Genomic DNA, 115,343 nt, shown 5'->3' on the forward strand with positions numbered 1-115,343 from the left:
ATTTCTTCCGACCATGACTAAGCTTTCGCTTCTCTTTTTTTTTGAAAAGGTTTTACCTTGTCCCTAACATTGTTTAAAACCTAATCAATATCTTAACCTTAACTCCTTTTTAGTCTAATACCTCTTCTTCTGCAAGTAAAGCAAAGAATTTGTCTAAATTTGGTAGAATAACAATTCTAGTTCTTCTGTTTTTTGCTCTGTTTTCATTGCTTGTATTTTCTACTAAAGGCATTGTAGAACCTCTACCTGCTGCAATTAATCTACTACCATCAATATTGTATTTGTTTTCTAAAAGTCTAACAATAGAAGTTGCTCTTTTTACACTTAAATCCCAATTGTCTTGTACAGTTGCGTTGCTAATTGTTCTAGAATCTGTGTGGCCTTCTATCATTACATCCATACTTGGTTCAGATTTTATAATAGTTGCTAATTTTTCGATTAAATCATAAGCTTGATTTTTAACTCTGTAACTTGCAGTGTTAAATAATAATTTGTCTGAAACAGAAATCATAACTACAGTTTGATCGATATCAATATTTACATCATCAGAACCATTTAAATCTGCTGTATTAATCTTATTTTTTAAATTATAAGAAATGGCTAAATTTAAAGAATCTTTTAAGGTTTTTGCTTTTGCTAATTCTGATGCATCTACTTTAGATAAAGTTTTTAGCATCATTTTTTTGGTATTATTAGAAATTACAGCTGTATTGCCAACCATATCTAATTTTACATCATTTTCTGTTTGTAAAGAAGCATTGTTTTCTGTTAAAGAATTTATTTTTTGATTATAGTCTGCTACTCTTTTTTCTATAGTTGCAAATTTACTTTCTAGCGCTTCTTTTTCTACTGTTGTTTTTTGAAGATTTCCTTTAGTGTCTATTAATTGATTTTCTAATTCAACATACTTTTTTTTTGATACACAAGATGTTGCCAATAAAGAAACTGCTACAACAGGAATAATTAATTTTCTCATAATTTATTAATTTAAGTTATATAGCCAAAAAGGCTATTGGGTTATTTAATAGTTCTCTATAGGTATAACAACTCACTTTTAATTTACCCTACCTAAAAAATTAAATTTATTTTAAAAGCATAAAAAAGCCTATAAAAAACTAGTTTTCATAGACTTATAAATTATATAAAATTGATGAAAAATTTATTTAAGCGAACCTAAACTACTTTTAATCGTTTCTATTTTTGCTAAAGTATCCGCTTCTTTTTTACGCTCTAAAGCAATTACTTTTTCTGGAGCATTGGCTACAAAACGTTCGTTTGATAATTTTTTAGTAATACCAAATAAGAAACCTTCTGCCCTTTTTAATTCAGCTTCTAGTTTTTTAATTTCTGCTTCAACATCGATATTAGCTGCTGAAATTGGCACAAAATATTCATTCGATTTTACTCTAAAAGAGGCTCCATCTACTTTTTCTGATACATAATTTATAGCAGATGTATTTGTTAATTTCTGAATAACAACATCAAACTCTTTAGAATTTTGTTCTGCATCAACCACAAATAATTCAACTTCATCTTTAAAAGAAATATTTTTTTCTTTTCTGATGGTTCTAATTCCTGAAACTACACCTGTTGCAAATTCAAAATCAGAAATAATTGTAGTATTAAATTCTTTTTGCTCTGGATATTTTGCAATAATTAAAGCTTCTTCTGATATTCTTTCTGTAATAAGTTGCCAAACTTCTTCAGTCAAAAATGGCATAAAAGGATGCAATACTTTAAGATTATTCTCTAGAACTTCAATAACTGCATCATATGTTTTTTTATCTATTGGTTGCTGATAGGCAGGCTTAACAATTTCTAAAAACCAACCTGAAAGGTCATCATTTATTAATTTATAGATTGCCATTAAAGCATCAGACAAACGATATTTAGAGAAATGATCTTCTATTTCTGCTAATGTTTTTTGAAACTTTGCTTCATACCAAGCCAAACCAATTTTAGCTGTTTCTGGTTGTGCTAAACTTGCATCAATTTCCCAACCTTTTATCAAACGAAAAGCATTCCAAATTTTGTTGGCAAATCCTTTTCCTTGCTGACATAAATCTTCATCGAACATTAAATCGTTACCAGCAGCAGAACTTAATAACAAACCAACTCTTACTCCATCTGCTCCATAATCATCAATTAATTTTAAAGCATCAGGTGAGTTTCCTAAAGATTTAGACATTTTACGTCTTTGCTTATCTCTAACTAAACCAGTTAAATATACATTATTAAAAGGTCTTTCTCCTTTATATTCGTAACCAGCAACAATCATTCTTGCTACCCAGAAAAACAAAATATCTGGTCCTGTAACTAAATCGTTTGTTGGGTAATAGTATTTAATTTCTTCATTTTCAGGATTACGAATTCCATCAAAAACAGACATTGGCCACAACCAAGAAGAAAACCAAGTATCTAAAGCATCTTCATCTTGCGTTAAATCATCTATTGTTAATTCATAATCGTTAGATTTTTTCCAAGCTAATTTTAAAGCTTCTTCTTTACTTTCTGCAACTACAAATTCTTTTTGACCATTAGAACTTGCAGAAATATAATAATAAGCAGGAATTTGCTGACCCCACCAAAGTTGACGAGAAATGTTCCAATCACGCACATTTTCCATCCAATGACGATAGGTATTTTCGAATTTCTTCGGATATAAATTGATATCAGTATCATCACCTAAAACAGCATCAATAGCAGGTTTTGCTAAATCTGTCATCTTTAAAAACCATTGATCTGATAATCTTGGTTCTATAACCGCTTTTGTTCTTTCTGATGTACCTACTTTATTTGTATGTACCTCAGTTTTTACTAAAATTCCTTTTTCTTCTAGTTCTTTAGCAATTTCTTTACGAACTACAAAACGATCTTTTCCTTGATAATGTAAACCAAAAGAGTTTAAAGAAGCATCATCATTAAAAATATCAATTACTTCTAATTTATGCTTATCACCTAAATTCTTATCATTTTCATCATGAGCAGGTGTTACTTTTAAACAACCTGTACCAAATTCTAAATCTACATATTCATCTTCGATAATAGGAATAACTCTATTACATAAAGGCACAATTGCTTTTTTACCTTTTAAATGCGTGAAACGCTCATCATTTGGGTTGATACAAATTGCAGTATCTCCAAAAATAGTTTCTGGACGTGTTGTTGCAATTGTTAAAGTATCTTCAGAACCTTCAATTTTGTATTCTAAATAGTACAAGTTTCCTTGTCTTTCTTCGTGAATCACTTCTTCATCAGAAAGTGTCGTTTTAGCTTCAGGGTCCCAATTTACCATTCTGTAACCTCTATAAATTAAACCTTTGTTGTATAAATCAACAAAAACTTTAATTACAGATTCAGACATTTCTGGATCCATTGTAAATGCAGTTCTTTCCCAATCACAAGAAGCACCTAACTTCTTTAATTGTTCTAATATAATTCCTCCATATTCATCTTTCCAATCAAAAGCATGTTGTAAAAATTCTTCACGTGTTAAATCGCTTTTACTAATTCCTTGCTCTTTTAATTTAGCAACTACTTTTGCTTCTGTTGCAATAGATGCATGGTCAGTTCCAGGAACCCAACAAGCATTTTTACCCAACAAACGCGCACGTCTTATTAAGACATCTTGTATGGTATTATTTAGCATATGCCCCATATGTAAAACCCCAGTTACGTTTGGTGGTGGAATTACAATAGTGTAAGGCTCTCTTTCATCTGGTGTTGAATGAAAATAGTTGTTTTTCATCCAGTAATCATACCATTTATCTTCTACTTTACTTGCATCGTATTTAGATGGAATTGTCATACTTTGGTATCCTTTTTGATATATAGTTGGCAAAAATACAATTCTCTTTTTTGTAGAGAAAATTAGTGATTGATTATTTTATAATTTTAAAAATTGTAAATTTGTTATATGCATAAAGGTTTTATTTTTTTATTGATATTCTTCTTAAGTTTAAAGGTTTCTGCACAAGAATTTGAATTTAAAAAAGAGATCATAAACTATGGCAAAATTAAAAAAGGTGAAAATGGAAAACGCATTTTTGAGTTTACCAATATTGGTAATGCCCCTTTAATTATAAAAGACATTAAAACATCTTGTGATTGTGCTATTCCTGAAAAACCAAAAAAACCTATTATGCCTGGTGAAAAAATGAAGTTAACAGTAGAATATGACACTTCTAAATTGGGAGGTTTTTCTAAGGAAATTATCATTTTTTCTAATGCAAAAGAAGCAATAAAACGAATTAAAATAAAAGGTTACATCAGTAAATAAAAACATTATGAAGGCAATTTTTACATTATTATTCATAGCATTTATCAGTTTAGCAACAACTGCTCAAGAGTTTAAATTTGAGGCAGAAAGTATTAATTATGGTAAAATAAATAAAGGTTCTAATGGAGAAAGAACGTTTATTTTTACAAATATTGGTGATAAACCTTTGATTATTAAAAACATAAAATCTACTTGTGGCTGCACAGTACCAAAAAAGCCAGAAAAACCTATTATGCCTGGAGAAAAGGGAGAAATTAAAGTTTCTTACAATACAAAAATAGTTGGTGGTTTCTCTAAATCTATAACAATTTTTTCTAATGCTAAGAATCCTAGAAAAGTAATTAGAATTAAAGGGAACGTAAATAAAGAAATTTCTTTAGAAAAAGAGAAAAGTTTACTTTCTGATAGTTAGATTTTCTTTTGCAAACGAAATTCAAATTTCATTTTCTGAGCATTTCTTACTATCGTAATTCTTATCCTTTTATTGTTTCTTTCTTGAAAAATTTGGGTAATTTTACTCAATGTAAAATTGTAGGCAGATGTATTGTTTATTTTTAAAATAACATCTCCTTTAAGCAAACCTGCTTTTGCTGCAGGCGAACCTTCCACTACATTTTTAATCTTAAACGAAGGCTTAAATTTATAAGAAAAACTAGTAATAAAACTTACGGAATTGTTTGAGCTTACGTTTTGATTATAACCATCTATATAACGATTTATGTTTTGCTCTTTTATCAATTGCTTGCCATTGTAAACAACATCTAAACCACTCATATTATAATTAAAATCGCTATAAAAAAATCTATTTTTTTTAAGCATCATCTTTTTATTCGGATAATCGAACCAAACCACAAACCTTTTTAAAATTCCTGCTCCTATACTACCATTTCTTTCTTTAAATTTTCTGGCGCTTTTTGTAGAAGCAGAATCTAAAAAAGAAACTGTAGGATTTTTTAACTCGAAAGATTTTAGCTTTATTCTAGAAATTCTACTCCTATTACCATAAATTGGCCCACTTAAACCTTCTCCTAAAATATCATTAAAAAAAAGTTTAGGTGTTGTTATTTTGTCTTTAGTATCTTCGAAAAGCCAAACAGCATCACTACCTCCAGAATCTACTAAAAGTTTTACATCTATAAGTTCATTACCAATAGTATCTAATTGAACTTGAGCAGTTATATATGGTTTTTTTCGATAAAATTGAAGTGGAAAAACTTCGCATTTTTTACATTTTTTAGGTTTGAATTTTCTAGGATTATAAAATTCTATTTTTTTTGTTTTATAATTTATTTTAACAATAAAGTTTTTAAGTAAGTTATAGCCTAAAATACCGTGAATAGTAACTCCCATTTTACTAGATAAATCAAAATAATCTTTTAAAATTACATATAAAGACTCGTTATAATTAACAATATTGTTAATAGCAACTTTATTGTTTTTAGATAGTAAAGCATTTACAGGTTCTCCATTTCCTAAACCCAATAACTCAATTTTCTTTACATTATTTAAACCAATACTATCATTTTGGGTAATGTTAAAAAGAATAGATTTACTAACCCCAGAATCTAAAATAAATGAAAGTTTTTCTCCGTTAATATCTACAGGAATTACAATTAAATTATTGATTAATTCAAAAGAAATTCGTTGTTTTGTGAACTGCTTATTTAAAAAACGAAATTCTCCTTGTGCACTAAGTATCCAAGAAAAATTTAGAGAAAGAACTATAAATAAAAAAAGCGTTTTTTTCAAAAAAAATAAATTAAATGAATAATGAATATACAATTTAAAGATTAATTTTTAAATAATTATTAATAATTATTTAATCATTTAAAGAATCTTAAATTAAAAGTGAGATATAAATTTTATTTCGCAACTTTGTATTTCAATTAAAGCCACACATATTATGCCATTAATTTCTGAAAAAGGACTACAAATGCCAGAATCACCAATTCGTAAATTGGTACCTTATGCTGAAGATGCAAAAAAAAGAGGAACAAAAGTTTATCATTTAAATATTGGGCAGCCAGATATAAAAACACCTCAAGTGGCTTTAGATGCTGTAAAAAATAATGATATTAAAACGTTGTCTTATGCACGTTCTGAGGGTTCTGAAGTTTATAGAACTAAACTTGCAAACTACTATGCAAATCATAAAATAAATGTAACCGAAAACAACATTGTAGTAACTACAGGTGGCTCTGAAGCCTTATTATTTACAATGGGTAGCATTACAGATCCTGGTGATGAAATTATAATTCCTGAGCCTTTTTATGCCAATTATAATGGTTTTTCTAAAGCATCTGGTGTAACAGTTGTGCCTGTAATTTCTAAAATTGAAGATAATTTTGCCTTGCCAAAAATTGAAGATTTTGAGAAATTAATCACCAAAAAAACCAAAGCAATTTTAATTTGTAATCCTGGTAACCCAACAGGTTATTTATACTCTAAAGAAGAAATTGAAAAACTAAAAAAAATTGTTTTAAAACACGATTTATTTTTAATTGCTGACGAAGTTTATAGAGAGTTTGCTTATGATGGTTTACAACATACATCCGTTTTATCTTTAGATGGCTTAGAACAAAATGCAATTGTAATTGACTCTGTTTCTAAACGTTATAGTATGTGTGGCGCAAGAATTGGCTGTATAGTTTCTAAAAATGATGAGTTTATAAAAACTGCTATTAAGTTTGCTCAAGCAAGATTGAGCCCACCAACGTATGCATTAATTGCAAGTGAAGCTGCTTTAGATACACCTCAGCAATATTTTGATGATGTAAAAGCAGAATATGTAGAAAGAAGAAATACTTTAGTAACAGAACTTAAAAAAATTGAAGGTGTAAAAGTTGCCAATCCTAAAGGAGCTTTTTATTGTGTTGCAGAATTGCCTGTTACTGATACTGATGATTTTGCACAGTGGTTGTTAGAAAAATTCAATTTGAATAACGAAACTGTTATGGTTGCACCTGCAAGCGGATTTTATTCTACTGAAGGTGAAGGAAAAAACCAAATAAGAATGGCTTATGTTTTAAAAAATGAAGATTTAATTAAATCTGTAGAAATTTTAGGCGAAGCTTTAAAACAATATAATTCATAAATATTTATGTTGAGTGTAGTTGCTGTTTTTAGCTACACTCAACTTTATATTTTTTATTATTTATGAAAATTCAACAAAATATATCTCTAAAAAACTACAATACGTTTGGTATTGATGTTACTGCAAAACGTTTTGTTTCTGTAGATTCTGTTTATCAATTAAAACAATTATTAAAAACAGAAAAAGACATTTTTTTAATTTCTGGTGGTTCTAATATGTTACTCACCAAAAATATTGAAAAATTAGTTGTACATATAGATATTAAAGGAATTTCTATTGATAATGAAGACGATAACAATGCTTACATTACAGTAAATGCTGGTGAAAATTGGCACGAATTTGTTTTGTGGTCTGTATCACAAAATTATGGAGGAATTGAGAATTTATCTTTAATTCCTGGTAATGTGGGTACTTGCCCAATACAAAATATTGGTGCTTATGGTGTTGAAGTTAAAGATATAATTACCAAAGTTGAAGCTTTAGAAATTGAAACGCAAAAACTGGTTTCTTTTGCAAATTCAGAATGTAATTTTGGTTATCGAAATTCGATTTTTAAAAATGTAGAAAAAGGGAAATATATAATTACTGCTGTCTGTTTTAAATTAACAAAAAAGCATCATAAATTAAATACTTCTTATGGTGCAATTGAAACTGAATTAGCATTAAAAAAAATAGAAAAACCTACTTTAAAAAATATTTCTGATGCTGTAATTGCCATTAGAAAATCGAAATTACCAGATCCAAAAGTGATTGGTAATAGTGGTAGTTTTTTTAAAAATCCTGTAATTACTAAAGATGATTTTTTGGAGCTTCAAAAAGAATATCCTAATATACCAAGTTATACCATTTCTGAGGATGAAATAAAAGTTCCTGCTGGTTGGTTGATAGAAAAAGCCGGTTTTAAAGGAAAACGTTTTGGTGATTTTGGAGTTCACGAAAAACAAGCTTTGGTTTTGGTGAATTATGGTAATGCTTCTGGTAAAGATATTTATCAGCTTGCTGAAAAAATTCAACAAACAATTTTAGAGCAGTTTAAAATTACTTTGGAAATAGAGGTTAATATTATTCAATAAAAAAAGACCTCAAACCTAAGTTAGAAGCCTTTTCATCAAATCAACCAAATTCAATTTTTTATTTCTTTTTACTTTTAAAACTGTACGTATATTTTAAACCTAAAATGTTATTTACATCTGGGTATTCTTCGTTTAATTCTCTTTCATACCTATAATAGATACCCAATTCTCCGAAGTTTTTAATTTTATAATCTGTACCTAATGTTAGTCTGTATTTACTAAAACCATTGTCTTCTTCTGCTTGAAATCTATTAAATATTTCTGCAGAAAACTTTGGATCTAATTTCCAATCTTTAAAATTATATTCTAAAGAAGTTTTAAAACGTAGGTTTTGTTTTGCCTCATCTCCTTCATCAACAGAAATCCCTAATTCATTTTTATTTTGATAACGGAATCTGTACCCAATTGTAAAGTCATTTATTTCGTGTTTGTACTTTGCATCAAACTGAAATCGAAAATGATTTTCGTAACCCTGTACATTTCCTTGATTGTCGTTTTCTCTTATATAACGAATTGCAGCACCTAGTTTAAAGCCTTTAAAAACTTTGTATTCACTAGATAATTGTGTAAAAAATTCATCTACTGCAGAAAAATTTTCTTTTAATCTGAACTGCTCTTCTAAGCCAAAATTCCATTTTTTATTTAACTTATATTCAATTCCTATAATGTTCCAAGAAGCCCAATCTTTATCACCTTCTTGCGCTAAACTTATGTTAGAAAGTAAAAGGAAGTTTACAAACACAATTTTAATAATTGCATTTTTATTTTTTTTATAAATATTCATTTTTAAGTGTTTTGTTACTACTTTCTGTTGAAGTAAAATATGGTTAATACAGCTGTATCTCTTAAAAAATCTACATTACCAATGGTTATATTATTAATTTTTAAACCTGTTCTATCTTCTAAGTCTTGCTTTAATAAATTGTAGTTTTCTGGTTTTATATTATCGATATTTTCATAAATAATTTCTTTTGATACTTGATGTTTTAAGTGCCAAACTTTTTCGATAATGGCAATAGAAACAACAATAACAACATTGGCTAAAATAATTTCTGAATAACTCATTTTTTTGTTGGCTAAAGAGTTCATTACAGAAACACCAATTACCACAAATAAGTAGGTCATTTCTTTAATATTTATGGCATCTGTTCTATACCTTATAATACCAAATATTGCAAAAAGCCCAAGAGCCATACCAATATCAAGTTCAAACTTTTTTAAGGTAAAACACAAGAAAAACACGATAAAACTTATCATATAAAAAGTAAAAAGATAATCTTTTCTTCTTGTTGACGTGTAATATAACCACCTAATAATCAGTGTTAAAAAAATTAAATTAATTGTAAAACGAAATGACATTTTAAAAAAATCGTCATCAAAAATTGGGATTTCTAAAAACTCCATATTAAGCTATTGTGTTATTTATTCTTATTAATTTTTTCTTAAAAACATTGTATTTTAAATCGTTGTAAAGACTAATCATACCAATACAATATTTACTAATACTATATGGATGTTGGTGTATGGATTTTAATGCTCTTACTATTTTAGATTTTCTATTAAAACGCTCTTGTTTTACTTCTATAACTACTAAATTTTCGAAGCTTTTTTCGACATCTTTTATTTTATAATTTAAATTTAAGTCTAACGTAACTCGTTCTTTACTTTTAATATTTACTAAGGTTATTCTGTTAAAAGCATTCCATAAACTTGGTTCTAAATTATACTCTTGATGTGTAGTGTTAGCAATAAATTTTTTAGAATCTTGAGTTAGATTTAATTCAAAATCTTTTACAGGAATTCTAGTTTTGTTAGTTTCTCCTTTTCCGTTTTTTTGTTTAATTTCTAAAAAACATAAATCAGATTCTACGTATTTTCTTTGTCTAATTTTAGTTCGGTTGTTTTTTCCATTATGATGATCATTATAAAACTTATTACTCTCTGTATCAAAATATAAAGACGAGTAACTCATTATTCTATCACTATTAATTTCTAGCACTTTGTAATCGTTTTTAAGATTTTCTAAGATGGAAATTAATTGACTTTTATTAACCACAAACTTTGTATCCGTTCTTTTCATTAAAGCAACACTATTCATTTCATTTAAAGTAATTGGCTTAAAATTTTCAATTATTTTTTCTACATCCTTTAACATAAAATTTCTCTTTAAAGTTTAGTTATTGTTATTAAATTGTTACTTATTTTTAGATGCAAAAGCTTTAGAAAACTTGTTCTAAATTTGTTAAAAAAATCAAAAAAAAATGTCTTATCATTAATGACAAGACATCTGATTTGTATTATAATATTCCCCCAAACATTACAATACTACTTTTAAAGCTTAAAAAATTGTAATACCCTTTTTTACAAAAAAAATAAACCTTAATTAAAATTCTATTTTTAGAAAAAAATTAATCTAAGTATGTTTCTACAGCATTTTTTCTTGATGTTACATGACTTTTTAATGTACTAATGGCAGAATAAAAACTTGAACTACTGTTTAAAAATGAATATCCAGAAACTTCAGATGTTGCATATTCTTCTACCAAAGTTTGATAATTTGTGTACAAATCTTGCATTGTTGTTTCATTAAATGGCCCATCTATAGTTTCTTGAACATAAGTATCATATTTAGCTTTATATACATCATCTTGATATAAATAGCCAATTAAAGGCCAACTAGTAGAACTTAAACCTGAAAAATTTAATGGTAAAGCACCTTGTTGATTACCCGTTTTTAATGCTTCATTATTATCCCAAGGAATCCATGTTAATTTATTGGTTTCTGGATTGTTATACAAATAATAATTGTGTGTCATTCTACCATAAGTATCCCAATTTTGAATTACTGTATTTACAGCCAAATATTTTAAAAATACGTCTGTATCAAAAACTGCATCTAAATTTGTTCTCCAAGTTTCTGGGTCTGTTGTTCTTGTTCCATCATGTAAAACTGTTAATAGATTACTTACATCTGTAAAGTCTGCTTCATCTTCATTATTTTTCTTTACATACTCATCTTCATCATAAGTTCCGCTAGCAAAGGTGGCTGCATCACCATCTGGTTTGTATAGGTTTCCTTCTTCTTCTGATGTAAATTGAGTTTCTATAACTGTATCATCTACTTCTTCTACTAAAGTGTATAAACCAAAATATTGAGGGCCATCACCATAATCTACATATAAAGTGTAAAAAGCAGTGTGAGAAGCTGCCAAACCAGCATTTCTAAATACATCTGTTGCTACTTTTTCTCTTAATAAAGATTCGTCATCATAATTATTTTTAAGACTAAACTTTTTAAAACCATAGAAACGTTGGTTTTTAATTTGTGGATAATCATCTTCAAATTCATCAAAATCCATTTTAAACGATAATTTTAAAATTCCACTAGACCATGATGAAGCTAAACTAGAATTTCCTTTAAAACGCAAACCTACTTTATACCATTCTATACCTTCGTAAAAAACTTGACCTGGAACAAAAATTGGGTCTTCGTCATCATCTGAAAAAGAACCTCTACCTGTACCAAAAGTTCCATATAAAGAAGTCATATCAGCTAACATACTTTGCCAGTTGTTTTCAGAAATTACAAAATCTAATCTTTTTACAGTATTGTCTTCAAATACTTCATCGAAATTTGGTTCTGCATCTTTACTATGTGTTTCTGTGGTCCAATCTGTTGGTTCAAAATCTGTATCATCTACTTCAACTTCAACAGTATCTTCGCTAGTTTCATCATCATTTATATCTGAAACATCATCACTAGAACATGAAAAAATGATTAGTATTAATAAGGCTGATAACAATTTTGTTTTAAAATTTTTCATATTTTTTAAATTTAATCTCTGGCTAATTTTTAATTTTTGATTCTAATATTTTAGATGATTATTTTTTAAATTACTTGTGCTCATTAACTATATTTTAACAAAACAAGCTTTATTTACTGTAAAAAGGGCTCTTTAAAATAATTGAATAAATTAGTTTCTTCTTGGGGCATTTTGATCTAATCTCTTAATACCTTTTTCTAATTCTTCTTTAGATAAAAACCCATCCTTATTTGTATCTAACTTTGTAAACTGATTGTTTAGAGGCCCTTTAACTTCTACTTTAGATAGTTTATCATCTTTATTTTGATCCATTCTTGTAAACAAATCTGCTGCACTTAAACGTTGGTTATTTCTAGGTCTTGCTCCTTGTTGTTCATTCTCTGGCCCTCTTCTTTCTTGTTGTTCTACTTGACCCATTAAACAACGACTTATATAAGGAAACTCGTTAGTAACCAAATACACATATTCACCATCAATTGTAATTCCATTGCATTCATCTAAATCACCTGAACCTGCTACATATTCAAAATCAGAACCATAAGTTCCATCATGATGACCACCAACAGAAATATCTATTTTTTGCTTCGGATTTTCATATACACAATCTTCACCTTCTCTTGTGCCATCTAACAATTTGTAGCTTGGTTTGTACTTACCACTTTTTGAATAATACATGGCAAAACCATCTTGAGCAAAACCAATATGAACTAAATCATTACCAGTATCTAACTTTTCAATTACAGACGTTGGTGTTCCATGATAATGATATGCTCCTGTAGGTTGCACATGTGCATGATTAAAGTCTAAGCCTAAATTAATTACATCTTGCAGTGCTTCTACTCTATAGTTTTCTCCTGTTTCACATTCTACAACTTCTGCTGTACCTGGTTCAAATTTTACACCATTTAAAGCAACACCTGGCTCTCTTACCCAAGTTGGTTTTCCTGTATATTTTGGATTAGCAGAAAATGTATAAGTTCTGTTTTGTGCAGAAATTTTATTTGGATTTCCTTTTCTTGGAAAATTACCTGTTTCGTGATTTGGCAATGCATTAGTTGTCATAATTCTTTTGCCATTTTTTACGGTAACTATGGTTTTGGTTCCATAATTATCATCTTCTAAACTATAAGATTTAAAATAATCTTGTTGTTGATGTGTGTGATCCTGATCTGAATGCGAATGTGAATGCTTACTCTTACAACCTACAAAGATGATGATTGAAGCTATTGCTAAAACTATTTTTTTTATCATTTTTAATATTTTTATTGATAACAATTTTATGTAAATATTTTTTGAACTGAGTTCAAGTTTAAAACTTTATACTGTTATGATTTTAGATGCAGATTATTCTAAAAACTTGTTCTAATTTGATAAAAATAAAAAAGACCTCAAACCGAAGTTAGAAGTCTTTTAATCAAACCAACCAAATTTAAATTTTTATTCTTTTTTTAATGCGTTAATATCAATAATTAGTTGTGCAATAGAAGATCTATTTAAGCCATTATAAATACCTCTTATATGTTTATTCTTATCAATTAGCAAAAAATTTTCTGTGTGTAAAAAATCTTCAATACTCTTTTCTTCTCCTAAATCATTTTCAACAAAATAAGAATCTCTACCTAAACTATAAATTTCTTCTTTATCACCTGTTGCTAAATGCCATTTATTATCAATTATACCATTACTTTTAGCGTAATTTTTTAGAACAGAAACTGAGTCTATACTTGGTGTTACAGAATGTGATAATAATAATACAATAGAATCTGACTTAAATTCTTCTTGAATTTTAAACATATTTTTTGTCATTTTAGGACAAATACCTGGGCAAGAAGCAAAAAAGAAATCTGTAACATATATTTTGTTCTCAAATGTTTCTTCTGTAATTGTATCTCCAAGTTGATTTATTAGTTTAAAACCTGGAATCTTATGAAAACTTTTTTCTTCAATAGAATTTGGTGTAATCCATTTTGGAGTAAAAGACTCATCTTCATAATAAGGTAAATACTCCACCCTACTTGTTTCTTCAACTTGAATATTTGTTTTTTTTATTTGTTTTTTACAACTAAATGCAATTCCAAATAACAAAAGAAATATTACACTATATTTTTTTTCTAATAATAACCTCATCTTCTAATCTATAACATGAATTTGCTCTTCTCATACCAAAAATACGTCCATTTTTGGCCTCATAATTAACATATAGCTTTCCATTAGCTAACCAAGCTTTTTGAAAACCATTTTCTTTTCCGTCAACAAGGTTTCGTAATTTAGCTAATTGTCCTGAAGAATACCATTTCTTCTCTTCACCTTGCAAAAGACCATTTTTATAATATGATAAGCTTGCTAAAGTGTCATTTTCCCACCAAGTTTTATATTCGTTTGTTAAACGATTATTTTTATAATAAGATTTCACTTGAAGTTTACCTCTTTTTGTCCATCTCTTAGCAACTCCTTCTCTTTTGCCATTATAAAAACCCCATTTTTCTTCTAAAACTCCATTGGAATAATACTTTAAAGAATATCCATTATAAGGTTTTTCTTTATAATACCATCGTCCAACATTTCCATTAAGAACCAACTCTTCTTTTAACACTTCTGTGCTATCAATTATAATAGAATTATCAACAATTACATCTGTATTAACATTTTTGTTAGTTACTGTATTTTTACAACCTATAATAGATAACGTTACTAGTATAAAAAAAAAAATTGGTCTCATATATCCTACTTTTTAGTATCCTTGAAATGGTCCAGCAAAAAGAACAACTGCTTCATCATAACCATATAATGGAGCATTGTATTCTTCATTAATTATATGATAATGATATTCACCATCTTCATTATAAGGTGTAGGCCCAAAGTGTCCTCCAGATGCATCTAAATCTGTAGGATAATCATTTGAAGGGTAATCTTTTCTTCCATAAAGGAATATCCCATCCATTAATATTCCTACCAATTCATCATCATCATTAGATATTGATCTTGGCTCTAAATGATAGTGATAAACACCTGGACCTTTGTGTGCTCCATTGTAATCTAAACTACCAGCAGCTTGATCTAAATCTCCCATACCTTCTTGGTCATTAAAAATAGCTGCTCCACTAACTGCAATACCTATAGTATTTAATTCTGTATCAACTGTAGCACCATTTAAATTTGGTGTAGAGTCAACAGTAAAACTTGAAGCTTCACCTGTACCACCACCAATATAAGTGTTTTCTGTTGTTTTTGTAACATAATCTGATTCATCTAAATAAAGTTCATGATCAGTTTCCCAGTAAATTGATGTGTGATTTGGATAACCAGTTGTTTCCAAGTAAATTTCTGTACCATCATCTGACAAGGTAACAGTAACTGCATCAGAATTAAATGCTGCAAAAGCCGCAGGCAATTCAGTTATAGCATCGTCTGTAACATCTGGTTCTGTTTCAACTTCTGCATCTTCATTAGAACTACAAGAAACAAAAACTGTAAAAAACATTGCTAAAAATAAAGTGATTTTAATAAATTTGATTTTCATTTTGGTTGATTTAATTAATGTTTAAATAATTAGATGTATTATTTCTAAAAAAATTGTGCAGAAATTATTTATTTTCTGGTCTTTCTCTTCTTTTTGGTTTTGGAGCTTTTTCTAGTTCTTCTTTAGATAAGAAACCATCTTCATCTGTATCTATTTTTTTAAAGTCTTTTTTTAAAGGTCCTTTTACTTCTTTTAGAGAAAGCTTACCATCTTCATCTTTATCTAATTCTTTAATTAGCTGTTCTGCAGATGGTGGTCCTTCTCTTCTTCTATCATCATTATTTTCTTGTGCTGATACTGCTGTAAAACTTAATAAAATTACTGCTACAGTTAAAATTGATTTTTTCATTTTTTATATTTTTTATATGTTATGTATATTAAGATGCTGTTGCTTTATAAAACTTGTTGTCGTTAACTTAAGTTTAACAAAGAAAGTAAATTAACAAATAAAAAATCTCCATTTTACATAAAACAAAAACAACAACACATTAATAATCAATTACTTAAAATTTATTTTAAATTTACTCTTCTTTTTTAAGAATTTCTATATGACGTTTTAAACGTTGTACATCTAAAGATAAAGTACCATTATAAACACCTCTAATTCTTCCTTTTTTATCAACTAGAATAAAATTTTCTGTATGTATAAATTCAGATTCGTCTTTTGTTTTTTTAAAGTCTTCATCTGCAAAATAAGAAGTTCTTGCAATTTTATATATAGCCTTTTTATCACCTGTTACTAAATGCCATTTATTATCTATCGCATTTTTTTCTTTGGCATATTCTTTAATTTTATCAACAGTATCTACCCAAGGCATAACTGAGTGAGATAATAATAAAATGTTATCATCACTTTTATAGGTTTCTTGAATAGTATTCATATTTTTTGATAAAATTGGGCAAATACTTGGGCAAGTTGTAAAGAAAAAATCTGTAATATAAATTTTACCTTCAAAATCTTTATTTGTGATTTTTTTTCCATTTTGATTTATAAACTCAAAAGGAGCTACTGTGTGAATTTTAGAATAATTATCATCATTTTCTGAAATCCATTCTGGAGTAAAATCTTCTGAATTATAAAAAGGAAGCACCTTTGATTTATCTACTGAAGTTTCTTTTTTACAAGAAATACAGACAATAAACAATAGGATTATCAATTTAAATTTCATTTTATTCATTTTCAGTATTTACAACACTTACACAATTTTTTAAACCAATTAAACCATGTCTATCTCCATTAACTGTATAAAAATTAGCTTTTATTTTTCCTGAAGGTTGCCACATTTTTTGACTCCCAGATTCTTTACCATCAGTAAAATTGAAGTGTTTTGCTATTTGCCCATTAGAATACCAATCTTTCACAAAACCATTGTAAACACCTTTATCATTAAACTGATAATCAAACATTTGCTGTTCGTTTTTAAACCATCCATTATGCCTATTAATTTTAATACCTTTAGCATAATAACGCTCAAACCATTTCTTTTTATCAGGATAAAACCCAAAGTACTTCCCTTCTCTTTTTCCTTGATAGTATTCTGAATACGATTTTAAATTACCATCTACATAAAATTCATTTACAATTCCAGAATAAGGTTTATCATTAAAGCATAAAACACCATTTTTTAATTTAAAATTAGAATTATTTTTATTCTTTTCTATGGATGGAATTTGAATTTCATTAACAAGAATAACTTCTTTTAAATCTTGTTTTGTTGTATCACAAGAAATAAAAAACACATTTATTAAAATAATAATTTTTAAAATTTTCAAAAGAAAATAGTTAGTTAGTTTGTTATACTTCCTGCTGTTCCAAAAAAACCATTTCCGTTTAAATATGGAGCTTCTGTAGTAATATGATAATGATAAATTCCTTCAGGAAAATCTGACGTTACAGAAGTATGACCATGGTAATCGTCTAAATCTGCATTAGTAATTGTTGTTCCATTTTCTTGAGGTCCATACACAGGAAAACCGTCTGCTAACAAACCTAAAAATGCATCTTGTCCAAATTCACCTGTTAAATAAGTTGGTTCTATATGATAATGATATTGACTAGTTCCTGTTGGGTGTCCTAAATATTGGTCGAAAGAATTAATTTCACTTGTTAATTCTTGTTCATTTGGACCTGCATACTGATTAAAAAAAACAACTCCATTTCTAGAAATCCCTATAGGGCCTAAACTTGTAGCACTTTTAGTGGTAGCTTCTTTAGGATTTAAGGAAATTGTAAATGTTACATTTTGTTCTGCAATTGTATTTGGGTTTTGGTTCCAACTTGTATTAGTTCCATTATAAGCTTCATACAAAGGATTTGAAGTGTCCCAATAAGGACTAGTGTGATTTGGTAAATCTGTAGTTGTAAATGTTACAGTAGATCCGTTTACGGAATAAGAGAGAGCATCAATATTATCGAATTTTGATAAAATTGAAGTAATATCATAATCTGTTTCAGTTACAATTTCTGGTTCATCTATAATATCTTCTTCATTTGAAGAAGAGCTGCAAGAAAGAATAATAGTTGTTGCTAGAAAAATTAAGCTAGAAAATTTAATAATTTGAAAATTTTTCATTCTATAATGTAGTGGTTATATTTTAGACTTTATAATTTATTAAAAGTTTAATATTACACAAATGGTGATCTTATTTTTCTATTTGTAACATTATCATCTTTTAATCTAATAAAAACCCCCTACTTAAAACATAAGTAGGGATCTAAAAACATTTAAATATTCCCCCAAACATTTATACGCTTTTAACCTTAGACCTATGTTTTTTAAAATAGTTTGAAAAAAATAAAATTATCTTGGTGGTGGAGGCATTCCTTCTCCTCTTTCTGGATGATGTTCGTTATTTCTTGGATGTCCAGAATTACCACCTTGTATGGCTTTATCTATAATTACGTCAAACTTTTTTTGTTGTTCTGGAGTACATATTTTTCTAACAGATTTAAAAAAACTAAATACTTCTAACTCTTTTTTTATTTCTAAATTACCTGCAACAGTTACTAAAGAATCAATATTTTTAGTTTCATCTGCAAAAGAATTGAACAAAATATCTTTTTGTTTTATAATTCTTTGATCTAAATCCATCATTTTTCTTCTATGAATATTATCTAGGCTTTTAAACTTTTCTTGCTGATCTTTAGAAAACTGTAACTGCTCTATTAAAAAAATTCTTTCTGCTTGATTTCTATTATTTAAATGCGGTTTTTTAATCAACATAAAAATTAAAACACCATTTAAAATAATAAGAACTACTAATAATATTGGAAGTAATTTTGATTTCATATTGCCTTAATTTAAAATCGAATTTGTTTCAGGTTGTAAAGAATATTCTTGTGCAAAATTCTCTAAAGTTACATTGTTAGTTACCTTTTGAGATGAATATGCGTAAAATAATGCACTAACATTTAATAATAAAACCAAACCTAAAGTTGCTAATTGTAACTGAGGAGAAAACCAACCTAAAACTTTAGATTTTTCTTCTTTTTGATTTTCTAATTGTTGTAAAACCTTATGTTTAAAAAAGTGATTTACTTTCACCTCTTCTATATTCTCTAATACTTTAAAAGCATCATCAATATTATTTTCTATTTCTTTCTTAGGTTTCATCTTTCTTTTTTTTGATAAAATAATTTTATAATTATTTAGATGCTTTATGTTATAAAAACTTGCGCTCTTTATAAAATAATTTTATTTAATTAATTTTTAACAACTTAATATGATTCATTTTTATAAACAGTTGCTAATTTTTCTTTTAATGTTTTTTTTGCTCTAAACATTATAGATTCTACAGAAGACAAGCTTTTACCTGTAATTTCTACTATTTCTTGATAGCTTTTGCCATCTATTTTAGCTAAAGTAAACACTACTTTTTGCGAATCTGGCAAAGTATTTATCGCCTTAAAAATTGTGGCTGATTTTTCTTTATTTTCTAATAAAATTCCTGGGTGATTAAACTCTGTAAAATAACTAGTTTTATCTATTGGCATTTCATTCCCCATAATAGATTGCATAAAAGCAAATCGTTTTTTGGTGTTTTTTTTTCTGATGAATTCTAAACATTTATTAGTTGCAATTCTATAAATCCAAGTAGATAGTTTAGAATTGCCTTTAAACTTTGTAATCGATTTAAAAACTTCTAAAAACACTTCTTGTGCCACATCTTCTGCATCTTCTTTATTAGGTATAAATGAAATACAAGTGCTAAAGACTTTCTGCTGATAATCATCTAAAAGATGACTAAATGCAGATTGCTTACCTTGCTTTAAATTATTTATAAAATCTTGTTCGTTCAAATTTGGTTGTCAAAAAAAGTAAACATACAAAAAAAAGACTGCTCAATAAAACAGTCTTTTTAAATTTATTTTCGTTTCGAATTATTTTGTCATTGTAACAACTCTTTGTGGTAAAGGAGCCTCATAGCCTGCATTACCTAAAGCTTCTACAATTTTTTGTCTTGTGTCCCAAAAAACATCCCAATAATTATTACAATCTACATAAGGCAAAGCCAAAAGTTCTACACTATTTTCTCCTAAATTATTAACAGCAACTCTAGGTGCAACATTGCCATCTTTTAAAACATTAGCATCATTTTTAAGAATATTCATTACAATTTCTTTAGCCTTTGTAATATCTGCTCCATAACGAATTGCAAAAGGCATATCTATTCTTAAATTACCAATTTTAGTAAGGTTTGTAATTTTATTTGCTGTAATTGCAGAATTAGGTATTATTTCTGTTTCGTTTTGAAAAGTTTCTATAACTGTAACAAAAACCGATATTTCTTTTACAAAACCAAAAGCACCATTCGTTTTTATTAAATCGCCTACTTTAAAAGGTCTAAAAATTAATAGCATAACACCAGAAGCTATATGCCCTAAAGAACCATTAAAAGCAGCTCCAAGAGCCAAACCTACACCTGCTAATAATGCTGCAAAAGAAGCCATTGGTAAACCTACTATACCTGCAATTGAAATAATTAATAATAATTTTAAAATAAAACCTAAAGTGGTTAATAAAAAAGGTTGTAGAGTTTCGTCTATTGTTCTTTTCTCAAAAACTTTAGAGATTCCGTTCATTACCATTCTAATAACCCAAAGACCAATAATTAAGGCAGCAATTGCACCAATTAATTGTAAACCCCAGTTTCCTAAACCAGCTGAAATAGTATTGTAAAAGTTTTTTAATGATTCTGTAAATGTTTCCATTGTATTTTTTGATTTTTAATTAGTTACACTTTTTTCGACACTAGAAAATTTAAAAAGTCACTAACACAAAATATTTCTGATAGAATTTTTAGCTTAAAAATTTAGAATACGTATCTTTGCAACACAATTATTATTTATGAAATTATTATTGCTTACTTTAGGATTATTGGCTCTTGGTGTTGCAGGAATTGCTATTAAAATTTGGGCAAAAAAAGATGGTGAATTTGCTGGTACTTGTGCTAGCCAAAACCCTATGTTAAATGAAACTGGTGAAGCTTGTGGTTTTTGTGGTAAAACCCCAGACCAATTTGATTCTTGTGCAGAGCCACAACATAATTAATTTATAATAGTACAATGGTATTAGCTGTAGTTTTCTACACTTTTGTAGTATTTACAGTAATACAAGTTATTTACTATCTTGTTTTTTCTACTTTTCTTACTATAAATAAAAACAGAAAAAAACTTACTGAACAAGTTCCAGTATCTATAATTATTTTTGCCAAAAATTGCGCCCAAGAATTACAAGAAAATTTACCTCTTATTCTTTCTCAAAAATATTCGAAATTCGAAATTCTTTTATTAAACAATGCCTCTTCAGATAACACTGCAGAAATAATTGAAACTTTTAAAAAAGAAAATGAAAACATTAAAATTTTAGATATTGAAAATAATGAGGCTTTTTGGGCTAATAAAAAATACGCTTTAACTTTAGGTATTAAAGCTGCCAGATACGATCAATTATTATTTACTGAAGCAGGCTCTAAACCAAATTCTGATTCTTGGATTGCAGAAATGAGTAAACATTTTACAGCTAAGAAAACAATAGTTTTGGGTTACAGTAAATTTTCGAATAAGAAAACATTCTTAAATTTGTTTACTCGTTTCGAAAACTTATTTAGTGCTATACAATGTTTTTCATTTACTAAATTAGGTATTCCTTTTATGGCTTTTGGCGATAATTTAACCTACAAAAAAGATGAGTTTTTTAATGTAAAAGGGTTTATTAATCACATTAAAATAAAAAACGATAATGGTGATCTTTTTATAAAAGATGCTGCTCATAAAACTAATACTTCTTTTACAATTTCAGAGCAAAGTTTTATAGAAACAAAGCAACCAGATTCTTTTAGTACTTGGTTTCAAAATTTAAGACTTAAAAATTCCATTCAAAAACATTATAAATTTAAAAATCGTTTTTTATTAACCTTTTTTAATTTTTCTAAATTTATTTTTTATGTTTTAGGTATTACCTTATTTTTCTTTTATCCTTGGCAGATAATGCTACCAATAATACTTACTTATTTTTTAGTACAATTTATTGTAGTAGGCTTATCTGCAAAAAAATTAAAAGAACCCTATATCATTTTTTTACTACCATTTTTAGAAATCGGTTTATTATTGATTCAAATTAGTATCTTTAGTGTCAATTTGATTTCAAAACCAAATCATTGGAAATAGACAATAATAAAATTTCATTAAATATTTTAAAAGCAAAAGAAGGCAATCAATCTGCTTTTCGTTTTTTACTTAATTCTTTTTGGGGTGATGTTTATAGTTATCAACTAAAAAGAACAAAAAGCGAAAATGATGCAGAAGATATTACTATACAAACTTTCTCTAAAGCTTTTGATAAAATACATACTTTTGATGATAAATATGTTTTTAAAACTTGGTTAATTGCCATTTCTAAAAACGTTTATATTGATTTACTACGTAAAAAAAAATCATCTATATCTACAGAAACTACCATAGAACAAGAAGAAAAAGTGTATTTGGTGGTTGATGAAAATCCTACTCCAGAAGACAAAATAATAAGAGAGCAGAATTTAGCAAAGCTTTTAAGAGATATTAAACAATTAAAACCTAAATACCAACAAGTAATACAATTACGTTATTTTCAAGAATTGAGTTATAAAGAAATTTCTTCTCAAATTAACGAACCAATGAACAACGTAAAAGTAAAATTATTACGAGCAAAAAAATTATTGGCAGAGATTATTAGTAAATCTTAATTATGAAAAGATTTAACGCTTACCAAAAAAATATAAATGATTTTTTTGATGACATTGTAATTGTTTGTAAAAATTGTAAGAATAAAGCTTTTGCCAAGCAAATTAATAATAATTTACAAATAACATGCACAAATTGTGGTTACAATAAAATAGTAAGTGACCAACTAAATTTGCCTAACTATGAATTATGGTTTACAACTGAATTAAATGAAGGAAAACTTTGGGCATATAATTTAGATCATTTAAAATTTATAGAAAACCATATTAATGCCACTTTAAGAGAAAGAGATTTAGAAAAAATATCGAATATTTCTATTGGCAGTAGATTGCCAAAATGGATGACTTCTAAAAACAATAGGTCTAAATTATTAAAAGAAATTGCTAAATTAAAAACCAAATGAAAAAATCATTCTTACAATCTTTAGGACCTGGTTTATTATTTGCTGGTGCAGCAATTGGTGTATCTCATTTGGTGCAATCTACAAAAGCAGGTGCAGAATTTGGTTTTGGTTTACTTTGGGCTTTATTATTAATTCATATTATAAAATATCCATTTTTTCAATTTGGCCCTAGATATGCAGCAGCAACTGGCGAAACTTTATTAGATGGTTATCGAAAATTAGGCAAAGGTGTTTTAGCCATCTATTATATTTTGAATTTCGCTACAATGTTTACAATTCAAGCTGCAGTTACTATTGTTACTGCTGGTTTGGCTTCAAAAATTTTTGGTATTACAGATAACTTAGTCATTTGGTCTGCAATTTTAATGGCAATTAGCATTGTTATTTTACTAATTGGAAAATATAAATTGTTAGATAATTTAATGAAATACATTATTATTACCTTAACAATAAGTACAGTTGCTGCAGTTTCTGTAGCATTATTTAGCTCTACAGAGGCTTTTGATGTTATTCAGATTTTACCTTCTGGCTCTGTAGAAGTCACTTTTATGATTGCCTTTTTGGGTTGGATGCCAACTTCTTTAGATATTTCTATTTGGCACTCCATTTGGTCTGTAGAAAAAAGTAAAAATACCTTAACAAAAATAAAACCTAAAGACGCTATTTTTGATTTTAATGTAGGTTATATTGGCACACTTATTTTAGGAGTTTGTTTTGTACTTTTAGGCACACTTGTTATGTATAAATCTGGTGAAACTTTTTCTAATAAAGGTGTAGAGTTTGCTAGTCAGTTAATAAACTTATACACTAAAAATTTAGGTGATTTTTCTTATGTATTTATAGCTTTAGCTGCATTTACAACAATGTTTAGCACAACATTAACTACTTTAGATGCATCACCAAGAGCTATGAACAGAAGCTCTAAATTATTGTTTGATAAACAATTTAAATTCGGATATTGGTTTTGGATTTTCTTCCTTTTTATTGGTACAATAATTATATTACAATTCTTTTTGGCAAACATGGGTAGTTTGATAAAAATTGCCACAATTTTATCGTTTTTAACTGCTCCTTTTTATGCGATAATGAACTACTTATTAATAACAGGAAAACACACGCCCAAAGAACATCAACCAAAAATATTTATTAGAATTTTAAGTATTGCTGGTATTGTATTTTTAATAGGTTTTAGTATTTGGTTTTTAAGTAGTATTTAATTTTTTCTTATACTGATACTATTGGGTTGCAAGAAATTGATAAAAACACATTCTTTACTAACATTCATTTCGATGATAAAAACGGATTAAAACAATATCCGAATAAAATGAACAGTACTCTTAAAAAAATAGCATTAATGTTATTTCCTGTTCTTTTTTTATCATTCATTTTAAGCATTTTATCAAAAAGAAAAAAACGACTTAATTAATTCTTAAGAGTTGTATTACCTTGTTAATCTTTTCTTCGTAAATTTGCACTTTAAATAAGATTGATAATGGCTGTAGAATCTGTAGTACTTCCTGAAAGAGCAAAAAAACCAAAATGGTTGCGTGTAAAATTACCTGTGGGTAAAAAATATACTGAATTAAGAGGTTTAGTTGATAAGTATAAATTAAATACAATTTGTACAAGTGGTAGTTGCCCAAATATGGGTGAATGCTGGGGAGAAGGTACAGCTACATTTATGATTTTAGGAAATATCTGTACACGTTCTTGTGGTTTTTGTGGTGTAAAAACTGGTAGACCAGAAACTGTAGAATGGGATGAACCTGAAAAAGTGGCTCGTTCTATAAAAATTATGAGCATTAAACACGCTGTTATTACTTCTGTAGATAGAGATGATTTAAAGGATGGTGGTTCTATTATTTGGGCAGAAACTGTAGATGCAATTCGTAGAGCAAACCCAAATACAACTTTAGAAACTTTAATTCCTGATTTTCAAGGAAACACAAAACAAATAGATAGAATTATAGAAGTTGCACCAGAAGTAGTTTCTCATAATATGGAAACTGTTAGAAGGTTAACTCGTGAAGTTAGAATTCAAGCAAAATACGATAGAAGTTTAGGTGTTTTAAAATACTTAAAAGAAAAAGGAATGCGAACTAAAACTGGTTTAATGCTAGGTTTGGGAGAAAAAGAAGATGAAGTAATACAAACCATGAAAGACTTAAGAGCTGTAAATTGTGATATTATTACAATTGGCCAGTACTTACAACCTACAAAAAAGCATTTACCTGTTAAAGAATTTATAACTCCAGAACAGTTTAAAAAATATGAAACTATTGGTTTAGAAATGGGCTTTATGTACGTAGAAAGTGGTGCTTTAGTACGTTCTTCTTACAAAGCACATAAACACGCTATTTAACTTTAAATGTAGTTTTTAATGAAATAGGCTTTCCTTGTTTGGTAAAGCCTTCTAAACTTACTTCATAAAGACCTACATTATCTGAAGTGTAAAAGTTATACGAATTTGTTCTATTAGATAATTTACAATCTAGCTGCCAAAATAACTGACTTCTAAAATCTGGAATTCTGTCTTGATTCCCTAAATCATAATTTTGTTTAAAATACTTTTTTGGTACCAAAGGTTTAAATAAATCTATATTTTTTTGATAGGATTTACTTACTAAATTACTATAATCTCCTTTAAATGTTTCAAGTATAACAACACCATTGTATAATTTTGTACCATAAACATAATTATCTTGTAGAACTATTATCTTATTAACTTGTTTTGTTTTAAAGTCGATAACATCATTATGATTTAATATTTGAATACCATCAATTAAAATTAAAGGTTTAAGGTTTTTATATAAAAAATCTACACCTAAAATCTTTATTGAATATTCACTCCCTTTTTTAGAGTAATAAATATTTCCTGTTATTTCTGTTAAGGTTTCTTTTAAAGTATTAAACCTAGTATAATCATCTAAATAATATGTATAAACATTGGTTCCAAAAAACTTATCAGAATTTATGTATCTCTTTACTGAATCTTGTTTTTTTATGTTGTAAGCATTTTCAATTTGATTAAAAACACTTCTTTTTTCGATGCTTTTTTTAACTTGTTCTGATATGCTAAAGTTACTAAATACAATGTTTTTATAATCTATAGCTGTATCTTCATCAAGAATAATTTCATAATCTTCTTTATTTTTATCATCTATTTCTAAAACGGCTTTTAATGAATTGTAGGTTTTATCAATATTAAAATAAAATGTACCTGAATTGTCTGTTTTAGAAGCTTTAAAAATATAATCATTACCTGGTATTGAAATAGAAATATTTACATCAGAAATTGCTTCTTTAGAATCCTTGTGAATAATTTTACCAGAAATTAACTCTCCTCTAAATTCTGGAAGGTATATTTTAGAACTATTCTCTTTACTTAAAGTTTTGCTATTGTATAGAGATTGATAAGTATTTGTAGTTTGTTTTCTTGGGATATTAAATTCACCTACTTTACGTACAGATAATGAATAATTACCATTTAAAATATCGTTATTATCTGTATCTAACTGTAAAATAACTTTTTCTCTATTTTTAAATTCTTGTTTATTTAAAGATAGCTTTATGATATCAGAATTATCATTTATATTATTTTTTTCAGTTTCTAAATTCTTAATTTCCTTGTCTTTACTTAAATATTGAGAATTATCTGCAAACGGATTTAATATAGAAATATCTCCTTGAAAAAAATTGTTTTCTCCTCCGTTTTTCATCCATTTGGTATAAGCTATTATCTTATAATTCCCAGATTTTAAAGAAGTAGGCATAAAAAAATCACCCTGACCTAAACCTGAATTTAATAAAACCTTATGTTTAAAATGAACTTTAAAATCTTTGTCTATTAATTCTACATAAGCAACTTTGCTTAAAGTTGTTAGCTTTTCTGTTTTTGAATTTAAACAATATACTTTGTATAACAATTGCTCACCAGAAAGTAAAAAAGTTGTATTATAATGTACAAATATTTTTTCTTGAGGTATGCTTTTAAATATACTTGAATTCTGCTGTATATTTTGTGAATGGCTCTTAGAAAAAAAGCATATAAAGAAAATTAAAAAAGCTGTTTTTTTCATTTTAAAAATTTAATCTATCCAAAAATTTGGTTTGATATTTGAACCAGACATTGTACAATCTCCACAAATTCGTGTTACTACATCATAAGGTCCTCCATCTTCACCCGCTGGTTTTTCGTAAACCAATGTTACTCTATCTAACCTTACAAGGGTTGTTAGGTCATCTACTGATGGATCTATAATATTACAAACCCAAGGATAAGGTGTATCTAAAACATCTTCTCTATTAAAAAATATTCTTTTTTCTGAAATAGATGATACTTCAAAAAAGCCTAAAACTTTTTCGTTACTATTATTTACAGAATAAATATTACTTGTTAAAAAGCCTGGTTGACTTTGAGAAAGTAAACTTTGTGAACTAGAGAATTCTTCTAAAACCCTAAGATAATTATAAGACTCTCCTGACTGTATATATTGTTTAACCAAAATACTATATCTACTATTTATACTAATACTATTATTAGGAATAAATTTTATTAAAAACTTAGAAATTCTATCTTCTTCTAAAAGATCTGTATTGGTTAACAATCTACCTTTAGATACTACTGTATTATAACAAATTTGTTCTTCTTGAGATCTTGGTACAACAGAAAAGCCTCCAGAAGAATTTAAAATTAAATCATCTGGTGTCCAAAAAGGAGCAATAATTTTATAGGTTTCTTCAAATTCGTATCCATAGTATTTAGAATTGTTAGTTGCATCGTAACTATCTACATATAAACCAATGCCTTCTACTCCATCATCATCAATAACTTTTTCTGCATACACTTTATCAATAGAAGCTACATTTGTAAGTTGTGTATTTTGAGAAATATATTCTTTACCATCTTGCGTTTTTATAGATAAAGTATACTCTAAACCTGGTTCTGCTTTAAACATTGTTGTTGATGTATACACACCAGAAGTATACTCACTAAAATTATAAGTGTTGTTATTACTGGTTTCAATTGTAATTGTTGCACCAGTTTCTACATTAGGTTCATATTCTTCGAAACTATAGGTTCTTGTTAGTGTTATATTATGATATTTTAATTGATTTGTAATTGTAGCCTCTACTACTAATGCGTCTTCAAACTCTTCAGTAGCAGCATCAAATTCTTCAATACAACTGTTTGTAATTGTTAGAAGAATACTTATTGAAATAAAATAAATTATTTTTTTCATAATTAATACTTATTTAAAAACTAATATTATACGTTATTGTTGGAATAGGAAACGCAAATATTGAACTCTTATATGCTTTAATTTCTCCTGCTTCAGTAACAAAAAACACAGAATATGGGTTGTTTCTTCCTAAAACATTATAAACTGAAATATTCCAGAAACCATGACCTGGTTTTTTAATTTTATGATTTCCTTCTACATTAAAACCAATATCTAACCTAAAATAATCTGGAATTCTAAATTTATTTCTATCACTATATAAAACTCTTTCTTCTCCATTTAATAAAAAACTACCTATTGGATAGGTTACAGGTCTACCTGTTTGATATGAAAAATTAGCAGATACACTATATCTTCTTGTAATTTTATAATTAGCTATAATGTTTAAGTCATGAGGTTTATCAAAATTAGTAGGAAAGAAATTACCATTATTTACTCTTTCTTCTCCAAACTCGCTATCTAACTGAATAAAAGAACGCGAATAACTATAACCAAACCAACCATTTAATCTACCCTTATTTTTCTTCACTAAAAACTCAACTCCATAAGCTTTTCCTTTTCCTTGTAAAATATCAGATTCAATATTTTGGTTTAATAATAAGTTAGCACCAACTTTATAATCTAGAATATTTTTACTTGTTTTATAGTAACTTTCTAAACTCAATTCATACTCATTACCATTAATATTTTTAAACAAACCAAAAGAAAGTTGATTTGCTTGTTGTGGTTTTATATTTAGGCTAGACAACCTCCAAGTATCTGTAGGAGATGCTGTTGTATTATTGGATAATGTATGAATGTATTGATATGTATTGTCAAACCCAGCTTTAATAGAAAAACTTGGAGTTAAAGCATATCTTACAGATGATCTTATTTCTGGACCTCCATAAGTTTTAATAACCTCGTTATTTCCAAAATCTTTAACTTCTAGAATAGAACTTTCGTTTTTTGGTAAACTTGGGTCGTATACATTTTGCGATGATGGTCCTAAAGCTGTAAATAGAGAAAGTCTAAAACCAAGGTTTAATAACAGTTTTTTATTTACTTTAAAATTATCAGAAAAAAACAAAGCAGATTCTAAACCTCTTTCTTTTGGAGTATCAAAAACACTTACAATACTTTGGGTGCCTTTTGGTTTTATGTTTCCTGGTGATACATTAAACAGCTTATTAGACACTCCGTATTCAAACTTATGTTTTTCATTAGCCAAATATTTCATCTTTAGCTTTAATTCTGTTTCTGTAATTCTATAATCAAGCTCAAAATCGTTTATAGAATTTTCATCAAAATCTAAGTTAAACTTATATTCACTATTAGCTATAATTAAATCTCCACTATTCTTTTCGTTAAATTTATGATTCCATTTTACAGATAACAACCTGTTAGAATAGGTTTGCAATGAATCTGAAGTAATACTAAAAGAATCATTACTATAATAACCAGAAACCTCTAGCTTATCATTATCACTTAACTTATGGGTATATTTTAAATTGGTATCATAAAAAGAGGCACTACTATTTTTTAGATTTTCATCTTCTAACAAATCTAAAATCCAATTAGAATAAGTTCCTCTACCACCAACTATTAAACTTGCTTTTTCTTTTACAATAGGTATTTGTAATGCTAAATTACTTGTAACTGGCCCTATTGCAGCTTCTCCTTTAAATTCATTAAAATCTGATTCTTTTGTTTTAATATTAAAAACAGAAGATAATCTACCACCAAATTCGGATGGAATTGAGCCTTTATAAATATCTACATCTCCAGCTGTAAAAGGATTTATCCCTGAAAAAATACCAAAAAAATGTGAAGGATTATATAGAACAGCATCATCTAAAAGAATTAAGTTTTGGTCTTCTTTACCACCTCTAACATTAAAACCTGCAGAACCTTCTCCTGCCTTTTTAATTCCAGGTAAAGCAGTAGCTACTTTTAAAATATCTCTTTCTCCTAAAATTAAAGGTATGTTTTTAATATTCTGAATCTTAATACTTGAAACACCTGTAATTGCCTCATTTACATTTTTATCTCTACCTGCTTCAATAATTAATTCATCTAAAAGCACAGAACTTTCTTTTAGTAAAAAATTATGTTTACCATTATTATAAATAATAATGGTTTGCTTTAGATTAGTATAACCCAAAGATGTTGCTTCTATTTCATTTACACCAATAGGTAATTTAATTGAATAGAAACCATTTTCATTTGTTACAGCAGAAAGATTTGTATTTTTTACTACTAAAGCAAGGTTGGGTATAAGCTCTCCTGTAGTTACATTTTTAGCATAACCTTTAAGCGTATATTCTTTTTTTGTTGAATTTTTAGACTCCTTACCTATTCTAATTATTTTCGAATTCGATAACTTATCCTTTGCAACCTCACTATAAAAAATAGGTGTACTTTTTTGATTATTATTTGTTTCTTTTTGCTCTTTTGTCTCTGCCCAAACTAAATTTGGGAAACTAGTATGTATAACACTATTCAAAGATAAAATCACCTTGTTTTCTGTATGAATGTAATAATTAACAAGAGTACCATTAAAAAGATTATTTAAAACATCAGATAAATCTTTGTCTATAAAACTACCAGAAACTAAGGTTTTGTCTTTTAGCCAATCTTTAACATAATAAAAGCGATAAGACGATTTTTCTTCTATTTTTTTTATTACTTCTACCCTAGTTAAGTCTGTATAAGTTAAAGTGATTTTTTGTTGTGCATTAGTTAAGTAAGCACAGAAAAATAAAACAAAGAATATGTGTTTTTTCATCTTATTAAATTTCTGTTTTATTTATTGATGTTTGAATGTCTTCTAGTAATTTCTGATAAAAAATGCTTTCGTTTAACTTAAAAAGCTTTCTGTTTTTTCTGTAAAAAATAGAAATATTTTTCTTTTGCTTTGGATAAATTCTAATTACATCTTTTTTAGAATTTATAATATGATACGTATTGTCTTTTAAAAGTGCAAAATAGCTTCTATCTGAAAACCTTATATAGGCCAAGTTATCATCAATAAATTTTGATATGTCTTTGTAATTCTTTTTTATTAAAATGGTTGATTTTACTTTGTATAAAACTTGATAAAAACCTTTAAAAGATGTATCTACAATATCTAAATTAGTACTACTGTTTATAAACGTATGTTTTTCTTTTGGTAAATTGATTTCATCAATATAAATCTCAAAAAAATCAATTTTTTCTTTTATCAATTTGATAAATAAAAAGTTAGATTGATAAGGTAATTTTGCAATTAATTGATCATCATGAATGTCATATTTTAATTGAATGTTATAATAAGTTTGATCATCATAAACTAAATTACCCAACTTATATATATTCTCTTCAAAAAAACGATGATTATCTGGTTTAGTTATATATTTTTCAACAAATATAGTTCCATTATATATACCTGAATTCCCATTTCCTATTGCAGTATCAAACCAAACATAATAGTCTTTTGCACCTAAATCTATTTGGGCATAGATATTTGTTGTTTTAGCCTGTAAAGCCAAAATGAATAGAAAAATTAATAGATTCCTTTTATCCATTTTTTAAAAGTAGACCAATTCAAAATTAAAACAACACCTATTTTAAACTTTAACAATCGTCTTTTAAAGTTTTAACAATAAAGAGTTAAAATATTACCAAAAAAAAAGAGTAAATTATTCTTGGCATAAAAGTTGATTGCACATAAATGAAAGCAAATTAGTTAATTGTTTTCATTGTGTAAATTATTTGAATTAGTTGATTTAAAAAACCATCTCTGTAAAGAGATGGTTTTTATTTTATAATAAATTACATAAGTTCATTAAATAAAAAGAAAATCGTCTAGAAAATTAATTCTAAACGATTCCTTAGTTACATATTATAAATTCCCCAACTTATAAATAGTTTTGTATTTAAATAAATACACTACAAATAAACAATTGCTACAAGAATAAATTTAATCTTTTTCGACAAGCGCTTAAAATTACTCTTTAAAATGTAAAAATAAAACGTTTTATTTTTTTTGAGAAGAACTCCTTGAGAAATACTAAATGAATATATTTATTACAGAAAAAATCGTTTAGAAAATTAATTCTAAACGATTTCTTAGTTTCATATTATAAATCCCCCAACTTATAATTAATCGGTATTTACCTCGATAAATACACTACAAAGAAACAACTACTATCCTAATAAATTTAATCTTTTTCGATAAGTGCTTAAAACTCCTCGTTAAAATGCATTTATTAAACGTTATAATTATTTTTTTTGAGAAGAAATCCTAGAGAAATATTTCTATCGCATAAAAAAAAGAATCGTTTAAAAAATTAATTTTAAACGACTCTTAATAGTTACATATTATAAATTCCCCAACTTATAATTAGTTTGTATTTCAATAAATACACTGTAAATAAACAAATATTATATAATTAAAATTCTATTTTTCGCTAAAAAATTATATCTATAAGTTGAAGCGTAATTAATAAGCGTTAAAAAAAACTATTTCTTAAGTAAAAAAAAAATCGCTCAAGATTACTTGAGCGATTTTTTGATATATGGTATTATTAAACCCCTTAACTTTTAATAACACACTTTTTTATAAATCCACTTCAAAGAAAAGAAACTTATTAAAATAAAAAATCTAATTTTCGTTGACTGGTGTATTTAGAGCGTTAACAAGTATTAATTATTCGTTTAATTTTTCCTCACCTATGTAGCACTAATAATATTATGTAATTATATGATAATTTCCATTTTCTAAATCAACCAAAACATCTTTATTTTACTTAGATATCAATTTTGATATTTCATCGACCTTAGTAGTTTATTTAAAATAACATAATTTCTTTAATTGATTTATCTGCAATATTTTTGTTTCATCTATAGAATCAACAAAACCATATACACATCTAACAGAAAGCTGAAACACTTTAAACTCCTTCATATAATCTACAGAATTAGCAGGATTAAAAAGCTTCCACTTAGGTTTAAACTAAAGCATCCATTTCTTTTATTACAGAATTTAACTGAACCAAAGTTGTATTATACAATAGTTTCTAATATATTTTTTCTGAGTTTCATCTGATAAAATTTCATCAATTATATATTAATAAAGTGACATTAACATTAATACTTTAAAAAACAAACTTAAAAACAACCCAAATGATGAATTAAGCAAACTTTATAGATTTAGAAGGCTCAATTTTAGTGATAATATAAGATGGTATTATCAACATTAAAAAACATAAAAACAATGTACCTATATTTAATAATAAAATAGCAGTAAAAGAGATATAAACTGGCATTGTAGTAACATAATATGTTTCTGGATTTAATGTAATTACTTTAAAAAAGTGCTGGATAAAAATTAAAGACAACCCTATAATATTGCCCCAAAAAAGTCCTTTTAAGATAAGGTAAGAGGCATTATATAAAAATATTTTTCTGATACTAGTATTATAACTACCTAAAGCTTTAAGAATACCAATCATTTGTACGCGTTCTAAAATTAAGACTAACAAAGCTGTTATCATATTTATACCTGCAATTACTATCATAATTGCAATAATAAACCAAACATTATTATCAAAAAGTTTAATCCATTCAAATACATTTTGATAAGTTTCTACAATCGTTTTCTTATTTAAAGTTACTCCAATTTCTCTGTAGATTTGCTCACCAATAACATCAATAGAATTAAAATCATCAATTAAAACCTCAAAACCACCAACATCATTCTCTGTCCATTTGTTTAATTTCTGCACCTCTCTAATATCACCAATCATCACACTTTTATCAAATTGCGCAAAGCCAGAATTATAAATTCCAGAAATAATATATTTTTTGTTAGATGGTAATTTACTAGTAGATGTTTTTAAGAAAGTAGCTAAAATAGTATCGTTCAATTTTAATTGTAAACGATTTGCAACAGTTTCTGATAATAACACCTCTCTTGTTCTTGGTTGATTAAAGTCTGGCACAACACCTTCTACCAAATATTCTTTAAAAAAAGACCAATCGTAATCCGTAGAAACTCCTTTAAAAATTACACCTTCAAAATCTGTTTTGGTTCTTAATATTCCGCCTTTATTTGCAAAAACTTGAATGTTTTTTATACCTGAAATGTTTTTAAACTTCGGATAAAATTCTTGATCTTTTTTAACAGGAGTTGTAGAAACCTCAGAATTATTATTATCGTAGTTTACAATTTGAATATGCCCTTTAAAACCAGCCATTTTATCACGAATCTTATATTGCAACCCCAAACCTGTAGCCACAGCAATCAACATAATAATTATACCCAAAGCAATTGCTGTAATTGCAATTTTTATTATTGGTGATGATATACTATTTTTATACTTTTTGCCAGCAATAATGCGTTTTGCAATAAATAACTCGTAATTCAAACTGATGACTCTTTTTATACTTCGTAAAAGTACCTATTTATTTTTGTTTTTGTTGATGAATTTTCAGCTGATTTCTTGCGCTAAACGTGTTCAAAATTCTGAATTGTCTGTTAAAAACAATACAAAGCAACAATTAGAAATTAAAACAGGCGCAGAAAACACAGAATTATACCTAGATCTTTTAAAAGGCAAAAACATTGCTATTGTCGCGAATCAAACATCAGTTTTATCTGTTTTACAAAGAGCTGAAGTTGCACCAAATGTAATGGGCTCTAAAAAAGTAACACATCATTTAATAGATTATTTACATCAAAATAAAAACATTAACGTAAAAAAAGTATTTGCCCCAGAACATGGTTTTAGAGGAAAAGCAGATGCAGCAGAAATTGTTAAAGATGGCAAAGACACTAAAACTGGTTTACCCATTATTTCTTTATATGGTAAAAACAAAAAACCTAAGCCAGAACAACTAAAAAATATTGATGTTGTTGTTTTTGACATTCAAGATGTGGGTGTTCGTTTTTACACGTATATTTCTACTTTACATTATGTTATGGAAGCTTGTGCAGAAGCTGGAATCCCTGTAATTGTTTTAGACAGACCCAACCCAAATGGACATTATGTTGATGGCCCTATTTTAGAACCAAAACATGCTAGTTTTGTAGGTAAACATCCTGTACCTGTGGTTTACGGAATGACCATTGGCGAATATGGACAAATGATAAATGGAGAAAAATGGCTGAAAAATGGAATTCAGTGCGATTTAAAAGTGATTCCTTTAAAAAATTACACACACACTTCTGAATATAGTTTAGCCATTAGACCTTCACCAAACTTACCTAATGATAAATCCATAAACCTTTACCCAAGTTTAGGTTTTTTTGAAGGGACAACTATTAATGCTGGTAGAGGAACCGAATTTCAGTTTCAAAGATATGGAGCTCCATTTTTCCCAAAGAGTGATTTTAGTTATATTCCAATTTCGAATTTTGGTGCAAAATATCCAAAACATAAAGAAAAACTTTGTTATGGCGTAGATCTAAGCAATCAAAAAAAATTAAACACTATACATTTAGAATGGTTGATTGACGCTTACAATAAAACTCCAAAAACAGAAAAATTCTTTGGAGAAACATTTACCATACATGCAGGTACAAAAAAATTACAAAAACAAATTGAGCAAGGTTTGTCTGCCAAAGAAATTAGAAATACTTGGCAAAATGAATTGCAAAAGTTTCAAAAAATTAGGGAACGATATTTGATATATGATTAGAAATTATTTCTATGAAAAGGATTGTACTTCTTTTAATGTTATCAATAATATACTCTTGCAAAGAAAAATTCAACCCAAATGAATTTAAAGGAACTTGGATTCCGATAAATGACAAAGGGAAATATTTAAACTTAGCTGCATTAACTTTCAGAAACGATTCTGTTTATCTGGAAGATTATTTTACTTTTAATTTTAAAGCAAGTTATAAGATAAAAAGGAAATCAATTAATTTTTTTCTTGCTAATGATACGCTAAAATATAATTTAAACTTTATTAGAAAAGATTCTATTCTTCGACTAAACCATAAAAATTATATGTTTTTCGAAGGTTATTCTTATGAAGAAAGATTTATAAATTATGATTTAATTCATTTAAAACTAAATCAGCCTATTTTATCAGATTCTTTATTTAAAAACTACGATAGTGCTTTTCATATATTTAAAGATTTAAAAGATTCTGTTCAATTAAAGTTGAACGATAAAGTATCTTCAGATTTTAATTTAATTCCAGGGTTTGCATTTGGATTACATAATCAAAAAGACAATATTATAATTTACATTGGAAAAAACATTACACTTAAAGAAATTATAAAATGTTATGTTGAGCTATATAAAGTTAATATTAACAACGCTTTTCTAGTAACTAACTTTGACATAAAAAACAATAACTATTATGGATTTGTAGATAATTATGAATTTTGGCAACAACAAATCATATCATTGTCTGATGAAAAACATGAACCTATTTTAACTGAAGAGTTATCTAGAAAAAATTACATCAAAAAATATAATCCAAAAATCATCAAATTAAATTTTAAAAATGATTTTACGAAACTTTCAGAGATTAACCATAAAGACAATTATTTAATTCAGATTAATGCTAAGTTTAGTATTGATGAATATTATGTTTTGAAAAAAAGTATTATTAAATTAAAAAAAAATCACTCTAAAACTATAAAAACAGAATTCATAAATCTAAATTAAAATCTACCTACTCAAAACTGTTGCCACTTTTTTATCAAAAACTTTAGAATACACACTATCCACTTTATATTTTTCATAAAGCGTTTCTGCTCCTTTTAGTTTTAAATCGTCTTTTATATACGTTAACCAATTTAAACTATCAACCACTGCACTATCTAAAACAGCATTTGTAAAATTGACTTTATTTAACTTTGTTTTTAATAAAATAGCACTAGAAAGGTTGCTGTTTTTTAAAACAGCATTACTTAAATTAGCATAACCTAAATCTGCATTTTTTAAGTTGGCATTTTCAAAAATTGCTCTTTTAGCATCTATATTTACCAAAATAGCATCAGATAAATCTGCATCTTTTAAATTAATCCCTCTTAAAATAACGTTATATAAATTTGCGCCTTTAAGTTCTGCCTGAGTAAAATCGCTTTCTTGTAAAATTTGATCTTCAAAAAAAGCAGGATTCAAATCGCTTTTGCACAAAGTAATTAACAACTGACCTCTTTCTGGGCTTATTGATTTTGCAATTAAAGCATCATCTACCAAATACCTGTAAGGTTTCATTGCTCTACTTAAACCTACAATTCTACTCACTAAAGTTTTTGATAGTTTCTTGTTTTTTTTGGTTTCAAGTTCAGTATTAATATCACTTAAAATATCGCCCATAATAAACATTTGAGCCGATCTTCTAGAAGCTTCAGCCAAGTGCGTTTGCTCTTGAATTTTTCTGTTTTGTTTTTTTAATAAACTATTTTGATAAATCATTAAAGTAGTAGGCAACAATGCAAATAACAACGCCACTACTCCAATTCTTGTTAACCTCCTAATAATGCTGGCAATTAAATCTGACGTAGTTTGTAATGAAATTCTTTTCTGCTCATTAAATTCTTGAATGGAATTATAAATACTCGTTTTTAGCTTTTTACCAGCTATAAAAGTAGTTGTAAATTTTACAAAAAATTGCCATCGTTTCTTTTTAGATGGTTTTGATTTTTCTAGTTTAGCTAAGCGTTCTTTTAAGATTAAATTCTCTTTTTCTAATTCTTTAACTTTATCAGACATTGGTAACTTATTAAAACTTTTACAAACTATTTTCTTCTCTTTTTCTCATTATATTCGTAAGGTATACGCTGTTTTAAAGCTTCTACAATATTATAAGTTGCAGGACAAACAAAAGTATTTGCAATGGTTAAATCTGTAATTTGTATAAATTTACGTCTGTCTGTATGCGGATATTCTGCACACGCTTTTGGTCTTACTTCATAAATAAAACAAGTATTATCAGATTCATCTAAAAAAGAACAAGGTGCCGTTTTTAATACCATAAAATCATCAGAATCTCTTTCTAAATAGGTTTCAATAAAATTTGCAACCTTCATTTTTAAATGTTTAGCAATACGCTCAATATCTTTATCAGTAAAAATAGGACTTGTTGTTTTACAACAATTTCCACAATCTAAACAATCTGTTTTTTTGAATTCTTTATTATGTAAATCTTGTACAACAACATCTAAATCTCTAGGTGTTCTTTTTCTTAAATTTGTAAAATATTTTTTATTTTCTTTTAAAGCTTCTTGAGCCAATTTTGGCAATTGTTCTAACCGTTTTTGCATCCACGAAAAATACAATTAATTCTACAAAAATATATGCTAAAATTATGTAAATTTGCATTTCAATTTTTCGACAAAAATGAACATACAAAACACTATAGAAACCAAAGTAAAAGAAGGTTTTTTAGCTTTATATAATACAGAAATACCAACAGTAGAATTCCAAGCCACTCGTAAAGAGTTTCAAGGCGATATTACAGTTGTTGTTTTCCCTATGTTAAGATACAAAAAAGGTAATCCTGTTCAAATTGGTGAAGAATTAGGAAAGTATGTAGTTGAAAACGTAACTGAAATTACAAATTACAATGTGGTAAAAGGTTTTTTAAACCTGGTTATTGATGATAGTTATTACACAATTTTTTTCAATACAATTTACGATAATTCAACTTATGGTTTTGTATCGCCAAAGGCGGATGAAAAAGCAGTAATGGTAGAATATTCATCACCAAACACCAACAAACCACTACATTTAGGACACGTTCGTAATAATCTACTTGGTTATTCCGTAGCAGAAATTATAAAAGCAGCAGGTAAAAAAGTTTACAAAACTCAAATTATAAACGACAGAGGTATACATATTTGTAAATCGATGTTGGCTTGGCAGAAATTCGGAAAAGGAGAAACTCCAGAATCTACAGGTTTAAAAGGCGATAAATTGGTTGGTAATTATTATGTAAAATTCGACCAAGAATATAAAAAAGAAATATCACAATTAATTTCTGAAGGAAAAACCGAAGATGAAGCAAAAAAAGAAGCTCCCCTTTTAGTAGAAGCACAACAAATGCTTTTAAAATGGGAAGCTGGAGATGAAAAAACAGTTGCTCTTTGGAAAGAAATGAACTCATGGGTTTATACTGGTTTTGACATCACTTACAAAAACATGGGTGTAGATTTTGACAATTTATATTATGAAAGCAACACTTATTTATTAGGTAAAGATGTTGTTGCACAAGGTTTAGAAAAAGGTGTTTTTTATAGAAAAGAAGATGGTTCTGTTTGGTGCGATTTAACTGATGATGGTTTAGATGAAAAAATTGTTTTAAGATCTGATGGAACTGCTGTGTATATGACACAAGATATTGGTACAGCCATACAGCGTGTAAAAGATTATGCAGATGTTGGTGGAATGGTATACACTGTTGGTAATGAGCAAGATTATCATTTTCAAGTTTTATTTTTAATCTTAAAAAAACTAGGTTTTGATTGGGCAAAACAATTGCATCATTTAAGTTATGGAATGGTAGATTTACCATCAGGAAAAATGAAATCTAGAGAAGGAACTGTTGTAGATGCAGATGATTTAATGGTAGAAATGACAACAACTGCCAAAGATATTTCTGAAGAATTAGGTAAATTAGATGGTTATTCTGATGATGAAAAAAATGAGTTGTATAAAACTATTGGTTTAGGTGCTTTAAAATATTTTATTTTAAAAGTAGATCCTAAAAAAAGAATTTTATTCGACCCAAAATCTTCTGTAGATTTTCAAGGAAACACTGGCCCTTTTATTCAATATACGTATGCTAGAATTCAATCTATTATCAGAAAAGCAAACTTTGATTATTCAAAACCAGTTACTATTAATTTACACGAAAAAGAGAAAGAATTATTAAAACAATTAGAGTTATTTCCTGAAACTGTACAGCAAGCTGCTGCTAATTACTCACCAGCAATTATTGCAAACTATACGTATGATTTGGTAAAAGAGTTTAATTCTTTTTATCAAAATGTATCTATTTTAGGAGAAGAAAATCAAAATAAAAAAATATTTAGAGTACAGTTGGCAAATAAAGTAGCAGATACAATAAAACAAGCATTTTCATTATTAGGAATAAAAGTACCTGAAAGAATGTAATTTGTTAAAAATAAACTTCAAATAAATTAAATTCATTATTTTTAAAATATATCAACTATTTATTTGAACAGATTTCGAATTATAATTAAATTTGGGCTGATTTTTTAATTTATATTAGCAATAAATTTAATTTTATATTAAAAAATTAAAATAAAAACATTTATGAAATACGACATCATTATTATTGGAAGTGGACCTGGAGGATATGTAACAGGAATTAGAGCGTCTCAATTAGGCTTTAAAGTTGCAATCGTAGAAAAAGAATCTTTAGGTGGTATTTGTTTAAACTGGGGATGTATCCCAACAAAAGCATTATTAAAATCTGCTCAAGTTTATGATTATTTAAAGCATGTTGATGAATATGGTTTAAAAGTAGAAGCTTTTGATAAGGATTTTGATGCCGTAATTAAACGTAGTAGAGGTGTTGCAGAAGGAATGAGCAAAGGTGTTGCTTTCTTAATGAAGAAAAACAAAATCGACATTATTGACGGTTTTGGAAAAATTAAAACTGGTAAAAAAGTAGATGTTACTGCTGCAGATGGTACAGTTACAGAATATGCTGCTAATAATATTATTATTGCAACTGGTGCACGTTCTAGAGAATTACCAAACTTACCACAAGATGGTAAAAAAGTTATTGGTTACAGACAAGCAATGACCTTACCAACACAACCAAAATCTATGATTGTTGTAGGTTCTGGAGCTATTGGTGTAGAATTTGCACATTTTTATAACTCAATGGGAACAGATGTTACTATTGTAGAATATATGCCAAATGTTGTTCCTGTAGAAGATATCGATATTTCTAAACAGTTCGAACGCTCTATTAAAAAAGCTGGCATTAAAGTTATGACAAACTCTTCTGTAGAGTCTGTTGATACTTCTGGTGATGGAGTTGTTGCAACTGTTAAAACTAAAAAAGGAGAAGAAACTTTAAAAGCAGACATTTTATTATCTGCAGTTGGAATTAAATCTAACATTGAAAACATTGGTTTAGAAGATGTAGGTATTATTGTTGATAGAGATAAAATCTTAGTAAACGATTATTACCAAACAAACATACCTGGCTATTATGCTATTGGTGATGTTGTTCCTGGCCAAGCTTTAGCACATGTTGCTTCTGCAGAAGGTATTACTTGTGTAGAAAAATTAGCTGGTTTACATACAGAAAAGATAGACTATGGTAATGTACCTGGTTGTACTTATGCAACACCAGAAATTGCATCTGTTGGTTTAACTGAAGCCAAAGCTAAAGAAGCTGGTTATGAGTTAAAAGTTGGTAAATTTCCTTTCTCTGCCTCTGGTAAAGCAAAAGCTGCTGGAACTCCAGATGGATTTGTAAAAGTAATTTTCGATGCAAAATACGGAGAATGGTTAGGTTGTCATATGATTGGTGCTGGAGTTACAGATATGATTGCAGAAGCAGTTTTAGGACGTAAGTTAGAAACTACTGGTCATGAAGTGTTAAAAACAATACATCCTCACCCAACAATGAGTGAAGCTGTTATGGAAGCAGTTGCAGATGCTTATGATGAAGTTATTCACCTATAAAGTATGTTAATTCAAAGAAAAAAAAAAAATAAGGTATAAATTTAGTTACTTTTGTACCAGTTACATTAAATAAATATCCCCCACTTAAACGACTAATAAAAACATAATACAAAATGGGTTTCGTTGAGTGGCTACTTTCTTTTATCTATAAGATAAAAACATTTCCTCTGATTATACAGATAACTATTGTATTAACAATGGCATTTATAGTTGCTACGTTAGCTCTTATGATAACTATCTATACAATTAGAAGAAGACATAATAGATTACAGAAAACACTAAAAAATAGTGTACCTGAAATCGTTAAATTATTTGAAGATATTTTATTCACAGAAAAAAATTATTCTGAACAAGAAATCTTTACCAAATTTGAAGATATTGTTGAAGAGGTTAATAAGGAATCTTTAGATATTGGAGTTGGTGTTTTAGTAGATTTTAAAAATGATAATAGAGATTCTGAAAAATATCCTTTAATAATTAGTGCATTAGGCATTGTAGAGCATTTAGAATCTAAATTTGACTCTCGTTCTAACAGTGAAAAAATTGATGCATTTCAAGAAGCTTTTGTATTAGATTTAAATAAATTTGATTCTAAAGTATTAAGATACGCCTACAGTAAAAATAAATTAATTCGTAGTGAAGCTAGAAACTCTTACCTAGCTTTAAGTACCAATGATCCTTATCGATTTTTTGATGAATTTGATCGAGACTTAAGTAAATGGGATCAGATTGAATTAATGCAATATTTAGAACTACAAAAAGAAAGAGGAAATCTAGAAGGATTAGGAAAATGGATTAACTATTCTAAAAATGATTCATTAGTAGTTTTCTTAATTAAAATGGTTGGTTTCTTTAAACAAAAAGGGATTAACGAAATTTTAATAGAAAAATTAGAAGACGATAACGAATTAGTAAGAGCAGAAGCAATTACAACTTTAGGAGAACTAAACATCTCTGAAACAGAACAAGAATTAATTGATAGGTATTATACAGAGCCCGAAATTTGTCAGGTAGCAATTGTAAAAACAATTAGAAAATTTAATACAGGAAAATCACTTAAATTCTTACAAGAAATCTTCACAGACTCTAATAATACAGATACTAAAAAGATTATTGCAGAAGCTATATTAAACTATAGTTACGAAGGAAAGATTGCTTTTCAAAATTTAAAAAACACATTAAAAGGGTTTGATCTTATCATTTTACAACACGTAGAAACACCCTTAATAAAATACAAATAAATGTTTGAAATTTTTGTAAAAATATACGAGTATTTTATATTTTTCTATGCAACTTCATTAATTTTAAGTTACATAGTATTAGCCATATTTTCTTTTATCGCTATTAATAAATATAAAAGTTATAATACAGATATTGATGATGAAGAATTATTAGCTTCTCATCTAGCACCTGGTATTTCCGTAATTGCACCTGCTTATAATGAGGAGAAAACAATTATTGTAAATGTAAAATCTTTACTTACATTAAACTATCCTCTTTTTGAGGTAATTATTGTAAACGATGGTAGTAAAGATGATACCTTAAAATTATTAATTGAAGAATTCGATTTAATTGAAGCTCCTTTTGCATATGTAGAAAAAATTAAAACAAAGCCATATAAAAGAACATTTAAATCTCAAAACCCTAAGTACGACATTTTAACTATAATTGATAAAGAAAATGGTGGTACTAAAGCAGATGCTTTTAATGCGGGTTTAAACGCTTCAGTTTTTCCATACTATTTAAATACTGATGTAGATTGTATTTTGGCAAGAAATACACTTACAAAAATGATTAAGCCAATCTTAAGTTCTAAAACAACTGTAATTGCTGTTGGTGCAACATTAAGAATGTCTAATAACTGTGAGATTGAAGAAGGAATTATTACAAGAGTAAGACCACCTAAAGCACTTATACCTCGTTTTCAAGAACTAGAATACATTAGATCTTATTTATTAGGAAAAATGGGTTGGGAATTAATAAACTCTGTACCTAATGTTTCTGGTGGATTAGGAATGTTTGATAAAGATATAGCTATTAAAGCTGGGGGTTATGGAGCAGATTCTCATGCAGAAGATATGGATATGATGACAAGAATGGCTGCTCATATGATGAATAACAGACTTGATTATAAAATTGGTTATATACCTCTTTCTTGTTGTTGGACAGAAGGACCACCAAATATTCAAATTTTAGGTAGACAACGTACAAGATGGGCCAGTGGATTATTTCAAATGTTTAGTGAACACAGAAAAATTCTATTCAATCCAAACTATAAAAGATTAGGTTTAATTACTTTTCCGTACATTTTTATTTTTGAGTTTTTAGCGCCAATTATAGAAGCGTTTGGTATCTTATTCTCAATATTCCTATTATTTTATGGATATGTAAACTGGAACTTTGCACCATTAATCTTATTGTATTCTTACACATTTGCCATAATGATTTCTTCAATTGTAATTATTTGGGATCAAATGACATTTAAATATTACAACACAACTAGAGAGGTATTAACACTGTTTCTAACAGCATTTATTGAGCCATTCATTTATCACCCAATGATTATGTTTTTCTCTTTAAAAGGATATTTCAGTTACGTAACTTCTAGAGAACTTGCTTGGGGAACAATGACAAGAAAAGGGTTTGATAATGAAGATGACAAAAAGAAAAAATCTGACAGTAATACTGGAAGCAATAATGATGGTGGAGATAGCTCTGGGAATGCTGGAGGTAAAAAACAAAGTATTTTTGAAAAACTAAAGAAAGGAAAAAGCTCAAACTCAGATTTTGAGCCTATTAAAACATAAATTACCATATAATTATTATGAAAATTAATAAGTCAATTTTATTATTAATTGTGGCACTCATCTCACAATTAAATATATCTTCTCAAGAAGTATATGATTCTTCGGATTTATATTTTGAGGAGGCCAAAAGAGATATTGCTGAACAAAACTTTACTAGAGCAGCAAAAATGAGCTGGAGAGGGTTACAATTAGCTCCAGAAGATTTAGATTTAAAAACACTTTTAGGTAAAGCTCAAATGCAATTGGGTAGATATGATACTGCAAGATACGTTTTAAAACAAGTTTACGATAGAAGAAGAAAAGATATTGATGTTTTAGGTTTTTTAGTAAGTATAGAACAAACTACAAAAAGATATTCTGATGCAATTTGTTTTGTAAATGAGCTTTTAGAAATTACACCTTACAGTAGAGGTTGGTGGCGTAGAAAAATAGTTATTTATAAAGAAATGGGTAACTATGAAGAAGCAGAAAGAGCTTTAAAAAGATTGTATCAAATCTATCCAGATGATACAGAAATACAGAACGACTATAACTACATAATGTTAAATGATGGTAATAGTGCTGTAGAAAACAGAAGATATGATGATGCAAACCAAGTTTACAAAACAGTTATAGATAATGATCCATCAAACAAACAAGCATACATAGGTATCATTAGAAATGAGTTATTAAAAGGAGATCCTGAAATTGCCTTACAATACACAAACAGAGCTTTATTAGAACTCCGTGAAGATTCAGAATTAATTGAAAAGAAAATTGGTTTATTAGAAGAATTAGGAAGACATGAAGAAGCTATTGTTTATATAAAAACAGAGGTAGATAAAGCCAAATTTCCAACAATACATTCTGAAACATTACCTTATTTAATGCAGCAATCTGCTAATTTTAATGAATATAATGATTCTTATGAAATTCAGAAAAAATTATTAGATCTTAATGGTAATTCAGAATCACAAACTTATGTAATTAACAATGCATTAGGTAAAGGTTATGATGTAGATGCTGAATATTTTCTTAAAAAAGGAATTAAAAGAAGTCCGAATAACAAAAAGCTTTTAGTACAATTAAAAGAGTTATACAGACCTATAAAAGATAAAGATCGTTTTGAAAGAGAAGTATTAATACTTCACGAAAAATACCCAAATGATACAGATATTACTTACGATTATAATTTAGTAATGTATGGTAGAGCAAAAACTTTAGTAGAAAACAGACAATTTGATGAAGCTTTACCAATTTTTGAAGACTTAGTATCATCACCAGATTTTCAAAAAGAAGCTGAACAACAAATTTTCGGAATCTATTTAGCTTTACAAAAGTATGATGAAGCTACAGATCAAATTGATAAATTAATTGGTTTAGAACCAGATAATCCTGATTATTTAGTTAGAAAATCTACATTATATCAGGAAATGGAATTATTTGAAGATGCTCTAGAAATAACTAGAGGATTGGAACAACAATATCCTTTAGAAGAAAAATACCCAAGAATTTACGTTACACAAACAGAAGCTTATGCAACTTATTTAATGAGAGAGCAAAGGTTTAGAGCTGTTTTACCTGTTGTAGAAGATGGCCTTACAAGAGAAAACAATAACAAAAGATTGTTAGAAATTGCCATAAATGCTTCTTCTGCAATTCCTGATTATGAAAAAGGAGTTAACTATAGTAAAAGTGCTTTAAGTTTTTACCCAAATAACAAAAATTTTAAATTAAAGTTATCTAACTTATTAGCTCAAAATAATCAATATGATGATGCTATAAATGTTTTAGATTCTTTAAAAACCGTTTACAAATACGATAGAAAAATTAAAAATTCTTTAGCGGAAGTATTATGGTTTAGAGGAAAAAATAAAGAAGAAGAAGGTTTAATAGATGAAGCAATAGAAGACTACAGAATATCTGATTCTTTAAATTCTACAGAAGATTATGCTTTACAAAGAATGATAAACTTATACATTCAAGAAAAGCCAAATGAAGATGCATTAGAGATTGTTAATGAAAAATTAGAACAATACCCTAATGATAATTTCTTAAAATATAAAAAAGGTATTGTTTTTGAATTAATGGAACAATACGACTCTGCTTACTATTACCAAAGTTTTAGACAAATTGATGACCCTTTTGAAAGAAATGAATGGAATAATGCTTTAGAAGTATTAAAAGCAGCTAAGCTTAAAAATAAATTAGCAGCAACTTATACGCAAGCTTCATCAGATTCTACTGCATTTAGTACATCTTTAGCTAGTTTAGGTTATAGCCATAAGTATGATGAGAAAAATACATTTGGTGCAGACTTAAATTATGCTGCAAGAAGATCTGGAGTTGGTGTACAAGGAGGTGTAAATTATTCAAGAGTCTTTACTCCTACTCTATATGCAGATGTTGGTGTATTATTAGGATCGAAATTTTTCCCTAAATTTATCTTATATGGTAATGCATACAAAGGTCTAGACAATGGTTATGAAGCTCAAGCAGGCCTTCGTTTTTCTCGATTACAAAACGATATAAACTTTTTAAGTTTAAACTTAGGTCTTTCTAAAACCTGGGAAGACATTTGGGTTAGTGCTAAAGGAATATTGATGAGAGACGATCAATTCAACTATTTTAATTTTGCTGCACAAACACGAATAAATGTAAATGCCAGGCAAGATTATGTTAGTTTTATAGTCTCCTTTGGTAGTGCGCCTTTTAACGATCAATTAGCAGAAGGTGAAACTGCTTTCTTAGATTTTTCTAATGTTTTAGTTGGGGCTGGTTATGGTTATAATATATCACCTAAAACTTTGTTATTAGTAAACGGATCTTGGATTAACTTTAAAAGTCCTGTAACAGATAGTACTGCTTTGGCATATATTAATCAATATAATTTATCAGTATCTATAATTACAAGATTCTAATAACTTTTTATTCCCCAAATATTATGTTTAAAAAATACATATTAATTTTTATATTTTTTTTAAGCTTATCATCTTGTGCTCAAAACAAAATAACATTGTTTTCTAAAGAAAATAAAATATCACCAAAAATAAGTATCCCTTTAACTGCTGATATTTTAGTGAGTAATGCTGCAGAAGATTTTAATAAAAAATTTAAAACAGTTACAGGCACAACTTTAAAAATAGAAAGAAGTAATAGTTTAAATAAAAATTACAATTATATTTTACTGAGAATCAACCCTACTCAGAAAGATAATTTTTGTATGTATAGAAAAGGTAGAAATATTACTCTACAGGGGTCTAATGCACAGAATTTAATGTATGCAATTAGCGATTTTTTTAAAAGATATACTAATTTAAATTACAATGAATTAAATAAACCAAAAGAAGATTTTACATCAGAAATAGATATCCCTGAAAAGTTTAGTAATTGTTCTTCGCCCGAATTTGAATACAGAGAACCTTATTATGCTACTAACAATGATACAGAGTTTAGAGCATGGAACAAAACAAGTTCTCTTGAATTAGAATGGGGAATTTGGGGACATAATTTACCTAAACTTCTTAAAAACTATAATTTACCAGAATCAGTTTATGCTAAAGTAGGTAGTGTAAGAACTAAAAAACAGTTCTGTTTTACAAGTGATAGTTTATATAAATATGTAAATGAAAACGTAAAAAGAATTTTTGATAGCGATCATGCTTTTAATAAATACATGATTCTACCTAATGACAACAGTATTGTATGTACCTGTAGTACTTGTAAAGCAGTTGGTAATACATCACAAGATGCAGCTCCTGCAGTATTTACATTTTTAAACAAATTAGCTAAAGACAATAAAAGAGCTACATTTTTTACAACAGCTTATATAACTGTAAAAGATATTCCTAAATTTAAAGCTGAAGAGAATACAGGTATTTTTTACAGCACTATTGATGTACAAAAAGGAATCCCTTTAGAAAACACAAAGAAATTTAAAGATTTTGAAAACAAAATTAAGAAATGGAGCGATTATTTAGATAATGTATACATCTGGGATTATACCGTAAATTATGATAATTATTTTGATGTTTACCCTATTTTAAAAGTTACACAACAGAATTTAAAACTCTATAAAAAATTAGGTATTAATGGTGTATTCTTACATGGTAGTGAATATGATTATAGTACTTTTCAAGGATTAAAATCTACAATATTTGCTAAATTATTATGGAATACTAATATTGATATAGATAAGGAAATTAGCAATTATTTTAATGATAAATATTCTAACAAACTAGCCAGTATTTTAACTAATTATTATACACATATAGACAACTCATTTTTTGCAAGTACTAAAGAATTAAGTATTTATAGTGGTATAGATAAAACTGTAAAAAAATATTTAGACCCTAAAGTTTTTTTTGAATTTTATGACGAATTTAATACCCATACACAAAGTAATAAATACGATAAAGACTATTTAAAATTAGCTACAGCTCTTACTTTTCTTAAATTAGAAATTATGAGAGATTATGGTCTTGGTATTTATGGTTTTGGTATTTTGAACAATGACAAAGAAATTATTGTAAAAAACGAAGCTGGAATTCTTTTAGATAATTTAGCATCATATAGCAGATCTGCAAACCTTAAAACTTATAACGAAAGAAAATATAATATTAGCGACTATATTAATAACTGGCGAAAAACAATTTATAAATATCATAAAAGAAAACATTATTTTTATAAAAAGAAATTCGAGGTTTTATCTAAATTAGATGAAGATTATACAAACACAAAAATATTAAATGATGGTGCTTTTGGTTTAAATGATTATAATACAAATTGGCACATTTCTTCTGTAGATGATTTAATTCTAAAAATTGATAAAGCAGGTATTTCTAAATCTAAAAAAATTACATTTTCTTTTTTACAAGATGTAAAACATCATATTTATTATCCAGGAGTGATAGAAATTTTAGATACAAATAATAACATCATTAAAAAATTAAAAGTAAAAAAAGACGATTCTAATTTAGATATAAAAGAAGTTTCTATAGAACTCCCAACAAAATACGATGATAAGCAACTCCCTGAAAGTTTTATAGTTAAAGTAAAAAAACACAATATTGGTGGTAAAAATACTTTAGCTTGTGATGAAATTATATTTAATTAAAAAAAAGATTAAATTTACAACAATGAAAAATTTATTATTACTCTTAGTATTAGCATTAACTATCAGTTCTTGTTCTTTTAGAAAGCCTGATATAGAAAATGTTAGAAAAACAAAAATGGAAATTGAAAATCCAGACAGACATTATTATCCAATTTTACGTGGATCTGAACTATCAGCAGAATATAAATTTTACAATAGAGGTAATGAACCATTAATTATCTACGATGTACAAGCATCTTGTGGTTGTATAGAAATAGATTTCCCTTCAACATCAATTGGTAAAGATGATTTTGGTTATATCACTTTAGATTATGATAGTGCCAAAAATATTGGTTACGTAGAGTTTTATGTAACTATAGTTGCCAATACAGAAAAAGACGTTTTTACAACAATTAAATTCGATTTAAATGTAGTAACTTCTCCACATTATACTCAAGATTACGAAGAGATCTACCTAGAAAGAAGAAAAGAAAAATTAGCTGGTGAAGTAGATGGAGACCTTACACAACAAGGTTATTATATAGATGATGAGAAAACAGTGAGATAAAAAAGTAATTAAAATCAGAAATAAAATGAAAGCAAAATATCAAAGTGTATTAGATTTAGGACAACAATTAAACATTCAAGATGGTGATGTTAAAGAAGAAAATGGAAAATTAATTGTTAATGGAACTGCAAAAAACCAATATGAGAAAAATCTTATTTGGGATGAAATAAAAAATATTGGTGGAGATAATCCAGAAGATATTATAGCAGATATTAAAGTTGCTGATACTTCTATTTATGCAACGCATACAGTAGAAAAAGGTGAAACTTTAGGCAAAATAGCAAAACACTATTATGGAAAACCAATGAAATATGTTGCTATTTTTGAAGCGAACAAAGACATTTTAAAAAACCCAGATGTAATTCATCCAGGTCAAGAATTGGTAATTCCAAATCTATAATTTTTAAAAAACAGAAAACTAAAACCGAAACAAATTGTTTCGGTTTTTTTATATTTGAAAAAAAGAATGGAGCAAAACAGTTATATGGATAAAAGGAATAAAAAATTCCTTAAATATTGGGAAGAAAAAAGGAAAAATAAAAAAGAGTACACCATAAAAAATAGTGCTGTATTTAGTTTTATTTTTAGTGCATTGTATTGTATTATAAAATATGGTTTTACTACAGAAGCTTTTAAAGTATTTCCTATTTGTTTTTTAATGATTTCTGTTATTTACGGACTCTATGTTTATTTTATCGAATTTAATTTGCACGAAAAGAAATATCAAAAATTAAAAAAAGAGCTTTAAAAAATTGATTACAAATAAAAAGAAATTCTACACAGAAATTTTAAAAGCATTGCTTAAACTAATAATTGCAGGTGTTTTAATTGGTGTTTTAAAACAATACGATTTAATTATTGCTGTACTTTTAATCTTAAAAATTATACATAATATTTATAAAGAAATTATAAAACCAAAAATCGATAAAAACTGGTTGCTATTAGCAGGTATGTTATTAACTGGTTTTGGAGGCGTAGTTGGCGAAACTTGGGGAGTTGCAAATGGTTATTGGGAATATCATCAAGTATCTAGAGAAATCCCATTATGGGTTCCTTTTGCATGGATGTTGGCTTTTCATTACCTCTACAAATTAGAACGAAATATAATACCTTATTTAAAGCATCAAACTCAAAGAAACAAAATTGTTTTAGCAATAATTTTAGCGCTAATTTTACCTGCTTTTGGTGAAGTAATTACAATTCTTTTAGGTGTTTGGACTTATTATTGGCCTTATCAAATCTTTGGTGTGCCTTTGTACGCTTTTTTATGTTTGCTATTTGTACACATGCTAGTTTACAGCATATTACATTATGCGTGTAAAAAATATAAGATTGATGACATTGTGTACAATTAAAATATCAAAAACAGCAATTTAAAATCGCCAACAAACAATTCTAGTTACTTTATTCCCTTGACTTAAAGGTATAACTTTAAACTCTTTTACGCCCAATTTTTCTGATGATTTTTGCAAGCTTTCAACGTTTTCTTTCTTAGAAACCAAACTTGTAAACCATTCACTTTTATCTTTATAAAGTGAACTTTCATATAAATAATTGTGTAAAAATGCTTTTTCACCTCCTACATACCACAATTCATTATTGTTACCAGAAAAATTACGGATTGCATTATTCCCTAAATTTCTAGATTTTCTTCTATTTGCTCCTCTAGCTTCTTCTGCAGATTTATAAAAAGGAGGATTACACATTGTTGCAAAAAAAGAATCTTCTTCTTCTAAAATATCTTTTAAAATATGTTGCTCATTAAACTGCTGTCTTAACTCAATTTTTGCATCTAAATCATTATCATCAATAATATCTTGTGCAGTATCTAAAGAATCTAAATCTATATCTGTGGCAACAAAATTCCAATTGTATTCTGCAACACCCAAAAGCGGATAAATACAAGTTGCACCTGTTCCAATATCTAAAACTGTTCTATTTTCTTCGGATGAATTTAAGTCAGATAAATGGTGAATATAATCTAATCTACCAGGAATTGGAGGGCATAAATTATCATCAGGAAAATCCCAAACAGAAATTTTATCATAAGTAAATAATAATGCTTTATTAAGCTCTTTTACAGCTTTCGGATTCGAAAAATCAATCGTGATTTTACCAAATCTATTTTTTGTTACAAACTTTGCTAAATCAGGATTTTGCTGAACTAAGTCATCAAAATTATACCCTTTATTAAATTTATTTTTCTGATGAAGGCTTTTCTCTTTCATTATAATTCTAGTATTGTAAATTCTAATTCTAAAGGTTTTAAAATTTGCTTTAAAGCAGTAATAAAACCAGATCCATACTCTAAATAATACTCAGAAAAATTACGTTGACGCTCTTCTAAAGATTGATTTGGTAAAATCTCATTTTGTAATAAAGTAATTCTATCTACTAAATCTTTTTGTCTCTTTTTTTCTGCTTTTAACAAACGTTTTTCTAAATTCTCTAGACCTTTAATTTGTTTTCTTTCTTGTGCATTTACAGCATTTAAAAAAGAAACATCAGTTTTTACTGCAACTTCTTTTAAATCTGAAAACTGTTTTTTTAAAAAGTTAATTTTTTCAGCAAAATTAGTTTCTATTACTGTATTTTCAACTACCTTTTTACTGATTAAATCAAACTGATTTAAAAACATTTCTTCTAAAGAAATATCTAATTTAGATAGTTTCTTAGCTTGTTTTTCTGATACTACTTGCACAGAATTACGCAACAATAAAATAGGAAAAGTAACATTTACCTTATTAAAATAATCTTGTAATTCTAACCAATAAGCCATCTCTCCTCCTCCACCAAGATAACAAAGGTTTGGTAAAATTACTTCTTGGTACAAAGGTCTCATTATTACATTTGGTGAAAAAGCCAAAGGGTTTTTATCAACTTCCTTCAGAATTTCATCCTTAGAAAAACTAATATCGGTATTATTTACTTTGTAACAATTATCTTCAAAAATAATGCGTTCCCTAAAATCATCACCTAAATAGAATAAATTAATTTCTCTAGGATTTACTTGAATTTTATAATTTTTCCCTAATTCAATAATGGTTTTAGAAACAATATTAAAAGAAGTTTCATTTTCTAATTCATCTTTTACAAAAGGCGCAAATACTTGTTTTAAGCTTTTATCATCTCCATCAACAATTACCAAACCAAAATCTTTGAATAATTCGTTAGCTATAAAACGAGTAGCATCTGCCAAATTATTATGTTTAATATAACCATCAGAAAAAAGATTTTTTAGATATTTTGCATTTTTAGAATTTCCTAAATGTTCAGAAAAAACTTCGAAAACCTCATCTAAACCTTCTGTAGAAAAACGACCTACTGCTCCACCATCATTTCTGTTCCAAGTTACTTTTTTACCATCAAAATTAAAGTAATTGATTTCTTCAAAATCGTGATCTTCTGTTGCCATCCAATAAATTGGGATGAAGTTTTGTTCTGGAAATTTCTCTGACAATTCTTCAGCTAAATTAATCGTAGAAATAATTTTATACAAAAAATAAAGTGGCCCAGTAAATAAGTTTAGTTGATGACCTGTAGTTATGGTAAACGTGTTTTCTTGCTTTAACAACTCAATATTAGCAGCTGTTTTATCTGATATATCAAAAGAATTATATTGATTTTTTAAAGCATCAGCCAAAACCAATCTTGTTTCTAAAGCAAAAGTTTTTTGTTTTTCTTTTATTTGTTTTTGAAAACCATTTATATCTGGAAAATTGTTATAAAATGGATTTATAGTATTTTTTTGCTCTAAATAATCTAGCATTGTTTTAGAGAAAAAACCGGTTTTTTTAAATGGGATTTGTGTTACTTTCATAATTAAAGCACACAATTTATACAACAATCAGTATCTGACGTAGAATTCATAAAATTTACTAAATTTCGATAAAAATACAACTATTTTAAATTCTTCTGAATACAGAAAATCATACTAACAAATTTTTAACGTCTCTAAAATAAATCGTCTTTAAAATAGTGCTTTAAATTCCTTACTTTTGATAAAATTCAAATTCTTATCAATGAAAATTAAAGCACTACTCATTATTTCTATTTTTTCATTTTGTACCCTTTTCTCTCAAGAAATTAAATCTCCACAAGAGTATTTAGGTTACGAAATTGGTTCACGTTTTACAAGACATCATAAAGTTGTAGATTATTTTAAATACGTAAGCAACACTTTAAAAAATGTTCAGTTAGAAAAATATGGAGAAACAAACGAACACAGACCTTTATATGTTACCTATATTTCTTCGCAAGAAAATATAGCTAATTTAGAAACAATTAGAAAAGCAAACCTTTCACAAACTGGTATTTTAAAAGCAAATACAGAGAACAAAAAAGCTATTGTTTGGTTAAGTTATAACGTACATGGAAATGAAGCATCTAGCACAGAAGCCTCTATGCTAACTCTATATGAATTAGTTACAACTAAAAAAGCTTGGTTAGAAAACACAGTGGTTATTATAGATCCATGTATAAATCCTGATGGTAGAGACAGATATGTAAACTGGTATAATCAAGTTCAAAATTCACCTTATAATAGCTCACAAGATTCTAAAGAACACCATGAACCTTGGCCTGGAGGAAGACCTAATCATTATTTATTCGATTTAAATAGAGATTGGGCTTGGGCAACACAAGTAGAAACACAGCAGCGTTTAAAGGTTTACAATAAATGGTTACCTCACGTTCACGTAGATTTTCATGAACAAGGCATAAACAGTCCTTATTATTTTGCACCTGCAGCTAAACCTTATCATGAAGATATTACTGATTGGCAAATTGATTTTCAAACACAAATTGGTAAAAACCACGCTTCTTATTTTGATAAAAATAATTGGATGTATTTTACCAAAGAATCTTTCGATTTATTATACCCAAGTTATGGTGACACTTACCCAACTTTTATGGGAGCAATTGGTATGACTTACGAACAAGCAGGTCATGGAAGAGCTGGTTTAGGTATTGATAATGATGAAGGTATTGAATTAACTTTAATAGATAGAGCACAACATCATCATACAACTGGTTTATCTACAGTAGAAATTTCATCTAAAAATGCAGAAAAACTAAATACTGAATTTACAAAATTCTTTGCTGATAAAAGTTTCAAATACAAAAGTTATGTTTTAAAGAACGAAAATTCTGATAAAACACAACGTTTAATTAATTTACTTGATAAGCATGAAATTACGTATGAATTTGCAAATTCTGGAAAAGTAAAAGGATACAATTATGCTACCTTAAAAGAAGAAAGCCTAAATGTAACTACAAGTGATTTGGTTATACACACCAATCAACCAAAAGGAAGAATGGTAAAAGTTTTGTTTGAACCACAAACTAAAATCTTAGATTCTTTAACTTATGATAGTACTGCTTGGGCTTTACCTTATGCACATGGTTTTAATGCTGTAGCTTCTGAAAATACAGTTAGTACATCAAAAAAAGAAATGAATAATAGTGTTTTAAACACTGTAAATACTTCATCTTACGCTTATATTTCTAAATGGAATAGTATTGATGATGCTACTTTTTTAGCACAATTATTAAACGCAGACATTAAAGTTCGTTTTTCTGAAAAAGATTTTTCTTTAGAAGGTAAAGATTACCAAAAAGGTTCTTTAATTATTTTAAGACACGATAATCTTAAAAATGAAAAATTTGATACAAACGTAGTTGCAATTGCTAACAAATTAGCTAGAAAAGTTACACCTGTTTCTACTGGTTTTGTAGATTCTGGTAAAGATTTTGGTTCTGGTAATGTAAAACCAATTTTTAAACAAAGAGTTGCATTGCTCTCTGGTTCTGGAACCTCTTCTTTGTCATTTGGTCAAATTTGGCATTATTTTGAAACCGAATTAAAATACCCAGTTTCTATTTTAGATACTGATTATTTTAGTAGAGTAGATTTTTCTAATTATGATGTAATTATTTTACCTGACGGATATTACAGCAGAGTTTTAAACAAAAGCACTTTAGATAAACTAAAAAGCTGGGTTAGATCTGGTGGAACATTAATTGCACTAAAAAATGCATTAAGTAGTTTTGCTGATAAAGACGGATTTTCTTTAAAATCGAAAAAAAATAAAGAAGATAAAGATAAAGCTGATAAAGCCAACCTTATACCTTACGAAGATTTAGAAAGAGAAAGCACAAATAATATAATTATTGGAGCTATTTTTAATAGTAAAGTTGATGCGAGTCATCCTTTAGCATTTGGTTATTCTAATAGTTATTTCTCATTAAAATCTAGTAGTAGGAGTTACGAATACTTAAAAAATGGAGGCAATGTAGCTTACTTTACCAAAGATGCCAAAAACGTAGCTGGTTTTGCAGGAATAAAAGCTTTAGAAAATGTACCTGAATCTTTACTTTTTGGTGAAGACCAAATGGGTAGAGGAAGTATTATTTATATGGTTGATAATCCATTATTTAGAGCTTTTTGGGAAAATGGAAAACTATTTTTTGCCAATGCAATTTTCTTGAGAAACTCAAGTCATTTTTAATTAGTTAAAAGGCAAAAAAATACCTCAGTAATTTTATATTACTGAGGTATTTTTTTTGATTCTATAAGTTATTTACTTTCTTTTCTGATTTAAAGAAGTAGGTTTCTCCAATTTCTTAACAGGTGTTCCATATAAATCGTAATCTCCTGCTTCGTGAATTTCTATATCAATAAATTCACCGATTTTAATATAATGTTCTTTAGCATCAACTAAAACATCATTATCTACATCTGGTGAATCGAATTCTGTACGTCCATAAAAATATTCTCCATCTTTTCTATCAAACAAACAACGAAAGGTTTTACCTATTTTTTGTTGATTCAATTCCCAAGAAATCTGAGACTGAACTTCCATAATTTCGTTAACTCTTTTAAACTTAACCTCATCAGGAACATCATCTTTTAAAACATAAGCACCTGTATTTTCTTCGTGCGAATATTCGAAAGCACCTAATCTTTCAAAACGCATCTCTTCTACCCAATCTTTTAATTCTTGAAACATCTCTTCTGTTTCTCCTGGATAACCTACAATTAAAGTAGTTCTAATTGCCATTTCTGGCACAACTTCTCTAAATTTATGGATTAAAGCTGTTGTCTTTTCGTGAGTTGTTCCTCTTTTCATCGATTTTAACAACTCAGAATTAATGTGTTGTAAAGGAATATCTAAATAATTACACACTTTTGGCTCACGTTTCATCACCTCTAAAACATCCATAGGAAAACCTGTAGGGAAAGCATAATGCATTCTAATCCATTCAATTCCTTCTACTTTTGCAAGTGCTTCTAATAATTGTGCTAAAGCTCTTTTTTTATAGATATCTAAACCATAATAGGTTAAATCTTGGGCAATCAACATAATTTCTTTAATTCCTTTTTCTGCTAACTTTTCTGCTTCAGTAACAATATCTTCTATTGGAGTTGAAACATGTTTTCCTCTCATTAAAGGAATTGCGCAAAAAGAACAAGGTCTATCACAACCTTCTGCAATTTTTAAATATGCATAATGTTTTGGAGTTGTTGTTAAACGTTCTCCGATTAATTCGTGCTTATAATCTGCTTCTAATGCTTTTAACAAATTTGGTAAATCGTGAGTACCAAAATATTGATCTACGTTTGTAATTTCGTTTTCTAAATCTGGCTTATAACGCTCACTTAAACATCCAGAAACAAAAACTTTATCAATTTCACCAGCTTCTTTTCTTTGCGCATAATGCAAAATAGTATCAATAGATTCTTCTTTGGCTTTACCTATAAATCCGCAGGTATTAATAACTACAATATTACCATCGTCATTTTCATCTTCATGTACTACATTTTTACCATTAGCTTTTAACTGCCCCATTAAAACTTCACTATCGTAAATGTTTTTAGAGCAACCTAAAGTAACAACGTTTATCTTATTTTGTTTGATGGATTTTGTACGCATATTTTTTCGCTTTTCGCTATTGGCTTTTTAGCGGTATAATCTTTAAAATTTATGATTAATTTGAAATCAAATTAAAACGGTTGCAAAAATAGTGCTTTTTAAATGATTGCTATTCTTTCTATTGATAGTTTTCTGGGATCTTTCTGGATTTAGTTAATTGCTCAAAAGCGTAACCAACTTCTAATAATTTTCTTTCAGAAAAAGGCTGTCCAATAAAAGTTAAGCTTAAAGGCTCTCCTGTTAATTTGTAACCCATAGGTACTGTTAATGTTGGGTGTAAAGCAACTGCAGCAATACCTGAATGATAATTATTAATCGATAAAATTGCAACTAAATTTTCAGATTTTAAAAACTGTAAATATTTTTCTCCTTCTTTTTTTAAATTACCTTTTACTACTTCTAACTCTTCTAAAGTTGTTGAATCTTTTATTATTCCGTCAAATAACTGTTGCCCATAAGGAGCTCTAATTAAAGAATCTTTTAGATTAAAATCTACAACATTTTTTACATTTTTTATGAAAATAGATTTATCTGCTTGTTTTAATAAATATTTTGGTAAATCATGTTTCATATCTATATTTAATAATGTTCTAAAACCATTAAAAGAAATTTCTGGTGGTGTTATTTCTATAATTTCTGCTCCAGCTTTTTTTAATATTTCGATATTTAAGGCATAAATAGAATCTGATAACAAAGGTTTTAAAACCCCTAACCTTTTTCCTTTAAAATTAATGTGAAATCCATTTTGAGAATCCATCCCTTTTGTTTCTTTTGATGCGTTGTCAGTTACATCATAACCTAACATTGCATCCATAAAAATAGCATTATCAATCACTGATTTTGTCATTGGCCCAGGAGTATCTAAAGTTGATGAAATTGGTACTATACCTGTTCTACTTAAAACACCTATAGTAGGTTTTAAACCAACAACAGAATTTAAACTTGATGGTGAAGTAATAGAGCCAGAAGTTTCTGTACCAACTGCTGCAACAGCAAAATTTGCAGCAACTGTAACTCCACTTCCAGAAGAACTTCCCCCAGTTTCAAATACCTTTCTTCCATAAGGATTTAAGGTTTGCCCACCAATTGCAGAATAGCCTAAAGGACAACCAGAACAGAAAAAATAGGCCCATTCACTCAAGTTTACTTTACCTAAAATAATTGCGCCATTTTCTTTTAGCTTTTCAACTATAAAAGCATCTTTTTTTGTGTAATTTCTTTGCAAAGCAATTGCACCTGCTGTTGTTGGCATTTCTTTAGTATTGATATTGTCTTTTAATAAAATTGGCATTCCATACATTGAGTATTGAGATACCTTATCTTTATTTTTGTCTTTAGCTCTAGCTTCTTTTATAACTTCTGGATTTAAAGCGATAATTGAATTTAAAGATAAGGTTGAATCACTTTCGAACTTTCTAATTCTGTATAAATAAAACAACGTTAGTTTTTCATAACTCAATTTACCTTCCTTTACATTTTTTTGAAGTGATGGAATATCTTGTTCTAAAATTAAAGGTTTTAAAGATTGATAATCTTCTTCAGAAAAATAGGCTAAATCATCTTTAAATAGTTTAAAAACTTCATTCATATCTAAAACTTTAGATTGAAAAAGCTTAAACTGCATTCTTTTCTTTTCGTGATTTTGCTGTTCAACTAATTGAGCAGTTTCATCATATTTTTTAAAAATAATTAGATCTTGTTTCTCTTTACAAGAAAAAATAGAGAATAGGATAACAAGTAAAAAAAAGTTATTTTTCATTATATTTATTTTTATAACCAAAGATAACATTTTAAACCTTTCAGCTTACAAGTTGTCTAATAACAAAGAAGTTACCATATGAAAATAATTAATAAGACCTTGTTAAAAATCTTCTTCTTTTTAATAATTTTTTCTTGTTCTAAAGAAAATTCTGAATTAAATGATACAGTTGATAATACAATAGAAACATTATATTTTCCAGATATAGACTCTAATGTTTGGAAAAAAAAATCTATTACTGAACTTAACTGGAATACAACTCAATTACAGCCTTTATTAGATTTTTTAGACACAAAAAATACAAAAAGCTTTATGGTACTTTATAAAGGAAAAATTGTAGTCGAAGAATATTTTAATAATCATAGCAATACTTCTATTTGGTATTGGGCAAGTGCTGGTAAAACACTTACATCAACATTATCTGGTATTGCTCAAGACGAAAATTTAATAAATATTAATGCTAAAGTTTCTGATTATTTAGGGTTAGGCTGGACAAGTATTCCTCTGGAAAAGGAAAATTTAATTACTTGCAAAAACCTTTTATCTATGAATTCTGGCCTAGATGATAGTTTGGGAGAAGACGTTTCTCCATCAAACTTAAAATACATAGCAGATGCAGAACAAAGATGGGCATACCATAATGTGTATGTAAAAATGCAAGACGTTATTGCCAATGCTAGTCAACAAACCTTTACTAATTATTTTAACAGTAAATTAAAAGATAAAATTGGAATGTCTGGTATTTGGCAAAATTTAGATGATTTAAATGTCTTTTGGAGCAACACAAGAAGTATGGCTCGTTTTGGGTTGTTAATTTCTGCAAATGGTAAATGGGAAAACTCTCAAATTGTTTCTGAAAATTTTATAACTGAAGCAACAAATACATCACAAAACATTAATAATTCTTACGGATATTTATGGTGGTTAAATGGAAAAGAAAGTTACCATTTACCACAAAGTCAAATTACCTTTACTGGAGAATTAATACCAAATGCGCCTGAAGATATGTTTTGTGCTTTGGGTAAAAACGATCAGAAAATTTATATAGTTCCTGCCAAAGATTTGGTAATTATTAGAATGGGGGAAGCTGCAAACACTTCTAATTTTGCATTATCTTCTTTTGATAATGATTTATGGGAAAAAATTAATGCTTTGATAGATTAGAATTATCAAGTTTTAAGTAAAATTTTTAATACAGTTTTAAAAACTGAAGATGTTTACTTAAAAAAAGAATCTACAAACTCAACTTTGTTAAAAACTTGTAAATCGTCTATACCTTCACCTACTCCAATATATTTAACAGGAATTTTAAATTGATCAGAAATGCCAATTACAACTCCACCTTTTGCAGTACCATCTAATTTTGTAACTGCTAAAGAGGTTACTTCTGTTGCTTTTGTAAATTGTTTGGCTTGTTCAAAGGCATTTTGACCTGTAGAACCATCTAAAACTAATAAAACATCATGAGGTGAATTATCTACCACTTTTTGCATTACTCGTTTTATTTTGGTTAACTCATTCATTAAATTTACCTTATTATGTAAACGACCTGCAGTATCTATAATTACAACATCTGCATCTTGATTTACTGCAGATTTTAAAGTATCAAAAGCTACTGATGCTGGATCAGAACCCATTTCTTGACGAATTATTGGCACATCTGTTCTGTCTGCCCAAACTTGTAATTGATCTATGGCTGCTGCTCTAAACGTATCTGCTGCACCTAATACAACTTTTAAGCCTTGTTTTTTAAATTGACTTGCTAATTTACCAATGGTTGTGGTTTTACCTACTCCATTTACACCAACAACCATTAAAACATAAGGCATTTTATTGCCTTCTTTTTTTGGTATTTCTGGTATTATAAATTCGCTTTCGTTACCAATATTTGTTTCTGATAATAGACCAGCAATTTCTTCTCTAAGAATTCTATTTAGCTCGTCTGTACCTACATATTTGTCTTTGGCAACACGTTCTTCTATTCTTTCGATAATTTTTAATGTGGTATTTACACCAACATCAGAAGCTACTAAAACTTCTTCTAAATTATCTAAAACGTCATCATCTACTTTAGATTTACCTGCAACTGCTTTAGATAGTTTACCAAAAAAACTTTCTTTTGTTTTCTCTAAACCTTTGTCTAGTGTTTCCTTTTTTTCTTTCGAAAAAATCTTTTTAAAAAAACTCATATTTTTGAGTTGTTAGTTTTTAGTTCTTACTATTTGGTTGTCTAAAATTGTACCAAATTAAATATTTGTCAAATTGGCTGATTATCAATTAAAATGGCAGACAAGTTGCGTTAGGGATTGAAGCGTTATCCTTTTTTAATAAGTAACAGCGCTAGCAGTTTCTTATTAAAAAAGATTTAGCGTAAAGCCCGACCTTTAGGTAACGCCCATTTTAAAAAATAAGCTTTAAATGACTCAAATGTAAAGATATAAAAAAAGCTACTCTCTAAAAGAAAGTAGCTTTAAAATATTGTTTAGTAGTTTATTACTTTTTTGATATAAAAGCGTCTACTTTAGATGGATCCATAATTGCTTCTACAAACATATAAGCTCCTGTTTTTGGAGATTTAACCATTTTGATTGCTTTACTTAATCTTTTTGATCCTGTTTGTAACGATGCTACTGATTTTTTTGCCATTTTGTAAATGTTTTAAATCTATGTGCTCTATTCTGAGTTCTAGACAGTTGTATTATTTAATTTCTTTGTGAACAGTCATTTTCTTTAAGATAGGATTGAATTTTTTAATTTCCATTCTATCTGGAGTGTTCTTTTTGTTCTTAGTTGTAATGTATCTAGAAGTACCTGGTTTACCAGTTGCTTTGTGCTCTGTGCACTCTAAAATTACCTGAACTCTGTTTCCTTTTTTTGCCATCTCTATATAAAATTTTAGTTAGCCTTAGCTTATTTAGTTAAAAAACCGTTAGCTCTAGCTTCTTTTATAACTGCAGAAATTCCTTTCTTGTTAATATTTTTTAAAGCAGATGCAGATACTTTTAAAGTAATCCATTTATCTTCCTCTGGAATGTAAAAACGCTTTGTCATTAAATTAGCGTCAAACTTTCTTTTGGTTCTATTCATTGCGTGAGAAACATTGTTCCCAACCATTGCTTTTTTTCCTGTTAATTCACAAACTCTAGACATCTTCTCGACAGTTTTATAGTGTTATCTCTAAACGAGGTGCAAATCTACGAATAATTATATATCTGAACAAAAGAAATTTACTAATTTTTTAATATTTCTTTTTGAAGCATTTGTAAGGCAGTATTTACGGTTTTATCTATAACTCTACCTCTGGGTTTTCCGAAATTAAATTCTTCTACAAAAATATCTGAATCAGTGGCCAAAGCTATAAAAACTACACCTACATTTTTGTCTGTTTTATCTGTTGTTGGTCCAGCATTTCCTGTAACAGCTATTGCATAATTGCTTTGTAATTTTTCTTTGGCACATTTTGCCATTTCTTTTGCTACTGCTGCACTTACTACTGTGTGTGTTTTTATTGTTTTTGGATTTACATCTAGTAAATTAATTTTAGTTTCTGCTGAATAAGTTATAAAGCCTCCTTTAAAATATGCTGATGAACCTGCAATTGAAACTATGGTTGATGCAATTGCACCTCCTGTCACACTTTCTGCTACTGCTATTGTTTTTCCTTTTGCTTTTAATAAATCTCCAACTGTTTTTTCTATCTCTCCATCATCACCTATACCTGTAATTATATCTGGTATTAATTGATACAATTCTTCTATTAATTTCTGAAGGTTTTTTTCTAACAATTTTTTATCATAGCCCTTGGCTGATAATCGTAAACGAACTTTACCATAATTAGGTAAGTAAGCTAACTTTATAAATGATGGTAAATTGTTTTCGAAATCTTCAATTCTTTCTGCTAAAGAACTTTCTCCTAAACCATAAGTCAATATTGTTTTATGAATAATAAAAGGTAATTTAAATTGTTTTTGAATTTTAGATAAAACTTCAAACTCCATTAAACCTTTCATTTCATTAGGTACACCTGGCAAAGACACAAAAACGGTTTCATTTTCGTAAAACCACATTCCTGGTGCTGTACCTAAATTATTTTTTAGAACAGTTGCTTTTGTTGGCACCAAACCTTGTAAGCGATTTAATTCTCCAAAAGGAATATTATATTTTTGGAACAAAGCTTTTACATGATCTACTACCTCTAAATTTAATTCTAAGGTATCATTAAAATATTCTGCAATGGTGTATTTTGTAATATCGTCTTTTGTTGGTCCTAAACCTCCAGTAATAATTACTATATCTACTCTTGATTGTGCTTCTTTTAAAGCATTTAAAATATGTTGTTTATCATCTTGAATTGATGATATTTGGTATACAGAAACACCAATTTTATTTAATTCAGTACCTATCCATTGTGAGTTTGTATCTACAATCTGGCCGATTAAAATCTCGTCTCCTATTGTAATAATTTCTGCTGTCATATAATAAGTTACAAAGTTGTAAAGTTTTATGATTTTATATTTTTACTTCTAGTTCTTCTTCGTTTTTTCCTATTTGATCTATTAAAATATCATTTTTAGGTTTTTTATGTTCCCAAGTTTTTTCTAAGTATTTATATAGTAAATAACATGCTAAAAGACCAAATGGCATTGCAACTAACCCTAAAACATAATCGTTTATAGTATTAAAAAAACTTTCTATTATTAGCAGTAAAACTGTAGCAGAAACTATACTTACAGCGTAATACACTACAATTCCTAAAATAGCAAAACCCCACTGACTTTTATGATATTCTTCTGCTAATTTGTAAAACTTTTTTCCAAGCCAATAAGTTAATATTAATCCTAACATATTTTTTTATTTTAAATTTTGAGAATTGTTTCTAACTCAACTTAATCTTTACCAATTTTATCAACTTCATTTTTCAGTTTCTTTTTTTTACTCCAAATAAAATTTAAAGTTTTGAATAAAATAACAGTAAAAACAAAACCTGCGATAGACGATTTAAAAGATAAATTGGTAATTTCAAACTCATTTATAGTTGTTTCTGTAAAAAATCTAACGTATAATAAATATAAAATACTACCAAAGAAAAATGAAATAATTCCTAAAAAACCACATAGCCATTTATATTTATTATGGTTCTCTGCAAGTCTATAGAAATAAAAACCTACATAAAATAAAAAAATATAACTAAGAAGTTTTATTGCCAATTTTACTTTACTCTAATGTTAAAAGCTTCTTTACCTTCTATTACACCTTTTAAAGTGTCGTTTTCTACAACTTTACCTACTCCTGCTGGAGTTCCTGTAAAAATGATATCTCCTTTTTTTAGAGTAAAATATTGAGAAACATAAGCAATTAATTCGTCTGTTTTCCACAACATTGCATTAGTATTTCCATCTTGTACAATTTCATTATTCTTATACAATTGGAATTTTAAATTTTCTATATCGAATTCTTCTTTTGGATAAAATTCACCTACAACTGCACTACCATCAAAAGCTTTTGCTTTTTCCCAAGGCAAACCTTTTTCTTTACATTTAGCCTGTACATCTCTTGCAGTTAAATCAATTCCTAATCCGATTTCATCATAATATTTATGGGCAAACTTAGTATCTATGTGTTTACCAACTTTATTTATTTTGACTAAAACCTCAACTTCATAATGAACATCATCAGAAAAAGGAGGAATAAAAAACGGATTTTTTCTTGGTAAAATTGCAGAATCTGGTTTTAAAAAAACTACCGGATTTTCTGGTCTTTCGTTTGCTAATTCTTCTATGTGCTTTGCGTAATTGCGCCCAATACAGATTATTTTCATAACAAAAGCCCATCCTAGCCTTCCCAAAGGGAAGGAACTCCAATCTGGGTGGAATTTGAGTTTTTACATTACTATTACTTTTTACTTTCTTCCCTTTAGGGGAATTAAAAGGTGCTTTTACTCTCCTGCTTCTGGAAAAACAATTGCTCTATTTCCAGACACAATTATTTGATTGTTTAAATGACATTTAACTGCTCTTGCTAAAACTAATTTCTCAATATCTGCACCAATTCTTTTTAAAGTCTGAGTAGTACTTTCGTGAGTTACTGGTTTTACATCTTGCTCAATTATTGGCCCTTCATCTAAATCTTCTGTAGCATAATGTGCTGTTGCTCCAATTAACTTCACTCCTCTTTCATAAGCTCTTTTGTATGGATTTGCTCCTTGAAAAGCTGGTAAAAAAGAATGATGAATATTAATGATTCTATCTTTATAATAATTGATAAAATCTGATGATAAAATTTGCATATATCTAGCCATAACAACTAAATCAATTTCATTAGAGTCTAACAATTGCTTTACTTGTTCTTCTTGATCTAATTTGGTTTCTTTAGTAACAGGTAAATGATAAAAAGGCACATTAAACATTTCTGCTATATGTCTTAATTTATTGTGATTACTAATAATCATTTTTACATTACAATTTAAACTGCCTTCTTTATAACGCTCTAATAAATCGTATAAATTATGACTTGTATGTGAAACCATAATTGCCACATTCTGCTTTTCATCACCATAATTTACAGACCAATTAAATTGTAAAGGTTCTACTAATTCTAAAAAACTATTTTCTAATTCTACTTTAGAGATATTTGTACCCTCAGCATTTAAACGAATACGCATAAAATACATATCTTCTACTGAATTTACATATTGCTGACAACTTAAAATATTGAATCCTTTTTCATAAAAAAAACTGGTAATTTTTGCCACCAATCCTTTTTGATCTGGACATTTTATTAAAAAAGTTACTATTTGTGATTTCATTATTTTTTATTTAGTGGTTAGTTAATGGTTAATAGTTGTTGGAATTATAACTATAATGACTAAAACCCAACAACTAAAAACAAATAACTAAAATCTATGGTATCCATTTTTTAGGGAAATTTGGTTTTCTTTTTTCAAGAAAAGCATCTCTACCTTCTTTTGCTTCGTCTGTCATATAAGCTAAACGTGTGGCTTCACCTGCAAAAACTTGCTGGCCAACCATTCCATCATCTGTTAAATTCATTGCAAATTTTAGCATTTTTATAGAAGTCGGACTTTTTTCTAAAATCTCTTGTGCCCACTCATAAGCTGTACTTTCTAATTCTTCATGAGGAATTACAGCATTTACCATTCCCATTTCATACGCTTCTTGGGCAGAATAATTTCTACCTAAAAAGAAGATTTCTCTTGCTTTTTTCTGACCTACCATTTTTGCCAAATATGCAGATCCATAACCACCATCAAAAGAAGTTACATCTGCATCTGTTTGTTTAAAAATTGCATGTTCTTTAGATGCTAGAGTTAAATCGCAAACCACATGTAAACTATGGCCACCACCAACTGCCCAACCTGGAACAACAGCAATAACTGCTTTTGGCATAAATCTGATTAATCTTTGAACTTCTAAAATATTTAATCTGTGATAACCATCATCACCCACATAACCTTGATGGCCTCTTGCTTTTTGATCGCCTCCAGAACAAAAAGAATACACACCATCTTTTGTACTTGGTCCTTCTGCAGAAAGTAAAACTACACCAATAGAAGTGTCTTCGCCTGCATCATAAAAAGCATCATACAATTCTTTTGTAGTTTTTGGTCTAAAAGCATTTCTAACATTTGGTCTGTTAAATGCTATTCTTGCTACCCCATTGCATTTCTTATAAGTTATATCTTCGTAAACTTTGGCAGTTTCCCATTCAGGTTGTATCATATTTTTGTATTTTGTACGTTCTTTAAGAGAACAAAAATCATCATCAGCAAAAATAAACATTCTAACTTATGATTAAGAAAACACTCACATTATTATTTATTCTTTTTTCTTTTGTCGGTTTTTCTCAAAAAACAATTGTTACAGCATTAGAATCTGATATTTTAGAAACGACAAGAGATATAAAGATTTATTTGCCTGAAGGCTATGAAAGAGACAGCATAAAAAATTATCCTTTAACCATAGTTTTAGATGAGGAATATATGTTTGATTCTTATGTTGGTAGTTCAATTTTATTTGCAAAAAGAGATAAAGCACCAAAACAAATTGTTGTTGGTATTTCTATGGAAGAAACCAAACAAGAAGACATTTCTTTTAATAGATCTAATGGAACTTTTACAACTACAGCTCGTTATTTTTATGATTTTATTAGAGATGAAGTCATTTTTCATATGGAGAGTAATTACAGAACATCACCTTATATTTCTTTAATTGGGCAAGGTTATTCTGCAAATATGGTTTCTCATTTTCTAAAAGAAAACACTGCTTTTATCAACTCTTTTATTTGTATAAATCCTAATTTTTCTGATTTTATAATTGGCGAATTACAAACCTATAATTTACCAAAATTCGCAAAAGAAGACAATACATTTTATTTTTACACTAATAATTCTGATTCTTTTTCTAAAAGCAAATCAGATAAAATTGGTAAAGTTCAGCAAGCATTGTCTGAGTTAGAAATTAAAAATTTTAATGTAATAAATGATGTAATTACAACTGCTAGTACTGTTTCTGCAATTCACGAAGCAATACCTAGAGCAATGACTAAAATGTTTGAAGTATATTCTGCAATATCGAAAGAAGAATATGATGAAAAAATTAAAGACTTAGCACCTAAAGACGCTATTTACTATTTAGAAAATAAATATTTAGAAATTGAATTTTTATTCGGAACGAATTTAGGTATTAGAGAAAGAGATATTTATGCAATTGAAAACATTATCATTGAAAAAGAAGATGGAAAAAGATTAAGAGATTTTGGTGATATGATTCTAAAGATATTTCCAACTTCACCTTTAGGTGAATATTATATTGGTCGTTATTACGAGTCTGCAAAAATGACTAAAAAAGCATTAAAATATTACAAAATTGGCTATGGAAAAATGGATCCTGCAGACCCAAATTCTGATGCTTATTATGAAAATATTTTAAGATTAGGTGGGCAGTAATTTTAGTTAATAGTGTTTTAGTATGCTGTTGGCAGTAATAATTTTATTCAATAATGATGACTGCCAACTTTAGGCTGTATACTACTTACTGATTTAAAAGCTCAATTCTATCTTCTTTAATTACAATTAGTTTATTTCTGTAAAGATTACCAACCGCTTTTTTAAAGGCTTTTTTACTCATTTTCATATGAAAACGAATAGAATCTGGCGAACTTTTATCTGTTAATAACAAAAAACCTTCTCTACTACTTTTTAATTTTTCTAATACTTTTTCTACATCTGCATCAATTACATTTCTAAAACCTTGTGGTCTAAGAGAAACATCTATTTTACCATCTTCACGAATTTGTTTGATATATCCAACAACCTCCATATCTACTTCTAAATCCTGAAAAACTTCGCTTCTAAAAAGTAAACCTTCGTATTCTTCATTTATTAACACAGAATATCCTAATCCAGTTTCATTTTCTATAACTAACTGAACTTTTTCTCCTTCCTTTAAATTGATATCTCCTTCTTGATACTCGTCTTGTAAATCCATTATTTTATATATTTAAAATATTCTTTTAAAATTAAATCATTTTCTGCACTTGGAGTAAAAATTTCTAAAATTTTTGGTTTTTCTGACTGTGCATAAAATCCATTTAATGTTTTTGTAACTATTTCTGTTGATGATGCTTGTAAATAATCGAAACCATACATTTTGCATAAATGTTCTGCAGTTAAACAATGTGGCGTTTCAAAATATTTTGCAGCATTTGTTGTAGAAGGTCCAGGAATTATTTTAAAAATTCCTCCTCCTGAATTATTTATTAAAACTATTCTAAAATTATTAGGAATATTTTTATTCCATAGCGCATTAGAATCGTAAAAAAAACTTAAATCGCCAGTAATAAAAATCGTTTGATTTTCACTTGCAAAAGCAGCCCCAATAGCTGTTGATGTACTACCATCAATTCCGCTTGTACCTCGATTACAAAAAACACGTAACGTGTTTTTTAATTCAAATAATTGCGCATATCTAATAATTGCGCTGTTACTAATTTGCAAATCTGAATTATGAGGAATACTCTTTAAAACTTGCTCAAAAACTTTAAAATCTGAATGCTCTATTTGCGATAAATATTCAGAATGCTTTTCTCTTCTATAATCTCTAATTTTTAACCATTTTGGTTGATAATCACTTTTCTTTTTTGTGATGATTCTATTAAAATTTGAGAAAAAATCTACAGGTTTTGTTTGAATAAATTCACTTAAAGAGAAAAAAGTATTGGTTGCTTTTTTCTCATCAATATTCCAATGATGTTTTGGTTGATATTCTCTAAGAAACTTTTTAACTCTTTTAGAAACAATCATACCTCCAAAAGTAATTAGTATATCTGGTTGTAATTCTTGAAATTGAGTATCAACTAAAGAAAAAATTAACTGATCTATAGAATTTACTGCCTTTTTATGATATAAGTTTGATGTTGTTTCTGTAAAAATTAAAACAGATTCATCATCAGAATATAAATTCATTAAATTGTGTAATTCTTCATCTGGATAATTAACACCAATTACTAGCATTTTTTTATCAGAAGTATTCCAAATTTTTGCTAAATTTTGATAATTGATATTTGAGTTATCCAAAGAACTCATAGAAATATTAGGAAAATGGAACGTTTTTAGTTCATTAACGGTTTCATACAAAGGTTCATCAAAAGGAACATTAATATGTACAGGGCCTTTTTGCGATGTTGCAATTTGTAAAGCTTCACCAATTAACTGCGAGTTTCGCGCAATAAATTTTGGGTTTTCGATTAAATTTGCAGAAAATAAAATATGGTTTTCAAACACATTTTCTTGACGAATCGTTTGTCCATCTCCAATATCTATTAAATGTTTTGGTCTGTCTGCAGAAATTACAACTAATGGAATATTACTGTAAAAAGCTTCTGCAATTGCAGGGTAATAGTTTAACAAAGCAGAACCAGAAGTACATAAAACAGCAACAGGTTTTTGTTTTTGCTGAGCAATCCCTAATGCAAAAAAAGCAGCACATCTTTCATCTACAACACTTAACGTTTCTATTTCTGAATGATTAGAAAAACCAATAGTTAAAGGTGCATTTCTAGAACCAGGAGAAACAACAATAGTATCAATATTAAATTGATGACAGGCAGATATTACAAGTTGTGCGAGTTCTTTTTTTGGAAAAATGGCCTCTCCTAACCTCTCCAAAGGAGAGGAACTGTTACTAGATAAAATTTGCTGTTCTATTTGTTTCATTTAGAAATATTTTATTTCTAACTTATATATTTTGGTAAAAAAGAAACTCCAAATTACATTAATTTAGAGTTTCTGTATCTTTTAAATGAGCTATTAATTAGCAAACAAGTTTAGCCCTGATTGAAACGACATCCTTTTTGCTTTTTTGGCAAAAAGATATAGTGGAAAGCAGGAAATAGCTTCAAATAAACATTTTCCACAATCAATTCCCACAACAGTTCCTTCCTTTTGGGAAGGTCAGGATGGGCTTCTAGTTTCCTTTTTGGTAATCTGCTAAAAATTTAGCTAAACCACTATCTGTTAAAGGGTGTTTTAACAATCCTTCTATTGCACTTAAAGGACCTGTCATTACGTCAGAACCTAACTTAGCACAATTTACAACATGCATTGTATTACGTACAGAAGCTGCTAAAATTTGAGTTTCAAAATTATAATTATCAAAAACTAATCTAATTTCAGAAATTAAGTTCATTCCGTCTGTAGAAATATCGTCTAAACGTCCTAAAAATGGCGATACATAAGTTGCACCTGCTTTAGCTGCTAATAATGCTTGCCCAACAGAAAAAACTAAAGTTACATTCGTTTTAATTCCTTTAGAAGAAAAATATTTACACGCTTTTACACCATCTTTTATCATTGGTAATTTTACCACAATCTGCGGATTTAAGGCAGCTAAAGCTTCACCTTCTTTTACCATTCCATCAAAATCTGTAGAGATAACTTCTGCAGAAACATCACCCTCTACTAAATCACAAATTTCTTTGTAATGATTTATGATATTGTCTTGACCAGTAATACCTTCTTTAGCCATTAAAGAGGGATTTGTAGTTACACCATCTAAAATACCTAAAGCTTGTGCTTCTTTTATTTGTTCTAAATTTGCAGTATCTATAAAAAATTTCATCTTTTTGAAAATTTATGATTAATTTGTAGCAAATATAGTTACAATGATTTCTTTAACAGAAAAAATAATTATAAGTTTTACCACGAATTGGTTAAAAATATAACAAATACGGTCTTTTTTTTGTTTTAAATTAAACTTTGTCATTTTTTACGTGTCTAACTTTAACAAATACCTTTTTTAAAAGTTCAAAAAATTAAATCTTAAATGAAAATTTATAAATACTTAACATTAATTTTATTGTTATCAATTTTATATTCTTGCGATACTGTAAACACAGAAGAAGGTATAGAAGGCACTATTTTATGTGACTTATCAGATATTGGTGTTACAGCATCAGATAATGTAGTTGTTCTAGACAACTCAGAATCTGCCATTTGGCAAGGAAGTTATTCTGATAATTCTGTTAGAATCAATTACACCAAAGACTTAAATGATAACAATACTACAGAAACTCTAAATTTTGTTTTTAACAAGATAGACGATTGTTTACAGATAGATCATGGTTATGAGTTTTACGAAGGAAGCACTGCAGATATAAGTGCCTTAACTCAAGTTTATGTTTTAGAAGTTAGCGTACAAGATTGGGAAATTGACGAAAAATTTTCTGGACAAATAACTTATAGAGATCATCATGATAAATTAATTAAAACACTTAATTTTTGGGTAGATTTTACTATTGATGATTATATAGCAGAAGAAACAAATTACACTTACTTTTCTGCTTGTTTTGCAGACAAATTACCAATTGAAATAGATTTAGATAAAGACGGAACAACAGATTACACCCTACTTGCTGATGAAGTTATAGACTTTGCAAACACACCAAATTTTGTAGCTTATAACATAAAATTGGTTTCTACAGACGAAGAAATTAATGAAATTCTTTCTCCTAAAGGAGTAAGCATTCCATTTCCAGTAATTTTTGAACCACCTTTTTCTACAGAAGATACAAGAAGTTATGCTGCAAATAAATTCGATTCTGCTGATGTTAGAAACTCTCTAGATGTTTTTTATGAATTTGATGCACCTTATGAAAACTACAACTTTTTTCTTCAGAATAATTTAACTTACAAAAAGGAATTTGCGAATGACAAAGATGATTATTATGCGCTAAAACTCATTAGAAATGATGAAAATTTCTATGGCTATATAAAATTAGATTTTGATGCTATAAATTGCGAAATAAACATTTTAGAAACTTATTTAAGCGAAACTGCAGAAGAACACATTAGCATAGAAGACTAGAGCTTGTAATGGTTCATTAATAATTTCTGATACATTTTATCTGGTAAAACACGTTTTAAAACAATAGAAAATTTCTGCATAAAATCGCCCACTTTATAGTGAATTTTAGGGCTCTTATTGTTGATGATTCTGTAAACTGTTTTTGCCATTTCTATAGGATCCATTCCATGATCTACATGAGCATCCATTAAACCTAAACTTGCTTGGTAACTCTCTTTATAAGCAGAATTATCAAAAACTGGTGTATGATATCTACCAGCTGCAATATTAGTTGCAAAATCTCCAGGTGCTACATTTACAACGTTAACTCCGAAGTTTTTTACCTCCATACTTGTTGATTCTGTAACTAATTCTAAAGCACCTTTAGATGCAGAATATGCAGCTCTAAAAGGCAAACCCATATAACCTGCAATAGAAGTTACATTAATTACTGTACCTGATTTTTGTTTACGCATTTGTGGTAATACTGCTTTCATAACATCAATAGCACCAAAAAGGTTAGTGTTAAAAACAGCGCGCATTTCATTTGTAGGTGTATCTTCTACAGGACCTGTAATACCCATTCCTGCATTATTTACCAAAACATCTAATCTGCCTTCTTTTTCTATAATTAAATCTACTGCACTATTAATTGTATCTACTTCTAAAACATCCAAAGCAATTAATTGAAAAGAAAAACTATCTATGTTTTTTGGATTTCTACTTGTACCGTAAACAGTAAAGCCTTTTTCGCTTAAAAAAGTTGCAATCGATTTTCCTATTCCAGAAGAAGCTCCAGTAACTAAGACTACTTTAGACATGTTTTTTTAAAATTATAATTATGAAACAAATATCAGAAAAGATAAAAGAAGAAACGTAAATTTAAGGCACAAAAAATGGCAAGCTATCTACATCACACTGCTACAACCTAATACCCTTGCTGTGTTCCCACCCTGGGGGATTCAAAGGGAGCTAGTTGTGTAGGACTTGCCACTGCAAATTTACAATCTATTTTTATACTAACAATTAAAAATTAATATAAATTTATTGTAACATTTGTAAAGTATTGTATACTAATAAGATGTTTTGAATATTTTTTTAAAAAAAGTATCAAAATGAATTCATATATTATATTTGTACAACTAACTAAATTTAAAACACAAATGGAAAACAAAACAAATAGTAAAAGTATTATTTTAAATAATGGATTATACTTAGGACTAACAGGAGTTATTGTTGCTTTAGTATTATATGCTATGGGCAAATCTTTTGAATTGCAATGGATAAGCAATGTAGTAGGTTTAATTGCTACTATAGCCTTTGTTGTTCTTGGGCTAAAAGCTTTTAAAACTAATAATGGAAGCTTTATGTCTTGGGGTGAAGGTTTAAAAATAGGAATGGGTATTGTAATGGTTAGTGCAGTAATTACCGTTATTTACACCCTTTTATTTACAACTGTGATTGAACCTGATTTTCAGAAAATGGGTATGGAGTTTCAACAACAAAAATGGTTAGATGCTGGTTTAACACAAGAACAAATTGAAACTTTTTCTGAATCTGCTGAAAAATTCAAAAGTCCTGCAATAGTTTCTGCAATGATTTTAGCTATCTCTGCATTTATGGGGTTTGTAATAACTGCAATTACAGCAGCAATTATGAAAAAATCTGAAGAAGAAACTTACTAAAATTTAAAGTTTAGCGTTCAATAATTCATAAAATTGTAACTTTGATTTTTTGAAATTAAATTTTTTGAACTCACTATATGGAAATTTCGGTAGTAATACCACTTCTTAACGAAGAAGAATCTTTACAAGAATTATACGATTGGATTGCAAAAGTTATGCAGTCCAATCGTTATTTATATGAAGTTATTTTTATAGATGATGGTAGTACAGATACTTCTTGGAACTTAATTGAACAACTATCAAAAAAACACAAGGAAGTTAAAGGAATTCGTTTTCAAAAAAATTACGGAAAATCCCAAGCTTTAGATGCTGGTTTTGAACTGGCACAAGGTAAAGTTGTAATTACTATGGATGCTGATTTACAAGACAATCCAGAAGAAATACCAGAATTATACCATTTAATTATTGATAAAGATTTCGATTTAATTTCTGGTTGGAAAAAGAAAAGATACGATAATATAATCACTAAAAACATTCCTTCTAAACTCTTTAATGCAGCTGCCAGAAAAACATCAGGATTAAAATTAAACGACTTTAACTGCGGATTAAAAGCTTATAAAAACGAAGTAATAAAAACCGTAAAAGTTAGTGGAGAAATGCACAGATACATTCCTGTTTTAGCAAAAAACGAAGGTTTTAATAAAATAGGTGAAAAAATAGTGCAACATCAAGCCAGAAAATATGGCGAAACTAAATTTGGTATAGATCGTTTTATAAATGGCTTTCTTGATTTAATTACCATTTCCTTTTTATCAAAATTTGGAAAAAGACCAATGCATTTCTTTGGTCTTTGGGGTACTTTAATGTTTATATTTGGAACAACATCTGCATTTTACATTGGCGCTTACAAACTTTATAAAGTTTTTAACGGAATAAAAACTATTTTAGTAACCGACAATCCTTGGTTTTATATTGCTTTAACCTCTATGATTCTAGGAACTTTATTATTTTTAGCTGGTTTTATAGGAGAGCTAATCATAAAAACAAAAAGCGGTGAAAAACACTACAAAATTAAAGAAAAACTCAATTTCTAAATAGTATATTTGTATTACTAAAAATATCACCAACTCAAAAAAATCTATTAAAATGAACGAAATTTTAGACAAAGCTAAACAATGGTTAACTCCAATTTTTGATGAAGAAACTCAAACAGAAATTCAAGAATTAATTGCTAATAATCCTGATGATTTAGCAGATAGATTCTATAAAGACATGGCTTTTGGAACTGGAGGAATGAGAGGATTAATGGGTGCTGGTACTAATAGAATTAACAAATATACATTAGGTAGAGCTACACAAGGTTTATCTAATTACTTAATTGAAAATGTAGAAAAAGAACAATTAAGCGTTGTTATTGCTTACGATTGTAGACATAATAGTAAAAAATTCGCAAAGGTTGTTGCTGATGTTTTATCTGCAAATAACATTAAAGTTTTTCTTTTCGAAGATTTAAGACCAACACCAGAATTGTCTTTTGCAGTTCGTCATTTAGGTTGTGATGCAGGTATTGTATTAACAGCTTCACATAATCCGCCAGAATATAATGGTTACAAAGTCTATTGGGCAGATGGTGGTCAAATTGTTCCGCCAAATGATGGTGGAATTATCAACAAAGTAAATTCGTTAGATTTTTCTGAAATTAAATTTGATGCAAACGAAGATTTGATTGAAGTAATTGGTAAAGATGTAGATGATGTTTTTATTAAAGCATCTGTAAAAAATGGTTCTTTATCAGAAAATATTAAAAGAGACGATTTAAAAATTGTTTTTACTTCTTTACACGGAACATCAATTATGTCTGTGCCAGATGCTTTGGCTGGTGCTGGTTATAATGATGTACATATTGTAGAAGAACAAAGAAAACCTGATGGAGATTTCCCTACTGTAAAATCGCCAAACCCAGAAGAACCAGAAGCTTTAAAAATGGCTACTGATTTAGCTGATAAAATAGGTGCTGATATTGTAATTGGTACAGACCCGGATTGTGATAGATTAGGTGTTGCTGTTAGAGATTTAGATGGTAAAATGAAGTTAATGAATGGTAACCAAACTATGGTTGTTATGACAGAGTTTTTACTACGTAAATGGAAAGAAGAAGGTAAATTAAATGGCAAACAATTTGTAGGTTCTACTATTGTTTCTACAGAATTAGTAAATGATGTAGCTGCTAAAAAAGGGGTTGATACCAAAGTAGGTTTAACTGGTTTTAAATGGATTGCCAAAATGGTAAAAGATTTCCCTGAATTAGATTTTATTGGTGGTGGAGAAGAAAGTTTTGGTTATATGGTTGGTGATTTTGTACGCGATAAAGATGCTGTAACAGCAACACTTTTAGCTTGTGAAGCTGCTGCTTATGCAAAACAAAATGGAAGTTCTTTTTTTGAAGAATTACTAAACATTTATGTTGAAAACAAATACTATAAAGAGCATTTAATTTCTATCGTTAAAAAAGGTATGGATGGTGCTGCAGAAATTCAACAAATTTTAAGCGATATGCGTAACAACCCATTAACTGAAATTGATGGAGAAAAAATAGAATCGCTTTCTGATTATGATGCTTCAACAAAAAAGAATTTAATTACTGGAGAAGTTACTAATATTGATTTACCAAAATCTAATGTATTAATTTATCAAACAGCTTCTGGTACAAGAATTGCTGCAAGACCAAGTGGTACAGAGCCTAAAATTAAATTTTACTTTAGTGTAAATAGCGAATTAGACACAACTGAAAATGCAGATAAAGTTGAAGCTGAATTAGATGCAAAAATTCAACGAATTATAAAAGAGATGAAATTAAATTAATGAGTCACTTTAAGGACATTCTTAAATATGAAAGAGAATATAGAAAGTTTACGCTTTTAAATATTCTCTTTAATATTTTTTACGCAATATTTAATGTTTTATCAGTTTTAGCATTTATACCTGTTTTAAATATATTATTTGGTGTAGATAAAGCTATTTATAAAAAACCTGATTATCAAGGTCTATCAAATTTAGGATCTTATTTAGAAGGCAATTTCAACTATTTTATATCTAACAAAATAATAGAAGAAGGTGAAATTAGTGTTCTGTTATTTATTTGCCTCTTATCATTATCTTTATTTTTTTTCAAAAACCTATTTAGGTATTTAGCATCTTACGTAATTACTTTTTTACGTACAGGAATCGTAAAAGATTTAAGAGATAATTTATATCGTAAAATTGTAGAACTACCCATTTCTTATTTCACAGAAAAAAGAAAAGGTGACATTATTGCAAGAATGACTTCTGATGTACAAGAAGTAGAAAACTCAATTTTAACATCAATTGAAACCTTGGTTAGAGAACCTTTAACAGTGGTAATTTCTATTGGAATAATGCTTTTTATAAGTGTAGAATTAACTTTATTTGTTTTTGTTCTTTTACCTGTTTCTGGTTTTATTATTTCATCTATCAGTAAAAAATTAAAATCACAATCAATTAAAGCACAAAAAGAAACAGGTACATTTTTATCTTTTATAGAAGAAACATTAACTGGATTAAGAGTGATAAAAGGTTTTAATTCAGAAAAAATTATTGAAAGAAAATTCAACAACTCCACCTCTACTTTTAGAAATTTAATGACCAGTGTTTTTCATAGACAAACTTTGGCTTCACCAATGAGTGAATTTTTAGGGTCTGCAACCATAATTGCCATTCTTTGGTATGGAGGTACTGAAGTTTTAGAAAAAACAAGTCCGCTAGAAGCTGGTAAATTTATGGGGTATATTGTGTTATTTTATACTGTTTTAAATCCTATAAAATTAATAACAACAACATTTTATAACATAAAAAAAGGAGAAGCATCTGCAGAAAGAATAATGCAAGTTTTAAATACTGAAAACAGTATTAAAGACAAACCTAACGCATTAATTAAACAAAATTTTGAAAATGAAATTGAGTTTAAAAATATTTCGTTTAAATATAAAAAAGATTATGTTTTAAAAGACTTTTCTTTAACTATTAAAAAAGGACAAACTGTAGCCTTGGTTGGACAATCTGGAAGTGGTAAATCTACTTTAGCCAATTTAATAACTCGTTTTTACGATGTAAATAAGGGTGATATTTTAGTAGATGGCACCAGCATAAAAGATGTTACTAAAAAATCTTTAAGAGACTTAATGGGTATTGTTACTCAAGAATCTATTTTATTTAACGATTCTGTAGAAAATAATATAAAATTAGGTACAGAAAACGCTACTGAAGCCGAAGTTATAGAAGCTGCAGAAATTGCAAATGCCATGGAATTTATTAAGGATTTACCAGAAAAACTTAAAACTAATATTGGCGATAGTGGAAACTCTCTTTCTGGAGGACAAAAACAACGTTTATCTATTGCAAGAGCTGTATTAAAAAATCCACCAATAATGATTTTAGACGAGGCTACTTCTGCACTAGACACAGAATCTGAGCAATTAGTACAAGTTGCTTTAGAAAAAATGATGCAAAACAGAACTTCTTTGGTTATTGCGCACAGATTATCTACCATTCAAAAAGCAGATACAATTGTGGTAATGAAAAAAGGTAAAATTGTAGAACAAGGAAAACACGACGATTTATTAACTAAAAAAGGTGAATATTTTAAGTTGGTTTCTATGCAGAGTTTAGCGTAAAGTTAACATCAAGATTATTTAAAAATCCTTTAAATTGAAAATAAAACAGAATTACTTAAAAGGAAAATCCGTTTTTATAGTTTCTTTATTTGTAATAGCTATTTCAATTTTAACTGTTTATCTTACTGGTATAAATTACAATCGTAGTCTAACTTCAAATCTATATTTATCAATAGGAATTATAGCAATTTCACTCTTTTTATTTATGACTTTTGGCCTTTATAAAGGAGTTGGTTTGATTGATAATTTTCCAAAATTCAGGAGTTTTAAGAGAGGAACTATATTAGAAAATGCTTCACCACCTTTTGAATCACCTATAATTGAAGTTGGAGATGGAATTGGAGGTTTGATTTTATCAATTCTACTGTGGATTGGAATGACAATTCTAATAGTTATATTATTTATCGTTTTAGAAGCTATTTTTTGGTTTTCGTTTTTTATAATTTTAACGATGTTATATTGGATTTTTTTTAGAGCTTTAAAATTAGTTTTTAATAAATCTAAAGAAACTAAAGGAGATATTGCCATTTCTGCTTTTTACTCACTAACTTATACAATACTCTATTCTGGTTGGATTTTTGGATTAGTATATTTAACTGAAATATTAAAATAGATAGAAAGTTTATTTTATATACAAAACACAAAATCAATAAAAGTGCTACAAATTAAAGCAAAGTGAGTTTTAATGAATCTATTATATTCATCAAAACTCACTTTTACTTTTCAATTTTTAATTAATTGTTTTAACTCAGTTTTAAAATTAAATCATCAGCATTTACAATTGTACCTTCTTTTAAAATAATAGCACTAACTGTTGCTGCTTCATTTGCTGTAATTGTAGTTTCCATTTTCATAGCCTCAATAATAAACAAAGGTTGATTTTTTGTGATCTTATCTCCTTTTTTAACTAAAATAGTAGATAACAATCCTTGTAATGGAGCACCAATTTGATTTACTTCAGATTTATCAGCTTTAATATTTTCAACTGAATTTACCTTAATAGATTCGTCTTTAATCTGTACAGTTCTACCTTGTCCATTTACTTTAAAATAAATGGTAACTAACCCCTCATTATTGGGCTTACTTAAAGAATCTAAAGTAATTAAGAGTGTTTTACCTTTATCTAAATCCACAGTAATTTCCTCGCCAATTTCCATTCCGTAGAAAAAGTTTTTGGTAGGTAAATTGGTTAAATTATCATATTTTAAATGCTTATTAAAAGCATCTGTAAATACCTTTGGATATAATTTATAGGATAAAAAATCTGTAAAATCAATCTTTCTACCCAAATCATTTTCAAAAATATTTTTAAAATCTGCATATTCAACATCAAAATCTACAGGAGGTATATGAGCATTTGGTCTATCTGTAAAAGGTTTTTGATCTTTTAAAATAAGTTTTTGTAATTTTTCTGGAAAACCACCAACTGGCTGACCTAAATCTCCTTTAAAGAAACTTACCACAGATTGAGGAAAAGAAATAGCATCACCTCTTTCTAAAACATCATTTATGGTTAAATTATTACTTACTAAATACTGAGCCATATCTCCTACAACTTTAGAACTTGGTGTAACTTTTACGATATTACCAAAAAGTGTATTTACTTCTCCATACATTTTTGTAATTTCATGAAAACGACTTTCTAAACCTAAAGCTTGTGCTTGAGGCTTTAAATTTGAATATTGACCACCAGGAATTTCGTGTTTAAATACTTCTCCTGAGCCCGCTTTTAATCCAGATTCAAAAGGATAATAATATTCTCTTACGGTTTCCCAATAATTAGAATATTCATTTAATGAAGTAGCATTTATCGGATTTTCTCTTTCGTGAAACTTCATCATTTCTACAATAGAGTTAAAATTTGGTTGTGATGTTAAACCAGATAAACCACTTAAAGCAACATCAACTACATCTACACCTGCCTCAATTGCTTTTAAATAAGTTGCAGATTGAATAGATGATGTATCATGTGTATGCAAATGAATAGGAATATTTAATTCTGATTTTAAAGCAGTAACCAATTCTGATGCTGCATAAGGTTTTAACAAACCAGCCATATCTTTAATTGCCAAAATATGTGCACCTGCATTTTCGATTTCTTTGGCTAAATTGATGTAATATTTTAAATTGTATTTTGTATTTTTTACATCTAAAATATCAGAAGTATAACAGATAGAACCTTCTGCTAAACCTTTGGTTTTTGTTCTTACATGTTCTATACAAGGTGCTATAGATTTCATCCAGTTTAGAGAATCAAAAATTCTAAATAAATCAACTCCATTTTCCCAAGATTCTTCAACAAATTTACCAACTAAGTTATCTGAATATGCTTTATAACCAACACCATTAGAACCTCTTAATAACATTTGCAATAAAACATTTGGCATTTTTTGTCTTAATAATCGTAATCTTTCCCATGGGTTTTCTTGTAAAAAACGTAAGCAAACATCAAAAGTAGCACCTCCCCAAACTTCCATACTAAAAATATCTGGATGATTTTTAGCATAGCCTTCTGCAACTTTTAACATATCAAAAGTTCTCATTCTTGTTGCTAATAAACTTTGATGCGCATCACGCATTGTGGTATCTGTAAAATGAATTTTCTTCTCATTTTTTAACCATTCAGAAAATCCTTCTGGACCTAATTCTGTTAATAAATCTTTAGTTCCTTTTGGGTAAGTTGCATTTACATCAAAAGCAGGAATTTTAGGTTTTACAAAAGTTTTAGTAGCATCAAATTTCTTAACATCTGCATTACCATTTATAGTAACATCACCTAAATAAGTAATTAATTTATTGGCTCTGTTTCTTGGTGCTTTAAACACAAATAAATCTGGAGTAGATTTTATAAAGTTTACAGTAATTGCCCCTCTTCTAAAAGTTTCGTGTTGTAAAATATTATCTAAAAAAGACATATTTGTTTTTACACCTCTTATTCGAAACTCACTTAATGCTCTTCTCACTTTTTTGGCTGCTCCTTCTAAAGTTCGGTTATGTGCTGTTACTTTTACCAACATGGAGTCGAAAAAAGGAGATATTTTAACACCTTGATAAACACTACCTGCATCTAAACGAATACCAAAACCAGATGCACTTCTGTAGGTAGAAATGGTTCCAAAATCGGGTTTAAAATCATTCTGAGGATCTTCTGTAGTAATTCTACATTGTAAGGCATAACCATTTATAGAAACAGATTCTTGATTCGGAATTTTAATTTCTTCATCTTTTAATTGATAACCTGCAGCAATATATAATTGTGTTTTTACCAAATCTATATTAGTAATTACCTCTGTAACTGTATGTTCTACTTGTATTCTTGGGTTTACTTCTATAAAGTAAATAGAATCATCATCATCTACTAAAAACTCTACAGTACCAATATTATTATAATTTACTGCTTTACAAATGTCTATTGCATATTTGTAAAGTGCATCTTTTGTTTCTTGTTTTAATCCGTAAGAAGGTGCAAATTCTATTACTTTTTGATAACGTCTTTGCACAGAACAATCTCTTTCAAATAAATGTACTGTATTACCAAAACTATCTGCAACAATTTGAATTTCTATATGTTTTGGATTTTCTACAAACTTTTCTAAGAAAACAGTATCATCTCCAAAAGCATTTAATGCTTCTCTCTTACTTTCTCCATATGCTTTTTTAAGTTCTTCTTCTTTTCTGATAACACGCATTCCACGTCCTCCACCTCCAGAAGCAGCTTTTAGCATTATTGGATAACCTATTTTTTCTGCCTCTTCTAAAGCAATTTCTATGTTATCTAAAGGATTTTTGTTACTTAAAATAATAGGTATATTATTATCAATTGCTACTTTTTTAGCCGTAATTTTATCTCCTAAAGATTTTAAAACAGATACTTTAGGTCCAACAAAAATGATATTATTTTCTTCACATTTTTGAGCAAAATTGGCATTTTCTGATAAAAAACCATAACCAGGATGAATCGCATCTACATTGTTATCTTTTGCTATTTTTATAATAGCGTCAATATCTAAATAAGGTTTTAAAGGTTGATTGTCTTCGCCAATTTGATAAGATTCATCAGATTTGTACCTGTGTAAAGAATATCGATCTTCATACGTATAAATTCCGACTGTTTTTACATTAATTTCTGTACAGGCTCTAAATATTCTGATTGCAATTTCTCCTCTATTGGCAACTAGTACTTTTTCTATTTTCATCTTTAGGTTGATTGTATAATATCGTTTCTAAAGATACAATAGAAGATTAAGGAAATAAAATTAAATTAACACATTTAATGATAATTTAATAAATAAACACTAAGAATTAAACCAAATTACTCATCAATATCTTGATGGATTTTAAAACCAAAGCGTTTAAAAGTCATTTTTTTACCTATTTCAGGAATATGTTTATAAACCAAAATAGACAAAACAGCTTGATCAAATCTATGGTTTGCTCTACTACTACCTTTTGGTGCAATACAATTCTTAGTTAAAGCACCCTCTTTCCATTTAATAATAACATTGTTTACTTCTTTATGATTATAATCAGCAGAAATACATGCACCATTTAAATTATTTTGCTTTCTTAAATCTAAATCATTGTAAACGCCTAAAGTTTTTAATGATTCTGGATGTGTCCAATCATCAATTTTCCCTTTAGAAAAAGGGGAATAAAATCCATAATATTCAATTATTTTTCTCAAAAGTATTAGTTTTTGAGTAATTACATTACCAGCATCTATCCAACAAACGGAACATTTAAACTCATTAAAAACTTCATCAAAAATTACTGGCTTCCATGCATAAACTCCATCATTTATGTTGATATTAAAGTATTCTGGATATTTTGAGAAATCAAATTTTCTTAAATCTATATTTGGAAATTCATTTAAAAGATTTTCATTTTCTAATTGTTTTAAACCTAAGTCATAAACAATAGTCTTGGTATTTTTTTCGAATTTTTGGATGCTTTTTAAAAGTTGATATAAACTTTTAAAATGTGAACTACTAGATCCTGTAACTAAAACTAATTCTTGTTGATGTTTAAAAGATTTTAACTTTATTTCTAATAAAGCAGTTTTTATAAAGTTTGTAACCTTTTTCATTTTTAAAAATTAATTAGAAGCCTTTTCCAACCCTAAAGATACTCCCTTTTCTATCATAAAATCGTAAGAGGCCTTGTGTTCATTAGGTATTTTACCATCTAAAATTGCTTCTTTAATGGCTTCTTTTATTTGCCCAATTTCTCTACAAGGTTTTAAATTAAATGCATCCATAATTTCTTCACCAGTAACTGGTGGTTGAAAATTACGGACTCTATCACGTTCTTCTACTTCTTTAATTTTGGTTCTCACCAATTCAAAGTTTTTATGATAACGTTTAAATTTTCTTGGGTTTTTAGTGGTAATATCTGCTTCACAAAGTGTCATTAATGCATTAATATCATCACCAGCATCAAAAACCAAACGTCTTACAGCAGAATCATTTACATCCGAAGCTAAAACAATGGGTCTAGAACTTAATAACACCATTTTTTGCACAAATTTCATTTTGTTATTTAATGGCATTTTTAATCTTTTAAAGATTTTATAGACCATTTTAGACCCTACAAATTCATGCGAATGAAATGTCCAACCTACTTTTTTAGAAAATCTTTTTGTAGGTGCTTTTCCAATATCGTGCAATAATGCAGCCCATCTTAACCAAACATCATCTGTATGTTTAGCAATATTATCTACAACTTCGAAAGTGTGATAAAAATTATCTTTATGCATTTGCCCTTCAACCTCTTCTACTCCTTTTAAATCAACAATTTCAGGTAGAATTTGTGGTAAAAGTTTTGTTTTTTCTAATAATAAAAATCCAATAGAAGGTTTTGGCGATGATAAAATTTTATTCATTTCATCAACAATTCTTTCTCTTGTAATAATCTTTAGTCTATCTGAGTTTTTGCCAATAGCAGAAAGCGATTCTTCTTCTATTTCAAAATTTAACTGCGTTGCAAAACGAATAGCACGCATCATCCTTAAAGGATCATCAGAATAGGTAATATCTGGATCTAAAGGTGTGCGAATTATTTTATTTTCTAAATCTAGAATTCCATTAAAAGGGTCTAAAAGTTCTCCAAAATTATTCTCATTTAAACTTAAAGCTAATGCATTTATGGTAAAATCTCGTCTATTTTGGTCGTCTTTTAAAGTACCTGTTGTAACTTCTGGATTTCTACTTTCTTCAGAATAAGATTCTTTTCTTGCACCAACAAATTCAATTTCTACATCTTTAAAACGCAGCATTGCTGTACCATAGGTTTTAAAAACCTGTACTTTTGGTTTATTAGGTAATAATTTAGACACTTGTAATGCCAAATCTATTCCACTACCTACAGCAACTACATCTATGTCTTTTGCTGTTCCTCTTTTCAGAAAAAAATCGCGTACAAAACCTCCAATCACATAAGAATCTACGCTTAATTCTTTGGATGCTTTAGAGATTACACTAAATATTTCTGATGAAATTGCTTCTGTATACTTCATATTTCTAAAAGTGTGGCAAATTTATAATTTTCTATCCTTTTAAACCGTAAATTGATAAAAGAATATCGTGATAACATTTGTACTTTTGTTTTCTTAAGATTTACGAAATTAATATTAAATGATTATTGTTAGAATTGTTGGTGGGTTAGGAAATCAAATGTTTCAATATGCATACGCAAAATCGCTTCAGCAAAAGGGTTTTGATGTACAGATTGATATTTCTAAATTTAAAACTTATAAATTACATGGTGGTTATCAACTTGATAAATACAATATTGATTTAGAAATTGCAGATACCTTTACTACTTTTCTAGGCAAAATAAAAATCAAAAAAAATGTAAGAGAGAAAAGTCTTTTGTTTGATGAAAATCTTTTTAGTTTAAATGGAAATGAATATGTTAAGGGATATTATCAAACAGAAAAATATTTTAAATACATAAGGTCAATTCTAATCAATCAATTTGTAATTCAACAAAAACTATCAGAAAGCACTTTAGTTTACGCAAATGAAATATTTAAATTTTCTAATTCATGTGCTGTTCATATTAGAAGAGGAGATTATATTTCTGATAAAAAAGCCAATAATATTCACGGAACTTGCGATTTAGATTATTATCATAAAGCAATTGACATCATCAAAGAAAAACATAAAAACGCTCATTTTTTTGTTTTTTCTGATGATATAGCTTGGACAAAAGAAAATCTTAATATTGAAAATTCAACTTACATAAACAATAAAACAATACCCCATGAAGATTTATATTTGATGAGTCTTTGTAAAAATAATATTACTGCAAATAGTAGTTTTTCTTGGTGGGGAGCTTGGTTGAACCAGAATGAAAATAAAACAGTTATTTCTCCTAAAAAATGGTTTAATGACAAAGAAAATGAAGTAGCTTGTAAAAAATGGATAAAATTATGATGTCTTATAAAGTATATTATATCAACTTAGATAAAAGTACTGAAAGACGTAATTTTATGGAAAATCAGTTTGCAAAATTGAAGATTCCAATTACAAGAATTTCTGCCACTTATGGTAAAGATTTAGATCTAGAAGTTCTAAAAAAAGAAAAAAAGAAACATAATATTTTAGCACATTTTCCTTATCCAAATGATGGTGAAATTGGTATTTGCTTAACGCATTTTAAATTATGGAAATTTCTGTCTCATCAACCTGAAGATTTTTCTATTGTTTTAGAAGATGATGCTCTAATTCAAAATGATTTTTTTAATGACTTAGAACAACTTTTATCAAAAATAACCATCAATGATTTTTTAGATATTTCTGGTAAAAAAGGATTTTATCCTTTAGAGAAAGACCATTTAGTAACCAAATTTTTAATGCCACCAGTTTTAATGATAGGGCAAATAATTGGTAAAAATACTGCAAAAAAACTTTCTAATAATTTAAGTGATTATTACGCTCCTATTGATGTAATGAAACAAGATGTTTACAAACATAAAGTGCCATTATTTTCTACAAATAAACAATACGTAATAAGTGTTGATAAAAAAATGGGAGGTAGTACTATTCAGCAAAATAATATGATTGCTTGGAAAAAAGTAATTCGTGAAATTGTAAGGCCTTTTTGGCAAATCTCTACACTTTTAACCTATAAGCTAAATAGATGTGTGAGAAATTACTTTTTTTACAAGTCTTATAAATAAAATTTATTTTACATTTCTGTTGTAAAGCCAAAGTTTTATATACCTAACATATACACCATACGCTTGGGCTTTAGCAAAAATAAAACCTTGAAAACCGTCCAAAAAACCAAATCTAATTACATAATGAATAACAAATCTTGCAGGAGGTTTAATCAAAAAATGATATAAATTTACTTTCTTACCATTATTAAAATACTCTTTACCTCTTAACTCCCCATAATGATTCATTTTTGAAATATAATGATCATAATTTTTGTAAGAATAATGTTCAATTTTATTTTTAAAAAAACCTAATTGCTCATTAGTCTTTATGGTTTCATGCACAACTCCTTCATATCTACATTCTTTTTTTAAAAACAAACGCACAACCTTGTCACTTTGACAACCACCATAATTAATATTTTTACCAGCAAAATAAAAACTTCTTCTCACATAAAAACCAACATAATCTTTTGGATCTATAACAGCTTTTAAAATTTCTTCTTCTACTTCTGGAGTAACTCTTTCATCAGCATCTAAAATATAAATCCAAGGATGCTTTGCTTGGTCAATAGCAAAGTTTTTTTGAGAAGAAAAATCATCAAACTTTCGTTTGATGATTTTTACATTATGTTTTTCAGCTAAAACTACTGTTTTATCTGAGCTATATGAATCAATTACAATAATTTCATCAGCAAAATGTACAGATTTTATAGCTGCTTCTATATGAATTTCTTCATTTAAAGTAGGAATAATAGCAGTAATCTTAGTCATAGAATTTTAATCTTTAAACAGCAACATCATACTCACGTAGAGCATCATTTAAAGAGGTTTTTTTATTGGTACTTTCTTTTCTTTTTCCAATTATTAAGGCACAAGGTACATTATATTCTCCTGCAGCAAATTTTTTGGTATAACTACCAGGAATTACAACAGATCTTGCAGGTACAACACCTTTTGTTTCAACTGGTTCATCACCAGTAACATCTATAATTTTAGTACTCATTGTTAACACAACATTAGCACCTAAAACAGCTTCTTTTTCTACTCTAACACCTTCTACAACAATGCATCTAGAACCAATAAAAGCGCCATCTTCTATAATTACAGGTGCAGCTTGTAATGGCTCTAAAACACCACCAATACCAACACCACCAGATAAATGTACATTTTTACCAATTTGCGCACAAGAACCCACTGTAGCCCAAGTATCAACCATAGTACCTTCATCTACATACGCACCAATATTTACATAACTAGGCATTAAAATTGTACCTGGAGAAATGTAAGCTCCATGTCTTGCAACTGCATTTGGCACTACTCTAATGCCTCTTTCTGCAAAGTTTTTCTTTAATGGAATTTTATCATGATATTCGAAAATACCAGCTTCTAAAGTTTCCATTTTTTGAATAGGGAAATATAAAACTACTGCTTTTTTCACCCATTCATTTACTTGCCATCCACCTTCTATTGGTTCAGCAACTCTTAATTCTCCTTTATCTAATAAATCAACAACTTTTCTTATTGTATTAATCGTGTTTTCTTCTTTTAATAAATCACGGTTTTCCCAAGCTGTTTCTATAATTTTTCTAATATTTTCCATCTTAATAAATTAATTTTAGCAAATATAATTTGATTGCTAAAAAACTAAGCGAATATACGTTTTTTAAACAGATATAATTGGTTTGTTTAAAATACAAAACTCACTTTATTTTAACTTATTGATTTTATTTGCATTAATCTATATTATTAAAAGTTTAAACTTTATTTTTGCAAAAAAAGTATATAATTTGGGAAGAATTTTAGCCATCGATTATGGAAAAGTAAGAATAGGAATTGCAGTTACAGATCAATTACAAATCATTGCATCTGGTTTAACTACTGTAAATACATCTGAGGTTTTTACTTTTTTAAAAGACTATATATCAAAAGAAAAAGTAGATCTTTTTTTAGTAGGCAAACCCAAACAAATGAATAATTCTGATAGCGAAAGTGAAGTTTTAATACTTCCTTTTATAGAGAAATTATCTAAGGAAATCCCTAAAATTCCTATAAAAAGAGTTGATGAACGTTTTACTTCTAAAATGGCCTTTCAAACAATGATTGATGGTGGTTTAAAGAAAAAGCAACGTAAAAACAAAGCTCTGGTTGATGAAATAAGCGCAACAATTATATTACAATCGTACTTATACAATCAATAATTATTAAGATGAATTTATGAATGTAAAATTTGGGATTACGAATTTCTAAATTGTACTTTTGCAAACTATAAAAAACACAAAATGATTTTACCAATTGTAGCTTATGGAGACCCAGTTCTTCGTAAAGAATGCACAGAAATAACTGCTGATTATCCTAATTTAAAGGAATTAATTAGCAATATGAAAGAGACAATGTATAATGCTTCTGGTGTTGGTTTAGCTGCACCCCAAATTGGCAAAGCCATTCGTTTATTTATTATTGATGCTTCTCCTTTTGCTGAAGACGAAGATTTAAGTGATGAAGATAGAGCTGTTTTAAAAACCTTTAATAAGGTATTTATAAACGCTCAAATTTTAGAAGAAGAAGGTGATGAATGGGCTTTTAATGAAGGTTGTTTAAGTATACCAGACGTTCGTCAAGATGTTTATAGACAACCTAAAGTTACTATAGAATATCAAGATGAAGACTTTAAAAAACATACAGAAGTTTTAGACGGATTAGCTGCAAGAGTTTTTCAGCACGAATACGATCATATAGAAGGTGTTTTATTCACAGACAAGTTATCATCACTTAAAAAAAGATTGATAAAAAAGAAATTAGAAAATATTTCTAAAGGGAAAATAAATGCAGATTACAGAATGCGTTTCCCAAATTTAAAAAAAGGTAAATAGTCTTAAAACAAAGACAAAAAATATACAAATGGAGTTTAGTAAAATTATATCAGTTACTGGTAAACCAGGATTATTTCAAGTAATATCTCAATCTAAAAATGCAATTATTGCAGAAAACTTAACAGACAATAAACGTTTGGCAATAAACGCTACACAAAACGTAAGTTTGTTAGAAAATATTGCAATTTACACTTACGAAGAAGATATGCCATTGTTAGATGTTTTTAAAGCGATATCAGAAAAAACAGAAGGTAAAAAAGCAATATCTCACAAAGAAAGTGGCAACAAATTATCAGCATTTTTTGCTGAAGTTTTACCAAATTACGATGATGAAAGAGTGTACACTTCTAACATTAAAAAAGTAATTCAGTGGTTTAATTTATTAATAGACGCTGGTTTTGATTTTTCTAAAACAGAAGAAACTGCTTCTAACGAAGAAGAATAAATCTATTTTAATATTAAAATAGATTCGCTTTAGTATTTTTACTGCTTATGCTTTGCAAATTGGCAACTTTATAAAACTATGAATTCTAGAAAAGAACAACTTGCTGCATTTAATCGTCTGTTAGATATTATGGACGAGCTTCGTGAAAAATGTCCTTGGGATAAAAAACAAACTTTAGAAAGTTTACGTCATTTAACCATAGAAGAAACTTACGAATTAGCAGATGCTATTCTTGATAATGACTTGCCTGAAATAAAAAAAGAATTAGGTGATGTTCTATTACACATTGTTTTTTACGCCAAAATTGGTAGCGAAAAAAAAGCTTTTGATATTGCTGACGTTGCCAATGCAATTTCTGATAAATTAATAGACAGACATCCTCATATTTATGGGGATGTAAAAGTTGACAATGAAGAAGATGTTAAACGAAATTGGGAGCAACTAAAATTAAAAGAAGGAAATAATTCTGTTTTAGAAGGTGTTCCCAAAAGTTTACCTGCAGTTGTAAAAGCCAATAGAATTCAAGATAAAGTTGCTGGAGTTGGTTTTGATTGGGAAAAACCTGAGCAAGTTTGGGAAAAAGTTCAAGAAGAACTTACAGAATTAAATGACGAGATTAAAGCTGGGCACAAAGAAAACATCGAAAAAGAATTTGGAGATGTTTTATTTTCTATGATTAATTACGCTCGTTTTATTGATGTAAATCCTGAAAATGCATTAGAAAAAACAAATAAAAAGTTTATTAATCGTTTTCAATACTTAGAAAAAGCAGCCAAAAAAGACGGCAAAAATCTTTCTGATATGTCTTTAAGTGAAATGGATGTATATTGGAATGAAAGTAAAAAGTATTTTTCTTAAAATCTACACTTCATTTTCTAAACCATACTCGCCAGATAAAGATCTAACACATCTTTCATCACTAATAAATTTAGAAATAAATAAAGTATAATCCATTAACAAATTGTTTTGAGAATATTTAACAAAACGATTTTGTGCTCTTTTAGAACGTTGGTAATTTAACAGGAATCTATTTTTCCAAGCTGTTTCGTAATCTTTTAAAATATCAATATTATTTTCTTCTAAAGCTTTATTTATGGCTTTACTAGCCATAATTGTAGCTTCGAAAATAAACTTATAACCTTCGCCTACAATTGGGTTTACTTGTGAAACACAATCTCCAACACATACCAAATTATTAATAACAAATTTATCTAAAACTGGTGTTATTGGTATGCTACCACCTTCAACCAAATCATTATCTTTTTCTACTAATTTTTTAATTTTTGGGAATTCTAAAATTTTATGTAAACGGTTTTTTAAATCTTTCACAATCTCATCATCAAAAGAGCCAAAACCAATAATTGCTCTTTTATTTTTTAAAGGGAAAATCCAACCATAACCTCCTTGATACTCTTTACCCATTAATAAATGCAAATCAGTTTTGTTGCCTTTATACGCAACATTATATTCAACACCTGTAGCTAGCTCAGTTTTTTTAGCTATTAACCCAACTTTTTTACTAATAATTCCATTTGTACCAGAAGCATCAACAAAAATAGTTCCTAAATACTCATTTTTATTTTTATCAACTACAGACAAAAAATTACAATTATCATCTTTATTAATGTTCTTAATATTTACTCCTGTTAAAAAGGTTACGTAATTTTCATCTACACTACTTATTATTTCTTTGTGTACTTTTTTCTTATCTAAGACGTATAAATCTGTTTTAAGTTTTCTGGTAACGTTTTTAGAATGAAAGCAAATAGTCTTAATATCTTGAGCAACAACATCTTTAGAAAGTTCAAATTTTTCTAAATTGATAAAACTACCAAGTGTGTTAAAAGAGAATTCTAAAAGATTTTTTTTACGATCTAAGACTAAAGTTTTCTTTTTTAGTTTACCTAATTCTCTTGCTAAAAGGATACCTGCAGTACCAGCACCAACTATAACAACATCAAACTTTTTCATTATTTTATTTTATGATTGCAAATTAGTTTTATTTTTATTAGTCTCAAAAAAATGAGTTCAATTTTAATTAATTGTAAGTTAATTTTTTATTTATTAGCTAAATAAAACTTAGTATTTATCCAAATAAAAAAGCATCCAAATTAAATTTGGATGCTTTTTTAAAATATCAAAAATAGAAAACTCTATTTATTCAAATACATTTTACGTCTTGAATATAAATCGTAAAAGTCATCATCTTTTAAACTATCAATAAATAAAATACTTTCTCCAGTCGATTTCATTTCTGGACCTAGTTTTTTATTTACATTCGGAAACTTATTGAAAGAAAAAACTGGTTGCTTAATAGCATAACCTTCTAATTGAGGGTTAAAACTAAAGTCTGTAACTTTATTATGACCTAACATTACTTTTGTAGCGTAATTTACATAAGGCTCTTTGTAGGCTTTTGCAATAAAAGGCACAGTTCTAGAAGCTCTTGGGTTTGCTTCAATAATATAAACAATATCATCTTTAATAGCAAACTGAATATTAATTAAACCTACAGTTTTTAATTCAGTTGCAATTGTATTGGTATGATCTATAATTTGTTGCATTACCAAATCTCCTAAATTAAAGGCTGGTAAAGTTGCATTAGAATCTCCTGAATGAATTCCACAAGGTTCTATATGCTCCATAATACCAATAATGTACACATTACCATCTGCATCACAAATTGCATCTGCCTCTGCTTCTATTGCGCCATCTAAATAATGATCTAACAACAATTTATTATTTGGCATTCTACCCAGTAAATCAACTACATGCTCTACTAATTCTTCTTTGTTGATTACAATTTTCATTCCTTGACCACCTAATACATAAGAAGGTCTTACCAAAATAGGGAAATTTAATTCATCAGCTAAAGTTAAAGCTTCATCTGCAGTTTCTGCAATTCCGAATTCTGGATAAGGAATTTTATTGTCTTTTAACATAGACGAGAATCTTCCTCTATCTTCAGCAATATCTAAAGCTTCAAAAGAAGTTCCTATAATTTTAATTCCATATTTAGTTAACTTTTCAGCTAATTTTAAAGCAGTTTGTCCTCCTAACTGAACAATAACTCCTTCTGGTTTTTCATGACGAATAATGTCATAAATATGTTCCCAAAAAACTGGCTCGAAATATAATTTATCAGCCGTATCAAAATCCGTAGAAACTGTTTCAGGATTACAGTTAATCATAATTGTTTCATAACCACATTCTGCAGCAGCTAAAACTCCGTGAACACAACAATAATCAAATTCAATTCCTTGCCCAATTCTGTTTGGTCCAGAACCTAAAACTATAATTTTCTTTTTATCTGTAACTATACTTTCGTTAGCAATAGTAATTTCTCCATTAGGAGTTTCAATCTCATTTTCAAAAGTTGAATAATAGTAAGGAGTTTTTGCTTTAAATTCAGCAGCACAAGTATCTACTAATTTAAAAACACGCTGTACTTTTAATTCGTCTCTTTTGTTATAAACTTCGCTCTCTAAACAATCTAGCATATGTGCTATTTGTCTATCTCCATAACCTTTTTGTTTAGCTTCTAATAATAAATCTCTATTAATAGTATCTATAGAATATTTAGAGATTTCTTTCTGTAATTGAAACAACTCTTCATATTGCTTTAGATACCACATATCAATTTTTGTGATAGCATATATTTTTGATAATGGAATTCCCATTGCAATTGCATCATAGATTGCAAAAACACGGTCCCAACTTGCATTGGTTAATTTATCTATAATTTGATTATAATCTGTATAACCTTTACCATCTGCACCTAATCCGTTTCTTTTAATTTCTAAAGATTGAGTTGCTTTGTGCAGTGCCTCTTGAAAAGAACGACCAATACCCATTACTTCTCCAACAGCTTTCATTTGTAAACCTAAAGTTCTGTCAGAACCTTCAAATTTATCAAAATTCCAACGAGGTATTTTTACAATTACATAATCTAAAGTAGGCTCAAATAAAGCAGATGTAGATTTTGTAATTCCGTTTTCTAACTCATCTAATGAATAACCAATAGCTAATTTTGTAGCTACTTTTGCAATTGGATAACCTGTTGCTTTACTAGCTAAAGCTGATGAACGAGATACACGTGGATTAATTTCAATAGCAATAATATCTTCTTTTTCATCAGGAGAAACTGCAAATTGCACATTACAACCACCTTCAAAATCTCCAATAGAACGCATCATATGTATAGCCATATCACGCATTTTTTGATAAGTTTTATCAGAAAGTGTCATTGCAGGAGCTACTGTAATAGAATCTCCTGTATGAATACCCATAGGATCCATATTTTCTATAGAACAAATAATAACTACGTTATCATTTTTATCTCTCAATAATTCTAATTCGTACTCTTTCCAACCCATCATTGCTTTATCAATCATCACCTCATGAATTGGTGATGCTTCTAAACCTCTGCTTAATAATTCGTCGAAATCTTTAGAGTCATAAACAATAGATGCACCTGCACCTCCTAAAGTATAAGAAGAACGTATTACTAAAGGAAAACCAAACTCTTGTGCTATTTCTTTACCTTTTAAGAATGATGTTGCAGTTTCTTGAGGTGCCATTGGCACACCAATTTTTATCATTAATTCTCGAAACTGCTCTCTATCTTCAGTAACATTAATTGCATCAATATCAACCCCTATTAATTTTACATTAAAATCTTCCCAAATTCCTTTATCATCTGCCTCAATACATAAATTTAATGCTGTTTGACCACCCATTGTTGGTAAAACTGCATCAATTTGCGGATGCTCTTTTAAAATTTGAATAATTGATTTTGTTGTAAGTGGCAACAAATATATATGATCAGCCATAGAAGGGTCTGTCATAATTGTTGCTGGGTTTGAGTTAATTAAGATAGTTTCTATACCATCTTCTCTTAATGAACGTAAAGATTGTGATCCTGAATAATCGAATTCACAGGCCTGACCAATAACAATTGGGCCTGAACCAATAATTAAAATGGATTTAAGGTCTTCTCTTTTTGGCATTGTAAGTAATTGTGTTTATTAGTTTTACAAAAATAAGTAGTGCTTGGGTATAAAAAAAGGTGTTACTTAAAAAAGTAACACCTTATATATTAACAATTGTTAATCATTTATTTTTTATGTCTAGTTTCAGATGAAACAGAAATTTTCTTTCTTCCTTTTGCTCTTCTACGAGCTAATACCTTTCTACCATTAGCAGAAGCCATTCTCTCCATGAAACCATGTTTGTTTCTTCTCTTTCTCTTTGATGGTTGATACGTTCTTTTCGGCATTATATGTATTTTTAAAAGTCTTCTTTATTATTTTTTTTTGCTTATCAATTTTTATCTTGCTAAAAGCGTGTGCAAATATACAACTGTTTTTATTTTTGACAAATAGTATTTGAAAAAAAATTAAAATATTTTTCAGAACTACAAAAATAGGCATTTTTAGAATGTTTTTATCTTTTTTATTGTTGATAATATTTAGAGTTACTACTTTTGTACAAACCTAAAGTAACCATGCACAATACTAAATACGTTTTTGTAACAGGAGGCGTAACATCTTCACTAGGAAAAGGAATTATTGCAGCTTCATTAGCTAAATTATTGCAAGAAAGAGGCTTTTCTGTAACTATCCAAAAATTAGACCCTTATATTAATATAGACCCAGGAACATTAAATCCGTACGAACATGGAGAATGTTATGTAACTGATGATGGAGCTGAAACCGATTTAGATCTAGGTCATTATGAGCGATATTTAAATATACCTACAAGTCAGGCTAATAACGTAACTACTGGTAGAATCTATCAATCTGTCATCAACAAAGAAAGAAAAGGAGACTTTTTAGGAAAAACAGTACAAGTTATTCCTCATATTACTGATGAAATTAAACACAGAATCCAACTTTTAGGAGAAACTGGTGATTACGATATTGTAATTACAGAAATTGGTGGAACTGTAGGTGATATAGAGTCTTTACCATATGTTGAGTCTGTTAGACAAATGTTATGGGAAAAAGGAGAAGAAAATGCCATAGTTATTCACTTAACTTTAGTGCCTTATCTTGCAGCTGCAGGTGAGTTAAAAACAAAACCTACACAACACTCTGTTAAAATGTTAATGCAAAGTGGGGTTAGCCCAGATATTTTAGTGTGTAGAACTGAGCACGATATTTCTGATGACATCAAAAGAAAACTAGCATTATTTTGTAATGTTAAAAAAGAAGATGTTATACAATCTATAGATGCAGAAACCATTTACGATGTTCCTAACTTAATGTTAGAAGAAGGTTTAGATACTGTAGTTTTAAAGAAATTACATTTAGAATCTAAAAAAGAACCTAAATTAGAAACTTGGAACAACTTTTTACAAAAGCACAAAAACCCAACTTCTGAAGTAGAAATTGCTTTAATTGGTAAATATATTGAGTTACAAGATTCTTATAAATCAATTACAGAAGCATTTATTCATGCAGGTTCATCTAACGAAACAAAAGTAAAAGTTCGTTGGATACATTCAGAAAGCTTAACCATAGAAAATTACGAAGAATTATTAAAAGGCGTAAACGGAGTTTTAGTTGCTCCTGGTTTTGGAGATCGTGGAATTGATGGTAAAATTAAAGCTGTACAATATGCAAGAGAAAATAATATTCCTTTTTTCGGAATTTGTTTAGGAATGCAAATGGCAGTGATTGAGTTTTCTAAAAATGTTTTAGGTTTAGTTGATGCTTTTTCTACAGAAATGAAAAAGAATTGTAAAAACCCTGTTATTAATTTAATGGAAAGCCAAGAAGATGTTACTGAAAAAGGTGGTACAATGCGTTTAGGTGCTTGGGACTGTAATCTTTTAGAAGGATCTAAGGCTTACAATGCATATCAAACAGAAAAAATTAGTGAGCGTCATAGACATCGTTATGAATTTAATAACGACTATAAAGATCAAATTGAATTAAAAGGAATGAAAGCAACTGGTATTAATCCAAAAACGGGCTTAGTAGAAGTTGTTGAAGTTACCAATCATCCTTGGTTTGTTGGGGTTCAATATCATCCAGAATATAAAAGTACGGTTCTAAAACCTCATCCTTTATTTGTAGATTTTATTAAAGCTGCTTTAAAACAATCTAAATCATAATTTCGGAATACTAATTGAACTACTAATAAGTATATAATTTAAAGCATAAAAATCAACCTAAAATCTGCTTTTTAACTACATTTGTCGCGATTTTCTCAAGAGATTTTCTTGAGTTAATGACAAATTGACATTAATTTACATATGGAACAAAAAAAATTCGATTATAATTCTTTTATAGGAATGATTCTTCTTGGTGCAATAATGCTTTGGTATTTAAACACCAACAAACCAGAAGATATTGAGCAAAAATCTACACCAGATGTAGAAGAAACTACAGTTAATACACCAACAACAGCCAAAACTGCATCACCAAGTTTCGCTAACGATTCTTTAAAACAAGTTGCCTTAACGAATAAATTAGGTGCTTTTGCTCAAAGTGCAATTAATGGTACAGAAGGTACAACAGAAATTGAAAATAGTCTTGTAAAATTAACTATTGATAATAAAGGTGGACAGATTGTAAAAGCCTTAATTAAGAATTATAAAACGCACGATTCTCTTCCTTTATATATGATTAATGATAATAACTCGTCATTTAACATCAATTTTGGAACAACAGACAACAGAATTTTAAATACTAAAGATTTATTTTTTGAACCGGCTTTAACTAAAAACGGAGAAAACTCAGTTTTATCGATGAAACTTAAAGTTTCTGATTCTCAGTTTTTAGAATATAGATATGAAATAAAACCTAAAAAATATATGGTTGATTTTTCTATTCGCTCTCAAGGTTTAAGTTCGGTAATTAACTCTTCTAATCCTATTAATTTAGATTGGTCTTTAAAAGGGTATAGACACGAAAAAAGTATAAAAACAGAGAATACTATGTATTCTAATTTATATTATAAATCTGAAGAAGATGTAGATAATGTAAGTGCTGGTAATACTGAAGTTATTAATGATGTAGATTGGGTTGCTTATAAACAGCACTTTTTTACATCTAATTTATTAACAGATACACCTTTTGAAAATGCAACTGTAACTTCTAAAGACTTAGTAGAAAATGAAGAAATTGATACTGTTTTTACTAAAAGTTTTGCATTAAAAACACCATTAGCTTTAGCTGGTGGAGAGTTAAATTATAATATGAAATGGTTTTATGGACCAAGTGATTATAATTTATTAAAATCTTATGAAGGAACTGATTTGGATGAAACTGCAGATTTAGGTTGGGGAATTTTTGGTTTTTTAAATAGAACCGTTTTCTATCCTGTATTTAATTTCTTACAAGGCTTTTTATCAAACTACGGATTAATTATCATTTTAATGACGATTGTTGTAAGAATTATAATGTCTCCTTTAGTTTATAAATCATATTTATCAAGTGCAAAAATGAAGGTAATTAGACCTGAATTAACTGCCTTAAACGAAAAATATCCAGGGAAAGAAAATGCTATGAAGCGTCAGCAAGAAACAATGGCAATACAACGTAAAGCAGGTGTTAGTATGCTTTCTGGTTGTATTCCTGCATTATTACAAATGCCAGTATTCTTTGCTTTATTTAAATTTTTTCCTACAAACTTAGCTTTAAGACAAGAAAGCTTTTTGTGGGCACCAGATTTATCTTCTTATGATATTATTTTTAAACTTCCGTTTTCTGTTCCTTTTTATGGAGATCATGTAAGTTTATTCCCAATTTTGGCTTCAGTAGCTATTTTCTTTTATATGAAAATGAACCAAAGTCAACAAGCAAATATGCAAGCACCTACACAAGAAGGTATGCCAGATATGAGTAAGATGATGAAGTATATGATTTACTTCTCTCCTATTATGATGTTATTTTTCTTTAACAATTATGCAAGTTCATTAAGTTTATATTACTTTATTTCTAACTTACTAACAATTACAATTATGTTAGTAATTAAGAATTATGTGATAGATGAAGATAAAATTCACGCACAAATTGAAGAAAATAAAAAACGTCCTGAAAAGAAGAAAAGTAAATTCAGACAACGTATTGATGATGCTATGAAACAAGCTCAAGAGCAACAAGCAAGACAAAAAAAATAAAAAGGTAGCCTTTAGATAATTTTTAAAACCCAAAACTAAATCAGTTTTGGGTTTCTTTTTTTATATAAAATTTAATATTAGTTTCAATTCCTTAAATAAGCATCAAATATTAAAAAAGGTATTACAATCTAAATGACAAAATATTAAAGTACCACCAAAAATTAATCTTTATTATAAAAATCAGATTTAATATTTTTATTCTCTTTTTTTTGATAAAGGTTATAGCTAAACCATTCGTGAATTGAATAAGCACCAGTTTCTCCTTGTTTATTTACAGCAATATAACCTACCTGAAAATTTTTATAATTACTATTGGGTTTACTAACAATTCTAGCAATAGCTTCTTCACAAGCTTCTTGTGGCGATTTTCCTTGACGCATTAATTCTACAATTAAAAAACTACCCACGGTTTTTAAAACTTCTTCTCCTAAACCTGTTGCAGCTGCACCTCCAATTTCATTATCAACAAAAAGTCCACCTCCAATAATAGGAGAATCTCCTACTCTACCTGCCATTTTATAAGCCAATCCACTTGTGGTACAAGCTCCAGAAATATTTCCTTTTTTATCAATGGCTAACATTCCTATTGTATCGTGATTTTCTATATTGATAATCGGTTTGTATTCAGATTTCACTTTCCATTCTTCCCAAGCTTTTTTGCTAGCTTCTGTCAATAAATTTTCTCTTTTAAACCCTTTAGTTACTGCAAATTGTTCTGCTCCATCACCCACTAACATAACGTGTGGAGTATCTTCCATTACTTTTCTAGCTACAGAAATTACATGCTTTATATTTTTTACTCCTAAAACTGATCCGTAATTCCCTTTATCATCCATAATACAAGCATCTAAAGTTACATTACCATCTCTATCTGGCAAACCTCCTTTACCTACAGACTGATTTTTTATATCTGCTTCTTCAATTCTACAACCTTGCTCAACTGCATCTAAAGCAGAACTACCTTTTTCTAAAAGTGCAGCAGCAGTATTAACAGCCAAAGGAGTTCTCCAAGTTGCAATTACCAAAGGTTTAATTGATATTTTATTAGGTAAAAGACCTTTCTTTACTTTATTAGAATTTGCTTTACTGATTAATGATGATGACATTGTAACCAAACTTAAACCAGTAACTGATGCTTTTTTTATAAACTTTCTTCTTTCCATTATTTAATTTCTAATCAATTTTAGTTTTAAAACCTAACCAAAAGTTAAGATAAAGATAAATAAAAATTAATTCTCTTAAAATTGAACTAAAAACTTAGTTTAATTAATTTTAAGTCTTTATCTTAGCTTCAATAACAAATTTAAAACCCATAAACTTCTATGAAAAGAGTACTATTTACTTTATTATTATCTGTTTTTACAACATTTTTATACGCACAAAAATTAGAAAAAAAAATACCTATTGATGAAAGTGTTAAAATTGGTAAACTTTCTAACGGATTAACTTATTACATTAAAAACAATGGCAAACCAGCTAATAAAGTAGAACTTCGTTTAGCAATTAATGCTGGTTCTATTTTAGAAGATAAAGATCAATTAGGTGTAGCCCATTTTATGGAGCACATGAATTTTAATGGAACAAAAAACTTTAAAAAGAATGAATTAATAGATTATTTACAATCTATTGGAGTAAAATTTGGAGCAGATTTAAATGCATACACAGGTTTTGACCAAACTGTATACATTTTACCTATACCTAGTGATGATGAAGCCAAACTAGACAAAGGGTTTCAAATTATAAGAGATTGGGCTGGAAGCGCACTATTAGAAGATAAAGATATTGATGATGAACGTGGTGTAGTTCTAGAAGAGTATAGATCTAGACGTGGTGCAGATAGTAGAATGATGGAAAAATATTTACCAAAATTAATGTACGGCTCTAAATATGCAGACAGGTTACCAATTGGAACTGAAGAAAGCATTAAAAACTTTTCTTACGAAAGTATCAGACGTTTTCAAAAAGACTGGTACAGACCAGATTTAATGGCAGTTATTGCTGTTGGTGATGTAGATGTTGCTCAACTAGAAAATAAAATTCAAAAATATTTTAGTGATATTCAAATTTCAGAAAACCCAAGAAAAAGAGAATCTTTCTCTGTAAAAAATCACGAAGAAACATTTATATCTATAGAATCTGATAAAGAATCTCCCTTTTCTAGAGTACAATTAATGTATAAGGATTATGAGGATACTAAACCAACAGAAACTATTGTAGCTTTTAGAAAATCGATAGTAGAATCTTTATTTTCTCAAATGTTAAATAATCGCTTAGATGAGTTAAGAAATGGAGAAAACCCTCCTTTTATTTTTGGTTTCAGTTATCATGGAGGTACTTATGCAAGAAACAGAGAAGCATATCAATCTGTTGCAAACACAAGTTCAGAAGGTCAATTAAAAGGTCTTGAAGCTTTATTAGAAGAAAGTGAGCGTGCAAAACGTTTTGGTTTTACAAAAGGAGAATTAGAAAGAGCCAAAAAAAATGTTTTATCTCGTTTAGAGAAATCATATAATGATCGAGATAAAAATGAATCAGGAAGAATTGTAGGTGCTTATGTAAATCACTTTTTAGATAAAAGCCCTATTCCAGGTATAGCTTGGACTTTTGAAATGAATAAAAAATTATTACCTACAATACAGCTTAAGGAAGTAAATGAAGTTATAAAAAGCTTTATTCACGATGATAATAGAGTTATCATAATTACTGGTCCTAAACAAGTTGTAACTGAGCAACAAGTTTTAGATGCCTTAAATAATGTAAAAACTAAAGAGTTAAAACCTTATGAGGATAAAGAAGTAGCAGCTTCTTTAATTACTGAAACCCCTAAAATGGGTAAAATTGTAGGTACTAACAAAAACGACAAGTTAGGTACAAAAACATTTGTTTTAGAAAATGGTGCAAAGATTACTTACAAAAAAACAGATTTTAAAAACGATGAAATTTTATTTACAGCCTATAGCTATGGGGGTACTTCTTTATACACTGATGAGGAATTAAAAGCAACATCTTTTGCAAATGCTGCATTAACTGATGCTGGTGTAAATGGTTATTCAAAGTCTGATTTAAGAAAAATGATGTCTGGTAAAATTGCTAATGCTAGGCCTTATATTAGTGGTTTAAGCGAAGGATTTAATGGTTCTGCTTCTCCAAAAAATTTGGAAGAACTTTTTCAATTAATACATTTATACTTTACTTCTTTAAATAAAGATGATAAAGCTTTTAAATCTTCTATTAACAAAAACAAGAGTTTTTTAGGTAATTTATTAGCGAGTCCAAATTTCTTTTTCCAAAAAGAAATGTCAGACTTTATGAATAAAGGTAATACTAGATATACTGGTTTTCCTTCTGAAGAAAAATACGATGCAGCAGATTACGATTTAGCTTATGCAAAATACAAAGAGCGTTTTGCTGATGCAGGAGATTTTAATTTCTATTTTGTTGGTAATATCGATGAACGCAAATTAGCAGAATATGCAATGAAATATATTGCAAGTTTACCTGGTAAAGATTCTAAAGAGACTTATAAAGTAAATGATTTTAGACCTCTAAAAGGTTCTCATACCAAAATCGTAGAAAAAGGAAAAGACCCCAAAAGTAATGTAAGAATAACTTATCTAGGAGAAACAACCTATAATCCAAAAGAAGCTTTAGCTTTTAAAAGTTTAGGTGAAATTGTTGGTATAAAGCTAACAGAAAAATTACGTGAAGAAGAAGGTGGTGTATATTCTTCTAGAACTAGTGGTAGTATTTCAAAATTACCATATGGTAAATATAATTTTTCGATATCTTTTCCTTGTGCTCCAGAAAATGTAGATAAACTAAAAAGTATTGCTATTGCGCAAGTTGCAGACATGGCTAAAAATGGTCCTTCTGAAGAAGATCTAATGAAAACCAAAAAAGCGCAAATTTTAGATCATAAAGAAAATGTAAAGAGAAATAGATATTGGTTAAACTTAATTAAAAATATCGATTATATGAAAAATGAGGCTTCAGAGGTCACTACTTTTGAAGAAAGAGTAAACGCTTTAACTAAAGAAGATATTAAAATGGTAGCAAAAAAATATTTAACAAATGGTTATATTTTAGGAATATTAAATCCAGAGAAATAACAGTCAAATATTTTTTAAATAAAAAGCTCTCAAGAAATTGGGAGCTTTTTTAATTTTATAATCCTAAAAATCTCTTATACCAAGTTTTTTTATCTTGCTCAACATAACCATACCCATAGCCATAACCTTTATTTGTATCAGTATCATTTAAAACAATTGCCATATTAGGTAGTTTTTTTTCTTTATATAATGTTTGTGGAACTATTAACATTCTCCTATCAATATAATTTGCCCTAGCAACATATAAAACAACATCCGCCATTTCAGCAATTAACATGGTGTCAGTAACCAAGCTTACTGGAGCCGTGTCTGCAATTATATAGTCATAATCATTTTTAACAGTACTAAGAATTTCTTCCACTCGTGGATTTAATAATAATTCAGAAGGATTTGGAGGGATTACCCCAGATGCTATAAAATCTACATTTTTAATCTGCGGAACATTAAACTTAATATCATCTAGATTAATTTTTTCATCTAAAATATAATTAGTTACTCCTTTATGGTCTTTAACATCAAGATATTCTGTGATTTTAGGAGCTCTTAAATCTAAACCGATTAATAAAACTTTCTTATTTGTTAAGGCTAAAGATGCCGCTAAGTTTAATGAAACAAATGATTTCCCTTCTCCACTAATAGTTGAAGTTACAAATATAACTTTACCCTTAGTGTCAGTATTAGATTTTGGTAAAATAAAATTTAAATTTGTCCTTAATATTCTAAAAGCTTCAGCTGAACTGGTTCTTGTTTCATTTTTAACGATTATCTTTTCAATAACTTCTGTGTGGGGAATATCTCCTAAATATGGAATATTTAAATTAGCCTCTATATCTTTTCTATTGTGTATTTTGTTATCTAGACTACTTCTTATATAAATTAAGATAAATGGAATAAGTAGTCCTGCTCCCAATGATAATAAATATATATTTTTATTATTAGGTGATACTGGAGATCCTGAACTAAATGCTACGTCAATAATTTTAGCATTTGGAACTGTAATTGCTAAAGATATGGCTGTTTCTTCTTTTTTCTTTAGAAGATAAGAATATAATTCCGAATAGATTAGCTTTTGCCTATATGTATCTACTATCCCTCTCTCTATTTCAGGAATACTAGCAACTTTAGATTGATTTTTCCTATTTTGAATATTTGTATTATTTAATCTAATTTCCACTGATTTTTTTAAATTTTTCAAATTAGACCTTAAGTTTTGTTTTAATCCTTTTATTCGATTGTTTAATTCAAGGATAATCGGATTTTTTTCTCCAGAAAACCTTAATATTTTTTTTCTTTGTAGAAGCAACTTATTAATTTCACCTATACTTTTAGAAATATTTTGATCATCAAAACCAAGATTAACAGGAAGAATTTCATTTTTAACCAATAAATTGTTAAGTTGACCCTCAGCCCAATTAATTATACTTAACTGTGTAATTAATTTATCTTTAGTCCCTATATTTTCTGTGATGGTTTCTAATACAATTTGATTTTCTATTGGGTTACCAGAAATACCATTTTCAATCTTATAAGTTTTTAAACTATCTTGAATTAAAGCCAATCTACCACCTAGCTTTTCTAATCTTGCCTCAAGGAAGGCTAACGTTTTTCTTGAAATAATATTTTTGTCAATTATTGCATCATGATTATATTGCTTTATTAATTCATCTAATATGTTTTCTGCTTTAAATTTATTATGATCCACAACTTGTAAATGTAGAATACTAGAAAAATCACTCATAGGAGTAATCATAATTTTTGAGGCATATGAGCTAATTACACTTTTACGAGATTTAATAACAACTAAAACATTATTAGTTAAAATTGAATTTTCATTTTTTATAATTTTAAAATTTCCTAATTCTTTACTTCGTATAATCTCTTTGAATCTAGAATGCTTTAAAGTATCTCCATCTATGTTTTTTAATACTAACTCATTATTTGGTAATACACTTACTGTAAAAGATGTGTCTTTCGAATAATGTAAAGCTTCTTTATTTTTATTTACAAATTCTAGCTTTATGGCACTATTTTTATAAGATTCAACATTACTTATATCTGCATTTTTAAAATAACTAATATTTAAGTTTAATGAGTCTACCATTTTACCGATAATCTTTCTCGATTTAATAATAAAAATCTCATTTTCTGGGTTATTTGTAGAACTACTCCCAACAATCCCTAAGTCAGAAAAAGCTTTAAACTCTTCAGAAATACCACTTTTTAAATTGTCTTTAATCATGATATAAGCTGATGCACTATATTGCTTTGGAGTATATTTTAAATATAAAAAGCCCAAAAGGAATGTCAAACAAAGACCAATTAAGAACCAGCTCCAATGAATTAAATACTTTTTAATTTCATCTCTAATATCTATATTATCAGCCTTTTCTATAAATAAATAATCATCAGGCTCATTGAATTCTTTTGTCATAATTTTTTTGTTGGGAAAAATCTAATCTACTATTATATGAATTTTATTTGTTACAAGAAGCATTATGATTATGATTATGAACAATCGAAGTTATAAAATTAGTCCACTTCATCATTATTATATATTTTGTTCATATTCAATTTAATAACCAAAGATATTATTCATTCCTTTATTGTAAAAGAAAAACACAGTTTTTATAATATAAATTAATAGAATATTTTTAATTTATTTACGCATAAACTGACTTTGCAAAAAACCAAAACCATATCCTAAAAACTGAGTAAGAGAAGTTATGATACTTAACACAGCAACTGATAATCCATTTTTAAAAAGTGAATCGAAAAATAATGCTAAAAAATATAGATAATAACAACTGAATAAAGTTAAATAACCAAAAAATGCCAATAAAATACTTAGAGTAAAACCAATAATAAATATGCTAGGAAACCAATAAGTTATTTTTGCTGTTGATGGATATTTCTGATTTAAAATTGGTCTTGCAGTTCCGAAACCAAAAGTTTGTTTAAAAAATTGTGGTATTGTACTTCTGCGTTTGTGATATACAAAAGCGGTTGCAATCAATTGAGTTTCAAAATTATTTTTCCATAGTTTAAAGGTTAAATCTATATCTTCTCCGTTTTTCATTTTAGAAAAACCTTGCGTTTTTTCAAATGCTTTTTTTGATAAACCAAAATTAAAACTCCTTGGCTGAAATTTACCCACAGCTTTTTTCTTACCACGAATTCCTCCAGTAGTTAAAACAGCAGTCATGGAATAATTAATGGCTTTTTGTAAAACTGTAAAATTTTTATGTGCTGCATCTGGACCTCCAAAAGCATCTGTATAATTGGTTTGTAGCATTTTTGCTACTTCTGATAAATATTGTTCTGGTACAATTACATCTGAATCTAAAATGATAAAATAATTACCTGAAGCTTTTTGCATTCCGAAATTTCGGCTTGCTCCTGCTCCACTGTTTTCTTTAAAAAAGTATTTTAAATTTATTTTTGATTTGTACTTCTCTACAATTTGATCACTTTTTTCTGATGAACCATCTTCTATTATTAAAACCTCAAAAGCTTCTGAATACGTTTGTTGTGTTAAACTTTCTAATAACTCGTCTATTTCTTTTGGACGGTTATAAACGGGTACGATTATAGAGAAAAAAAAATGCAAATTTTTTAGGTTTCAGTGTCGCAAAATTAAAATACTTTACAACGATATTGTAAATGTAAAAAAACATAAAATGCAAACCTAAATAGATTTGCATTTTATGTTTTTCTAAAAGTAGGCAAACAAGTTTAGCCCAGATTGAAGTGGCATCCTTTTTTTGTTTTTTCAAAAAAAGATATAACGTAAAGCTGGAAATAGCTTCTAAAAATATTACTCAAACTTTTCCATAACAGGATCACTTACTCCCATATTAGAGAATCCACCATCGTGAAATAAGTTCTGCATTGTTACTTTTTTAGTTAAATCTGAGAACATAGAAATTGTATAATCTGCACATTCTAAAGCAGATGCATTACCTAAAGGACTCATTTTCTCTGCGTATTCTATAAAACCATCAAAACCTTTTACTCCACTACCAGCTGTTGTTGGTGTTGGCGATTGAGAAATTGTGTTTACACGAACTTTATGATCTCTACCAAAAAAGTAACCAAAACTACGTGCAATACTCTCTAAATAAGCTTTGTTGTCTGCCATATCATTATAATCTGGAAAAACTCTTTGTGCAGCCATATAGGTTAATGCTACAATAGAACCCCAATCAGACATTGCTTTTTTGTTGTATAAAACATTCATTACTTTATGAAAAGAAAGTGCTGAAATGTCCCAACCTTTTGCTGTAAAATCGTAATTTGAATCTGTATAATGTATTTTTTTTCTTACGTTTACAGACATACCTATAGAGTGTAAAACGAAGTCGATTTTACCTCCTAAAATTTCCATAGATTGTTCTACTAAAGCTGTTATATCTTCTAAAGAAGTTGCGTCTGCAGCAATTACTTGCGAACCTGTTTTTTCTGCAAGCGCATTTAATTGCCCCATTCTTAAAGCAATTGGTGCGTTTGTTAATACAAATTCTGCACCTTCTTCATGCGCTCTTTCTGCTACTTTCCAAGCAATAGATTGCTCGTTTAAAGCACCAAATATAATTCCTTTTTTTCCTTTTAATAAGTTGTACATAATACTAGTTATAGGCTTCTTTGTTTTTAATATTTTTTTAAACTATAATGAAAAGAAGCGATTTAGATTTGTTAATTTAATTGTGCAAATATATCTATTACTTGCTTTTATTAAAACATAAGTTGTTCAAAAAATTCGTTAAGAATTTTTATAAATTTAAAAGTTCTTTTGCGTGTGTTAAGGCTGAATCAGAAATATCTTTACCACTTAACATTTCTGCAATTTCTTTAATTCTTTCTTCTGTAGTTAATTGCTTTAAATTGGTAGTTGTAACACCTTTTACTTCTTTTTTAAATACCTTATAATGGTTTTTTCCTTGCGATGCTATTTGTGGTAAATGTGTTATTGCAATTACTTGCATGTGTTTGCCCATTTGCTGCATAATTGCTGCAATCTTATTTGAGACTTCACCTGAAACTCCTGTATCTATTTCATCGAAAATAATGGTTGGTAATTGTGTGTTTTCTGATAAAACTTTCTTTACAGATAACATTATTCTTGATAACTCTCCACCAGAAGCTACTTTTTTAAGTTCGCCAAAACTACCTCCTTTATTAGCAGAAAATAAAAATTCTAATTCGTCTTTTCCGTTAGAAAAATAGTTTTTAGTTGGGTTAATCTTAATAGAAAATCTTGCGTTTTCCATACCTAATTCTGATAATAAATACTGTAATTCTTTGGTTAATTTAGGTATTGAAGCAACTCTACTTTTTGTAATTAAACCCGCTAATTTATCTAATTTACCAGCAACATCATCAATCTCTTTTTGTTTGTTATTGATGGTTTCTTCTGCATTTTCTACTTGACTTACTTTTTCTGATAAATCTTCTAAAACATTGATTAATTCTTTATTTGTAGAAACTGTATGCTTTTTCTGCAAATTGTAAATCAATTGTAAACGATCGTTTAATTCTTCTATTTCATTCGGATTAAAATCGACGTTTTCATTAGCATTTTCTAATTCTGCAACAACATCATCAATTTCTATTTTTACTGATGTTACTCTTTCTGATAATTCTTGATAATCTTTAGAAAAAGAAGCGATTTTTAACAAGCGATTTTCTAGCGTATTTAATAAGTTTTGGATACCTATTTCTTCATTTACAGAAATTTCTAAAGCTTCTGATAAATTTAATTTTATATCTTCAATATTATTTAACTTCTCTAATTTTTCTTCTAATTCTTCTTGTTCATCAACTTTTAAATTGGCTTCTTCTAATTCATTAAACAAATGCAAATTATATTCGTATTGCTGATTTGCTTCTTTTTGAACAGCTTCTAATTCTTGTAGTTCTTTTTTTAGTTGATTAAGTTTTGCATAACCTCTTTTGTAAGAAGCAATTTTCTCTTTGTTCTTTGCTAAAGCATCTAAAATAGAAAACTGAAAACTGTTGTCTGATAATTGCAAAGTTTGATGCTGCGAATGCACATCTATTAACTTTGTTCTTAATTCGTTTAAAACGGATAAACGAACTGGTGTGTCATTTACAAAAGCACGAGATTTACCTGAAGGCAAAATTTCTCTTCTAATAATAGTTTCAGATTCGTAATCTAAATCTACTTCATTAAAAAAATCGTTTAAATTATAATTCGCAATATCTAACCTGGCTTCTACAACACATTTTTTAGAAGTATCTTTTAAAGAAGATAAATCTGCTCTATTACCCAAAACTAAACCTAATGCCCCCAACAAAATGGATTTTCCAGCACCAGTTTCACCAGTAATTATAGATAAACCAGAAGAAAAATCAATAGCTAATTGATTGATTAAAGCGTAGTTATTTATGGAAAGTTGTGTGAGCAAGTTCTCTTAATTTTAAACAATAAAATTAGTGAAATTTTAAAGAATACTAAACTAGTTTTTTCTAATAATCATTGTAAAAATTTGGTTAGTTTATTTGGGGCTTGTAGGTTATTAAAAAAAGTAATAATTCTACCTTCTTTGTAGCTATTTGGTAGTATAAAGTAATTTGTTTTAGAATTTCTACCTTATGAATAGTTTTATCTTTTTCCAATTTTTTAAAAGTTTCTGGACTTAATTTTATAATTGTGGTGATATCAGAAACTTTAGTTATAAAATTAATTACTTGTTTTTCTGACCAATGCGTTTCTAAATAATCAATATTTGTAAATATGTACTTATTTATTGATAAACAAAAAAAGAGTGAAATAAAATTCACTCCTTAAAATAATTATAAAATCAATTCAAAATATAATATATTTTAGAAAATCAAAGTTTTAATCAGAACATTTAAGAAGGTCTAACATAGCAATGATACTGTAAATTTAAAACAGAAAAACTATTTTGTCAATATCAAAAAAATTATAAATTATAAGTTTATCAAATCCCCATTTATAGGGAGGTTTCTCCCCATATATGGGGAGAAAAAGAATTTACCTTCTATAGAGATTGCACAATTCGGTTTATCTTATTAAATTAGAAACAAAAATGGAAGAAAAATTAATTGCTATTAGAAAGAAAATAAAATTTGCTCGCTTAAAAAAAGAATACTCTCAATATTATATGGGCTGTAGATTAAGTACAAGTCAAATTGCTTATCATAATCTAGAAAACGGAAAAAGCAATATTAAAATAGATACGTTGTTAAAAATAGCAACTATTTTAGAAGTGGATGTAAAAGACTTTTTTGATTTTGAAGAATTAAAGAAAAAGGGAAGTTGATAAATAATCTCTCTCTTGTAGAGATAAACTAAACAAAAATTAAGACTTAAGCCTCATCTTATTATTTCTTAATATTAGAAAACAAATACCTATTAGTATTACAGAAACGATTGCAGCTATAATCGTTTTTTGATAACTTATTGGAATTAGTACTTGATTTTTAGAATGGAAGTAATACGTAAAAGGGTATTCTTTGGGTAGAAAAATAGATAAATACATTTTCTTATCAATATAATCCATGAGGTTGGCCATAAAAAAACCAAAAACTGAAAATTTTAGATATTTTATCCCTAAGAAATACATTAATACTAGAGACCATAAATAAACAGCAACTTCAATGAATAGCATTTCTTGTATAGTTTTATAAGGAGATTCACCTATGAAGTCTAAAACATAATGAGAAGCAAAAGCAAGTATTCCACCAATAATAAAAGTTTTCTTTTCGCTTTTAGTAATTATATAGGTTGCTGTTATTATAGCAATACCTATTGCTCCATGTGTGCTTGCATGCATTTTCTATTTTTATAAAATTTTGATAAAATACCTTAAAGTTTACTATTTATTAGAAAATTCTAATACCCTGAATTAAAGAAATATAGTTATTCAATATTTCTCCACTTAGAATTATTGTTAGGAGAAATTCTTTTTAAGGTTGTCGATAATTTAATGGCATTTCTAGTTCTAGGACCATCAGAATAAATGTTTACTAACTCGTCTGCTTTGGCATCAAAAAATACTCGAATTAAATAATTACCAACAGTTTTGTTGTACAGATTTTCCATTTTAAAAGCACTATCTTCTATGGTCTGTTTTGCGTATTCTTTGTTTGTTCCAAAATTGTCTAAACCTTTAATGTGGTAATCATACATTACATCTCTATAGGCTTTTAATTTTGGTGCTAATAAATTATCAATCAACAAAAAACGATTTTGTTTACCTACCACATTTTGCCAAGCAGATAAACCACTTTGTTGTGCTTGCAACATAACATTTTGTGCCTCTTCTAATTCAGTTTGACCTCCATATTTAGAAAATGAATCTGCATCAACCCCTAAAATTGTGTATACATAAAATACAATAGTAGATACTAAATTACTATCAAAAGAATTTCTATTATAAATTAAAGGATCGTATTCATTGTACCTAAACGTAAAATCGTTGTCTTTTAAATTTAATAAAGGGCTTGCATAGCTTGAACCGTAAACTGGTCTTGAAGATTGTATTTGTAGAGTAGCTGTATAATTATTGTTATTTCTTTCTGTAACTATAATATTCATTGCACAATCTACTTTTTCTTCAGTTTGTACAACTCTATTTGTCCACTTTGTTTGATTCACAAACTCTGTTAAAGATTTTTGTAAAGTTTCAAATACTTGTCTGTTAGAACCAGAAATTTGATCGTAGTTTATGTTTACCAAACAATTTAACTCTTGAGAATTTATGTTTGATGTTATTAAGAACAAAGCAAAAAGAAAAATAATTTTACGCATCATATACAATAGTTCTTTTTTAGATTATTTATATAAAAACAAGAGATATCTTTAATTTAGAGTTTTAATTCTTAAGACAATTTCGCTCATTATATCTTCAGCTACTTCTATTTTCGACTTTAATTCAAATGGTTTTTCATTCAAATTTTTATCAATAATAGTAATTTTATTTGTGTTAGTGGCAAAACCTGCTCCTTTATCTTGCAAAGAATTTAAAACAATTAAATCTAAATTCTTACGTTTTAGCTTGCCTTTTGCATTCTCAATTTCATTATTTGTTTCAAGGGCAAAACCAACCAAAAGCTGATGTTTTTTAATTTCACCTAAAGAAGCTAAAATATCTTTTGTGGGTGCTAACTCAATTGTTAACGAAGATTCCTTCTTTTTTATTTTCTGATTAGCAACATTTTTTGGTTTATAATCTGCAACAGCAGCAGATAAAATAGCAACATCTACATCATTAAAATATTGATGTGCTGCCTTATACATCTCTTCTGCAGAAACTACATCTATTCTTTTTATTGATGAATGTTGTATTTGTTGATGACTTGGCCCAGAAATTAAAAACACTTCTGCACCTAAATTTGCGGCCGATTTTGCAATAGCAAATCCCATTTTACCAGATGAATGATTCCCAATAAAACGAACAGGATCTATAGCCTCGTAAGTTGGGCCTGCTGTAATTACTATTTTTTTACCTTTTAAAGGCAGTTTGTCTAAAATATCATTCTCAATAAAAGTAACAATATCTTGTGGTTCTGCCATTCTTCCTTCACCAACTAAACCACTTGCTAGTTCTCCAGAAGTTGCAGGAATTATAATATTACCAAAACTTTTTAATTTGTCTAAACTTTTTTTGGTAGATGGATGAATGTACATATCCAAATCCATAGCAGGTGCAAAATATACTGGGCATTTTGCTGATAAATATGTAGCTAACAATAAATTATTGCAAGTACCATTTGCCATTTTAGACATTGTATTTGCAGTTGCAGGTGCTATTAAAAAATAGTCTGCCCACAAACCTAAATCTACGTGATTGTTCCATAATTCATTTTCTTCTTCTTTATTATAAAAAGTAGAATGAACAGGATTTTTAGAAAGTGTAGAAAGTGTGAGAGGTGTTATAAAATCTTTAGACGCAGGTGTCATTATAACTTTAACATCTGCGCCTAATTTTATAAATAAACGAACTAAAGAAGCCGTTTTATAAGCAGCAATTCCAGCAGTAATGCCTAAAAGAATTTTCTTACCACTTAAAACAGACATTTTTATTCTGTTTCTGGAGTTCTGTGATATACTTTACCTTTTAACCATTCATCAACAGCGATTGCAGTTGGTTTTGGTAAACGCTCGTAAAATTTAGAAACTTCAATTTGTTCTTTATTTTCAAAAACTTCTTCTAAACTATCATTATAAGTAGCAAACTCATCTAATTTATCTACCAATTCTTTCTTTAAATCAGCATTAATTTGATTTGCTCTTTTAGCGATAATTGAAATTGCTTCGTAAATATTTTCAGTAGGAGCTTCGATTATATCTTTGTTATAAGTAATAGTACTTAATGCAGCTTCTGTATCTTTATAATCCATAATATATATTATTTCTCTTTGGTATTCTCTTTTTGTAAATCTTTAATCTGAGCAATAATGCCATCGATTCTTTTTTCTTCATTTTTAAGTGTTGCTAACATTTTATTAGA

Annotated in this window: 103 protein-coding genes and 1 other RNA gene (1 of these 104 running past the window's edge); 41 read left to right on the top strand and 63 right to left on the bottom strand. The window is 28.1% G+C overall.

What is annotated here, in order from left to right:
* Window positions 1-109 precede the first annotated feature (109 nt).
* On the bottom strand, window positions 110-976 hold the full coding sequence (locus KO506_RS00835; protein ID WP_215993019.1) for an OmpA/MotB family protein: 867 nt from the start codon (window positions 974-976) through the stop codon (window positions 110-112).
* A 183-nt stretch (window positions 977-1,159) separates the two neighbouring features.
* Window positions 1,160-3,808, bottom strand: coding sequence for a valine--tRNA ligase (locus tag KO506_RS00840; protein WP_215993214.1), 2,649 nt, complete (start codon window positions 3,806-3,808; stop codon window positions 1,160-1,162).
* A 108-nt stretch (window positions 3,809-3,916) separates the two neighbouring features.
* On the opposite strand from KO506_RS00840, the gene KO506_RS00845 reads away from it, so the two are divergent.
* Window positions 3,917-4,279 (top strand): DUF1573 domain-containing protein, encoded by a 363-nt coding sequence (locus KO506_RS00845; RefSeq protein WP_215993020.1) that lies wholly within the window; start codon window positions 3,917-3,919, stop codon window positions 4,277-4,279.
* Between the two features lie 7 nt (window positions 4,280-4,286).
* The gene (locus KO506_RS00850; protein WP_215993021.1) at window positions 4,287-4,691 is read left to right on the top strand and encodes a DUF1573 domain-containing protein; all 405 of its coding nucleotides are present in this window, start codon (window positions 4,287-4,289) and stop codon (window positions 4,689-4,691) included.
* Here KO506_RS00850 and KO506_RS00855 read toward each other — a convergent pair.
* A complete protein-coding gene (locus tag KO506_RS00855) occupies window positions 4,688-6,028 on the bottom strand; it encodes an aspartyl protease family protein (protein ID WP_252726742.1) in 1,341 nt (446 codons plus the stop codon). The two genes, KO506_RS00850 and KO506_RS00855, sit on opposite strands and share 4 nt — an antisense overlap.
* Before the next feature lie 154 nt (window positions 6,029-6,182).
* Here KO506_RS00855 and KO506_RS00860 point away from each other — a divergent pair, with 154 nt between their 5' ends.
* Together KO506_RS00860 and murB are read left to right on the top strand one after the other, a co-directional pair.
* Complete coding sequence (locus KO506_RS00860; RefSeq protein ID WP_215993022.1) at window positions 6,183-7,373, top strand: pyridoxal phosphate-dependent aminotransferase; 1,191 nt, start codon at window positions 6,183-6,185, stop codon at window positions 7,371-7,373.
* Window positions 7,374-7,435: 62 nt separating this feature from the next.
* A complete protein-coding gene (gene murB / locus KO506_RS00865) occupies window positions 7,436-8,446 on the top strand; it encodes a UDP-N-acetylmuramate dehydrogenase (RefSeq protein ID WP_215993023.1) in 1,011 nt (336 codons plus the stop codon).
* Between the two features lie 58 nt (window positions 8,447-8,504).
* Here murB and KO506_RS00870 read toward each other — a convergent pair whose 3' ends face one another.
* From KO506_RS00870 to KO506_RS00945, 16 genes are all read right to left on the bottom strand, one after another.
* Window positions 8,505-9,230 carry a DUF2490 domain-containing protein gene (locus tag KO506_RS00870; protein ID WP_215993024.1) on the bottom strand — a complete coding sequence of 242 codons (726 nt, stop codon included), beginning with the start codon at window positions 9,228-9,230 and terminating at the stop codon, window positions 8,505-8,507.
* Between the two features lie 17 nt (window positions 9,231-9,247).
* Window positions 9,248-9,850: a DUF4956 domain-containing protein gene (locus tag KO506_RS00875; RefSeq protein WP_215993025.1), complete on the bottom strand. Its 603-nt coding sequence runs from the start codon at window positions 9,848-9,850 to the stop codon at window positions 9,248-9,250.
* Window position 9,851: 1 nt separating this feature from the next.
* Entirely contained in the window at window positions 9,852-10,601 is a 750-nt protein-coding gene (locus KO506_RS00880) for a polyphosphate polymerase domain-containing protein (RefSeq protein ID WP_215993026.1), read from the bottom strand.
* 253 nt (window positions 10,602-10,854) lie between these two features.
* Complete coding sequence (locus tag KO506_RS00885) at window positions 10,855-12,270, bottom strand: CotH kinase family protein (protein WP_215993027.1); 1,416 nt, start codon at window positions 12,268-12,270, stop codon at window positions 10,855-10,857.
* 150 nt (window positions 12,271-12,420) lie between these two features.
* Window positions 12,421-13,521, bottom strand: a complete 1,101-nt coding sequence (locus KO506_RS00890) for a YHYH protein (protein WP_215993028.1) — start codon at window positions 13,519-13,521, stop codon at window positions 12,421-12,423.
* A 186-nt stretch (window positions 13,522-13,707) separates the two neighbouring features.
* Window positions 13,708-14,397, bottom strand: coding sequence for an SCO family protein (locus KO506_RS00895; protein WP_215993029.1), 690 nt, complete (start codon window positions 14,395-14,397; stop codon window positions 13,708-13,710).
* Window positions 14,369-14,989 (bottom strand): toxin-antitoxin system YwqK family antitoxin, encoded by a 621-nt coding sequence (locus KO506_RS00900; RefSeq protein ID WP_215993030.1) that lies wholly within the window; start codon window positions 14,987-14,989, stop codon window positions 14,369-14,371. The genes KO506_RS00895 and KO506_RS00900 overlap by 29 nt, the downstream gene beginning before the upstream one ends.
* Window positions 14,990-15,001: 12 nt before the next feature.
* Window positions 15,002-15,790 (bottom strand): YHYH protein, encoded by a 789-nt coding sequence (locus KO506_RS00905; protein WP_215993031.1) that lies wholly within the window; start codon window positions 15,788-15,790, stop codon window positions 15,002-15,004.
* A gap of 64 nt (window positions 15,791-15,854) precedes the next feature.
* Entirely contained in the window at window positions 15,855-16,139 is a 285-nt protein-coding gene (locus KO506_RS00910; RefSeq protein WP_215993032.1) for an EF-hand domain-containing protein, read from the bottom strand.
* Window positions 16,140-16,311: 172 nt separating this feature from the next.
* Window positions 16,312-16,959, bottom strand: coding sequence for an SCO family protein (locus KO506_RS00915; RefSeq protein WP_215993033.1), 648 nt, complete (start codon window positions 16,957-16,959; stop codon window positions 16,312-16,314).
* A gap of 1 nt (window position 16,960) precedes the next feature.
* A complete protein-coding gene (locus tag KO506_RS00920) occupies window positions 16,961-17,563 on the bottom strand; it encodes a toxin-antitoxin system YwqK family antitoxin (RefSeq protein ID WP_215993034.1) in 603 nt (200 codons plus the stop codon).
* A 14-nt stretch (window positions 17,564-17,577) separates the two neighbouring features.
* Entirely contained in the window at window positions 17,578-18,363 is a 786-nt protein-coding gene (locus KO506_RS00925; RefSeq protein ID WP_215993035.1) for a YHYH protein, read from the bottom strand.
* A gap of 228 nt (window positions 18,364-18,591) precedes the next feature.
* Window positions 18,592-19,080: a Spy/CpxP family protein refolding chaperone gene (locus KO506_RS00930; protein WP_215993036.1), complete on the bottom strand. Its 489-nt coding sequence runs from the start codon at window positions 19,078-19,080 to the stop codon at window positions 18,592-18,594.
* A gap of 6 nt (window positions 19,081-19,086) precedes the next feature.
* Window positions 19,087-19,404: a hypothetical protein gene (locus KO506_RS00935; protein ID WP_215993037.1), complete on the bottom strand. Its 318-nt coding sequence runs from the start codon at window positions 19,402-19,404 to the stop codon at window positions 19,087-19,089.
* 104 nt (window positions 19,405-19,508) lie between these two features.
* Window positions 19,509-20,090 (bottom strand): RNA polymerase sigma factor, encoded by a 582-nt coding sequence (locus tag KO506_RS00940; RefSeq protein ID WP_215993038.1) that lies wholly within the window; start codon window positions 20,088-20,090, stop codon window positions 19,509-19,511.
* Between the two features lie 81 nt (window positions 20,091-20,171).
* Window positions 20,172-21,002, bottom strand: a complete 831-nt coding sequence (locus KO506_RS00945) for a mechanosensitive ion channel family protein (RefSeq protein WP_215993039.1) — start codon at window positions 21,000-21,002, stop codon at window positions 20,172-20,174.
* A 136-nt stretch (window positions 21,003-21,138) separates the two neighbouring features.
* Here KO506_RS00945 and KO506_RS00950 point away from each other — a divergent pair, with 136 nt between their 5' ends.
* The 6 genes from KO506_RS00950 to lipA all read left to right on the top strand — a co-directional run bounded on the left by KO506_RS00950 (window position 21,139) and on the right by lipA (window position 25,777).
* On the top strand, window positions 21,139-21,342 hold the full coding sequence (locus KO506_RS00950; RefSeq protein ID WP_215993040.1) for a membrane or secreted protein: 204 nt from the start codon (window positions 21,139-21,141) through the stop codon (window positions 21,340-21,342).
* Between the two features lie 14 nt (window positions 21,343-21,356).
* On the top strand, window positions 21,357-22,460 hold the full coding sequence (locus tag KO506_RS00955; protein ID WP_215993041.1) for a glycosyltransferase: 1,104 nt from the start codon (window positions 21,357-21,359) through the stop codon (window positions 22,458-22,460).
* Window positions 22,451-23,014, top strand: a complete 564-nt coding sequence (locus KO506_RS00960) for an RNA polymerase sigma factor (protein WP_215993042.1) — start codon at window positions 22,451-22,453, stop codon at window positions 23,012-23,014. The genes KO506_RS00955 and KO506_RS00960 overlap by 10 nt, the downstream gene beginning before the upstream one ends.
* 2 nt (window positions 23,015-23,016) lie before the next feature.
* Window positions 23,017-23,415: a hypothetical protein gene (locus KO506_RS00965; RefSeq protein ID WP_215993043.1), complete on the top strand. Its 399-nt coding sequence runs from the start codon at window positions 23,017-23,019 to the stop codon at window positions 23,413-23,415.
* Complete coding sequence (locus KO506_RS00970) at window positions 23,412-24,632, top strand: Nramp family divalent metal transporter (RefSeq protein ID WP_215993044.1); 1,221 nt, start codon at window positions 23,412-23,414, stop codon at window positions 24,630-24,632. Before KO506_RS00965 ends, KO506_RS00970 begins: the two co-directional genes overlap by 4 nt.
* Window positions 24,633-24,907: 275 nt before the next feature.
* Complete coding sequence (gene lipA, locus KO506_RS00975; RefSeq protein WP_215993045.1) at window positions 24,908-25,777, top strand: lipoyl synthase; 870 nt, start codon at window positions 24,908-24,910, stop codon at window positions 25,775-25,777.
* On the opposite strand, the gene KO506_RS00980 is transcribed toward lipA, so the two are convergent.
* From KO506_RS00980 to KO506_RS01000, 5 genes are all read right to left on the bottom strand, one after another.
* Window positions 25,770-27,494: a hypothetical protein gene (locus tag KO506_RS00980; RefSeq protein ID WP_215993046.1), complete on the bottom strand. Its 1,725-nt coding sequence runs from the start codon at window positions 27,492-27,494 to the stop codon at window positions 25,770-25,772. The two genes, lipA and KO506_RS00980, sit on opposite strands and share 8 nt — an antisense overlap.
* A gap of 9 nt (window positions 27,495-27,503) precedes the next feature.
* Window positions 27,504-28,658: a DUF4249 domain-containing protein gene (locus tag KO506_RS00985; RefSeq protein ID WP_215993047.1), complete on the bottom strand. Its 1,155-nt coding sequence runs from the start codon at window positions 28,656-28,658 to the stop codon at window positions 27,504-27,506.
* Window positions 28,659-28,671: 13 nt separating this feature from the next.
* A complete protein-coding gene (locus KO506_RS00990) occupies window positions 28,672-31,425 on the bottom strand; it encodes a TonB-dependent receptor (RefSeq protein WP_215993048.1) in 2,754 nt (917 codons plus the stop codon).
* A 4-nt stretch (window positions 31,426-31,429) separates the two neighbouring features.
* Window positions 31,430-32,203, bottom strand: coding sequence for a hypothetical protein (locus KO506_RS00995; RefSeq protein ID WP_215993049.1), 774 nt, complete (start codon window positions 32,201-32,203; stop codon window positions 31,430-31,432).
* Between the two features lie 1,608 nt (window positions 32,204-33,811).
* Window positions 33,812-35,047, bottom strand: coding sequence for an ABC transporter permease (locus KO506_RS01000; protein ID WP_215993050.1), 1,236 nt, complete (start codon window positions 35,045-35,047; stop codon window positions 33,812-33,814).
* Window positions 35,048-35,051: 4 nt separating this feature from the next.
* On the opposite strand from KO506_RS01000, the gene KO506_RS01005 reads away from it, so the two are divergent.
* Together KO506_RS01005 and KO506_RS01010 are read left to right on the top strand one after the other, a co-directional pair.
* Window positions 35,052-36,320, top strand: coding sequence for an exo-beta-N-acetylmuramidase NamZ family protein (locus tag KO506_RS01005; protein WP_436836407.1), 1,269 nt, complete (start codon window positions 35,052-35,054; stop codon window positions 36,318-36,320).
* 11 nt (window positions 36,321-36,331) lie between these two features.
* Window positions 36,332-37,303 (top strand): hypothetical protein, encoded by a 972-nt coding sequence (locus KO506_RS01010; protein WP_215993051.1) that lies wholly within the window; start codon window positions 36,332-36,334, stop codon window positions 37,301-37,303.
* A gap of 3 nt (window positions 37,304-37,306) precedes the next feature.
* Here KO506_RS01010 and KO506_RS01015 read toward each other — a convergent pair whose 3' ends face one another.
* Together KO506_RS01015 and KO506_RS01020 are read right to left on the bottom strand one after the other, a co-directional pair.
* Window positions 37,307-38,356, bottom strand: a complete 1,050-nt coding sequence (locus tag KO506_RS01015) for a pentapeptide repeat-containing protein (protein WP_215993052.1) — start codon at window positions 38,354-38,356, stop codon at window positions 37,307-37,309.
* Between the two features lie 26 nt (window positions 38,357-38,382).
* Window positions 38,383-38,907, bottom strand: a complete 525-nt coding sequence (locus KO506_RS01020) for a YkgJ family cysteine cluster protein (protein WP_215993053.1) — start codon at window positions 38,905-38,907, stop codon at window positions 38,383-38,385.
* A gap of 76 nt (window positions 38,908-38,983) precedes the next feature.
* Here KO506_RS01020 and argS point away from each other — a divergent pair, with 76 nt between their 5' ends.
* The 10 genes from argS (at window position 38,984) to KO506_RS01070 (ending at window position 52,114) form a co-directional block, all read left to right on the top strand.
* Window positions 38,984-40,759 carry an arginine--tRNA ligase gene (gene argS / locus KO506_RS01025; protein ID WP_215993054.1) on the top strand — a complete coding sequence of 592 codons (1,776 nt, stop codon included), beginning with the start codon at window positions 38,984-38,986 and terminating at the stop codon, window positions 40,757-40,759.
* Window positions 40,760-40,921: 162 nt separating this feature from the next.
* Window positions 40,922-42,310: a dihydrolipoyl dehydrogenase gene (gene lpdA / locus KO506_RS01030; protein ID WP_215993055.1), complete on the top strand. Its 1,389-nt coding sequence runs from the start codon at window positions 40,922-40,924 to the stop codon at window positions 42,308-42,310.
* Between the two features lie 197 nt (window positions 42,311-42,507).
* Window positions 42,508-43,551: a HEAT repeat domain-containing protein gene (locus KO506_RS01035; protein WP_215993056.1), complete on the top strand. Its 1,044-nt coding sequence runs from the start codon at window positions 42,508-42,510 to the stop codon at window positions 43,549-43,551.
* A complete protein-coding gene (locus tag KO506_RS01040) occupies window positions 43,552-45,117 on the top strand; it encodes a glycosyltransferase family 2 protein (protein ID WP_252726743.1) in 1,566 nt (521 codons plus the stop codon).
* Between the two features lie 17 nt (window positions 45,118-45,134).
* Entirely contained in the window at window positions 45,135-48,017 is a 2,883-nt protein-coding gene (locus tag KO506_RS01045) for a tetratricopeptide repeat protein (protein WP_215993057.1), read from the top strand.
* Window positions 48,018-48,112: 95 nt separating this feature from the next.
* Window positions 48,113-50,212 (top strand): DUF4838 domain-containing protein, encoded by a 2,100-nt coding sequence (locus KO506_RS01050; RefSeq protein ID WP_215993058.1) that lies wholly within the window; start codon window positions 48,113-48,115, stop codon window positions 50,210-50,212.
* Between the two features lie 22 nt (window positions 50,213-50,234).
* Window positions 50,235-50,759, top strand: a complete 525-nt coding sequence (locus tag KO506_RS01055; protein ID WP_215993059.1) for a DUF1573 domain-containing protein — start codon at window positions 50,235-50,237, stop codon at window positions 50,757-50,759.
* Window positions 50,760-50,784: 25 nt separating this feature from the next.
* Window positions 50,785-51,159, top strand: a complete 375-nt coding sequence (locus tag KO506_RS01060) for a LysM peptidoglycan-binding domain-containing protein (protein ID WP_215993060.1) — start codon at window positions 50,785-50,787, stop codon at window positions 51,157-51,159.
* 66 nt (window positions 51,160-51,225) lie between these two features.
* Window positions 51,226-51,507, top strand: coding sequence for a hypothetical protein (locus KO506_RS01065; protein WP_215993061.1), 282 nt, complete (start codon window positions 51,226-51,228; stop codon window positions 51,505-51,507).
* 4 nt (window positions 51,508-51,511) lie between these two features.
* Entirely contained in the window at window positions 51,512-52,114 is a 603-nt protein-coding gene (locus KO506_RS01070; protein ID WP_215993062.1) for a hypothetical protein, read from the top strand.
* Window positions 52,115-52,132: 18 nt separating this feature from the next.
* Here KO506_RS01070 and rlmF read toward each other — a convergent pair whose 3' ends face one another.
* Window positions 52,133-52,987 (bottom strand): 23S rRNA (adenine(1618)-N(6))-methyltransferase RlmF, encoded by an 855-nt coding sequence (gene rlmF, locus KO506_RS01075; protein ID WP_215993063.1) that lies wholly within the window; start codon window positions 52,985-52,987, stop codon window positions 52,133-52,135.
* Window positions 52,987-54,579 (bottom strand): bacillithiol biosynthesis cysteine-adding enzyme BshC, encoded by a 1,593-nt coding sequence (gene bshC / locus KO506_RS01080; RefSeq protein ID WP_215993064.1) that lies wholly within the window; start codon window positions 54,577-54,579, stop codon window positions 52,987-52,989. The genes rlmF and bshC overlap by 1 nt, the downstream gene beginning before the upstream one ends.
* Before the next feature lie 202 nt (window positions 54,580-54,781).
* On the opposite strand from bshC, the gene KO506_RS01085 reads away from it, so the two are divergent.
* Window positions 54,782-57,268, top strand: coding sequence for a M14 family metallopeptidase (locus tag KO506_RS01085; RefSeq protein WP_215993065.1), 2,487 nt, complete (start codon window positions 54,782-54,784; stop codon window positions 57,266-57,268).
* Window positions 57,269-57,340: 72 nt separating this feature from the next.
* Here KO506_RS01085 and rimO read toward each other — a convergent pair whose 3' ends face one another.
* Both rimO and KO506_RS01095 read right to left on the bottom strand, forming a co-directional pair.
* Entirely contained in the window at window positions 57,341-58,693 is a 1,353-nt protein-coding gene (gene rimO / locus KO506_RS01090; protein WP_215993066.1) for a 30S ribosomal protein S12 methylthiotransferase RimO, read from the bottom strand.
* Window positions 58,694-58,811: 118 nt separating this feature from the next.
* Window positions 58,812-60,452, bottom strand: coding sequence for an amidase family protein (locus tag KO506_RS01095; protein ID WP_215993067.1), 1,641 nt, complete (start codon window positions 60,450-60,452; stop codon window positions 58,812-58,814).
* An 87-nt stretch (window positions 60,453-60,539) separates the two neighbouring features.
* On the opposite strand from KO506_RS01095, the gene KO506_RS01100 reads away from it, so the two are divergent.
* On the top strand, window positions 60,540-61,616 hold the full coding sequence (locus KO506_RS01100) for a serine hydrolase domain-containing protein (protein WP_436836409.1): 1,077 nt from the start codon (window positions 60,540-60,542) through the stop codon (window positions 61,614-61,616).
* A gap of 53 nt (window positions 61,617-61,669) precedes the next feature.
* Here KO506_RS01100 and ftsY read toward each other — a convergent pair whose 3' ends face one another.
* The 10 genes from ftsY to KO506_RS01150 form a co-directional block, all read right to left on the bottom strand.
* Window positions 61,670-62,641: a signal recognition particle-docking protein FtsY gene (gene ftsY, locus KO506_RS01105; RefSeq protein WP_215993069.1), complete on the bottom strand. Its 972-nt coding sequence runs from the start codon at window positions 62,639-62,641 to the stop codon at window positions 61,670-61,672.
* A 304-nt stretch (window positions 62,642-62,945) separates the two neighbouring features.
* Complete coding sequence (locus KO506_RS01110) at window positions 62,946-63,098, bottom strand: DUF4295 domain-containing protein (protein WP_215993070.1); 153 nt, start codon at window positions 63,096-63,098, stop codon at window positions 62,946-62,948.
* Between the two features lie 52 nt (window positions 63,099-63,150).
* Window positions 63,151-63,333 (bottom strand): 50S ribosomal protein L33, encoded by a 183-nt coding sequence (gene rpmG, locus KO506_RS01115; protein WP_068364892.1) that lies wholly within the window; start codon window positions 63,331-63,333, stop codon window positions 63,151-63,153.
* Window positions 63,334-63,362: 29 nt separating this feature from the next.
* A complete protein-coding gene (rpmB, locus tag KO506_RS01120; protein ID WP_068364895.1) occupies window positions 63,363-63,602 on the bottom strand; it encodes a 50S ribosomal protein L28 in 240 nt (79 codons plus the stop codon).
* Between the two features lie 80 nt (window positions 63,603-63,682).
* Complete coding sequence (locus tag KO506_RS01125) at window positions 63,683-64,927, bottom strand: competence/damage-inducible protein A (RefSeq protein WP_215993071.1); 1,245 nt, start codon at window positions 64,925-64,927, stop codon at window positions 63,683-63,685.
* Window positions 64,928-64,961: 34 nt separating this feature from the next.
* Window positions 64,962-65,297, bottom strand: coding sequence for a hypothetical protein (locus tag KO506_RS01130; RefSeq protein WP_215993072.1), 336 nt, complete (start codon window positions 65,295-65,297; stop codon window positions 64,962-64,964).
* Between the two features lie 41 nt (window positions 65,298-65,338).
* Window positions 65,339-65,659 (bottom strand): hypothetical protein, encoded by a 321-nt coding sequence (locus KO506_RS01135; protein WP_215993073.1) that lies wholly within the window; start codon window positions 65,657-65,659, stop codon window positions 65,339-65,341.
* Window positions 65,660-65,661: 2 nt separating this feature from the next.
* Window positions 65,662-66,270 (bottom strand): fumarylacetoacetate hydrolase family protein, encoded by a 609-nt coding sequence (locus KO506_RS01140; protein WP_215993074.1) that lies wholly within the window; start codon window positions 66,268-66,270, stop codon window positions 65,662-65,664.
* A gap of 117 nt (window positions 66,271-66,387) precedes the next feature.
* The gene (gene purU / locus KO506_RS01145; RefSeq protein ID WP_215993075.1) at window positions 66,388-67,257 is read right to left on the bottom strand and encodes a formyltetrahydrofolate deformylase; all 870 of its coding nucleotides are present in this window, start codon (window positions 67,255-67,257) and stop codon (window positions 66,388-66,390) included.
* Window positions 67,258-67,351: 94 nt separating this feature from the next.
* Window positions 67,352-68,191, bottom strand: coding sequence for a 1,4-dihydroxy-2-naphthoyl-CoA synthase (locus KO506_RS01150; protein WP_215993217.1), 840 nt, complete (start codon window positions 68,189-68,191; stop codon window positions 67,352-67,354).
* A gap of 68 nt (window positions 68,192-68,259) precedes the next feature.
* On the opposite strand from KO506_RS01150, the gene KO506_RS01155 reads away from it, so the two are divergent.
* Window positions 68,260-69,417, top strand: coding sequence for an alpha/beta hydrolase-fold protein (locus KO506_RS01155; RefSeq protein ID WP_215993076.1), 1,158 nt, complete (start codon window positions 68,260-68,262; stop codon window positions 69,415-69,417).
* 85 nt (window positions 69,418-69,502) lie between these two features.
* Here the strand turns inward: KO506_RS01155 and KO506_RS01160 are convergent, their stop codons facing one another.
* From KO506_RS01160 to fsa, 3 genes are all read right to left on the bottom strand, one after another.
* Window positions 69,503-69,958 (bottom strand): DNA-binding protein, encoded by a 456-nt coding sequence (locus KO506_RS01160; protein WP_215993077.1) that lies wholly within the window; start codon window positions 69,956-69,958, stop codon window positions 69,503-69,505.
* Window positions 69,958-71,616 carry a 2-succinyl-5-enolpyruvyl-6-hydroxy-3-cyclohexene-1-carboxylic-acid synthase gene (gene menD, locus KO506_RS01165; protein ID WP_215993218.1) on the bottom strand — a complete coding sequence of 553 codons (1,659 nt, stop codon included), beginning with the start codon at window positions 71,614-71,616 and terminating at the stop codon, window positions 69,958-69,960. Before menD ends, KO506_RS01160 begins: the two co-directional genes overlap by 1 nt.
* Before the next feature lie 319 nt (window positions 71,617-71,935).
* Complete coding sequence (fsa, locus tag KO506_RS01170) at window positions 71,936-72,589, bottom strand: fructose-6-phosphate aldolase (protein WP_215993078.1); 654 nt, start codon at window positions 72,587-72,589, stop codon at window positions 71,936-71,938.
* A gap of 204 nt (window positions 72,590-72,793) precedes the next feature.
* Here fsa and KO506_RS01175 point away from each other — a divergent pair, with 204 nt between their 5' ends.
* On the top strand, window positions 72,794-73,834 hold the full coding sequence (locus KO506_RS01175; RefSeq protein ID WP_215993079.1) for a hypothetical protein: 1,041 nt from the start codon (window positions 72,794-72,796) through the stop codon (window positions 73,832-73,834).
* Here KO506_RS01175 and KO506_RS01180 read toward each other — a convergent pair.
* Together KO506_RS01180 and ffs are read right to left on the bottom strand one after the other, a co-directional pair.
* Window positions 73,831-74,634, bottom strand: coding sequence for an SDR family oxidoreductase (locus KO506_RS01180; protein ID WP_215993080.1), 804 nt, complete (start codon window positions 74,632-74,634; stop codon window positions 73,831-73,833). The two genes, KO506_RS01175 and KO506_RS01180, sit on opposite strands and share 4 nt — an antisense overlap.
* Before the next feature lie 73 nt (window positions 74,635-74,707).
* An RNA gene (gene ffs / locus KO506_RS01185) (signal recognition particle sRNA small type) lies at window positions 74,708-74,806 on the bottom strand.
* A gap of 122 nt (window positions 74,807-74,928) precedes the next feature.
* On the opposite strand from ffs, the gene KO506_RS01190 reads away from it, so the two are divergent.
* The 5 genes from KO506_RS01190 to KO506_RS01210 all read left to right on the top strand — a co-directional run bounded on the left by KO506_RS01190 (window position 74,929) and on the right by KO506_RS01210 (window position 80,742).
* Entirely contained in the window at window positions 74,929-75,498 is a 570-nt protein-coding gene (locus KO506_RS01190; protein WP_215993081.1) for a DUF4199 domain-containing protein, read from the top strand.
* Between the two features lie 77 nt (window positions 75,499-75,575).
* On the top strand, window positions 75,576-76,532 hold the full coding sequence (locus tag KO506_RS01195) for a glycosyltransferase family 2 protein (protein ID WP_215993082.1): 957 nt from the start codon (window positions 75,576-75,578) through the stop codon (window positions 76,530-76,532).
* A gap of 52 nt (window positions 76,533-76,584) precedes the next feature.
* Window positions 76,585-78,300, top strand: coding sequence for a phospho-sugar mutase (locus KO506_RS01200; RefSeq protein ID WP_215993083.1), 1,716 nt, complete (start codon window positions 76,585-76,587; stop codon window positions 78,298-78,300).
* Complete coding sequence (locus KO506_RS01205; protein WP_215993084.1) at window positions 78,300-80,129, top strand: ABC transporter ATP-binding protein; 1,830 nt, start codon at window positions 78,300-78,302, stop codon at window positions 80,127-80,129. Before KO506_RS01200 ends, KO506_RS01205 begins: the two co-directional genes overlap by 1 nt.
* A gap of 34 nt (window positions 80,130-80,163) precedes the next feature.
* A complete protein-coding gene (locus tag KO506_RS01210) occupies window positions 80,164-80,742 on the top strand; it encodes a hypothetical protein (protein WP_215993085.1) in 579 nt (192 codons plus the stop codon).
* A 130-nt stretch (window positions 80,743-80,872) separates the two neighbouring features.
* Here the strand turns inward: KO506_RS01210 and KO506_RS01215 are convergent, their stop codons facing one another.
* From KO506_RS01215 to KO506_RS01225, 3 genes are all read right to left on the bottom strand, one after another.
* The gene (locus tag KO506_RS01215) at window positions 80,873-84,325 is read right to left on the bottom strand and encodes a pyruvate carboxylase (RefSeq protein WP_215993086.1); all 3,453 of its coding nucleotides are present in this window, start codon (window positions 84,323-84,325) and stop codon (window positions 80,873-80,875) included.
* Between the two features lie 116 nt (window positions 84,326-84,441).
* Window positions 84,442-85,215, bottom strand: a complete 774-nt coding sequence (locus KO506_RS01220) for a DUF1647 domain-containing protein (RefSeq protein ID WP_215993087.1) — start codon at window positions 85,213-85,215, stop codon at window positions 84,442-84,444.
* A 9-nt stretch (window positions 85,216-85,224) separates the two neighbouring features.
* Window positions 85,225-86,643 (bottom strand): CCA tRNA nucleotidyltransferase, encoded by a 1,419-nt coding sequence (locus KO506_RS01225; protein WP_215993088.1) that lies wholly within the window; start codon window positions 86,641-86,643, stop codon window positions 85,225-85,227.
* Window positions 86,644-86,761: 118 nt separating this feature from the next.
* On the opposite strand from KO506_RS01225, the gene KO506_RS01230 reads away from it, so the two are divergent.
* Together KO506_RS01230 and KO506_RS01235 are read left to right on the top strand one after the other, a co-directional pair.
* The gene (locus KO506_RS01230) at window positions 86,762-87,565 is read left to right on the top strand and encodes an alpha-1,2-fucosyltransferase (RefSeq protein ID WP_215993089.1); all 804 of its coding nucleotides are present in this window, start codon (window positions 86,762-86,764) and stop codon (window positions 87,563-87,565) included.
* Window positions 87,550-88,311 carry a glycosyltransferase family 25 protein gene (locus KO506_RS01235; protein WP_215993090.1) on the top strand — a complete coding sequence of 254 codons (762 nt, stop codon included), beginning with the start codon at window positions 87,550-87,552 and terminating at the stop codon, window positions 88,309-88,311. Before KO506_RS01230 ends, KO506_RS01235 begins: the two co-directional genes overlap by 16 nt.
* Before the next feature lie 3 nt (window positions 88,312-88,314).
* On the opposite strand, the gene KO506_RS01240 is transcribed toward KO506_RS01235, so the two are convergent.
* Both KO506_RS01240 and KO506_RS01245 read right to left on the bottom strand, forming a co-directional pair.
* The gene (locus KO506_RS01240; RefSeq protein WP_215993091.1) at window positions 88,315-89,064 is read right to left on the bottom strand and encodes a glycosyltransferase family 2 protein; all 750 of its coding nucleotides are present in this window, start codon (window positions 89,062-89,064) and stop codon (window positions 88,315-88,317) included.
* Window positions 89,065-89,077: 13 nt separating this feature from the next.
* Window positions 89,078-89,893 carry a 2,3,4,5-tetrahydropyridine-2,6-dicarboxylate N-succinyltransferase gene (locus tag KO506_RS01245; RefSeq protein ID WP_215993092.1) on the bottom strand — a complete coding sequence of 272 codons (816 nt, stop codon included), beginning with the start codon at window positions 89,891-89,893 and terminating at the stop codon, window positions 89,078-89,080.
* Window positions 89,894-90,080: 187 nt separating this feature from the next.
* Between KO506_RS01245 and ruvX the strand changes: the two genes are divergently transcribed.
* From ruvX to mazG, 4 genes are all read left to right on the top strand, one after another.
* A complete protein-coding gene (gene ruvX / locus KO506_RS01250; RefSeq protein WP_215993093.1) occupies window positions 90,081-90,491 on the top strand; it encodes a Holliday junction resolvase RuvX in 411 nt (136 codons plus the stop codon).
* Window positions 90,492-90,572: 81 nt separating this feature from the next.
* Window positions 90,573-91,163, top strand: a complete 591-nt coding sequence (def, locus tag KO506_RS01255) for a peptide deformylase (RefSeq protein ID WP_215993094.1) — start codon at window positions 90,573-90,575, stop codon at window positions 91,161-91,163.
* Between the two features lie 28 nt (window positions 91,164-91,191).
* On the top strand, window positions 91,192-91,608 hold the full coding sequence (locus tag KO506_RS01260; RefSeq protein WP_215993095.1) for a DUF5606 family protein: 417 nt from the start codon (window positions 91,192-91,194) through the stop codon (window positions 91,606-91,608).
* A 78-nt stretch (window positions 91,609-91,686) separates the two neighbouring features.
* Entirely contained in the window at window positions 91,687-92,466 is a 780-nt protein-coding gene (mazG, locus tag KO506_RS01265) for a nucleoside triphosphate pyrophosphohydrolase (protein WP_215993096.1), read from the top strand.
* Window positions 92,467-92,469: 3 nt separating this feature from the next.
* On the opposite strand, the gene KO506_RS01270 is transcribed toward mazG, so the two are convergent.
* The 3 genes from KO506_RS01270 to rpmH form a co-directional block, all read right to left on the bottom strand.
* Window positions 92,470-93,579 (bottom strand): lycopene cyclase family protein, encoded by a 1,110-nt coding sequence (locus tag KO506_RS01270; protein WP_215993097.1) that lies wholly within the window; start codon window positions 93,577-93,579, stop codon window positions 92,470-92,472.
* Between the two features lie 182 nt (window positions 93,580-93,761).
* Window positions 93,762-96,617, bottom strand: a complete 2,856-nt coding sequence (carB, locus tag KO506_RS01275; RefSeq protein WP_215993098.1) for a carbamoyl-phosphate synthase large subunit — start codon at window positions 96,615-96,617, stop codon at window positions 93,762-93,764.
* Between the two features lie 107 nt (window positions 96,618-96,724).
* A complete protein-coding gene (rpmH, locus tag KO506_RS01280) occupies window positions 96,725-96,886 on the bottom strand; it encodes a 50S ribosomal protein L34 (RefSeq protein WP_026775082.1) in 162 nt (53 codons plus the stop codon).
* Window positions 96,887-97,114: 228 nt separating this feature from the next.
* Here rpmH and KO506_RS01285 point away from each other — a divergent pair, with 228 nt between their 5' ends.
* Entirely contained in the window at window positions 97,115-98,728 is a 1,614-nt protein-coding gene (locus KO506_RS01285) for a CTP synthase (protein WP_215993099.1), read from the top strand.
* A 141-nt stretch (window positions 98,729-98,869) separates the two neighbouring features.
* The gene (gene yidC, locus KO506_RS01290; RefSeq protein ID WP_215993100.1) at window positions 98,870-100,738 is read left to right on the top strand and encodes a membrane protein insertase YidC; all 1,869 of its coding nucleotides are present in this window, start codon (window positions 98,870-98,872) and stop codon (window positions 100,736-100,738) included.
* Between the two features lie 161 nt (window positions 100,739-100,899).
* Here the strand turns inward: yidC and KO506_RS01295 are convergent, their stop codons facing one another.
* On the bottom strand, window positions 100,900-101,901 hold the full coding sequence (locus KO506_RS01295; protein ID WP_215993101.1) for an isoaspartyl peptidase/L-asparaginase family protein: 1,002 nt from the start codon (window positions 101,899-101,901) through the stop codon (window positions 100,900-100,902).
* A 159-nt stretch (window positions 101,902-102,060) separates the two neighbouring features.
* Here KO506_RS01295 and KO506_RS01300 point away from each other — a divergent pair, with 159 nt between their 5' ends.
* Window positions 102,061-104,847, top strand: coding sequence for a M16 family metallopeptidase (locus tag KO506_RS01300; protein ID WP_215993102.1), 2,787 nt, complete (start codon window positions 102,061-102,063; stop codon window positions 104,845-104,847).
* 55 nt (window positions 104,848-104,902) lie between these two features.
* Here KO506_RS01300 and KO506_RS01305 read toward each other — a convergent pair whose 3' ends face one another.
* From KO506_RS01305 to recN, 4 genes are all read right to left on the bottom strand, one after another.
* Window positions 104,903-107,278, bottom strand: coding sequence for a GumC family protein (locus KO506_RS01305; protein ID WP_215993103.1), 2,376 nt, complete (start codon window positions 107,276-107,278; stop codon window positions 104,903-104,905).
* A gap of 225 nt (window positions 107,279-107,503) precedes the next feature.
* Window positions 107,504-108,454: a glycosyltransferase gene (locus tag KO506_RS01310; RefSeq protein WP_215993104.1), complete on the bottom strand. Its 951-nt coding sequence runs from the start codon at window positions 108,452-108,454 to the stop codon at window positions 107,504-107,506.
* Window positions 108,455-108,661: 207 nt separating this feature from the next.
* Window positions 108,662-109,468, bottom strand: coding sequence for an enoyl-ACP reductase FabI (locus tag KO506_RS01315; protein ID WP_215993105.1), 807 nt, complete (start codon window positions 109,466-109,468; stop codon window positions 108,662-108,664).
* 148 nt (window positions 109,469-109,616) lie between these two features.
* The gene (gene recN, locus KO506_RS01320; RefSeq protein ID WP_215993106.1) at window positions 109,617-111,272 is read right to left on the bottom strand and encodes a DNA repair protein RecN; all 1,656 of its coding nucleotides are present in this window, start codon (window positions 111,270-111,272) and stop codon (window positions 109,617-109,619) included.
* Window positions 111,273-111,917: 645 nt separating this feature from the next.
* Here recN and KO506_RS01325 point away from each other — a divergent pair.
* Window positions 111,918-112,151, top strand: coding sequence for a helix-turn-helix domain-containing protein (locus tag KO506_RS01325; protein ID WP_215993107.1), 234 nt, complete (start codon window positions 111,918-111,920; stop codon window positions 112,149-112,151).
* A gap of 39 nt (window positions 112,152-112,190) precedes the next feature.
* Here the strand turns inward: KO506_RS01325 and KO506_RS01330 are convergent, their stop codons facing one another.
* The 5 genes from KO506_RS01330 to KO506_RS01350 all read right to left on the bottom strand — a co-directional run.
* Window positions 112,191-112,664, bottom strand: a complete 474-nt coding sequence (locus KO506_RS01330) for a hypothetical protein (RefSeq protein ID WP_215993108.1) — start codon at window positions 112,662-112,664, stop codon at window positions 112,191-112,193.
* A gap of 86 nt (window positions 112,665-112,750) precedes the next feature.
* Window positions 112,751-113,644 (bottom strand): DUF4835 family protein, encoded by an 894-nt coding sequence (locus KO506_RS01335; RefSeq protein WP_252726745.1) that lies wholly within the window; start codon window positions 113,642-113,644, stop codon window positions 112,751-112,753.
* A 48-nt stretch (window positions 113,645-113,692) separates the two neighbouring features.
* Window positions 113,693-114,910, bottom strand: a complete 1,218-nt coding sequence (gene coaBC, locus KO506_RS01340; protein ID WP_215993109.1) for a bifunctional phosphopantothenoylcysteine decarboxylase/phosphopantothenate--cysteine ligase CoaBC — start codon at window positions 114,908-114,910, stop codon at window positions 113,693-113,695.
* Window positions 114,911-114,912: 2 nt separating this feature from the next.
* Window positions 114,913-115,233: a DNA-directed RNA polymerase subunit omega gene (locus KO506_RS01345; protein WP_068365019.1), complete on the bottom strand. Its 321-nt coding sequence runs from the start codon at window positions 115,231-115,233 to the stop codon at window positions 114,913-114,915.
* Window positions 115,234-115,241: 8 nt separating this feature from the next.
* Window positions 115,242-115,343, bottom strand: partial view of an outer membrane protein assembly factor BamD gene (locus KO506_RS01350; protein WP_215993110.1) — the end only. The gene runs 765 nt beyond the window's last position; only the last 102 of its 867 coding nucleotides appear in the window; its start codon lies beyond the right edge, outside the window; its stop codon occupies window positions 115,242-115,244.

The sequence above is a fragment of the Polaribacter vadi genome, assembly GCF_018861005.1.
Classification (GTDB): Bacteria; Bacteroidota; Bacteroidia; order Flavobacteriales; family Flavobacteriaceae; genus Polaribacter; species Polaribacter vadi_A.

Excerpts from the sequence above, each read along its gene's own strand:
- KO506_RS01270 (WP_215993097.1), bottom strand. The coding sequence starts at position 93,579 with ATGAAAAAGTTTGATGTTGTTATAGTTGGTGCTGGTACTGCAGGTATC.
- KO506_RS00950 (WP_215993040.1), top strand. The coding sequence starts at position 21,139 with ATGAAATTATTATTGCTTACTTTAGGATTATTGGCTCTTGGTGTTGCA.
- bshC (WP_215993064.1), bottom strand. The coding sequence starts at position 54,579 with ATGAAAGTAACACAAATCCCATTTAAAAAAACCGGTTTTTTCTCTAAA.
- KO506_RS01060 (WP_215993060.1), top strand. The coding sequence starts at position 50,785 with ATGAAAGCAAAATATCAAAGTGTATTAGATTTAGGACAACAATTAAAC.
- KO506_RS01130 (WP_215993072.1), bottom strand. The coding sequence starts at position 65,297 with ATGTTAGGATTAATATTAACTTATTGGCTTGGAAAAAAGTTTTACAAA.
- KO506_RS00885 (WP_215993027.1), bottom strand. The coding sequence starts at position 12,270 with ATGAAAAATTTTAAAACAAAATTGTTATCAGCCTTATTAATACTAATC.
- KO506_RS00970 (WP_215993044.1), top strand. The coding sequence starts at position 23,412 with ATGAAAAAATCATTCTTACAATCTTTAGGACCTGGTTTATTATTTGCT.
- KO506_RS01305 (WP_215993103.1), bottom strand. The coding sequence starts at position 107,278 with ATGACAAAAGAATTCAATGAGCCTGATGATTATTTATTTATAGAAAAG.
- KO506_RS01095 (WP_215993067.1), bottom strand. The coding sequence starts at position 60,452 with ATGAAAAATAACTTTTTTTTACTTGTTATCCTATTCTCTATTTTTTCT.
- KO506_RS00985 (WP_215993047.1), bottom strand. The coding sequence starts at position 28,658 with ATGAAAAAAATAATTTATTTTATTTCAATAAGTATTCTTCTAACAATT.
- KO506_RS01085 (WP_215993065.1), top strand. The coding sequence starts at position 54,782 with ATGAAAATTAAAGCACTACTCATTATTTCTATTTTTTCATTTTGTACC.
- KO506_RS01335 (WP_252726745.1), bottom strand. The coding sequence starts at position 113,644 with ATGATGCGTAAAATTATTTTTCTTTTTGCTTTGTTCTTAATAACATCA.
- lipA (WP_215993045.1), top strand. The coding sequence starts at position 24,908 with ATGGCTGTAGAATCTGTAGTACTTCCTGAAAGAGCAAAAAAACCAAAA.
- KO506_RS01300 (WP_215993102.1), top strand. The coding sequence starts at position 102,061 with ATGAAAAGAGTACTATTTACTTTATTATTATCTGTTTTTACAACATTT.
- fsa (WP_215993078.1), bottom strand. The coding sequence starts at position 72,589 with ATGAAATTTTTTATAGATACTGCAAATTTAGAACAAATAAAAGAAGCA.
- KO506_RS01200 (WP_215993083.1), top strand. The coding sequence starts at position 76,585 with ATGAACGAAATTTTAGACAAAGCTAAACAATGGTTAACTCCAATTTTT.
- coaBC (WP_215993109.1), bottom strand. The coding sequence starts at position 114,910 with ATGTCTGTTTTAAGTGGTAAGAAAATTCTTTTAGGCATTACTGCTGGA.
- KO506_RS01020 (WP_215993053.1), bottom strand. The coding sequence starts at position 38,907 with ATGCAAAAACGGTTAGAACAATTGCCAAAATTGGCTCAAGAAGCTTTA.
- KO506_RS01140 (WP_215993074.1), bottom strand. The coding sequence starts at position 66,270 with ATGAAAATAATCTGTATTGGGCGCAATTACGCAAAGCACATAGAAGAA.
- KO506_RS01155 (WP_215993076.1), top strand. The coding sequence starts at position 68,260 with ATGATTAAGAAAACACTCACATTATTATTTATTCTTTTTTCTTTTGTC.
- KO506_RS01315 (WP_215993105.1), bottom strand. The coding sequence starts at position 109,468 with ATGTACAACTTATTAAAAGGAAAAAAAGGAATTATATTTGGTGCTTTA.
- KO506_RS01225 (WP_215993088.1), bottom strand. The coding sequence starts at position 86,643 with ATGAAGTATACAGAAGCAATTTCATCAGAAATATTTAGTGTAATCTCT.
- KO506_RS00875 (WP_215993025.1), bottom strand. The coding sequence starts at position 9,850 with ATGGAGTTTTTAGAAATCCCAATTTTTGATGACGATTTTTTTAAAATG.
- KO506_RS00925 (WP_215993035.1), bottom strand. The coding sequence starts at position 18,363 with ATGAAAAATTTTCAAATTATTAAATTTTCTAGCTTAATTTTTCTAGCA.
- KO506_RS01065 (WP_215993061.1), top strand. The coding sequence starts at position 51,226 with ATGGAGCAAAACAGTTATATGGATAAAAGGAATAAAAAATTCCTTAAA.
- KO506_RS01195 (WP_215993082.1), top strand. The coding sequence starts at position 75,576 with ATGGAAATTTCGGTAGTAATACCACTTCTTAACGAAGAAGAATCTTTA.
- mazG (WP_215993096.1), top strand. The coding sequence starts at position 91,687 with ATGAATTCTAGAAAAGAACAACTTGCTGCATTTAATCGTCTGTTAGAT.
- rpmG (WP_068364892.1), bottom strand. The coding sequence starts at position 63,333 with ATGGCAAAAAAAGGAAACAGAGTTCAGGTAATTTTAGAGTGCACAGAG.
- KO506_RS00915 (WP_215993033.1), bottom strand. The coding sequence starts at position 16,959 with ATGAAATTTAAATTGATAATCCTATTGTTTATTGTCTGTATTTCTTGT.
- KO506_RS01035 (WP_215993056.1), top strand. The coding sequence starts at position 42,508 with ATGGCATTTATAGTTGCTACGTTAGCTCTTATGATAACTATCTATACA.
- KO506_RS00835 (WP_215993019.1), bottom strand. The coding sequence starts at position 976 with ATGAGAAAATTAATTATTCCTGTTGTAGCAGTTTCTTTATTGGCAACA.
- KO506_RS00995 (WP_215993049.1), bottom strand. The coding sequence starts at position 32,203 with ATGGATAAAAGGAATCTATTAATTTTTCTATTCATTTTGGCTTTACAG.
- KO506_RS00910 (WP_215993032.1), bottom strand. The coding sequence starts at position 16,139 with ATGAAAAAATCAATTTTAACTGTAGCAGTAATTTTATTAAGTTTTACA.
- KO506_RS01110 (WP_215993070.1), bottom strand. The coding sequence starts at position 63,098 with ATGGCAAAAAAATCAGTAGCATCGTTACAAACAGGATCAAAAAGATTA.
- def (WP_215993094.1), top strand. The coding sequence starts at position 90,573 with ATGATTTTACCAATTGTAGCTTATGGAGACCCAGTTCTTCGTAAAGAA.
- KO506_RS00980 (WP_215993046.1), bottom strand. The coding sequence starts at position 27,494 with ATGAAAAAAACAGCTTTTTTAATTTTCTTTATATGCTTTTTTTCTAAG.
- yidC (WP_215993100.1), top strand. The coding sequence starts at position 98,870 with ATGGAACAAAAAAAATTCGATTATAATTCTTTTATAGGAATGATTCTT.
- lpdA (WP_215993055.1), top strand. The coding sequence starts at position 40,922 with ATGAAATACGACATCATTATTATTGGAAGTGGACCTGGAGGATATGTA.
- purU (WP_215993075.1), bottom strand. The coding sequence starts at position 67,257 with ATGAAATCACAAATAGTAACTTTTTTAATAAAATGTCCAGATCAAAAA.
- KO506_RS01190 (WP_215993081.1), top strand. The coding sequence starts at position 74,929 with ATGAATTCATATATTATATTTGTACAACTAACTAAATTTAAAACACAA.
- KO506_RS00935 (WP_215993037.1), bottom strand. The coding sequence starts at position 19,404 with ATGAAACCTAAGAAAGAAATAGAAAATAATATTGATGATGCTTTTAAA.
- KO506_RS01215 (WP_215993086.1), bottom strand. The coding sequence starts at position 84,325 with ATGAAAATAGAAAAAGTACTAGTTGCCAATAGAGGAGAAATTGCAATC.
- KO506_RS01125 (WP_215993071.1), bottom strand. The coding sequence starts at position 64,927 with ATGACAGCAGAAATTATTACAATAGGAGACGAGATTTTAATCGGCCAG.
- KO506_RS01245 (WP_215993092.1), bottom strand. The coding sequence starts at position 89,893 with ATGGAAAATATTAGAAAAATTATAGAAACAGCTTGGGAAAACCGTGAT.
- KO506_RS01330 (WP_215993108.1), bottom strand. The coding sequence starts at position 112,664 with ATGCATGCAAGCACACATGGAGCAATAGGTATTGCTATAATAACAGCA.
- KO506_RS00840 (WP_215993214.1), bottom strand. The coding sequence starts at position 3,808 with ATGACAATTCCATCTAAATACGATGCAAGTAAAGTAGAAGATAAATGG.
- KO506_RS01325 (WP_215993107.1), top strand. The coding sequence starts at position 111,918 with ATGGAAGAAAAATTAATTGCTATTAGAAAGAAAATAAAATTTGCTCGC.
- KO506_RS00930 (WP_215993036.1), bottom strand. The coding sequence starts at position 19,080 with ATGAAATCAAAATTACTTCCAATATTATTAGTAGTTCTTATTATTTTA.
- murB (WP_215993023.1), top strand. The coding sequence starts at position 7,436 with ATGAAAATTCAACAAAATATATCTCTAAAAAACTACAATACGTTTGGT.
- KO506_RS00890 (WP_215993028.1), bottom strand. The coding sequence starts at position 13,521 with ATGATAAAAAAAATAGTTTTAGCAATAGCTTCAATCATCATCTTTGTA.
- KO506_RS01015 (WP_215993052.1), bottom strand. The coding sequence starts at position 38,356 with ATGTCTGATAAAGTTAAAGAATTAGAAAAAGAGAATTTAATCTTAAAA.
- KO506_RS00870 (WP_215993024.1), bottom strand. The coding sequence starts at position 9,230 with ATGAATATTTATAAAAAAAATAAAAATGCAATTATTAAAATTGTGTTT.
- rpmH (WP_026775082.1), bottom strand. The coding sequence starts at position 96,886 with ATGCCGAAAAGAACGTATCAACCATCAAAGAGAAAGAGAAGAAACAAA.
- KO506_RS01055 (WP_215993059.1), top strand. The coding sequence starts at position 50,235 with ATGAAAAATTTATTATTACTCTTAGTATTAGCATTAACTATCAGTTCT.
- KO506_RS00955 (WP_215993041.1), top strand. The coding sequence starts at position 21,357 with ATGGTATTAGCTGTAGTTTTCTACACTTTTGTAGTATTTACAGTAATA.
- KO506_RS01150 (WP_215993217.1), bottom strand. The coding sequence starts at position 68,191 with ATGATACAACCTGAATGGGAAACTGCCAAAGTTTACGAAGATATAACT.
- KO506_RS01045 (WP_215993057.1), top strand. The coding sequence starts at position 45,135 with ATGAAAATTAATAAGTCAATTTTATTATTAATTGTGGCACTCATCTCA.
- ftsY (WP_215993069.1), bottom strand. The coding sequence starts at position 62,641 with ATGAGTTTTTTTAAAAAGATTTTTTCGAAAGAAAAAAAGGAAACACTA.
- KO506_RS01235 (WP_215993090.1), top strand. The coding sequence starts at position 87,550 with ATGGATAAAATTATGATGTCTTATAAAGTATATTATATCAACTTAGAT.
- KO506_RS00900 (WP_215993030.1), bottom strand. The coding sequence starts at position 14,989 with ATGAGACCAATTTTTTTTTTTATACTAGTAACGTTATCTATTATAGGT.
- KO506_RS00880 (WP_215993026.1), bottom strand. The coding sequence starts at position 10,601 with ATGTTAAAGGATGTAGAAAAAATAATTGAAAATTTTAAGCCAATTACT.
- rpmB (WP_068364895.1), bottom strand. The coding sequence starts at position 63,602 with ATGTCTAGAGTTTGTGAATTAACAGGAAAAAAAGCAATGGTTGGGAAC.
- carB (WP_215993098.1), bottom strand. The coding sequence starts at position 96,617 with ATGCCAAAAAGAGAAGACCTTAAATCCATTTTAATTATTGGTTCAGGC.
- KO506_RS00945 (WP_215993039.1), bottom strand. The coding sequence starts at position 21,002 with ATGGAAACATTTACAGAATCATTAAAAAACTTTTACAATACTATTTCA.
- KO506_RS01240 (WP_215993091.1), bottom strand. The coding sequence starts at position 89,064 with ATGACTAAGATTACTGCTATTATTCCTACTTTAAATGAAGAAATTCAT.
- KO506_RS01230 (WP_215993089.1), top strand. The coding sequence starts at position 86,762 with ATGATTATTGTTAGAATTGTTGGTGGGTTAGGAAATCAAATGTTTCAA.
- KO506_RS00845 (WP_215993020.1), top strand. The coding sequence starts at position 3,917 with ATGCATAAAGGTTTTATTTTTTTATTGATATTCTTCTTAAGTTTAAAG.
- KO506_RS01040 (WP_252726743.1), top strand. The coding sequence starts at position 43,552 with ATGTTTGAAATTTTTGTAAAAATATACGAGTATTTTATATTTTTCTAT.
- KO506_RS01005 (WP_436836407.1), top strand. The coding sequence starts at position 35,052 with ATGACTCTTTTTATACTTCGTAAAAGTACCTATTTATTTTTGTTTTTG.
- KO506_RS01345 (WP_068365019.1), bottom strand. The coding sequence starts at position 115,233 with ATGGATTATAAAGATACAGAAGCTGCATTAAGTACTATTACTTATAAC.
- KO506_RS01180 (WP_215993080.1), bottom strand. The coding sequence starts at position 74,634 with ATGTCTAAAGTAGTCTTAGTTACTGGAGCTTCTTCTGGAATAGGAAAA.
- KO506_RS01010 (WP_215993051.1), top strand. The coding sequence starts at position 36,332 with ATGAAAAGGATTGTACTTCTTTTAATGTTATCAATAATATACTCTTGC.
- KO506_RS00990 (WP_215993048.1), bottom strand. The coding sequence starts at position 31,425 with ATGAAAAAACACATATTCTTTGTTTTATTTTTCTGTGCTTACTTAACT.
- KO506_RS00895 (WP_215993029.1), bottom strand. The coding sequence starts at position 14,397 with ATGAGGTTATTATTAGAAAAAAAATATAGTGTAATATTTCTTTTGTTA.
- argS (WP_215993054.1), top strand. The coding sequence starts at position 38,984 with ATGAACATACAAAACACTATAGAAACCAAAGTAAAAGAAGGTTTTTTA.
- rimO (WP_215993066.1), bottom strand. The coding sequence starts at position 58,693 with ATGCGTACAAAATCCATCAAACAAAATAAGATAAACGTTGTTACTTTA.
- KO506_RS00860 (WP_215993022.1), top strand. The coding sequence starts at position 6,183 with ATGCCATTAATTTCTGAAAAAGGACTACAAATGCCAGAATCACCAATT.
- KO506_RS00850 (WP_215993021.1), top strand. The coding sequence starts at position 4,287 with ATGAAGGCAATTTTTACATTATTATTCATAGCATTTATCAGTTTAGCA.
- KO506_RS01295 (WP_215993101.1), bottom strand. The coding sequence starts at position 101,901 with ATGGAAAGAAGAAAGTTTATAAAAAAAGCATCAGTTACTGGTTTAAGT.
- KO506_RS00965 (WP_215993043.1), top strand. The coding sequence starts at position 23,017 with ATGAAAAGATTTAACGCTTACCAAAAAAATATAAATGATTTTTTTGAT.
- KO506_RS01220 (WP_215993087.1), bottom strand. The coding sequence starts at position 85,215 with ATGAAAAAGGTTACAAACTTTATAAAAACTGCTTTATTAGAAATAAAG.
- KO506_RS01175 (WP_215993079.1), top strand. The coding sequence starts at position 72,794 with ATGAAAATTTATAAATACTTAACATTAATTTTATTGTTATCAATTTTA.
- KO506_RS00905 (WP_215993031.1), bottom strand. The coding sequence starts at position 15,790 with ATGAAAATCAAATTTATTAAAATCACTTTATTTTTAGCAATGTTTTTT.
- KO506_RS01160 (WP_215993077.1), bottom strand. The coding sequence starts at position 69,958 with ATGGATTTACAAGACGAGTATCAAGAAGGAGATATCAATTTAAAGGAA.
- rlmF (WP_215993063.1), bottom strand. The coding sequence starts at position 52,987 with ATGAAAGAGAAAAGCCTTCATCAGAAAAATAAATTTAATAAAGGGTAT.
- KO506_RS01285 (WP_215993099.1), top strand. The coding sequence starts at position 97,115 with ATGCACAATACTAAATACGTTTTTGTAACAGGAGGCGTAACATCTTCA.
- KO506_RS01205 (WP_215993084.1), top strand. The coding sequence starts at position 78,300 with ATGAGTCACTTTAAGGACATTCTTAAATATGAAAGAGAATATAGAAAG.
- KO506_RS01260 (WP_215993095.1), top strand. The coding sequence starts at position 91,192 with ATGGAGTTTAGTAAAATTATATCAGTTACTGGTAAACCAGGATTATTT.